The organism is Franzmannia qiaohouensis (assembly GCF_031451695.1).
GTDB classification, from domain to species: domain Bacteria; phylum Pseudomonadota; class Gammaproteobacteria; order Pseudomonadales; family Halomonadaceae; genus Franzmannia; species Franzmannia qiaohouensis.
Window position 1 is genome coordinate 227,306 of record NZ_JARWAM010000005.1, and the last position, 99,685, is coordinate 326,990.

Annotated in this window: 100 protein-coding genes, 3 tRNA genes and 1 rRNA gene (1 of these 104 only partly in view); 35 read left to right on the forward strand and 69 right to left on the reverse strand. The window is 66.6% G+C overall.

Features of this window, described 5'->3' with window-relative positions:
• A protein-coding gene (locus QC821_RS08530) for a feruloyl-CoA synthase (protein WP_309719691.1) crosses the window boundary here: on the reverse strand, window positions 1–6 show its start. The gene continues 1,830 nt to the left of window position 1, outside the view; the window shows 6 of its 1,836 coding nt (coding positions 1–6); the start codon lies at window positions 4–6; its stop codon lies beyond the left edge, outside the window.
• A gap of 287 nt (window positions 7–293) precedes the next feature.
• Here QC821_RS08530 and QC821_RS08535 point away from each other — a divergent pair, with 287 nt between their 5' ends.
• Entirely contained in the window at window positions 294–767 is a 474-nt protein-coding gene (locus tag QC821_RS08535) for a MarR family winged helix-turn-helix transcriptional regulator (protein ID WP_309719694.1), read from the forward strand.
• A 32-nt stretch (window positions 768–799) separates the two neighbouring features.
• Here the strand turns inward: QC821_RS08535 and QC821_RS08540 are convergent, their stop codons facing one another.
• The 5 genes from QC821_RS08540 to QC821_RS08560 form a co-directional block, all read right to left on the reverse strand.
• Window positions 800–2,251, reverse strand: coding sequence for an aldehyde dehydrogenase (locus QC821_RS08540; protein ID WP_309719697.1), 1,452 nt, complete (start codon window positions 2,249–2,251; stop codon window positions 800–802).
• Between the two features lie 36 nt (window positions 2,252–2,287).
• Window positions 2,288–3,574, reverse strand: a complete 1,287-nt coding sequence (locus tag QC821_RS08545) for a TRAP transporter large permease (protein WP_309719700.1) — start codon at window positions 3,572–3,574, stop codon at window positions 2,288–2,290.
• Window positions 3,564–4,088, reverse strand: a complete 525-nt coding sequence (locus QC821_RS08550; RefSeq protein WP_309719703.1) for a TRAP transporter small permease — start codon at window positions 4,086–4,088, stop codon at window positions 3,564–3,566. The genes QC821_RS08545 and QC821_RS08550 overlap by 11 nt, the downstream gene beginning before the upstream one ends.
• Before the next feature lie 13 nt (window positions 4,089–4,101).
• Window positions 4,102–5,124: a TRAP transporter substrate-binding protein gene (locus QC821_RS08555; protein WP_309719706.1), complete on the reverse strand. Its 1,023-nt coding sequence runs from the start codon at window positions 5,122–5,124 to the stop codon at window positions 4,102–4,104.
• A gap of 261 nt (window positions 5,125–5,385) precedes the next feature.
• Window positions 5,386–6,084, reverse strand: a complete 699-nt coding sequence (locus QC821_RS08560) for a GntR family transcriptional regulator (protein WP_309719708.1) — start codon at window positions 6,082–6,084, stop codon at window positions 5,386–5,388.
• Between the two features lie 170 nt (window positions 6,085–6,254).
• On the opposite strand from QC821_RS08560, the gene QC821_RS08565 reads away from it, so the two are divergent.
• From QC821_RS08565 to QC821_RS08575, 3 genes are read left to right on the forward strand one after another with little or no spacing between them, the layout of a single operon-like run.
• Window positions 6,255–7,307 (forward strand): aromatic ring-hydroxylating dioxygenase subunit alpha, encoded by a 1,053-nt coding sequence (locus tag QC821_RS08565; protein WP_309719710.1) that lies wholly within the window; start codon window positions 6,255–6,257, stop codon window positions 7,305–7,307.
• Window positions 7,304–8,284, forward strand: a complete 981-nt coding sequence (locus QC821_RS08570; protein WP_309719712.1) for a PDR/VanB family oxidoreductase — start codon at window positions 7,304–7,306, stop codon at window positions 8,282–8,284. The genes QC821_RS08565 and QC821_RS08570 overlap by 4 nt, the downstream gene beginning before the upstream one ends.
• 34 nt (window positions 8,285–8,318) lie before the next feature.
• Complete coding sequence (locus QC821_RS08575) at window positions 8,319–9,344, forward strand: TRAP transporter substrate-binding protein (protein WP_309719714.1); 1,026 nt, start codon at window positions 8,319–8,321, stop codon at window positions 9,342–9,344.
• 115 nt (window positions 9,345–9,459) lie between these two features.
• Here QC821_RS08575 and pcaG read toward each other — a convergent pair whose 3' ends face one another.
• The 5 genes from pcaG to mdlC form a co-directional block, all read right to left on the reverse strand.
• Complete coding sequence (pcaG, locus tag QC821_RS08580; RefSeq protein ID WP_309719716.1) at window positions 9,460–10,092, reverse strand: protocatechuate 3,4-dioxygenase subunit alpha; 633 nt, start codon at window positions 10,090–10,092, stop codon at window positions 9,460–9,462.
• A gap of 14 nt (window positions 10,093–10,106) precedes the next feature.
• Window positions 10,107–10,838 (reverse strand): protocatechuate 3,4-dioxygenase subunit beta, encoded by a 732-nt coding sequence (pcaH, locus tag QC821_RS08585; RefSeq protein WP_309719719.1) that lies wholly within the window; start codon window positions 10,836–10,838, stop codon window positions 10,107–10,109.
• Between the two features lie 122 nt (window positions 10,839–10,960).
• Complete coding sequence (pcaQ, locus tag QC821_RS08590; protein ID WP_309719723.1) at window positions 10,961–11,881, reverse strand: pca operon transcription factor PcaQ; 921 nt, start codon at window positions 11,879–11,881, stop codon at window positions 10,961–10,963.
• Window positions 11,882–11,948: 67 nt separating this feature from the next.
• Entirely contained in the window at window positions 11,949–12,965 is a 1,017-nt protein-coding gene (locus tag QC821_RS08595; protein WP_309719726.1) for a TRAP transporter substrate-binding protein, read from the reverse strand.
• Window positions 12,966–13,035: 70 nt separating this feature from the next.
• Window positions 13,036–14,616 carry a benzoylformate decarboxylase gene (mdlC, locus tag QC821_RS08600; protein ID WP_309719729.1) on the reverse strand — a complete coding sequence of 527 codons (1,581 nt, stop codon included), beginning with the start codon at window positions 14,614–14,616 and terminating at the stop codon, window positions 13,036–13,038.
• Window positions 14,617–14,782: 166 nt separating this feature from the next.
• Here mdlC and QC821_RS08605 point away from each other — a divergent pair, with 166 nt between their 5' ends.
• Both QC821_RS08605 and QC821_RS08610 read left to right on the forward strand, forming a co-directional pair.
• Window positions 14,783–15,709 (forward strand): LysR family transcriptional regulator, encoded by a 927-nt coding sequence (locus QC821_RS08605; RefSeq protein WP_309719732.1) that lies wholly within the window; start codon window positions 14,783–14,785, stop codon window positions 15,707–15,709.
• 279 nt (window positions 15,710–15,988) lie between these two features.
• Entirely contained in the window at window positions 15,989–16,987 is a 999-nt protein-coding gene (locus QC821_RS08610) for a porin (RefSeq protein ID WP_309719735.1), read from the forward strand.
• A 208-nt stretch (window positions 16,988–17,195) separates the two neighbouring features.
• Here the strand turns inward: QC821_RS08610 and QC821_RS08615 are convergent, their stop codons facing one another.
• The 6 genes from QC821_RS08615 to QC821_RS08640 form a co-directional block, all read right to left on the reverse strand.
• Window positions 17,196–17,915: an ABC transporter ATP-binding protein gene (locus QC821_RS08615; protein WP_309719738.1), complete on the reverse strand. Its 720-nt coding sequence runs from the start codon at window positions 17,913–17,915 to the stop codon at window positions 17,196–17,198.
• Window positions 17,908–18,648: an ABC transporter ATP-binding protein gene (locus tag QC821_RS08620; protein ID WP_309719741.1), complete on the reverse strand. Its 741-nt coding sequence runs from the start codon at window positions 18,646–18,648 to the stop codon at window positions 17,908–17,910. Before QC821_RS08620 ends, QC821_RS08615 begins: the two co-directional genes overlap by 8 nt.
• Window positions 18,645–19,613, reverse strand: coding sequence for a branched-chain amino acid ABC transporter permease (locus tag QC821_RS08625; RefSeq protein ID WP_309719743.1), 969 nt, complete (start codon window positions 19,611–19,613; stop codon window positions 18,645–18,647). The genes QC821_RS08620 and QC821_RS08625 overlap by 4 nt, the downstream gene beginning before the upstream one ends.
• Window positions 19,610–20,485 (reverse strand): branched-chain amino acid ABC transporter permease, encoded by an 876-nt coding sequence (locus QC821_RS08630; protein ID WP_309719745.1) that lies wholly within the window; start codon window positions 20,483–20,485, stop codon window positions 19,610–19,612. Before QC821_RS08630 ends, QC821_RS08625 begins: the two co-directional genes overlap by 4 nt.
• 59 nt (window positions 20,486–20,544) lie before the next feature.
• Window positions 20,545–21,756 carry an amino acid ABC transporter substrate-binding protein gene (locus QC821_RS08635; RefSeq protein ID WP_309719747.1) on the reverse strand — a complete coding sequence of 404 codons (1,212 nt, stop codon included), beginning with the start codon at window positions 21,754–21,756 and terminating at the stop codon, window positions 20,545–20,547.
• A 450-nt stretch (window positions 21,757–22,206) separates the two neighbouring features.
• Window positions 22,207–23,265, reverse strand: coding sequence for an SDR family oxidoreductase (locus QC821_RS08640; RefSeq protein ID WP_309719749.1), 1,059 nt, complete (start codon window positions 23,263–23,265; stop codon window positions 22,207–22,209).
• Window positions 23,266–23,409: 144 nt separating this feature from the next.
• On the opposite strand from QC821_RS08640, the gene QC821_RS08645 reads away from it, so the two are divergent.
• The gene (locus QC821_RS08645; protein WP_309719932.1) at window positions 23,410–24,348 is read left to right on the forward strand and encodes a LysR family transcriptional regulator; all 939 of its coding nucleotides are present in this window, start codon (window positions 23,410–23,412) and stop codon (window positions 24,346–24,348) included.
• Between the two features lie 233 nt (window positions 24,349–24,581).
• Here QC821_RS08645 and QC821_RS08650 read toward each other — a convergent pair whose 3' ends face one another.
• The 5 genes from QC821_RS08650 to QC821_RS08670 all read right to left on the reverse strand — a co-directional run bounded on the left by QC821_RS08650 (window position 24,582) and on the right by QC821_RS08670 (window position 27,840).
• Window positions 24,582–24,965, reverse strand: a complete 384-nt coding sequence (locus tag QC821_RS08650; protein ID WP_309719752.1) for a GGDEF domain-containing protein — start codon at window positions 24,963–24,965, stop codon at window positions 24,582–24,584.
• The gene (locus QC821_RS08655; RefSeq protein ID WP_309719754.1) at window positions 24,860–25,264 is read right to left on the reverse strand and encodes a PAS domain-containing protein; all 405 of its coding nucleotides are present in this window, start codon (window positions 25,262–25,264) and stop codon (window positions 24,860–24,862) included. The genes QC821_RS08650 and QC821_RS08655 overlap by 106 nt, the downstream gene beginning before the upstream one ends.
• Window positions 25,264–25,767 (reverse strand): MASE1 domain-containing protein, encoded by a 504-nt coding sequence (locus QC821_RS08660; RefSeq protein WP_309719756.1) that lies wholly within the window; start codon window positions 25,765–25,767, stop codon window positions 25,264–25,266. The genes QC821_RS08655 and QC821_RS08660 overlap by 1 nt, the downstream gene beginning before the upstream one ends.
• Window positions 25,768–25,940: 173 nt before the next feature.
• On the reverse strand, window positions 25,941–26,627 hold the full coding sequence (locus tag QC821_RS08665) for a phasin family protein (RefSeq protein ID WP_309719759.1): 687 nt from the start codon (window positions 26,625–26,627) through the stop codon (window positions 25,941–25,943).
• Between the two features lie 172 nt (window positions 26,628–26,799).
• A complete protein-coding gene (locus tag QC821_RS08670) occupies window positions 26,800–27,840 on the reverse strand; it encodes a fatty acid desaturase (RefSeq protein WP_309719762.1) in 1,041 nt (346 codons plus the stop codon).
• Window positions 27,841–28,164: 324 nt separating this feature from the next.
• On the opposite strand from QC821_RS08670, the gene QC821_RS08675 reads away from it, so the two are divergent.
• The gene (locus QC821_RS08675; RefSeq protein WP_309719765.1) at window positions 28,165–28,356 is read left to right on the forward strand and encodes a hypothetical protein; all 192 of its coding nucleotides are present in this window, start codon (window positions 28,165–28,167) and stop codon (window positions 28,354–28,356) included.
• Between the two features lie 189 nt (window positions 28,357–28,545).
• Here the strand turns inward: QC821_RS08675 and QC821_RS08680 are convergent, their stop codons facing one another.
• From QC821_RS08680 to QC821_RS08700, 5 genes are all read right to left on the reverse strand, one after another.
• Window positions 28,546–29,724 carry an alpha/beta fold hydrolase gene (locus tag QC821_RS08680; protein ID WP_309719768.1) on the reverse strand — a complete coding sequence of 393 codons (1,179 nt, stop codon included), beginning with the start codon at window positions 29,722–29,724 and terminating at the stop codon, window positions 28,546–28,548.
• A 183-nt stretch (window positions 29,725–29,907) separates the two neighbouring features.
• A complete protein-coding gene (gene pcaF, locus QC821_RS08685; protein WP_309719770.1) occupies window positions 29,908–31,110 on the reverse strand; it encodes a 3-oxoadipyl-CoA thiolase in 1,203 nt (400 codons plus the stop codon).
• 22 nt (window positions 31,111–31,132) lie between these two features.
• Window positions 31,133–31,906 carry a CoA-transferase subunit beta gene (locus QC821_RS08690; RefSeq protein ID WP_309719773.1) on the reverse strand — a complete coding sequence of 258 codons (774 nt, stop codon included), beginning with the start codon at window positions 31,904–31,906 and terminating at the stop codon, window positions 31,133–31,135.
• A complete protein-coding gene (locus QC821_RS08695) occupies window positions 31,906–32,724 on the reverse strand; it encodes a CoA transferase subunit A (RefSeq protein ID WP_089659393.1) in 819 nt (272 codons plus the stop codon). The genes QC821_RS08690 and QC821_RS08695 overlap by 1 nt, the downstream gene beginning before the upstream one ends.
• Window positions 32,725–32,897: 173 nt before the next feature.
• Window positions 32,898–34,226 (reverse strand): class-II fumarase/aspartase family protein, encoded by a 1,329-nt coding sequence (locus QC821_RS08700; RefSeq protein ID WP_309719779.1) that lies wholly within the window; start codon window positions 34,224–34,226, stop codon window positions 32,898–32,900.
• A 132-nt stretch (window positions 34,227–34,358) separates the two neighbouring features.
• On the opposite strand from QC821_RS08700, the gene QC821_RS08705 reads away from it, so the two are divergent.
• From QC821_RS08705 to QC821_RS08715, 3 genes are read left to right on the forward strand one after another with little or no spacing between them, the layout of a single operon-like run.
• A complete protein-coding gene (locus QC821_RS08705) occupies window positions 34,359–35,138 on the forward strand; it encodes an IclR family transcriptional regulator domain-containing protein (RefSeq protein ID WP_422720099.1) in 780 nt (259 codons plus the stop codon).
• A 20-nt stretch (window positions 35,139–35,158) separates the two neighbouring features.
• Complete coding sequence (locus tag QC821_RS08710) at window positions 35,159–36,103, forward strand: AEC family transporter (protein WP_309719783.1); 945 nt, start codon at window positions 35,159–35,161, stop codon at window positions 36,101–36,103.
• 59 nt (window positions 36,104–36,162) lie between these two features.
• Window positions 36,163–37,053, forward strand: coding sequence for a DMT family transporter (locus tag QC821_RS08715; protein ID WP_309719784.1), 891 nt, complete (start codon window positions 36,163–36,165; stop codon window positions 37,051–37,053).
• Between the two features lie 7 nt (window positions 37,054–37,060).
• Here QC821_RS08715 and QC821_RS08720 read toward each other — a convergent pair whose 3' ends face one another.
• The 12 genes from QC821_RS08720 to trmB all read right to left on the reverse strand — a co-directional run bounded on the left by QC821_RS08720 (window position 37,061) and on the right by trmB (window position 48,628).
• Entirely contained in the window at window positions 37,061–37,744 is a 684-nt protein-coding gene (locus QC821_RS08720) for a NapC/NirT family cytochrome c (RefSeq protein ID WP_309719785.1), read from the reverse strand.
• Window positions 37,741–38,229 carry a nitrate reductase cytochrome c-type subunit gene (locus tag QC821_RS08725; RefSeq protein ID WP_309719787.1) on the reverse strand — a complete coding sequence of 163 codons (489 nt, stop codon included), beginning with the start codon at window positions 38,227–38,229 and terminating at the stop codon, window positions 37,741–37,743. The genes QC821_RS08720 and QC821_RS08725 overlap by 4 nt, the downstream gene beginning before the upstream one ends.
• A gap of 23 nt (window positions 38,230–38,252) precedes the next feature.
• Window positions 38,253–40,757 (reverse strand): nitrate reductase catalytic subunit NapA, encoded by a 2,505-nt coding sequence (gene napA, locus QC821_RS08730; RefSeq protein ID WP_309719933.1) that lies wholly within the window; start codon window positions 40,755–40,757, stop codon window positions 38,253–38,255.
• Window positions 40,757–41,035: a chaperone NapD gene (locus tag QC821_RS08735; RefSeq protein ID WP_309719789.1), complete on the reverse strand. Its 279-nt coding sequence runs from the start codon at window positions 41,033–41,035 to the stop codon at window positions 40,757–40,759. The genes napA and QC821_RS08735 overlap by 1 nt, the downstream gene beginning before the upstream one ends.
• The gene (gene napF, locus QC821_RS08740; RefSeq protein ID WP_309719790.1) at window positions 41,032–41,550 is read right to left on the reverse strand and encodes a ferredoxin-type protein NapF; all 519 of its coding nucleotides are present in this window, start codon (window positions 41,548–41,550) and stop codon (window positions 41,032–41,034) included. Before napF ends, QC821_RS08735 begins: the two co-directional genes overlap by 4 nt.
• Window positions 41,551–41,562: 12 nt before the next feature.
• The gene (napE, locus tag QC821_RS08745) at window positions 41,563–41,736 is read right to left on the reverse strand and encodes a periplasmic nitrate reductase, NapE protein (protein ID WP_076749390.1); all 174 of its coding nucleotides are present in this window, start codon (window positions 41,734–41,736) and stop codon (window positions 41,563–41,565) included.
• Window positions 41,737–41,920: 184 nt separating this feature from the next.
• The gene (gene aroQ, locus QC821_RS08750) at window positions 41,921–42,361 is read right to left on the reverse strand and encodes a type II 3-dehydroquinate dehydratase (protein ID WP_309719794.1); all 441 of its coding nucleotides are present in this window, start codon (window positions 42,359–42,361) and stop codon (window positions 41,921–41,923) included.
• Window positions 42,362–42,410: 49 nt separating this feature from the next.
• Window positions 42,411–45,395 carry a bifunctional [glutamate--ammonia ligase]-adenylyl-L-tyrosine phosphorylase/[glutamate--ammonia-ligase] adenylyltransferase gene (gene glnE / locus QC821_RS08755; RefSeq protein WP_309719798.1) on the reverse strand — a complete coding sequence of 995 codons (2,985 nt, stop codon included), beginning with the start codon at window positions 45,393–45,395 and terminating at the stop codon, window positions 42,411–42,413.
• Window positions 45,396–45,619: 224 nt separating this feature from the next.
• Window positions 45,620–45,991, reverse strand: coding sequence for a diacylglycerol kinase (locus tag QC821_RS08760; protein WP_309719802.1), 372 nt, complete (start codon window positions 45,989–45,991; stop codon window positions 45,620–45,622).
• A gap of 98 nt (window positions 45,992–46,089) precedes the next feature.
• Complete coding sequence (gene dacB / locus QC821_RS08765) at window positions 46,090–47,550, reverse strand: D-alanyl-D-alanine carboxypeptidase/D-alanyl-D-alanine endopeptidase (RefSeq protein WP_309719805.1); 1,461 nt, start codon at window positions 47,548–47,550, stop codon at window positions 46,090–46,092.
• A gap of 14 nt (window positions 47,551–47,564) precedes the next feature.
• Window positions 47,565–47,894, reverse strand: coding sequence for a DMT family transporter (locus QC821_RS08770; RefSeq protein ID WP_095622697.1), 330 nt, complete (start codon window positions 47,892–47,894; stop codon window positions 47,565–47,567).
• 29 nt (window positions 47,895–47,923) lie between these two features.
• Window positions 47,924–48,628: a tRNA (guanine(46)-N(7))-methyltransferase TrmB gene (gene trmB, locus QC821_RS08775; protein WP_309719810.1), complete on the reverse strand. Its 705-nt coding sequence runs from the start codon at window positions 48,626–48,628 to the stop codon at window positions 47,924–47,926.
• 324 nt (window positions 48,629–48,952) lie between these two features.
• Between trmB and QC821_RS08780 the strand changes: the two genes are divergently transcribed.
• The 7 genes from QC821_RS08780 (at window position 48,953) to QC821_RS08810 (ending at window position 56,253) form a co-directional block, all read left to right on the forward strand.
• A complete protein-coding gene (locus QC821_RS08780) occupies window positions 48,953–50,833 on the forward strand; it encodes a beta-ketoacyl synthase (protein WP_309719936.1) in 1,881 nt (626 codons plus the stop codon).
• 39 nt (window positions 50,834–50,872) lie between these two features.
• Window positions 50,873–51,352 carry a pantetheine-phosphate adenylyltransferase gene (gene coaD / locus QC821_RS08785; RefSeq protein ID WP_095622699.1) on the forward strand — a complete coding sequence of 160 codons (480 nt, stop codon included), beginning with the start codon at window positions 50,873–50,875 and terminating at the stop codon, window positions 51,350–51,352.
• A gap of 49 nt (window positions 51,353–51,401) precedes the next feature.
• Window positions 51,402–51,650 carry a YfhL family 4Fe-4S dicluster ferredoxin gene (locus QC821_RS08790; protein ID WP_095622700.1) on the forward strand — a complete coding sequence of 83 codons (249 nt, stop codon included), beginning with the start codon at window positions 51,402–51,404 and terminating at the stop codon, window positions 51,648–51,650.
• Between the two features lie 37 nt (window positions 51,651–51,687).
• Window positions 51,688–53,028, forward strand: coding sequence for an MATE family efflux transporter (locus QC821_RS08795; RefSeq protein ID WP_309719817.1), 1,341 nt, complete (start codon window positions 51,688–51,690; stop codon window positions 53,026–53,028).
• A 253-nt stretch (window positions 53,029–53,281) separates the two neighbouring features.
• Complete coding sequence (locus tag QC821_RS08800) at window positions 53,282–54,592, forward strand: short-chain fatty acid transporter (protein ID WP_309719819.1); 1,311 nt, start codon at window positions 53,282–53,284, stop codon at window positions 54,590–54,592.
• 91 nt (window positions 54,593–54,683) lie between these two features.
• The gene (locus QC821_RS08805) at window positions 54,684–55,223 is read left to right on the forward strand and encodes an acyl-CoA thioesterase (protein WP_309719821.1); all 540 of its coding nucleotides are present in this window, start codon (window positions 54,684–54,686) and stop codon (window positions 55,221–55,223) included.
• A 34-nt stretch (window positions 55,224–55,257) separates the two neighbouring features.
• Entirely contained in the window at window positions 55,258–56,253 is a 996-nt protein-coding gene (locus tag QC821_RS08810; RefSeq protein WP_309719823.1) for an ion transporter, read from the forward strand.
• Between the two features lie 11 nt (window positions 56,254–56,264).
• Here QC821_RS08810 and QC821_RS08815 read toward each other — a convergent pair whose 3' ends face one another.
• Window positions 56,265–57,653 carry an aminotransferase-like domain-containing protein gene (locus QC821_RS08815; protein WP_309719825.1) on the reverse strand — a complete coding sequence of 463 codons (1,389 nt, stop codon included), beginning with the start codon at window positions 57,651–57,653 and terminating at the stop codon, window positions 56,265–56,267.
• A gap of 95 nt (window positions 57,654–57,748) precedes the next feature.
• Here QC821_RS08815 and QC821_RS08820 point away from each other — a divergent pair, with 95 nt between their 5' ends.
• Window positions 57,749–58,354 carry a LysE family translocator gene (locus tag QC821_RS08820; RefSeq protein ID WP_309719827.1) on the forward strand — a complete coding sequence of 202 codons (606 nt, stop codon included), beginning with the start codon at window positions 57,749–57,751 and terminating at the stop codon, window positions 58,352–58,354.
• 4 nt (window positions 58,355–58,358) lie between these two features.
• Here the strand turns inward: QC821_RS08820 and QC821_RS08825 are convergent, their stop codons facing one another.
• The 3 genes from QC821_RS08825 to QC821_RS08835 form a co-directional block, all read right to left on the reverse strand.
• Window positions 58,359–58,691: an I78 family peptidase inhibitor gene (locus tag QC821_RS08825; RefSeq protein WP_309719830.1), complete on the reverse strand. Its 333-nt coding sequence runs from the start codon at window positions 58,689–58,691 to the stop codon at window positions 58,359–58,361.
• Window positions 58,692–58,784: 93 nt separating this feature from the next.
• The gene (locus QC821_RS08830; protein WP_309719833.1) at window positions 58,785–58,916 is read right to left on the reverse strand and encodes an entericidin A/B family lipoprotein; all 132 of its coding nucleotides are present in this window, start codon (window positions 58,914–58,916) and stop codon (window positions 58,785–58,787) included.
• 304 nt (window positions 58,917–59,220) lie between these two features.
• Window positions 59,221–59,352: an entericidin A/B family lipoprotein gene (locus tag QC821_RS08835; RefSeq protein ID WP_076750168.1), complete on the reverse strand. Its 132-nt coding sequence runs from the start codon at window positions 59,350–59,352 to the stop codon at window positions 59,221–59,223.
• A gap of 106 nt (window positions 59,353–59,458) precedes the next feature.
• Between QC821_RS08835 and QC821_RS08840 the strand changes: the two genes are divergently transcribed.
• Window positions 59,459–59,899 (forward strand): HIT family protein, encoded by a 441-nt coding sequence (locus QC821_RS08840; protein WP_309719840.1) that lies wholly within the window; start codon window positions 59,459–59,461, stop codon window positions 59,897–59,899.
• Here the strand turns inward: QC821_RS08840 and QC821_RS08845 are convergent.
• The 4 genes from QC821_RS08845 to QC821_RS08860 are packed head-to-tail and all read right to left on the reverse strand — an operon-like array spanning window position 59,896 to window position 62,613.
• Window positions 59,896–60,942, reverse strand: coding sequence for a nickel/cobalt transporter (locus QC821_RS08845; RefSeq protein ID WP_422720098.1), 1,047 nt, complete (start codon window positions 60,940–60,942; stop codon window positions 59,896–59,898). The genes QC821_RS08840 and QC821_RS08845 overlap by 4 nt on opposite strands.
• On the reverse strand, window positions 60,930–61,616 hold the full coding sequence (locus QC821_RS08850) for a DUF1007 family protein (protein WP_309719842.1): 687 nt from the start codon (window positions 61,614–61,616) through the stop codon (window positions 60,930–60,932). The genes QC821_RS08845 and QC821_RS08850 overlap by 13 nt, the downstream gene beginning before the upstream one ends.
• Window positions 61,617–61,651: 35 nt before the next feature.
• Complete coding sequence (locus QC821_RS08855) at window positions 61,652–62,023, reverse strand: hypothetical protein (protein ID WP_309719845.1); 372 nt, start codon at window positions 62,021–62,023, stop codon at window positions 61,652–61,654.
• On the reverse strand, window positions 62,020–62,613 hold the full coding sequence (locus QC821_RS08860; RefSeq protein ID WP_309719847.1) for a hypothetical protein: 594 nt from the start codon (window positions 62,611–62,613) through the stop codon (window positions 62,020–62,022). The genes QC821_RS08855 and QC821_RS08860 overlap by 4 nt, the downstream gene beginning before the upstream one ends.
• A gap of 136 nt (window positions 62,614–62,749) precedes the next feature.
• Here QC821_RS08860 and QC821_RS08865 point away from each other — a divergent pair, with 136 nt between their 5' ends.
• The gene (locus tag QC821_RS08865) at window positions 62,750–63,886 is read left to right on the forward strand and encodes a glycerate kinase (RefSeq protein WP_309719849.1); all 1,137 of its coding nucleotides are present in this window, start codon (window positions 62,750–62,752) and stop codon (window positions 63,884–63,886) included.
• A gap of 155 nt (window positions 63,887–64,041) precedes the next feature.
• Window positions 64,042–64,515, forward strand: coding sequence for a Dps family protein (locus QC821_RS08870; protein ID WP_309719851.1), 474 nt, complete (start codon window positions 64,042–64,044; stop codon window positions 64,513–64,515).
• A gap of 59 nt (window positions 64,516–64,574) precedes the next feature.
• Here QC821_RS08870 and QC821_RS08875 read toward each other — a convergent pair whose 3' ends face one another.
• Together QC821_RS08875 and QC821_RS08880 are read right to left on the reverse strand one after the other, a co-directional pair.
• Window positions 64,575–66,053 carry an aminoacyl-histidine dipeptidase gene (locus QC821_RS08875; RefSeq protein WP_309719853.1) on the reverse strand — a complete coding sequence of 493 codons (1,479 nt, stop codon included), beginning with the start codon at window positions 66,051–66,053 and terminating at the stop codon, window positions 64,575–64,577.
• Window positions 66,054–66,178: 125 nt separating this feature from the next.
• Window positions 66,179–68,347, reverse strand: a complete 2,169-nt coding sequence (locus tag QC821_RS08880) for a tRNA(Met) cytidine acetyltransferase TmcA (RefSeq protein WP_309719855.1) — start codon at window positions 68,345–68,347, stop codon at window positions 66,179–66,181.
• Between the two features lie 178 nt (window positions 68,348–68,525).
• On the opposite strand from QC821_RS08880, the gene QC821_RS08885 reads away from it, so the two are divergent.
• The 3 genes from QC821_RS08885 (at window position 68,526) to QC821_RS08895 (ending at window position 72,308) form a co-directional block, all read left to right on the forward strand.
• Window positions 68,526–69,521 carry an iron ABC transporter substrate-binding protein gene (locus tag QC821_RS08885; protein WP_309719858.1) on the forward strand — a complete coding sequence of 332 codons (996 nt, stop codon included), beginning with the start codon at window positions 68,526–68,528 and terminating at the stop codon, window positions 69,519–69,521.
• A 109-nt stretch (window positions 69,522–69,630) separates the two neighbouring features.
• The gene (locus QC821_RS08890) at window positions 69,631–71,241 is read left to right on the forward strand and encodes an ABC transporter permease (protein ID WP_309719860.1); all 1,611 of its coding nucleotides are present in this window, start codon (window positions 69,631–69,633) and stop codon (window positions 71,239–71,241) included.
• Window positions 71,238–72,308 (forward strand): ABC transporter ATP-binding protein, encoded by a 1,071-nt coding sequence (locus QC821_RS08895; RefSeq protein WP_309719861.1) that lies wholly within the window; start codon window positions 71,238–71,240, stop codon window positions 72,306–72,308. Before QC821_RS08890 ends, QC821_RS08895 begins: the two co-directional genes overlap by 4 nt.
• Before the next feature lie 205 nt (window positions 72,309–72,513).
• Here QC821_RS08895 and polA read toward each other — a convergent pair whose 3' ends face one another.
• Window positions 72,514–75,294, reverse strand: coding sequence for a DNA polymerase I (gene polA, locus QC821_RS08900; protein WP_309719863.1), 2,781 nt, complete (start codon window positions 75,292–75,294; stop codon window positions 72,514–72,516).
• A gap of 217 nt (window positions 75,295–75,511) precedes the next feature.
• Here polA and QC821_RS08905 point away from each other — a divergent pair, with 217 nt between their 5' ends.
• From QC821_RS08905 to speA, 3 genes are all read left to right on the forward strand, one after another.
• Window positions 75,512–75,805, forward strand: coding sequence for a DUF2782 domain-containing protein (locus tag QC821_RS08905; RefSeq protein WP_309719865.1), 294 nt, complete (start codon window positions 75,512–75,514; stop codon window positions 75,803–75,805).
• Window positions 75,806–75,890: 85 nt separating this feature from the next.
• Complete coding sequence (locus QC821_RS08910; protein ID WP_309719867.1) at window positions 75,891–76,853, forward strand: homoserine kinase; 963 nt, start codon at window positions 75,891–75,893, stop codon at window positions 76,851–76,853.
• Window positions 76,850–78,772 (forward strand): biosynthetic arginine decarboxylase, encoded by a 1,923-nt coding sequence (gene speA / locus QC821_RS08915; protein ID WP_309719869.1) that lies wholly within the window; start codon window positions 76,850–76,852, stop codon window positions 78,770–78,772. The genes QC821_RS08910 and speA overlap by 4 nt, the downstream gene beginning before the upstream one ends.
• Window positions 78,773–78,847: 75 nt before the next feature.
• On the opposite strand, the gene QC821_RS08920 is transcribed toward speA, so the two are convergent.
• From QC821_RS08920 to QC821_RS08965, 10 genes are all read right to left on the reverse strand, one after another.
• On the reverse strand, window positions 78,848–79,513 hold the full coding sequence (locus QC821_RS08920) for a fumarylacetoacetate hydrolase family protein (RefSeq protein ID WP_309719871.1): 666 nt from the start codon (window positions 79,511–79,513) through the stop codon (window positions 78,848–78,850).
• Window positions 79,514–79,647: 134 nt separating this feature from the next.
• Window positions 79,648–80,589: an ectoine hydroxylase gene (gene thpD / locus QC821_RS08925; protein ID WP_309719873.1), complete on the reverse strand. Its 942-nt coding sequence runs from the start codon at window positions 80,587–80,589 to the stop codon at window positions 79,648–79,650.
• A gap of 162 nt (window positions 80,590–80,751) precedes the next feature.
• Window positions 80,752–81,597 carry a Crp/Fnr family transcriptional regulator gene (locus tag QC821_RS08930; RefSeq protein ID WP_309719875.1) on the reverse strand — a complete coding sequence of 282 codons (846 nt, stop codon included), beginning with the start codon at window positions 81,595–81,597 and terminating at the stop codon, window positions 80,752–80,754.
• A gap of 455 nt (window positions 81,598–82,052) precedes the next feature.
• Window positions 82,053–82,128 (reverse strand) — tRNA-Thr (locus tag QC821_RS08935).
• 57 nt (window positions 82,129–82,185) lie between these two features.
• Window positions 82,186–82,260: transfer RNA gene (locus QC821_RS08940), tRNA-Gln, on the reverse strand.
• A gap of 6 nt (window positions 82,261–82,266) precedes the next feature.
• A tRNA-Phe gene (locus QC821_RS08945) sits at window positions 82,267–82,342 on the reverse strand.
• A gap of 83 nt (window positions 82,343–82,425) precedes the next feature.
• Window positions 82,426–82,698 carry an oxidative damage protection protein gene (locus QC821_RS08950; RefSeq protein ID WP_309719877.1) on the reverse strand — a complete coding sequence of 91 codons (273 nt, stop codon included), beginning with the start codon at window positions 82,696–82,698 and terminating at the stop codon, window positions 82,426–82,428.
• A 23-nt stretch (window positions 82,699–82,721) separates the two neighbouring features.
• Complete coding sequence (mutY, locus tag QC821_RS08955; protein WP_309719879.1) at window positions 82,722–83,804, reverse strand: A/G-specific adenine glycosylase; 1,083 nt, start codon at window positions 83,802–83,804, stop codon at window positions 82,722–82,724.
• A 78-nt stretch (window positions 83,805–83,882) separates the two neighbouring features.
• Window positions 83,883–86,231, reverse strand: coding sequence for an AsmA family protein (locus QC821_RS08960; RefSeq protein ID WP_309719881.1), 2,349 nt, complete (start codon window positions 86,229–86,231; stop codon window positions 83,883–83,885).
• Window positions 86,228–86,683, reverse strand: a complete 456-nt coding sequence (locus QC821_RS08965) for an acetyl-CoA sensor PanZ family protein (RefSeq protein WP_309719883.1) — start codon at window positions 86,681–86,683, stop codon at window positions 86,228–86,230. Before QC821_RS08965 ends, QC821_RS08960 begins: the two co-directional genes overlap by 4 nt.
• Before the next feature lie 167 nt (window positions 86,684–86,850).
• Between QC821_RS08965 and hisB the strand changes: the two genes are divergently transcribed.
• From hisB to QC821_RS08990, 5 genes are all read left to right on the forward strand, one after another.
• Window positions 86,851–87,444, forward strand: coding sequence for an imidazoleglycerol-phosphate dehydratase HisB (gene hisB, locus QC821_RS08970; protein ID WP_309719885.1), 594 nt, complete (start codon window positions 86,851–86,853; stop codon window positions 87,442–87,444).
• A 49-nt stretch (window positions 87,445–87,493) separates the two neighbouring features.
• Window positions 87,494–88,135, forward strand: coding sequence for an imidazole glycerol phosphate synthase subunit HisH (gene hisH / locus QC821_RS08975; protein WP_309719887.1), 642 nt, complete (start codon window positions 87,494–87,496; stop codon window positions 88,133–88,135).
• Window positions 88,136–88,211: 76 nt separating this feature from the next.
• Window positions 88,212–88,970 (forward strand): 1-(5-phosphoribosyl)-5-[(5-phosphoribosylamino)methylideneamino]imidazole-4-carboxamide isomerase, encoded by a 759-nt coding sequence (gene hisA, locus QC821_RS08980; protein ID WP_309719889.1) that lies wholly within the window; start codon window positions 88,212–88,214, stop codon window positions 88,968–88,970.
• A gap of 3 nt (window positions 88,971–88,973) precedes the next feature.
• Window positions 88,974–89,747, forward strand: a complete 774-nt coding sequence (gene hisF / locus QC821_RS08985) for an imidazole glycerol phosphate synthase subunit HisF (RefSeq protein ID WP_309719891.1) — start codon at window positions 88,974–88,976, stop codon at window positions 89,745–89,747.
• 46 nt (window positions 89,748–89,793) lie between these two features.
• Window positions 89,794–90,282, forward strand: a complete 489-nt coding sequence (locus QC821_RS08990; protein ID WP_309719942.1) for a hypothetical protein — start codon at window positions 89,794–89,796, stop codon at window positions 90,280–90,282.
• An 8-nt stretch (window positions 90,283–90,290) separates the two neighbouring features.
• On the opposite strand, the gene QC821_RS08995 is transcribed toward QC821_RS08990, so the two are convergent.
• Together QC821_RS08995 and QC821_RS09000 are read right to left on the reverse strand one after the other, a co-directional pair.
• A complete protein-coding gene (locus QC821_RS08995) occupies window positions 90,291–90,890 on the reverse strand; it encodes a YjaG family protein (protein WP_309719895.1) in 600 nt (199 codons plus the stop codon).
• 49 nt (window positions 90,891–90,939) lie between these two features.
• Entirely contained in the window at window positions 90,940–91,236 is a 297-nt protein-coding gene (locus QC821_RS09000) for an MGMT family protein (protein WP_095623401.1), read from the reverse strand.
• A 65-nt stretch (window positions 91,237–91,301) separates the two neighbouring features.
• On the opposite strand from QC821_RS09000, the gene QC821_RS09005 reads away from it, so the two are divergent.
• The gene (locus tag QC821_RS09005) at window positions 91,302–91,994 is read left to right on the forward strand and encodes a type 1 glutamine amidotransferase (protein ID WP_309719900.1); all 693 of its coding nucleotides are present in this window, start codon (window positions 91,302–91,304) and stop codon (window positions 91,992–91,994) included.
• On the opposite strand, the gene mnmH is transcribed toward QC821_RS09005, so the two are convergent.
• The 6 genes from mnmH to QC821_RS09035 form a co-directional block, all read right to left on the reverse strand.
• On the reverse strand, window positions 91,947–93,068 hold the full coding sequence (gene mnmH / locus QC821_RS09010; protein WP_309719902.1) for a tRNA 2-selenouridine(34) synthase MnmH: 1,122 nt from the start codon (window positions 93,066–93,068) through the stop codon (window positions 91,947–91,949). The genes QC821_RS09005 and mnmH overlap by 48 nt on opposite strands.
• Window positions 93,065–94,102 carry a selenide, water dikinase SelD gene (gene selD, locus QC821_RS09015; RefSeq protein WP_309719905.1) on the reverse strand — a complete coding sequence of 346 codons (1,038 nt, stop codon included), beginning with the start codon at window positions 94,100–94,102 and terminating at the stop codon, window positions 93,065–93,067. The genes mnmH and selD overlap by 4 nt, the downstream gene beginning before the upstream one ends.
• 46 nt (window positions 94,103–94,148) lie before the next feature.
• A complete protein-coding gene (gene radA / locus QC821_RS09020; protein WP_309719908.1) occupies window positions 94,149–95,528 on the reverse strand; it encodes a DNA repair protein RadA in 1,380 nt (459 codons plus the stop codon).
• A 115-nt stretch (window positions 95,529–95,643) separates the two neighbouring features.
• On the reverse strand, window positions 95,644–96,093 hold the full coding sequence (locus QC821_RS09025) for a copper resistance protein NlpE N-terminal domain-containing protein (RefSeq protein WP_309719910.1): 450 nt from the start codon (window positions 96,091–96,093) through the stop codon (window positions 95,644–95,646).
• A 105-nt stretch (window positions 96,094–96,198) separates the two neighbouring features.
• Window positions 96,199–97,308, reverse strand: coding sequence for an alkene reductase (locus QC821_RS09030; RefSeq protein WP_309719912.1), 1,110 nt, complete (start codon window positions 97,306–97,308; stop codon window positions 96,199–96,201).
• Between the two features lie 73 nt (window positions 97,309–97,381).
• Window positions 97,382–98,266, reverse strand: a complete 885-nt coding sequence (locus QC821_RS09035; RefSeq protein WP_309719916.1) for an AEC family transporter — start codon at window positions 98,264–98,266, stop codon at window positions 97,382–97,384.
• Between the two features lie 127 nt (window positions 98,267–98,393).
• Here QC821_RS09035 and hisC point away from each other — a divergent pair, with 127 nt between their 5' ends.
• Window positions 98,394–99,458, forward strand: a complete 1,065-nt coding sequence (gene hisC / locus QC821_RS09040) for a histidinol-phosphate transaminase (protein WP_309719919.1) — start codon at window positions 98,394–98,396, stop codon at window positions 99,456–99,458.
• Window positions 99,459–99,600: 142 nt separating this feature from the next.
• On the opposite strand, the gene rrf is transcribed toward hisC, so the two are convergent.
• A 5S ribosomal RNA gene (gene rrf / locus QC821_RS21745) occupies window positions 99,601–99,685 on the reverse strand; the annotation flags it as partial.

Here is a 99,685-nt window from a genome sequence, read left to right on the forward strand (position 1 = left end):
GGACATGGACGCTCCTGCGGATTGTAATTGCGGTCAGGGCCACTGACGGCAGCTTCGCGCTACCCTCGGCATGTGAGCCTTGATACCATGATATGCAGTATTTTTTTAAATTGTTTACGTGTCAAACAGTATGGAGAATAAACATACGCCGGGCGCAACCTGAGGAAGAAAGAGATATTTCTTTTTTATCAAAAAGATAAGGAAGTTAACCGCATATCTCCCACCAATCGAAAGAGGCGAGACGCGACTAAAGTTTAACGCCTGACGCATCCATCGAGGCCTAGTTCACCATCATGACCGACACCGACATGAACACAGACACACACAACGGAATCGACTACGCCATGCTGCAGGCGCGTCTCGGCTATAAGCTGAGACGCGCCCAGATGGTCTACTTTGATGTTTTCTTCGAGGCGTGCGCTCAGGAGGGCATCACACCCGGTCTGTTCAGCATCCTGGCGATCGTTTATCACAATCCGGGGCTGACCCAGTCGGCGGTGTCTGCCGCCCTCGATGTGGATCGCTCGGCTATGGTCGCAGCCATCGACAAGCTGGAGAGCATGGAAGTCATCGAGCGCCGCAAGTCGAAAAACGACCGCCGCTCCTATGCCCTCTACCTGACCCAAAAAGGCAACGCCTTCACCGAGCGCCTCAACCAGAAGGTCGAAGCCGGAGAACAACGCTTCGACGCTTTCATGAAAGAGGGCGAGAGGGAGTGGCTCCTCGATATCCTCGACCGAATCATCGAGGCGAGGAAAGGAAGCTGACTCCCTCTCTACTCGAGTAGTGTCGGCGCCGATCAGATCGGGTAGTGGCGCGGCCCCAGCTGCAGCGTCATCCAGCGTAGCTCGGTGAACTCCTCGATGCCGGCCTTGCCGCCGAAGCGCCCGTAGCCGCTGTCCTTGACGCCGCCGAACGGCATCTGCGGTTCGTCATGGACGGTGGGTGCGTTGATATGACAGATGCCTGACTGGATGCGCCCAGCGACCTTGATCGCCCGCGCGGTGTCGCGGCTGAAGACCGCCGCCGAGAGGCCGTAGTCACTGTCGTTGGCGACACGGATCGCCTCCTCTTCGCCGTCGACGCGGATCATCGCCACCACCGGGCCGAACGACTCCTCCGAGTAGAGACGCATCTGCTGGGTCACGTTGTCGATCACCGTGGCCTGCATCACCACGCCCTCGGCCTTGCCTCCAGCGGCAAGCCGCGCGCCCTGGCTCACCGCGTCGTCGATCAAGGCGTTGAGCTTGTCGCCGGACGCGGCGTTGATCAGGGTGCCGAGTGCATTGCCCTCGACGCGGGGATCGCCGGCCTTGAGCGCCTTGGCGCGGACGGCGAACTTCTCGACGAAGGCGTCGGCGACGCTGTTGTCGACGATCAGCCGCTCGGTGGACATGCAGATCTGGCCCTGGTTGAAGAAGGCGCCGAAGATCGCCGCATCCACCGCAGCGTCGAGGTCGGCATCGTCGAGCACCAGGAACGGTGCCTTGCCGCCCAGCTCCAGCAGTGCCGGCTTGAGATGCTTGGCGGCCTTCTCGGCGATGATCCGCCCAACCTGGGTCGAACCGGTGAAGTTGACGCGGCGCACCGCCGGGTGCTCGACCAGCGCCGCCACCACTGCGGGGGCATCGTCGGGGGCATTGGTGATGACGTTGACCACGCCATCGCCGAGTCCCGCCTCGACCAGCACCTCACCGATCAGGTGATGGGTCGCCGGGCACTGCTCGGAGGCCTTGAGGATTACGCTGTTGCCACACGCCAGCGGCGTCGCCACGGCGCGGGTGCCGAGGATGATAGGCGCGTTCCAGGGCGCGATGCCCAGCACCACGCCGCACGGCACGCGCACGCCCATGGCCATGTTGTCGGGCACGTTGGAAGGGATCACGTCGCCCTGGATCTGGGTGGTCAGGGCAGCGGCCTCGCGCAGCATGCCGGCGGCGACCATCACGTTGAAGCCGGCCCAGCCGGGGGTGGCGCCGGTCTCGTCGACCATGCGCTCGATGAACTCCGCCTGGCGCGCCTCCATCAGGTCGGCGGCCTTGAGCAGCTTGGTGCGGCGCTCGCCGGGGCCGCTCTGGGACCAGCTGGCGAAGGCCGACTGGGCCGACTCCACGGCACGCTTGGCATCCTCCACCGTGGCCGCCGCCGCGGTGGTCACGGACTCGCTGCTCAGCGGATTGTGGCGGGCGAAGGTCGCGCCACCCTGAGCGGCGCTGGAGGCGCCGCCGATCAGCAGGTCTAGCTTGGTCATCTCATCACTCCTTGTTGTCATGGAATCGCCTAGGCGCTAGATCAGCCATAGCGTAAGTACCGGAAACGCCAGCAGCAGTATCAGGCGCAGCAGGTCGGCGACGATGAACGGCGCCACCCCGCGGTAGATCTCGCCCAGCTTGACATGGGGCGCCATGGCCTTGATCACGAACACGTTCATGCCCACTGGGGGGGTCACCAGCCCCAGCTCCACCGTCAGCACGGTGAGGATACCGAACCAGATCGGGTCGATGCCCAGCATGGTGATGATCGGGAACACCACCGGCACGGTGATCACCAGCATGGCGATGGAGTCCATGAACATGCCGAGCACGAAGTACATCAGCAGGATCAGCAGCAGGATGAAGATGGTCGGCACGTCCAGCCCGCCCAGGAACTGGCTGATGGTGAACGAGATCCGCGACACCGAGATGAAGTAGCCCAGCGTCTCGGCGCCCATCAGCATGAAGAACACCACCGCCGACAGCGCCAGGGTCTCCTGCACGCTGCGCCACAGGCCGGCCAGGCGCATGCCCTTGTAGAGCGCGTAGAGCAGGGTGGCGAAGGCACCCACCGCGGCCCCCTCGGTCGGCGTGAACATGCCCTGGTAGATGCCGAAGATGATGATCACGAAGACCGTGAAGAACGGCACCAGCCCGGCGATCGACTTGAGCTTGTCGAGCGCGCTGGAGGGCTCCCCGGGTACCGCCAGCTCGGGCTTGAGGCGCATCACCACTGTCACCGACAGGGCGTAGAACAGCAGGCCCATCAGGCCCGGGATCAGCCCCGCGGCAAACATGTCGCCCACCGACTGCTCGGTGATCACGGCATAGATCAGCAGCGCAATGCTGGGCGGGATCATGATGCCCAGGGTACCGCCGGCGGCCAGGGTGCCGGTGGCCAGCGAGCGCGCGTAGCCGTGCTTCTCCATCTCCGGCAGCGCGACCCGGGTCATGGTGCTGGCGGTGGCCAACGACGAACCGGAGATCGCCGAGAACACCCCGCAGGACCCTACCGTGGCAATCGCCATGCCACCCTTCCAGCCGCCGCACATCACCCGCGTAGAGTTGAACAGCATGCCGGCCATGCCGGAGTGGGCCGCCAGCACCCCCATCAGGATGAACATCGGGATGGCACTGAAGCTGTAGCTGGAGAGCACGTCCACCGGCACCGACTTGACCATCGATACCGCCGCCCCCCAGGAGATCACCTGGGCGAAGCCGACCACACCGACGATCAGCATCGACAGCGCCACCGGCACGCGCAGTACCAGCAGCACCAGCAAACCGATCAGGCCGAGGCCACCAATCATTTCACTGCTCATTGGCGCCTCCCCCTTGGGTGGCGAACAGGCTGCCAAGCAGCACGTGGATCAGGCTGCGCGCGGCGAGCAGTGCACACAGCACGGCACCGAACTGGTAGATCGGCCCCATCGGGATGCGCAGGTCCTGGGTGACCTGGCCACGCCTCGCGGCGCTGGCCGCTTCCTGCCACAGCCCCAGGGTCATCAGCACGCCGAGAACGCAGAAGCCGATCAGGTAGATGCCGCCGAGGCGCTGCTTGAAAGCCTCTGGCAGGCGGTGGCTGAAGGCTTCCACCACCACCTGGCTCTTCTCGATATTGGCGGCCATGGCCGCCAGCAGCGCGAACATCATCAGGTAGCTGACCAGCTCCACGCTGCCGCTGACGCTCCAGTTGATGCTGCCGGCCGAGAGCCGAAACAGCAGGCGCGTCAGCACATCGGCCATGGTCACGCTCATCAGCGCCAGCAGGGCGATACCCGCCACCAGCTGGCCCAGCCGGGCCAGCCAGTGACTCGTCGTCGTCAGGAGTTGCATTCACAGGCTCCCATCAGCGCCGTACCGGGCATTCGTCACGCGCATCCATGGCGGCCTGGTAGACCTCCCGGGCGTTATCGATGCCGCGCTCCTCGAGCTCGTCGAGATAGGTTTCGATACCGGCCTTGAGCGGCTCGGCCCAGTCGTCGTGCTCCAGCGGGTTGTCGATCACGCGAATGGTGTGGCCGGCCTCTTCGGCTTCGGCCTTGCCGGCTTCATCGAGACCGTCGAAGACGTCGCCGGCGATTTCGCTCCAGGCCATGCCCATGTTGTCCTCGATCACCGCCTGCTGCGCCTCGCTCAGGCCGTCGAAGCTGCGCTGGCTCATGGTGGCGACGAAGATCAGTGAGTAGAACGGCACCTGGGTGTGGTAGCTGGCCAGCTCGTTGAGGCGGAACACCTTCATGCCCTCCCACGGGAAGCTCAGGCCGTCGACCACGCCGCGCTGCAGCGAGGTGTAGATGTCCGGCGCCGGCATGCCCACCGGCTGGGCGCCGAGGTTCTCGAGCATCTGGCCGGCCACCGCGGTAGGCCGACGAATGCGCAGTCCCTCGAGGTCGGCCGGCGACTGGATGTCGGTGTCGGTGGTGTGCAGGTAGCCCGGCCCGGTGGTGAACATGAACAGCACCTTGGTGTCGTCGTACTCGCTCTCCAGGTGGCCGTCGTCGTACAGCGTCTGCAGGATGCAGGCGCCCTGGCTGGCGGTATCCGAGACGCCCGGCAGCTCGACGATCTGCGACAGCGGGAAGCGCCCGGCGGTATAGCCCTGGGCGGTAATGGCGATATCCGAGATGCCGTTGACCACGCCCTGGTAGGCGGCGTCGGCCTGGGTCAGGGTCTGGGAGGGGTAGTTCTCGACGCGCAGCTCGCCGCCGGACTGCTCTTCGATGGTATCGGCCCAGGCCTGGAAGATTTCCTGGTTGATCCCCGAGCCATCCGGCCAGAAGTGCGACATGCGCAGGGTGGTAGCGTGGGCGGTGGTGGCCAGCCCGGCAACGGAGAGCGCCAGCAGGCAGGGCAGTAACTTGCGGTTCATCGGGAACCTCCTGGGTTATCGTTATCACCGAGATAGTTCGTGATACGAACTATCGTTCGCAATATAGAATGAAACGTAACCCACCCGGTGGATTTTCGATAACCCACTTTGGTCTTAGTTGACCGACTGCACAGCCACACAGGCGCCAGCTAGCCGCCTTTGGCCCGGCACTCTGCCCCACCTCGCCAGTCAAAAGCGCAGGCCTTTCTTGGACATTTGGCAGGCTCACCCTGCCATTACAGCGAACCACCCCCGGCGCTGTTATTCAGCCTCGCTCTCGGCGTCTGGATCCAAACCGAACAGCGCCCCATAGCGCAGGCCAATATAGGCATGCTCGCGCATCAGCATCTCGCCACGGGCGCCCTCGCCACGGCCTAGTGCCTGAAATACCAGCTGATGCTGCTGATGGGCCAGATAGAGCTTCTGGTACTCGCGGTCGAGCGCCGCGCTGTCGATGACGATGGAGTCGGCAGAGGCGAACGGCAGATGGTTGTTGCGCTGGATCGCATCGCCAATCACCCGGCTGCCGGTGGCCTCGACGATGGTGCGGTGGAAGGTCTCGTTCAACTCACTCCAGCGGGCGATATCGCCCTCCTCGAGATAGCCCTTGCCGAGCAGCTCGGCGCCGCGGGCGATGCAGCCTGCAAGCTGCTCACGCACTGCAGGCGGCAAGCCACGCTCGGCGAGGCGTCGCACCGCCAGGCCCTCCAGCGCACCGCGCACCTCCACCGCGCATAGCACATCCTCCTGGGAGAACTCGCGCACCACGAAGCCGCGCTTGTTGGCACGCTGCAGCAGGCCCTCCTGCTCCAGGGTACGAAAGGCCAGCCGCACCGGGGTGCGCGACACCCCCAGTTGCTCGGCCACTCGCACCTCACCGATGCGCTCACCGGGCTGGTAGCCCCCCTCACTGATCAGCTTGCGCAGTCGGGTCACCACGCTCTTGTCATCACTACTCACTTGTTTTCCTTAGCGTTATGGCATTTTCAAGACGGAAAGCCGCCTTGGATCCAACTAAAGCATATATTGACCAAGACAAGCTACATGGACTGTACTTTGGATCCAATAATAGATGAACCACAAAATGGTTTAACTATAAAACAGATTACCCGTGAACGAGGAGAGACCCCATGTTTCCCAAGAATACCTGGTACGTGGCCTGCACCCCGGACGAGATCGAGGACAAACCGCTGGGCCGCACCGTCTGCAACGAGACGATCGTGTTCTTTCGCGGCGAAGGTGGCAAGGTCGCCGCGGTGGAGGACTTCTGCCCTCACCGCGGCGCCCCGCTGTCGCTGGGCTTCGTGCGTGACGGACAGCTGGTATGCGGCTACCACGGCCTGGAGATGGGCGGCGACGGCAAGTGCTCGGGCATGCCCGGGCAGCGGGTGCGCGGTTTTCCCTCGCTGCGCGCCTATCCGGTCGAGGAGCGCCACGGCTTCATCTGGGTCTGGCCCGGCGATGCCGAACAGGCCGACCCGGCCGAGATTCCCGAGCTGCACTGGGCCCATGACCCCGAGTGGGCCTACGGCGGTGGGCTCTACCACGTCAACTGCGGCTACCGGTTGATGATCGACAACCTCATGGACCTGACCCACGAGACCTACGTCCATGCCTCCAGCATCGGCCAGCCGGAGATCGAGGAAGCCGCCCCCGACACCCAGGTCAACGGCAACGAGGTGATCACCAGCCGGCACATGGAGAACATCCCCGCGCCGCCCTTCTGGCAGGCCGCCCTGCGCGGCAACGACCTGGCCGACGACGTGCCGGTGGACCGCTGGCAGATCTGCCGCTTCACGCCCCCTAGCCACGTGATGATCGAGGTCGGCGTGGCCCACGCCGGCAAGGGTGGCTACGACGCGCCGGAGGCCTACAAGGCAGCCAGCATCGTGGTCGACTTCATCACCCCCGAGACCGAGACCTCGATCTGGTACTTCTGGGGCATGGCACGCCACTTCAAGCCGCAGGATAGCGAACTCACCGACAAGATCCGCGAAGGCCAGGGCAAGATCTTCGCCGAGGACCTGGAGATGCTCGAGGCACAGCAGCGCAACCTGCTCGCCTACCCCGAGCGCCAGCTGCTCAAGCTCAACATCGACGGCGGCGGCGTGCAGGCACGGCGCATCATCGAGCGGCTGATCGCCGAAGAGCGCGAGGCCACGCCAGCGGAGCAGGCATCATGAGTGCGCTGCCCCTGTCGATGTTCGTCGAGGTGACCGCCAAGCGCCAGACCGCCGAGGACATCATCGTCGTCGAACTGGCCGACCCCCACGGTCGGCCGCTGCCGGCCTTCAGCGCCGGCGCCCATATCGACGTGCGAGTCCCGGCGCCGGGCCAGGACGGGTTGATCCGCCAGTACTCGCTGTGCAATCACCCCGAGGAGCGCGACCGCTACCGCCTGGGCATCCTGCGCGAGCCCGACTCGCGGGGCGGCTCGAAGGCCATGCACGACGAGCTCCAGGTCGGTGACCTGCTGGCGATCAGCGCGCCGAAGAACCACTTCCCCCTCGTGCCGGCTCGCCGCACCCTGCTGTTCGCCGGCGGTATCGGCATTACCCCGCTGCTGTGCATGGCCGAGCGACTGGCGCATACCCAGGCGGCCTTCGAGCTGCACTACTGCACCCGCTCGGCGGCGCGTACCGCCTTTCTCGACGAGATTCGCCAGGCGCCCTTCGCCGACAGCGTGCACCTGCACGTCGACGACGGTGACGCTGAGCAAAAGCTCGACCTTGCCGGCCTGGCCGCGGCGCCGGATCCCGACACCCAGGTCTACGTCTGCGGCCCGGCGGGCTTCATCGAGCACGTCCTCTCGACCTTTCGCGAGCACGGCTGGCCAGAGGCGCAGCTGCACACCGAGTACTTCAGCGGCGCCGAGACCACCCGCGAGGACGACGACAGCTTCGAGGTCAAGATCGCCAGCAGCGGCGCCAGCTTCCAGGTACCGGCCGACAAGACCGTGCACCAGGTACTCAGCGAGAACGGCATCGAGATCATGGTCTCCTGCGAACAGGGCGTCTGCGGCACCTGCCTGACACGGGTGCTAGAGGGCGAACCCGACCACCGCGACCTCTACCTCGATGACCACGAGCACGCCGCCAACGACCAGTTCACCCCCTGCTGCTCGCGGGCCAAGAGCAAGACACTGGTGCTCGACCTCTGACGCGACGCCCATAACCACAATCAGCGAGGTTCCCATGACCCTGACTGCACGCCGTATCCCACTCGCCGCCAGCCTGACACTAGCCGCGGGCCTGGCCGCCCTGCCGGCCCTGGCAGAAGCCACCACCCTGCGTATCGCCCACGTCTGGCCCGGCGGCTCGATGGTCGACCGTGAGCTGTTCGGCGCCTGGGCCGAGAGCGTCGAGGAGGCCTCCGAGGGCCGCCTCAGCGTCGAGATCTACCCCGGCCAGACCCTCGCCAGCGCCGACAACACCTACCAGGGCGCCGTCAGCGGCATCGCCGACATCGGCGCCACCGCCCAGGGCTACAGCGCCGGCCGCTTCCCGCTGACCCAGGTGATCGAACTGCCCGGCGTATCGCTGAGCAGCCGCCAGGGCTCGTGCATCCTGCAATCGCTGTATGACGACGGCCACCTGGATGACGAGTACGACGACTCCCACGTGCTGTTCATGTTCACCACCGGCCCCGGCTACCTGCATACCAGCGACCGCCTGATCGAGACCCCGAGCGACCTCGAAGGCCTGCGCATGCGGCGCCCCACTGCCGTGGTCGGCGACATGTTCTCGCGGCTCGGCGCCCAGGCCATCGGCATGCCGGCGCCGGACGTCTTCACCTCGATGCAGCGCGGCGCCATCGATGGGCTCAGCTTCAACTGGGAGGGCATGAAGACCTTCCGTCTCAACGAGCAGGCCCACTACCACACCGAAGTGCCGCTCTACGACCTGGCGCTCACCGCCACCATGAACCGCGACACCTACGAGAGCCTGCCCGACGACCTGCGCCAGATCATCGACGAGCATAGCGGCATGCAGTGGTCGCTGCGTGCCGCCGCCGTCTACGACGAGCTGATCCGCCAGGGTCGCGAAGAGGCGCAAGAGGCCGGCCACGAGTTCCTGGTCATCGACGATGCCATGAACGACGACGCCTGGGGCCCGGTGCTGCAGGAGACCATCGACCGCTACCTGGCCGACACCGGTGGCGATGCCGAATCACTTTACGAAGAGAGCCTGCGCCTGCAGCAGGAGAGCTGTGACGTGTGACGCCAAGGCGTCGACGTCCTCCATTGCCCCGCTACGGCGGGGCTTTTTTTGCCCACGAAAAAGCCCCGCACCTCGAAAGATGCAGGGAGAAGAGACGTCTGGGTGTCAGCGCCGTTCAGAAATCGAAGAACACCGTCTCGCCGTCGCCCTGTAGGCGGATGTCGAGGCGGTAGCGCACCTTGCCGTCGGCCTCCTCGCGCTTGGCGATCAGCGTCTGGCGGCGCGCCGGCGACTCGATGGCGTTGAGCACCGGGCAGACGGCGTTGGCGTCCGCTTCATCCTCGAAGTAGAGACGCGTCTGCAGCTGGATATTCACCCCGCGGGCGAAGACCGCCAGGTTGATATGCGGCGCCATGGTCTTGCCGTCGCCGCGGGTGATGGCCCCCGGCTTGACGGTGGCCAAGGCCCACTCGCTGTCGCCGACCGCGGTGGTGGCGGTGCGGCCGAAGCTGTTGAACGGCTTCTGCAGATCGAAGGCCGGCTGATACTGGCCCTGGCCATCGGCCTGCCAGGCCTCGATCAGGGCATCGCGCACCAGGTCACCGTTGCCGTCGATCACCTGGCCGACTACCTCGATATGCTCGCCGTCCGCTTCGGGCTTGGCCAGCTGGTTCCAGATCTCTTCATCGCGCTCGGGCAGGCCGGCGACATCCAGTGCCAGGCCGATGTGCACATAGGGCCCGGCGGTCTGGGAGGCGGTCTCGCGCAGCATCAGGTCGTGGGTACCGACGCTATTGGGCTGTTGCATGGCGGTCTCTCCCGTCACTGGTTTTCGAAGTAGGTCTGCAGCTCGCCACGTACCACCAGGTCGAAGCGATAGGCCAGGCAGTCCATGGGGCGGCTGCGCGCCATGTCGAGTCGGCCGATCATGGTCTCGACGGCGTCCGGGTCGTTGATCGTCTGCACGATGGGGCAGATCGGGATCAGCGGGTCGCCCTCGAAGTACATCTGGGTGATCAGGCGGGTCGAGATCGACGGCCCCATCACCGAGACGTGGATATGCGCCGGGCGCCAGGTGTTGATGCCATTGGGCCAGGGGTAGGGGCCGGGCTTGATGGTACGGAAGCGGTACCAGCCGTCGTCGTCGGTAAGGCAGCGGCCGACGCCGCCGAAATTGGGGTCGAGGGGCGCCAGGTAGGCGTCCTTCTTGTGGCGATAGCGGCCGCCGGCGTTGGCCTGCCACATCTCCACCAGGGTGTGCGGCACCGGCTTGCCGTACTGATCGACCACGCGCCCGAACATGATGACGCGCTCGCCGATGGGCAGCGCATCCTGGCCCTGGCCCTCGCGGTAGTTCATCAGCAGGTCGTTGTCGTGGGGGCCCATGCGCAGGGCACGGAAGTCCGGCCCACTCAGCTCGGAGACGCTGGGCCGCTGCAGGCTGACCAGCGCCTGGTTGGGCGAACGTGCCACGGTGGTCTTGTAGCCCGGCGCATAGGCCGGCGGATGCCAGTTACGGTCGCGCTCGACGTAGCGCTTGTTGTCGTCTTGCATGGCGAAAAGCCCTCTGCTGGCGTGGATCGCGGGCCATGCCGCGGGTTGGCCAGTAGTGTGGCGCGTCGTCGCAGGGCTGCCAATTGACGACTTGGGGCACCTCCATAACCCATGGGTTATGGCTATCGATGTCGCGCGGCCACCTCGCGCAGCGCCTCGCAGAACGCCTCGAGTCCCAGCGAGGGCTGCAGGCTGGCATTACGGCAGAAGCCCACCGAGCCGCCCTGGTCCTCCAGCGGCAGCGCCAGCTCAACCAGTAGCCCGGCAGCGATGTCGTCGGCCACCGCCTCGCGCGGGGCGACCCACAGCGCGTCGCTGTCGAGGGTGTAGCGGCGGCTGATCGGCAGCGACAGGGTCTCCAGGCGGCGGCCGGGAAGGCCCAAGCCGTGGCGCACGCAGAAGCTGTCGACCCGCTGGCGCAGGGTGGTCTGCGGCGGTGGCAGCACCCAGGCCAGCTCGCTCAAGCGCTCGGCGGGCAAGGGCGCAATGCCAACCAGCGGATGACCGCCGCGCACTACCAGCAGCAGCGGCTCGTAGTAGAGGTGCTCGAAGGTCAGGTCGCGGATCTCGCGGGCCTCGGTCATGCGCCCCACCACCAGGTCGAGCTCGCCGGCACGCAGCTGCGAGAGCAGGTAGGCGCTGGCCCCGGTGACCACCTTGACGCCGCTGTCGGGCGCCTCGAGAGCGGCCTGCCAGCGCAGGATCGCCCGCGGCAGCAGCTGGCTCTCCACCGTGGAGAGCGCCCCGACCCGCAGCCACTCGCCGCTGCCCTGGGCGGCACTCACCGCGCCGACGCCCTCCTCCAGCGCGCGCAGCGCCGGCCCGGCGTGGCGCAGCAGGGTGAGCCCAGCCTGGGTCAGCGCCACACCCTGGGCATTGCGCTCGAACAGCGGCGCCGCAACGCTCTCCTCGAGCTCGCGGATGGCCTTGGAGATCCCCGGCTGGGTGATCGCCAGGCTCTCGGCGGCCCGCGCAAAGCTGCGCCGCTTGGCAACCTCGAGAAAGGCCTGCAGATGGCGCAGCTTGATACGCGGATTGAGCATGGCAAACGACCGGCGGTGGTTAGAGTGCCCTACCTTCGCCGATCATCAGCCAAAACGGAACCGCCGCTTAGGATTGACACGCCTCGCCCAGTTCTAGGGCACGGGCATGGACCTCGCGGGCGTTATCGATGCCGCGTTCCTCGAGGCGGGTCAGGTAACCCTCGGTGCCCTCTTGCAGCGGCCCGGCCCACTCCGGGTCGTTGAGCGGATCCTCCACGGTGTGGATGGTGCCGCCCTGGGCCACGGCCTCCTCGCGCCCTTCGCGGTCGAGACGGTCATAGACCTCACCGGCGCGCGCCGCCCACTCCATCCCGGTGTGGGCGTCGATGGCCTCCTGAACCTCGGGGGCCAGACGCTCGTAGCTGTCGAGGTTCATCACCGCCATGGCCACCCCGGTGTAGTAAGGCACCTCGAGGTGATACTCGGCCAGCTCGTTGATGCCGAAGGTCTTCATCGCCTGCCACGGGAAGCTCAGGCCGTCCATCACGCCGCGCTGCATCGAGGTGTAGATGTCCGGCGCCGGCATGCCCATGGGCTGGGCGCCGAGGCGCTCGAGCATCTCGCCGGCGACGTCGCTGGGACGGCGAATGCGCAGGCCGCGCAGGTCGTCGGGGGTCTGCAGTTCGTCGCCGCGGGTGTGCAGGTAGGCCGGCCCGGTGGCGAACATGTAGAGCACCTTGACGTCGTCGTACTCGTCGCTGATCAGGCCTTCGTCATACAGCGACTGCAGCACGCAGGAGCCCTGGGAGGAGCTGGACGAGACACCCGGCAGTTGGACGATCTCCGAGAGCGGGAAGCGCCCCGAGGTGTAGCCCTGCATGGTGATGGCGATATCCGAGATGCCGTTGACCGCGCCCTGGTAGGCCTGGTCCGACGGCCCCAGGGTCTGGGAGGGGTAGTTCTCGACCTTGACCGCGCCGTTGGTGGCTTCCTCGAGGCTCGCCGCCCAGGCCTCGAAGATCTCCTGATTGACCTCCGAGCCAGAGGGCCAGAAATGCGCCATGCGCAGGGTGTCGGCGTGGGCGGCGGTCGCGGCGGCGGCCACGCAGGTGGCCAGCAGGCAGCGGGAGATGGCGTGTTTCATGGTGGTGACCTCTGTTGTGCTTATCGTGAGTGTCGTGATGCGAGTGGCGTGTTGTTGCTCCTGACAGGTGTCAGGTAGGCAGGGTCGGTACCTCGATCAGCAGCGGGCGATCCATGGCGAGGCCCTCTTGCAACGCGCTGGCTAGGGCCTCACGGGAGTCGGCCAGGCGCGCCTCCACCCCGTAGCCCTGCGCCAGCGCGCAGAAGTCGATACCCGGCACGTCGAGCCCCGGGGCGTCGTCCACCGCCATATGGCGGGCGAAGCCGCGCAGCGCGCCGTAGGTGCCGTTGTTGAGGATGATCAGCACCGCCGGGATGCGGTACTGGGCGGCGCTCCACAGGGCGGTGATGGCGTAGCTGGCCGAGCCGTCGCCGACCACCCCGATGACCTGGCGCTGCGGCTGGGCGAGCTGCACGCCGAGTGCCGCCGGCAAGCCGAAGCCGAGCCCACCCGCGGCGGGGAAGAAGTAGCTGCCGGGATGGCGCATGCCGACCCGCTCCCAGAAGATCTCCACCGTCGAGGTCGACTCCTTGACGAAGATGGCGTCCTCCGGCGCCAACGCGTCGAGGGTATCGAACACGTTGGCCGGGGCCAGGCGTCCGTCGCCATCCGCGGCTGACGCCGGGCTCGGTAGCGCCTCGGGCAGTGCGCGCTCGCGCTGGGCCACGAGTGGCAACAGCGTCTCGAGGGTGGCGTGTACATCGCCCACCAGGGCATCGCCCATGGGCGCCCGGGCTGCCTCGTTGGCGTCGCCGGTGACGTGTACCAGCTGCGCACCCTCCGGCAGATAGCGCCCCGGCGCGTACTTGTGGTAGCGGAACACCGGCGCCCCCACCACCACGACCAGGTCGTGGCCCTCGAGGTGAGCGGCAATGCCGGCAATCGCTGCCGGCAGCACGCCGCGAAAGCAGGGATGACGATTGGGAAAGGGGCAGCGCGACGCAGAAGGTGCCACCCACACCGGCAGCCGCAGGCGCTCGGCCAGCTCGACCGCCAGCCCGTTGGCCTGGCGGGCATCGACCTCGGGCCCCAGCACCAGCACCGGGTTCTCGGCGCCATTCAGCCGCCCCGCCAGGCGCTCGAGCTGCGCAGGCGACGGCACCCCGGCGTGTTGGATCTCGCGCGCCACCACCAGCTCGGCGTCGTCACCGACCTCACGGTCCCAGTCGTCATGCGGAATCGACACGTAGACCGGCCCGCGCGGCGGCAGCGAGGCGCTGTGGATCGCCTGGCTCAGCGCCCGCGGCACGTCCTCGGGGCAGGCCGGCTCATAGCTCCACTTGACCAGCGGCTTGGGCAGCTGCGGCGCCTCCACGTTGGCCAGCATCGACTCCACGCCGATCATCGAGCGCGCCTGCTGGCCGGCGGTGATCACCAGCGGCGAATGCGAGTACCAGGCGTTGGTCAGCGCACCCATGGCGTTGCCGGTGCCCGCCGCCGCATGCAGGTTGACGAATGCCGGTCGCCCGCTGGCCAGCGCGTAGCCGTCAGCCATCCCCGCCACCACGCCCTCATGCAGCCCCAGCACGTAGCGGAAATCCTCGGGAAAGCCCTTGAGGAACGGCAGCTCGTTGGAGCCGGGGTTGCCGAAGACGGTGGTGATGCCCTGGCGGCGCAGTAGCGAGTAGGTAACGGAGTGGACGCTGGGCATGCGGGCTTCCTTGTCTTTGCTAAGTAGTCCTTACACGCTAGAAGCTACGAGCAACATCGAGCAAATCGATAGTTTTTCTACGCTAAATAGATGTGTTTTATTTCACTTCCGCCGGGTAATGTGTGGCCATACCCGGACAACAACACGCCAACCACCGAGTACGCCGATGTCGCTTCCCGACCTGAACCTGATCCGCGTCTTCGTCCTTCTCTATGAGACGAGCAGCGTCACCCAGGCGGCCGCGCGGCTGCACGTCACCCAGCCGTCGGTCAGCTATGCCCTGTCGCGCCTGCGCGAGCTCTTCGACGACCGGCTGTTCATCCGCACCCACCAGGCCATGGAACCAACCATGACCGCCCGCCAGCTCTACCCCACCCTCAAGGCGGCGCTGCAGCAGCTGGAAAACACCATCGAGAGTCGCCAGCACTTCACACCCGCCGCGTGTCGCCTGCGCTTTCGACTGGCGCTGACCGACCTCGGCGAAGCTTCGTTCCTGTCGACGATCTTGCAGCACCTGCATGCCCAGGCCCCAGAGGTAGAGCTGGAGGTCATCCCGCTGCAGATCGACCGCGCCGACGAGTGGCTGATCAACGGCCAGGTCAACGCCATCATCTGCAGCAGACCGATCAAAGGGTCCAGCATCGAGCGTCGCGTGATCGCCAAGGACCGCTATGTCTGCCTGGGGCGGCCCTCACTGTTCCAGGACGCGCCGCTAGATCTCGCCGCCTTCACCCGCTGCCGGCATGTGGTGGTGGCCAGCGCGTCCGGGCATAGCCTGGCGGAAGAAAAGCTCCAGGAGCTGGGCATCGAGCGCAAGGTCGCACTCGAAGTCCCGCACTTCCTGATTCTGCCCAAGATCCTGCGACAAAACGATTTACTCGGCATCATCCCGGTACATATCGCCCGCCAGTTCGCCGCCGACGGTAGCCTCTGCATTCACCCGCTACCGTTTGAGGTGCCCGACTTCGATATCTCGCTCTACTGGCGCGCCCAGGCCTTTCATTCACCGGCACAGCGCTGGTTCTGCAGCACGCTGTCAGAGGCCATCGCTTCGCTCGACCTCACCCTCGCCGACGACGCCGAGCCAAGATAAGCCAAAAAAACCAGCAATCGGCATCCGGATAAAAACGGCTTATATGCTCTATACGAACTCTCGATATAGGGCAACTTTTCGGATTAACCTCTTTTAAAAGAAGCGTTTTTTCCGCGACCTCTTCTCTGTTATTCCCGCGTTACAACTTTGGCATGGTTGCCTGTCATCTGTGCTGTCCACTAGCGTAAATTTCGTAATGCGTATTTATGTTCGTATTGCGAACTACGAGCGCTTCACACGCCCGTACAACAACGACTCGCACACCAGTGGGAACACACAATGACAACGCTCAAACGACTGACCCTCACGCCTCTCGCTTTCGCCCTGGCCGCTGCCGTTTCCGCCCAGACCCTGGCCGAATCGCGACATGACGGCCCCACCTTCTCCGGCACTGTGACCGGAGGGGTACTCAACGTCGCCGACCGGGATCTCGATCTCTGGGCCTTCAGGGCCGAGGCCGGCCTGGGGGGCATCTACACCGTTAACGACGGATTGCGCATCCGCTACGATCTGGTGGCCGATTTCGCCAATGCCATCAATTCCGTGGACGAGCAGACCTGGACGCCCGGCGTCCACCGTCAGGACGACGGCGAGATCTATATCCGCACCGCCCGCGTCCTGCTGATGACCGATTACGGTACGCTCGGCCTGCAGCCCCGAGTACCTTCCGGTTTCTGGGGGCAGATTTATCGCAACGTCGATGTCTTCGAGTACAACCGTTTCCATGGCCAGACCGGGCAGAACGCCATCTTCGGCCAGGCCGAACAGGGCAGTGATGTGCTCTCCTACGGCTCGCCCCGGTTCGGCGGCTTCCAGTTCATCGGTGCCGTACTGACCACCAACGCCCAGAACGACCAGGACTTCGATGTGGTGACGGGACGCCTGGTCTACGACCAGGGGCCGCTGAACTTCGGTCTTGGCCATACCCAGGTGCGCCGCCCGGGTATCGATAACCTGCACCGCACCTCCTTCGGCATCGGCTACGATTTCGGCATGGTCCAGTTGGGTGGCGTCTACGAGCACAACGACGACCGCGAAGACAGCAGCGGCGCCGCCGATTTCGATGCCTGGGGCGTAAACGTCTCGGCCAATCTGAGCGATGCCTGGTCGGTCTCCATCGGCTATGCCGAGAACGACAGGAACCTCGATCTCGACAACGACGCGTTGGTCGGCATCGTTCGTCACCACTTCAACCAGGACGTCTACGCCTTTCTCGAAGCGAGCCGCTACGACAGCACCGACAACAACGTGGCGGCGGGCATCAGCGTCAGTTTCTGATTCTGAGGCCGATGCTCGCGCATGGCTTGACTAGCTTACTTGCGGCCCGGTGGGTGTCACCCACCGGGCTTTTTTTCCGATGCTCAATACGGATGGCACAGGGTACCTTTCGACAGCACGACAAGGCCCGGCAAGCACCCTGCCTGCCGAGCCAGTGGACCACCGCTCTCCCTCTTCATAGGGTAATGAAATATCAGGCTGAGCCTGCTCAGGCGCTCCTGGCGACTCCGAGATAAGCCTGCTGCACACTATCGTCGGCGAGCAGCGCCTTGGCCGTCCCCTCGCCGACCACCGTGCCGTTCTCTATCAGGTAGCCGCGATCGGCGATGGCCAGGCTCTTGCGCGCATTCTGCTCGACGAACAGCACGCTTACGTCAATCTCACGGATCCGTTCCAGCGCCTTGAACAGCTCGCCGGCCATCAGCGGCGACAGCCCCAGCGACGGCTCGTCGAGCAGCAACAAGCGGGGCGCCGACATCAGCGCACGACCGATCGCCACCATCTGCTGTTCGCCGCCGCTCATGGTGCCCGCCACCTGCCCCAGGCGCTCCTCGAGCTTGGGAAAGAGTGTCATGACGCGCGCCAGGCTGCGCCGCTCCTCGGCTCGCGCACGCTTCGGATAGGCCCCCAGCAGCAGGTTTTCGCGCACAGTCATGGCGCCGAAGATCCCGCGCCCTTCCGGCACCAGGGCAACCCCGGCCTCGACCACCCGATGCGGCAGCAGGCCGAGCAGGTCGATACCGGCCAGGCTCACCTCACTGCCCTGTCGCGCCGGCACCTGGCCGGCAATCACCGACAGCAGGGTCGACTTGCCGGCCCCGTTGGCGCCCAGCATCACCACCATCTCGCCCTCGCGCACCGTCAGATCGATGCCCTGCAGCGCGAGGTGCTGACCGTAGGCGGCGGACACATTTCGTAGTTCAAGCATGGGCATCGTCTCCCAGATAGGCGCGCACTACTTCCGGCTCGGCCAAGGCCTCGGCCGGGGTTCCCTCGGCGATCTTGGCGCCGGCGTTCATGATCACGCAGCGGTCGCAGAGCGAACGAATCGCATCCATGACATGCTCGACCATCACCATGGTGACGCCTTCGCCGCGCACCTTGCGCAGCAGCTCGATGGCCTCGACCAGCTCCGACGGGTTGAGCCCCGCCAGCCACTCGTCCAGTAGCAGCAGGCGTGGCTTAAGCGCCAGGGCACGCGCCAGCTCCAGGCGCTTCTGGTCCATGTAGGTAAGGTCCTTGCCCAGCGTCCAGCAGCGGTGCGCCATGCCGACCCGCTGCAGCAGCGCCTCGCCAAGCGAGTCGGCGGCGCTGCCCCAGGTCGGCTCGGCACCGAACCCCAGCCCCGCCTTGACGTTGTCCAGGCAGTGCATCGAGGGCAGCACCCTTACCAGTTGGAAGGTGCGCGCAATGCCCTGGCGGGCGATACGGTTCGGCGGCAGGCCGGCAATCTCCTCCCCGGCCAGGCGAATGGTCCCGGCATTGGGCTTCAGGGCGCCGGATACCAGGTTCATCATGGTGGTCTTGCCCGAGCCGTTGGGCCCCAGCAGCCCGACGATCTCGCCCTCGGCGATGTCGAAGCTCAAGTCGTCTACCGCGCGCAGGCTACCGAAGCGACGGGTCACGTTGCCGACCGAGAGCAGCGTAGTTGGTGTCGTCATGAGGCTCCCTCCTGCTGCGCAGGTTGGCCAGGGAAGCGCGCCCGGTAGCGCTGCACGTAGCTGTCGATGAGGCCCGCCACGCCGTGGGGCACCAGGTAGACGATGGCCAGGAAGGTGACGCCCAGCAGCACGCTGAACAGATGCGGAAAGTGGGTGGAGAGGTACTCGAACAGCAGCACCATGGGGATCACCCCGAGCAGCGGGCCGTAGAGCCGCCGGGCGCCGCCCAGCAGCGCCATGATCAGTACCTGGAACGAGATATTGGGATTGAAGGCGATACTCGGGTCGAGATAGGTCCAGCGCGGCGCCACGATGGCCCCGACCAGCGCCATGAAGGCGGCGCTGAGCGAGAACACCAGCACCTTGATCAGGGTGATGTTCACACCGCAGTGCAGCGCCACCGTCTCGTCATCGCCGATCATGCGCAGCGCGAAGCCGACCCGGGAACGCTGGATCAGCCAGCCGACGATAAACAACAGAGCCAGTACCGCCGTGAGCTGCCAGACGATCTGCTCCTGGGTGATATCGAGGAATACGTAGCGTCCCACGCTGCCCGCCTGGGTCGACTCGTACCAGTTCACCACCTGGCGGATCAGCTCCGCCAGCCCGAAGCTGAAGATGACGAAGTAGACCCCGCTCAGCCGCAGCGTGGAGAGCCCGACCAGCAGCGCCACCACAAAGGCGATGCCCGCGGCGAGCAGCAGCACCGCGCCCCAGGGTAGCTGCTCGCCGAGTACCGCCACGGTATAAGCGCCGATACCGAAGAAGGCCACGGTGGCCAACGAGACATAGCCGCTCGGCCCCGAGAACATCGCCCAGGCGGTGGCCAGGATGGCGAACATCAGGAAGTTGATGGCAAGCGACAGCCCATAGCCGCCCACGACGCTGGGCAGCAGCGCAAAGCCGATCACCCCGGCCAGCAGCAGGACGACGCCGAGCAGCGTCGCGCGAGTGGGAATGGTCATGCGCCGGCCCTCCCCATCATCCCGGTCGGCCGTACCAGCAGCACGATCAGGAACAGCGCGAAGGTCGCCGCCAGCGTCAGTCCCGGCGCCACGTATACCGCCACGAAGCTCTCTACCAGGCCCAGGATCAGCCCCGCGGCCAGCGCACCCATCAGGTGTCCGGCACCGCCCATGATCACCACAATCAGTGCCTTCATGGTGAAGACCACGCCCATCGAAGCGTTGAAGGTGGTGAACATGCTGACCAGCACGCCACTGGCAGCCACCAGCCCGCCGCCCAGCGCAAACGCCATGGCCGAGGCCGCACGCACGTCGATGCCGGCCAGCTGTGCCGCCCGAGGGTCGACGGAAACCGCCCGCAGCGCGGTACCGGGGCGCGTGCGAACGAGCAGCAAGTAGAGTGCCGTGCCTAGCACCACTGCGACGCCCACCGCCAGTAGTCGATCGGCGGCGATGGGAGAGCCCGAAATGATGAAAACATTGCTGATATAGGTGTAGCTGAAGTAGTTGCTGCCAAACAGCAGCAGCACCAGCCCCTGGATCACGAACAACAACCCGAAGGTCGCCAGGATGCTATTAACCTCCAGCTCGCCGCGATTTCGCGAGCGCTTCACCAGCGGGTGCAGCATGATCTGATAGATCAGCCAGTTGGCCGCAAACGCCACCGGCACCACCAGCAGCAGCGCTAGCAGCGGATTGATCGCCTGCACCTGGAACAGCCAGTAGGCGGAGAAGGCGGCGGCGATCAGGAACTCCCCGTAGGAGAGGTTCATGATCCTCGCCACGCCGTACTGCAGCGTCAGCCCCATGGCCACCAGGGCATACATGCCGCCCAGGGTGAGCCCGTTGAGCAGCGCATCGAGAAAAGCCATGTGTCACCCCTGTGTGCTATGCATGCAGCGGCAGGCAAGGCGCCTGCCGCATGACGGCGTCATTGCCATGCCGGCTTGGGCAGCACGATCTCGGTCGCCCCGTCGCGGTCGCTGGGGCCGATGGCGCGGAACACGCCGTCCTGCCACTGGCCGACCTGCCAGCCCTCCCAGTAGGCGCGGCCATCCAGGGTGATCTCGCCCAGCACCGTATCGAAGGTGCCGTGTTCCATCTCCGCCACGACCTGCTCATGATCGATGCTGCCGGCCCGCTCGATGGCCTGCTGCAACACCTCCAGGCTGGCGTAGGTCGGCGCACTGGCCCACAGATCGGGGGCCTGCCCGGTCAGCTCGGTATGCCGCTCGATGTAATCCACCATCACCTCGCTCCCGACATCCACGCCGCCGATGCCCAGCACCCCTTCGACGTTGTCGCCGAAGCGGTCCTGGTAAAGCGGAAAGGCGGTGCCTACCGCGGTGTAGAACAGCGGCGGATTGAAGCCCAGGGTCTGGGCCTGATCGGTGATGGCGATGGTTTCAGGGGGGTAGCTGAAGGCCAGGAACGCCTCCGGGTCGCGCTGGCGGGCGCTGTTGATGATGCCCTGCATGTCCTGGGTACCCGGCGGATATGACTGGTTGTAAACAATCTCGAAGCCAGCCTCCTCCAGCAGCGCCTCGGCGGCGTTGGCGAGCTCGATGCCGAACTGGTCGGCAACGTTGACCATGGCCACCCGACCTTCGATCTCGCCGCTCTCGCGCAGCTCCTCGAGCATGGTCACGATGCCTTCGGCATAGTGGCTGGAGGTACTGAGGAAGAAGAACAGCCGCGGCCAGCGGTCCATCAGGTCCTGCTGGCGGTCGGACACCGCCGTCACCGCCAGGTGCGGATAGCCTGCGCGGTTCAGCACCGGCGCCACCGCCAGGTTCAGCGCCGTTCCCCAGGGTGGCAGCACGAAGTCCACCTCGTCCTGATTGATCAACCGCTCGACGGCGCGTACGGCCTCTTCCGAGCTGCTGCGGTCGTCGTAGGCCACCACCTCGATCGGCAGCTGGCGGTCGCCCACGCGGATACCGCCGGCCTGGTTTACTTCCTCCACCCAGAGCTTGTAGTTGGGGGTAATCGTGGTACCGGCGCCCCCGGCGTAGAGCCCGGTATCGGAGACGGCATAGCCGATGCGGATGCTCTCCGGCAGCTCCTCGGCCATGGCGGGAACACTCAGGGCAACACAGGCTCCGATGCCCAGCAGCGTCCGAGTAAGTGAGGTCGATGACATGATGGCGGCTCCGTTTTTCTTGTGGTCGATGGCACTGTCGCAATTAGTTCGAATAACGAACATAAATACGCATTGCATATCGAGCCTAGAGCCGCCGTGGGTCAGCGTACAGTCATGCCAAAGTTGTAGCCTCTGATGCCGACAAAAAAACACTTACATTACAAACACCTACCCCACTACGCCTGATTATCTACGCAGCTTATATCACGTATAGAGTCGATCTATTCAGTGTGGAAACTGGGCTCTGTCTCAAAAGTCGACGAGCGATGGTCAGACAAGGCAAAAATCGGTGAGAAGACGGACTGGGCTCGCACACGAGTTTACGAGTTGTAAATGAGTACTTTGAGCCGATTTTTAACGCCGCATGGCCGAGCGCAGGCAGTGTTCGGACAAAGCCTAGGCAACTGATAGCGACGTCATGAGGGCTGCGACACCCTATCGCGAGGCCTGTCAGGGGATGAGCTTCTCGGCGCGCAGGCGATCGAACAGGTCGCAAAAGGCGCCGCGTGTCTCACGGAAGTGGTCGAAGCCGAAGTCGCGGGACTTGGTGGTGTCGTTGACGCACTCCTGATCGCGGCCCAGGTCGGCATCGGTGTGCCACCAGGACGCCAGCTTGCCGACGTCCGGCTCGACCAGATCGTGCTTGCGGGCCAGCTCGCGCCAGGTCGCTGCCGCATCGGCCATCTGCGTCTCCAGCGGCTGCGGCGTTTCCGGGCACTCCGACACCTCGAGGCCAAAGTAGTCGCCAATCTCGCGCCACATGCGGCGCCAGCGGAAGACGTCGCCGTTGACGGTGTTAAAGGCCTGGTTGGCCGCGCCCGGCGTGGTCGCCGCCCACTCCATCTGCCGCGCCAGCACCAGCGCATCGGTCATGTCCGTCAAGGCGTTCCACTGCACCTGTGAGCCCGGGAACACGAAGGGCTGGCCGGTCGCCTGGCAGATCGACGCGTAGACGGCAAGCGTCGTGCCCATGTTCATGGCATTGCCGCGGGCATAGCCGATCACGGTGTGCGGACGGTGCACGTTCCAGGTAAATCCATGTCGCGCGGCGGCGTCGAACAGCACGTCTTCCAAGGCGTAGTAGAAGTTATCGCCCGGCACCCGCGGCTCGGACTCGCGGAACGGTGTCTCGATGCGACCGCTGCCGTAGGCCTCGAACGAGCCCAGATACTGCTTGGTGCCGGTCACCAGCGAGGCGTGTTCCAGGCTGTCGCAATCGAGGGCCTCGAACAGGTGACGCATCATCGCGCTGTTGGCCTCGACGTTGGCCTTCTCGTTGTCGCGACGCACCCAGGTGCAGTAGAAGACGTGGGTAATCGGCAGGCCCGCAAGCGCCTGCGCGGTGGCCGACTTGTCCAGCAGATCGGCGGCGACCGGAATCACCCCGCTCTGCTCGGTGGCGTGGCGCGACAGACCGTATACCGTCCAGCCGCTGGCCACCAGATAAGACGCGAGATTGCCGCCGGTAATACCGGTGGCGCCAACAACGAGCGCTATGCCTTTACGCATGATCGATGCCCTTCTGGAAAGTGCGAGAAGACCCGGCCTCACGCCAGATCGATGAGCGCAGTCTGGTGGAGGGCAATCGTTGCTACAATCGGAAGTAACGCAAAACTTTATTGCATAGAGCGCAACTCAATGAACCCGAACGCCATGGACCTCAACGCCTTGCGCGTGTTCGAACGTGTCGCCGCCACCGGCAGCTTCACCGCCGCCGCGCACCACTTCCACCGCGCGGTATCGTCGGTGTCGCGACAGATTCGCGGGTTGGAGGAGTCGCTGGGGCAGCCGCTGTTCTACCGCCACACCCGGGCCGTCACCCTGACCGAGTCAGGCTGGCGCTACTACGAAGAGGTGCGCGACATTCTCGAACGCCTCGACATGGCCACCGAAGCGCTGACGCAACCCCAGGCGGGACCCAGCGGCGTGCTGCGCATCAATGCGCCGGTGGCCTTCGGTCAGCGCCAGGTCGTGCCGCTGCTGCATCGCTTTCAGCGCCGCTTTCCCGGCATCAAGGTGGAGCTGCAGTTGAATGATCGCGTGGTCGACCCGGTGCGTGAAGGGCACGACATCACCTTCCGGGTGGGGCACCTAGCCGACTCATCGCTGGTCGCACGGCAGCTGGCGCCGATGAACTACATCGTCGCCGCCTCCCCTGACTACCTGGCACGACAGGGCGCGCCGCAAACCCCCGAGGCCCTCAGCGAACACGACTGCCTGACCTACCAGGGCGAGCTGGGCCGCCAGCGCTGGTATTTCCAGCACGACGAGGCGCCGAAAGAAGTCGCCTACGAAGTCGACGGCAGCCTGGCCAGCAACGACGCCGAGAGCCTGGTAAGAGCGGCCCTGCTTGGCCAGGGGCTGGTGATGTTCCCCACCTGGCTGATCGCCGAAGAACTGGCCCAGGGCAGCCTGGTGGCACTGCTCGAGGCCTGGCGCGGCGAAGTGATGCCCGGCCGCCGCGAGCTCTACGTGCTGACGCGCGAGCGCCAACTCAGAACCTCCAAGATGCGCGCTTTCATGGAGTATCTGTTCGAGACGATGTCGCCCTGCCCGCCCTGGGATCGCTGGCGGGAACGACACACCTCCTGAGCGACAGGGCGCAACCGCACCATGCGGAGCGGGAGAGACGTCGCTGCGGCCACGGTGGCAGGCCAGCCCAGCGCTGGTGCTGCAAGAGCATTCTTGCGGCGCTGAGTAGCGACGAAGGGTGAGACCGGGCAAAGCGCGACTGTCGAGACAATGCACTTGGAGCGGTCCCGAAATTCGCACCCAGCGCTAAGCTCTGATCAGACCGAGCGGAGGCCTGGTGAAGGCCGAGATCCTCATCCGGTCACCCATCGATTTCGCCCCAATGCCTTGGCCTCGTAGAGGCGTTGATCCCCGATGCGCATGAGCGAATCGATGTCTTCGCCGTCGCGCCCCGTCTGGGCGAAGCCCACGCTGACGGTGATCTTCACCACTTTGTCGTTCAGCCTGATCTCCAGGTCATAAAGGGTAGAGCGGATACGCTCGGCGATCTCGCCCGCCTGCTCGATATCGGTATCCGGTAGCAGGACCTGGAATTCTTCACCGCCCACCCGTGCCAGCAGGTCGGAGGGCCTCAGATTCTCTTCCATGGTGGAGGCCACCTGCTTGAGCACCTGGTCCCCGACCTGGTGCCCATGGACGTCGTTGACCGTCTTGAAGTGATCGAGATCCAGGCACAAGAGCGACAGGGGCGTGCCGTAGCGCTGCGCACCAAGGTCTGTACCGGCTGCTTGTAGCGTAAGGCGTCGTGGACTTCCCTTACGCCTTTCTGATCCTCTTCGCCGTGCTGCAGGAATCGGCAATTCCGGCCAATAACCTCGTCGCGCGAATATCCGAACAGGTTTTCGAAGGTATCGTTGACCCAGATGATGGGGTCGTCGAGGCGACGCGCATCGGTAATGATGACCGCATCGTAGATGGATTCCATCGTGCGTTCGAACAGCCGCAGCCGCATGCGCTGGGCCTCGATCTCATCCATCAGAAGGCCGACGCCGATCCCCACAGTTGCAGTGACCGCAAGAACTCGAACCGCTCTCCGGCGAGCTCGCGGTAAACCCCGGCTCCGAATAGCGCAGCGGTTCCGGCCGCCAACAATGGGCCGAACAGCACGAAATAGCCTCCGCGGGAGAGGCTGTCGAAATTGAAACGTGGACCGGTGAACCAGCGGATCAGCGAGGCCGCAAGGAAAACCTCGAACAGGTTGATCAAGGCGAAGGATACTGCCGCCCACAACGGAAAGGCGGGGATATCTGCGGTGATTTCCGCGGCCATCACCGCCGGAATAATCCACGCCCAGCGGTGCACGGGCAACAGTAACAGTGCTGCCAGCGCCACGGCATTGGGGGGCCAGATGATGGCCTTGCCGTCGGGTGAGATGGTCTGGGTCACACCCAGCCAGGCCCCGGCGAAATAGCCCAGCCCGACAACGGCCATGATGGCCAGGCCGGTGAGCCATCCCGATTGCTGTATTTGCGGCCTCATGTGCATGAGTTTCCTACTGGGATGCCCGGTCGATACCTGCTCGCCCACCTCTATCCCTAAGGCACGACAAACGCCTTTTGTCGTTGACAGCCACTCATGCAAAAGGCCGCTGATTTTATATCAGCGGCCTTCAGCGGAACGTTAAACCGGCGCAGACCGGTAGGGGAGGCGTATTAGGAAGCCTTGGCTGCCTTGGGAGCCGCTTCCTTGGAAGCCTTGGTGGCAGTCTCGGTGCTTTCCTTGACGACTTCCTGGGCTTTCTGGACATTCTGTTCGGTCAGCTTCTGGCTGTCCTTGGCGAAGTCCTGCTGCAGGGCGACGACCTTATCGGCGTCTGCCTTGAGGCGCTCGGTGAATTCCGTAGCGACATTCTGCTGGCTTTCCATGTAGCTCTTAAGGCCCTCGGCATCCTTGACTTCCACCAGGCTGCGCAGCTGCGCCACACCGGTGTCGGTGTAAGCCTTGGCGGCCTCGAGCTGTGCGTTAACCAGCTTCTCGGTGAAGTCGACGGACAGGGCCGCGAAGGCACGTGCCGGGCCGAACATCATGGTCTCGAACTGCTTGGTGTCAAAGTTAAAGTTGCTCATCTGAAGAACCTCCGGGTTCTGAACGAACGGGAGATCCCCGCTCTGATGACATACACAGTAGCAGTAGAATTTGTGCAGTGCAACATAACCCTCCGTAGCGGCCTCTCTACAAAGGGGCGATTGATGGCCTTCGACTACCGGCACCGCGTGATCTGCTGCTAGGAACTGAGCCGCGGCACCATCGACACGGCCAGCGTCTCCCCCCGCGAGGGTGGCTCCAGCGGTGCAAAGGCCGACGCCAATCAGTATCGCTCGCGCGTAAGACAGGTACATCGCATTTTCCTGGAGTCCGTGGGCAGGGTGCGGCGTAGCACTCGTGGCAGTGAAGCGACATCAACGGGAGAACAGGCGCCACTGTTGAGAGATTGTGGAAGCCTCTCTAGATTGTAGAGGACGTCCGCGTCGTGATACTCGGCGATCCAGAGGTATCAGACGGTTTGTGCGCTCACGCGCGTACCGGAGGCGTCTCCGCGTTCGCGTGCTTGAAGGGGACCAGACGCCGCCGCTCCTCGTCCCACAGGGCAAGCCGGGTGCACTCGAGGCTTTGCTTCAGCGTGAGACGACTGACCTCGCGAAGCTGCGGGAAATCTGTCAACACCTCGGGCAACCGGTAGAACGGAATGCGGCTGGCGAGATGGTGGACGTGGTGTACCCCGATATTCGCGGTGATCCAGCGCAACGGAGCCGGCAGATCATAGTAGGAGCTCCCGTAGAGCGCCACGTCACGGAACGACCACTCCTCGTCATGCTCCCAGCGCGTATTATCGAACTGGTGCTGAACATAGAACAGCCAGACACCGATAGAAGAAGCCAGAACCGCGATCGGCAGGTGCACCAGAAGAAAGGTTTCCGCCCCCACCAACGACATCATCGCAATGATGACCAGCACGATAGCCGCATTCGTACCCATGGTGCTCAGCCACGGCATCCATCCCGAGCGCATGAATCCGACGGGTACGCGGTTCTGCAACATGAACTGGTAGACCGGCCCCAGGCCGAATAGTATCAGCGGGTGGCGGTATAGCCGGTAACGCAGCCGCTGCGCCTGCGGCAGGGCCTGGTATTCACGCACGCTCAAGGTGTCGATGCTCCCCTCGTCAGCGCGATCCAGATTGCCGGAGTGAGCGTGATGGAGGGCGTGAGTATGGCGCCAGAGGTCGTAGGGCGTGAGCGTCAACACCCCCAGGGCCCGTCCCAGCCAGTCGTTGGCGCGCCGGGACGGAAAGAAGGAGCCGTGCCCGCAGTCATGCTGGATCATGAACAGCCGCACGAGAAATCCAGCGGCGGGTATCACCAGCAAGAGGCCGATCCAGTAGCCGGCGCTAACGCTTGCCCAGGTCAAAAACCAGAAAAGACCGAACGGGATCACCGTAACGAGTGCTTCGAAGACGCTGCGGGCGAGGCGGGGCGCACGATATGCGGATAGTGCTCGCTGTAACGCGCGGGGATCATTGGCTGTTTCTTGGTGCGGTACTTCTGAATCCATGTATGGACTCCGTGGGAGGCTCGACCTCCAACCATCGAGTTCGCAACCCATCGCCGGCGTGCCGGTTTCTGACACAGAGCCACCATCCGGTACCGGGTACGATAGCTACCACCTTGTAAAACATACTGGACCCATTCACGTTCATTGTATGTTTGATACCACACACACCGAACCCCCGATGCCGCTACACCGCGCGGCCGGCCGGATCCGCTCCACCTGACAAATCTCGACGTCTATTCAGTCTCCGTGAGAGCGTTCCGGCTCCTCGGTCGCGCCGATTGGACAGGCAGCGTGAGACTCCCAAAGAGCGCTGGAGCCGGCGATTTGATTGATCCGCCCGTAGCGCAGGCTCGTGTGGACGGCAGCGCGCCGCCGGATGAACGCATCCTGCTGATGGATTCCCCTGACAACACCTTGTCGAGGTCCATCGCCGCTCACTCGTGCGTCAAGGTCCAGGCCATTGACAACACTGGCCACCTCTGCGGCGCCCGCCCCTTTGATCACGAAAGCCTCTGAAGGAAAGCGCACTCGCGCGGGCAGCCCCGGCATGCCATGCTGCCGGTGGCTCTCCCGCCATTGCCGTACCAGGGAGTGATCCAGACCGTGCTGATTCTTCATAGAAACACCCCGAAGGTTGGATTGGGTGTCCAACTTTCGGGGTGCAGTTCACGAGGCGGGGCTGTCGTCGCTCACACGCTTGGGGGGCTAGCTTTCACCATCCCCCCAACCCAACTGCTTGGCGAGGCTGAAGGCGTGGTTGGCGGCCGGTACGCCGCCGTAGATCGCCACGTGCATCAGCACCTGGCGCAGTTCGGCTTCGCTGAGGCCGATGCGCTTGGCGGTCTTGAGGTGCAGGGTGAGCTCCTCACGGCCCAGGGCGGCGAGGATGCCGGTAGTGATCATGCTGCGCTCGCGGCGGGTCAGGTCGTCGTTGCTCCACAGCTCGCCCCAGGCCAGGCGGGTAATCATCTGCTGGAAGGGCGCATCGAGGCTGGTGGCGTTAGCGGTGGAGCGCGCCACGTGCTCCTCGCCGAGCACCTGCTTGCGGGTCTCCAGGCCGGTGGCGTAGCCCACGCCGTGGTTGGCCACGTCGCCGAGGTCGACGGCCATCGCCTTCAGCAGCGCCTCGGCAAACTGCGCCGGCACCTCGACCGAGGGCACATGGCCCACACCCTCGAAGATCTCCAGCGCCGCGCCGTCGAGCTCGGCGGCCAAGGCCTCGAGGGTCGCCGGCGGCGTGGCCAGGTCTTCGCTACCGCCCAGCAGCTGTACCTTTACTTCCTTGCCGGAGAGCTTGCCGGTAAAGGCGTGGCTGCCGAGCATCTCGCACAGCTTGGCGTAGCCTTCGGCGTCGTTGCGGCCCATCTGGGTCATCCAGCCGGCCTGCAGCGCCGGGTTGGCCTCGATGCGCGCGGGCGCGAACCAGCGCGGCACGATCTCGCCGCTCATTGCCGCCAGGCCTTCGCTGCGCACGCGGCCGGCGCGGGTGTTCCACATCGCGGCGTTGCCGATCACCGCGCCGGTGTTGGTCAGGGTGGCGGAGTAGAGCCGTTCGGCGTGTTTACTGATCAGTTGCTGGCCGACGACCCCGCCGATGGAGGTGCCGACGAAGTGGAAGCGCGAGGCCTGGGCGTGCTCGGCCAGCGCCAGCGCCTCGGCGGCCAGGTCGGCCGGGGTGATGGCACCCTCGCCCCAGGCCTGGCTGGCGCCGTGGCCGGGCAGGTCCCAGGTCAGCACCCGGTAGCGCGGCAGCAGCATGGGCAGGATGTCGTCCCACACCGCCTGGGTCATGCCCAGCGGATGGGCCAGCACCACCAGCGGGTGGGCCTCGGCGCCGAGCAGGCGGTAGGCCACGCTGCGACCGTTGATCTCCAGAAATGCCATAAAACACTCTCCCATCCCCAGGCATCGAATTATCGCTCGGCGCCTGATTGGAAATAGCTGTAAGACGGAAGATCGGTGCTTCGCACCTGGAAGAGGGAAGAAACCCTGATTCATCCTTCTTCTCTCTTCCTTCTTCTCTCTTCCTTCTTCTCTCTTACTTCTTCTCTCTTACTTTCTTATTTCTTACGCCTTCTCTATCAGCGTGGCGATGCCCTGCCCCACGCCCACGCACATGGTACACAGCGCGTAGCGCTTGCCGCTCTTGTGCAGCTCGTGGGCGGCGGTGAGCAGCAGCCGTGCGCCGGACATGCCCAGGGGGTGGCCGAGGGCGATGGCGCCGCCGTTGGGATTGACCCGCGGGTCGTCGTCGGCAATCCCGAGGTCGCGCATGCAGGCCAGCGCCTGGGCGGCGAAGGCTTCGTTGAGCTCGATGATGTCGATCTCGTCGATCGACACGCCGCAGCGCTCGAGCAGCTTGTTGACCGCGGGCACCGGGCCGTAGCCCATGATACGCGGCTCGACGCCGGCGGTGGCCATGCCGAGGATCTTGGCCATCGGTTTGAGGCCGTGCTTGTCCACCGCGGCCTGGCTGGCGACCAGCATGGCGGCGGCGCCGTCGTTGACCCCGGAGGCGTTGCCGGCGGTAACGCTGCCGCCGTCGCGGAACGGCGTCGGCAGGCCGGCGAGCTTCTCCAGGGTGGTGGCGCGCAGGTGCTCGTCCTGATCGAAGATCAGCGGCTCCTGCTTGCGCCGCGGGATCTCGATGGCGGTGATCTCTTCAGCAAAGCGGCCGGCTTGCTGAGCGGCGGCGGCCTTCTGCTGGGAGCGCAGGGCGAAGGCGTCCTGGTCCTCGCGGGAGATGTTGAACTGCTCGGCGACGTTCTCGGCGGTCTCGGGCATCGAGTCGACGCCGTAGGCCTTCTTCATCAGCGGGTTGATGAAGCGCCAGCCGATGGTGGTGTCCTCGATCTTCTGGCCGCGGGAGAAGGCGCTGTCGGCCTTGCCCATCACGTAGGGCGCGCGGGACATCGACTCCACGCCGCCGGCCAGGGCCAGGTCCATTTCGCCGGCCTTGATGGCACGGAAGGCGGTGCCCACCGCGTCCATGCCGGAGCCACACAGGCGATTGAGGGTGGTGCCGGGAATCGAGGTCGGCATGCCCGCCAGCAGCAGCGACATGCGCGCCACGCTGCGGTTGTCTTCGCCGGCCTGGTTGGCGCAGCCCATGAACACATCTTCGATGGCCGCTGGGTCGAGCTGCGGGGCCTCGGCGAGTACCGCCTTGAAGATGCTGGCGGCCAGGTCGTCGGGGCGCACGCTGGCAAGCGTGCCGCCGAAGCGGCCTACGGCGCTACGCCGCGGATGACACAGATAGACGTCGCTCATTGGTACGGTTCTCCTGTTCGGCTCACTGCCCGGCGTGCTTGCGGTCGGTGCGGTCCTTGAGATCGCGCAGGATCTCGAGTTCCTTGGCACTCGGCTGCGGCGTGCTCTCGAGGCTCTCGGCGAAGCGGATCTCCCAGCCGGTGGCCTCGATCACGTCCTCGCGGCTCACCCCCGGGTGCAGCGAGACGACCACCAGCTCCTTGGTCTCAGGGTCAGGCTTCATCACGCACAGGTCGGTGATCACCCGGGTCGGGCCCTTGCCGATATTGGGCACACCGTCGCGGCCCTTGCCGTCGCGGCCGAAGCCCAGGGTGGTGACGAAGTCGACGCGGTCGACGAAGGCGCGCTTGGAGTGCTTGAGGGTGATGAACACCTCACCGGCATTGGTCGCGATCTCCGGCGCCCCGCCGCCACCCGGCAGGCGTACCTTGGGCTCGCGGTAGTCGCCGATCAGGGTGGTGTTGAGGTTGCAGTAGCGGTCGATCTGGGCGGTGCCGAGGAAGCCGACGTCGACCTTGCCGCCCTGCAGCCAGTAGCGAAACATTTCCGGCACCGAGACGGTGGTCAGCGCGGTCTCGGCCAGCTCGCCGTCGCCGATGGAGAGCGGCAGCACCTCGGGCTTGGTCTGCAGGGTGCCGGATTCGTAGATCAGCACCACGTCCGGGGCGTGGGTCAGGCGCGCCAGGTTGGCGGCCTCCGAGGGTAGGCCGATGCCGACGAAGCAGGTCATGCCGTTTTCCAGGGCGCGCGCCGCGGTGACGGTCATCATTTCCGAGGAAGTGTAGTCGTTGCTCATCAGGCGGCGCCTCCGGCGTTGTAGACGTTGTCGTCGAGCCACTGGGTGAAGACTTCGCGGTCGCGGGCGATGGCGTCCCACTCCTTGTAGAAGCGGTTGTCGCGGTCGTAGTAGCCGTGGGTGTAGGAGGGGTAGGCGCCCTTCTCGGCCACCGCCACGGCGCTGATCGCCCAGCCCGGAATCACGCAGGCGTTGGGGGTGGCGCCGAGGTCGTCGACGATCTCCTCGACGGTGACGATGCTGTGCTTGGCGGCCAGCACCGCCTCTTTCTGCACCCCGACGATGCCTTCCACCAGCACGTTGCCGGCGCGGTCGGCGCGCTGGGCGTGGATGATGGAGACGTCCGGGCGCACCGACGGCACCGCGGCCAGGCGTTCGCCGGTGAACGGGCACTCGATGAACTTGATCTGGTCGTTGACGCTGGGCAGCTCGCTGCCCACGTAGCCGCGCAGCACCGCCAGCGGCAGGCCCGCCGCGCCGGCCTCGAAGGCGCAGGCCATGGCGGCGTGGCTGTGCTCGAGGATCTCGATCTGGTGCGGCCAGCCCTTCTCGACGGCGTCGCGCAGGCGGTGCAGCGAGCCCACCCCGGGGTTGCCGCCCCACGAGAAGATCACCTTCTTGGCGCAGCCGGCGCCGATCAGCTGGTCGTAGACCAGGTCCGGGGTCAGGCGGATCAGGGTCAGGTCGCGCTTGCCCTGGCGGATCACTTCGTGGCCCGCGGCGAAGGGAATCAGATGGGTAAAGCCTTCCATGGCCACGGTGGCGCCGTCTTCGACGTAGCGGGCCACCGCGTCATGCAAGCTGAGGAACTCGGCCATGATGTCTGCCTCTCGGTGCTCGGCTCGGGTTCGCCCTGCCTTGTGCGCATTGCGAACTTAGGTTTGTGATACGAACAAAATAATCCCTTCACCCACGACCGTCAAACCACGAAAAAGGGAAGGCCGCAGCCTTCCCTTTCATCACTGATAAAAAACACATTATTTACAGAAGGTTAGCCGGAGGTCAGCCACGTCAGGGCGCGACCCACCTGCTGCTGGCTACTACCAATGTATAACCTCGGGTCGCAGGCTCGGGCGAGCTCATCGGCAGCGACCTTGCCGCTGATCTCGGCGTGCTCGGCCAGCACCTCGGCATAGCCGCGCCCTGCTCGGCGGGCCGTCTCGGCGGCTTCGGCTGCAATGCGCTTGGCGGCGTCCTGGCCCAGCGCCGGCGCCAGCAGCTTGGCCACCGGCTCGGCCATGATCGCCCCGCCGGTAATCGCCAGGTTGCGCTGCATCGCCTCGGGCTTCACCTCCAAGCCCTCCAGCAGCACCGCCGCCTGCTCCAACGCGCCCTCCAGCAGCAGCGCGCTGTCGATCAGCGGCGACCACTCGGCGTGCCACTCGCCGAGGCCGCGCTCAAGCGGCTGGGCGGCGGCGTTGAGCAGCACCGTGGTGTGGCCGTGCACCTGGCGCGCCGCGCCGCGAATCAGCGCACAGCGCACCGGGTTGCGCTTGTGCGGCATCGACGACGACTCGCCCATGCCCTCGCCGGCGGGTTCGGCGACCTCGCCAAGCTCGGTCTGGGTCAGCAGCGCCACGTCGAGGGCCAGCTTCTCCGCCGCCCCGGCCGCGGCATCCAGCGCCGTGCCCAGGGCGTGAATCGGCTGGCGGTCGGTGTGCCAGGGCAGCACCGGGGCGGCCAGGCCGAGGCGCTCGGCGATGCCGTCCATCAGCGTCAGGCCCAGGTCGTCCCAGCCGGAGTGCACGCCCACGGCGCCGCCGAACTGTACCGGCAGCGCGACCCCGGCCAGGCGACGCCGCGCCTGCTCGAGACCCAGCGTCCACTGCGCCACCCGCACGCCGAAGGTGGTCGGCAGCGCCTGCTGCATCAGGGTGCGCCCTACCATCACGGTCTGGTCATGGGCCTGCATCAGCGCGATGCCGGCCTTGCGGCAGCGCACCAGCAGCGCATCGAGGCGCGCCAGGCGCGGCTTGAGCAGCAGCATCAGGGCGCTGTCGACCACGTCCTGGCTGGTCGCCCCCTGGTGAAAGTAGCGCTTGAGGTCATCGGGCAGCGCCGCGCGGGCCTGCTTGACGAAGGGAATCGCCGCGTTGCCGCCGCTGGCCACGCCGCTGGCGAGCGCCTCGAGATCGAAGGTGTGGTTCGTGAGGCACTCGCGCAGCCGCTGACGGGTGCCGGCGGGCAGCGCGCCCTCTGCCTCCTGGGTCTCAGCCAGGGCCAGTTCGAAGGCCAGCATGGCCTCGACCAAGGCCTGGCCGTGGGTGGCGGCCAGGCCATCGGCGCTCATGAAGGGGTGCTGGATCAGGGCGGCGGGCATGGGGTACTCCATTGTCGGCGGCGGCGTTGCAGGGCACAGCTCGAACATCTGTTCGCACATCGAACAGTATGCTAGATTGAAGTATGGCCTATCAGCAACATCGACAAGGATAACGACGGCATGAACGCACCCATGCAAGAGGATACGCTACAGCCCGACGACCGCGACTTCGTTACGGCCCTGGCCAGCGGCCTGGAGGTCATCCTCGCCTTCGATGGCGCCAACCCGCGCATGACCCTCAGCGAAGTGGCCGCCCGCACCGGTATGAACCGCGCCCGCGCCCGGCGCTTCCTGCTCACCCTGCATGCACTGGGCTACGTGCGCAAGGAGCAGCGCTACTTCGAACTGGCCCCCAAGGTGCTGCAGCTCGGCTACTCGTTCCTGTCGGCCAATAACTACCGCAGCGTGATCCAGCAGTATCTCGAGGATATCACCGCCGAGATCGGCGAGTCCTCCTCATTGGGCGTGCTGGATGGCGACGAGGTGATCTACGTGGCGCGCTCGGCGGCCAAGCACCGGCTGATGGCGATCACCCTTTCGGTGGGCACCCGCCTGCCCGCCGCGCATACCTCCATGGGCCGGGTACTGCTGGCCCAGCTGCCGGATGCCGAGCTCGACGCCTACCTCGAGCGCGTGGTGCTGGAGCGCTACACCGACAAGACCATCACCGACAAGGACGAGCTCAAGGCCTGTGTGCTCAAGGTACGCGAGCAGGGCTATGCGGTCTCCGACCAGGAACTGGATTCTGGCCTGCGCTCGCTGGCAATCCCCGCCTTCGATGCCAACGGCCGGCTGCTGGGGGCGATCAACATCAGCACCAACGCCGCACGCATCGACCTCGAGACCCTGACCGGCCGCTTCCTGCCGCTGCTGCAGCAGAAAGCGCAGCTGATCCGCACCCACGTCAGCTGAGCCCTGCCAAGGAGGCCTGAGTGCTCGCGATCCTGGGCATCACCACGCCGATCTTTTTGCTCATCGGCCTCGGCTACCTGGCCATGCGCCTGCGTCTCACCAGCCGCGAGCAGATGCAGGGGGTGAGCACCTTCGTGCTCTACTTCGCGCTGCCGGCGCTGATCTTCCGCGCGCTCACCGAGTATCCGCTGGAAGAGGTCGTGCACCTAGGCTACCTGCTGGCCTACGGCCTGGGCTCGGCGCTGGTCTTCCTGCTCGCCCTGCTCGTCACCTACTGCTGGCAGCGCCAGCCGCTGACCACCAGCGCCCTGCACGCGCTGGGCATGACCGCCTCCAACAGCGGCTTCATCGGCTTCCCGGTGGCGCTGATGGTGCTCGGTTCGCCGGCGGCGGTGTTCCTGGCACTGAATATGCTGATCGAGAACCTGCTGGTGATCCCCGCCGCGTTGATCCTCGCCGAACTGGGCAGTCAGCGCGGTGCCAGCCTGGGCAATGCATTGCGCCAGACCGCCCAGCGCTTAATGCGCAACCCGATCCTGATCAGCCTCGCCCTGGCCATGGTGCTCTCGGCCACCGGGCTGTCGCTGCCCGGCCCGCTCTTCCGCATGGTCGATATGCTGGCTACCGCGGCGGCGCCGGCGGCGCTGTTCGTGATCGGCGGCGCCCTCTACGGCCTCAAGCCCAAGGGCATGGGCCGCGACATCGGCCAGATCGTGCTCGGCAAGCTGATCCTGCACCCGCTGGCGGTGCTGACGATGATCCTGCTGCTGCCGCCCATGGACCCGCTGCTGATGGCCGGCGCCCTGCTGTTCGCCAGTGCGCCGATGATCAGCGTCTACCCGCTATTTGGCCAGCGCTACGGGGTCGGCAATATCACCGCCGCGGCGATGATGGTCACCACCCTGGCCTCCTTTATCACCCTCAGCGTGGCGATCTGGCTGCTTAGCCTGGCTGGGCTCATCTGATCTCTCGCATAGTTCGTTAGCCTGCTAGGCTAAAGCCTTGTCTCTTCACTGAGAGCCCCATGGCAACACCTCCCGACCTCACGGTATCGCTCGCTGGCGACCGCCCGCTACGCGGCATCGGCTTCATGCTCGCCGCCGGGCTGCTGTTCGTGCTGCTCGACACCGGCGTCAAGCTGCTCGGCCAGGACTACTCGCCTATCCAGGTGGTGTGGGCGCGCTACGCCGGGCACATGCTGGTGCTGGGCGGCTATCTGGCCTGGCTGGGCTGGCCGCGCTGCCGCGCGCTGATGCATACCGAGTCGCTGCTGGGGCAGGTGCTGCGCGGCCTGCTGCTATTCGGCGCCAGCACCTTCGCCTATCTGGCGCTGCGCGACCTGCCTCTACTGCAGGTCTACGTAGTCAATTTCAGCGCGCCGCTGCTGGTCACCCTGCTGGCGATTCCGCTGCTCAAGGAGCGCGTGACGCTTGCTCGGGGTGCGGCGGTGGTGGTGGGCTTCATCGGTGTGATCATCGCCGTGGGGCCTGTCGACTGGCGCGCCCAGCCAGCGGCACTGCTGCCGTTCGGCATGACGCTGTGCTTCGCGCTCTACCAGCTGACCACACGGCGCTTCGGCCGCCACGACCACCCGCTGACCTCGCTGTTCTACGCCGGCCTGGCCGGCGCCCTGGTCAGCAGCGCCGTGGTGCCGCTGCTCTGGACGCCCATCGCGCTCGGTGACATGCCGTTGTTTCTGATGGTCGGGCTGCTTGGCGCGGTCAGCCAGCTGGCACTGATCCTCGCCATGCGCTGCGCGCCGGCCTCGCTGGTCTCGCCGTTCCTCTACACCCAGATCGTATGGGCCTCGCTGTTCGGCTACCTGGTGTTCGGCGACGTGCCGCTGCTGCAGGTCTACCTCGGCGCCGTGCTGATCATCGGCGCCGGGATATTTCTCGCTACGCGACGGACTTGAGCGAAGCCTAAGGCGCTGTAAGTTGACTGGGCACGGCCGCCTCGGCGCGACCCAGATGCGTCACCCACGAGATCACGTCGGGAATGCCCGCTTCCAGGGCGGCCGCCTCGTAGCCGCCGTGATGCCCGGCGGGCAGGTCGTGGGCGATGCCCTTGTGGCAGTCGATGCAGGTCGCCTCGCCGCTGGCCAATGAGGTGGAGTGGGCGCGGGCCGCGCGGCTGCTCTGGGCGGTAAAGTCCATGTGTTCGAACTCATGACAGTTGCGGCACTCCAGCGAGTCGTTGGCCTCGAGCCGCGCCCACTCACGCTGGGCCAGCTCCAGGCGCTTCTCCTCGAACTGCTCCTCGGTGCGGATGGTGCCGAACACCCAGCCCCACACCTCCTTGGAGGCCTCCATCTTGCGCGCGATCTTGTGGGTCCAGCCGTGGGGCACATGGCAGTCGGCGCACTGCGCCCTGACCCCGGAGCGGTTGGTGTAGTGGATGGTGTCCTGCATCTCACGCAGCGGGTTGCGCTCCATCTCGTGGCACGCGACACAGAACTGCTGGGTATTGGTGGCCTCCATGGCGGTGTTGAAGCCGCCCCAGAAGATGATCCCGGCGATGAAGCCGCCCAGGGTCAGGAACCCCAGGCTGAAGTGCACGCTGGGGCGGGTGAGCAGCCGCCAGTAGCGGCCCAGCCAGCGCTTCATGGCTCACCTCCCTGGCTGTCGCGGAGCATCTCGCCGAGCACCTGGTCGACGGTCTGGAAGCGGTTTTCTACCAGCGGCGCGGCGTCGGTCTGGGGCACATGGCACTGGGTGCAGAAGTAGCGGTCGGGGGAGACCGCCGCCAGCACCTGCTTGTGGCGGTCCATGAAGTGGGTGACGCTGACCATCGGCGCCCCGGCGCGCACCGCGTTCTCGCGGCTGTGGCAGGTCAGGCACTGGTTGTGGCGCAGGTCGACCTGGTAGTCGCGAATATTGTGCGGCACCACCGGCGGCTGCTCGGGGTAGTTGAGTACCTCGCGCCCCGACTCGCGGGACTCGCCGGCCATCGGCGGGGCCGGCAGGGTCTCGGCCACGGTGCCGCCCTGGCGCAGGCCATCCGGCGCCGAGGGCCGATAGTGCTCCTCGGCAAGTGTCATGCCTGCCCAGGCCAAGGTGGCGGAGAGGCATAGAGCGGTAAGCCTTTTCATCGCATTTCTCCTTGCTGGCGGCCTCAGGCCAGGTTGAGCAACTCCAGGCGCACCGCACACTTCTTGAAGTCGGTCTGCTTGGAGATCGGGTCGGTGGCGTCCAGCACCAGCTTGTTGATTAGCCGGTTGGCGTCGAAGAACGGTACATAGACCAGCCCCTGGGGCGGCCGCACTCGGCCGCGGGTCTCGACCCGCAGGCGGATCTCGCCGCGCCGGCTGGTGACCTTGACCTCGCTGCCGCGCCGCACGCCCTCGGCGCGGGCGTCCTCGGGATGCATGTAGAGCAGCGCCTCGGGCACTGCGCGGTGCAGCTCCGGCACCCGGCGGGTCATCGAGCCGGTGTGCCAGTGCTCCAGCACGCGTCCGGTGCACAGCCAGTAGGGGAAGTCATCGTCGGGGCGCTCCGGGGCCGGCTCGTCGGGCACCGCGAAGATCAGCGCGCGGTCGTCGGGCTTGGCGTAGAACTGCACGCCGCGGCCCTCCTCGACGTAGGGGTCGTAGCCCTCGCGGTAGCGCCACAGGGTCTCCTGGCCGCCCACCACCGGCCAGCGCTTGCCGCGGGTCTGGTGGTAGACGTCGAAGTCGTCGAGGTCCTTGCCCTTGCCGCGACCGAAGCGAGCATACTCCTCGAACAGCCCCTTCTGGACGTAGAACCCCAGCTCCTCGGCCTCCTGGTTGGCGTAGCCCTCCTCCATGTCGGAGAGCGGGTAGCGGTCGACCTGGCCATTGGCGTAGAGCAGCTCGAACAGCGTCTTGTCGCGCAGCTCGGGGGCCGCTTCGAGCAGCTCCTCGGGCCACACCTCGTCGACGCGGATGCGCTTGGCCAGCGCCAGGGTCTGCCACAGGTCGGAGCGCGCCTCGCCGGGGGCATTGACCAGCTGGTGGAAGAACTGGGTACGCCGCTCGGAGTTGCCGAAGGCGCCCTCCTTCTCGACCCAGCTGGCGGCCGGCAGGATCAGGTCGGCGGACTGCGCCGAGGCGGTGGGATAGATGTCCGAGACGATCACGAAGGCCTCGGGGTTGCGCCAGCCGGGCAGGATTTCCTCCATGGTGTTGGGGCCGGCGTGCATGTTGTTGCACACCTGGGTCCAGTAGACCTTGATCTCGCCGTCCTTGAGCCTGCGGCTCTGCTCCACGGCGTGAAAGCCGACCCGCTCGGGGATGGTACCCTCGGGCAGCAGCCAGATCTCCTCGGCGTCGCGGCGATGCTCGGGGTTGGTGACCACGCGGTCAGCGGGCAGACGGTGGGCGAAGGTGCCCACCTCGCGGGCGGTGCCGCAGGCCGAGGGCTGGCCGGTGAGCGAGAAGGGGCTGTTGCCGGGCTCGGAGATCTTGCCGGTGAGCAGGTGCAGGTTGTAGATCAGGTTGTTCACCCACACCCCGCGGGTGTGCTGGTTGACGCCCATGGTCCAGAAGGTCATGACCTTGGTGTCGGGGTCGGCATAGAGCTCGGCGAGCTGCTCCAACCGGCGTTCCGACACGCCGGACTCCCGGGCGGCGCGCTCGAGGGTGTAGTCGGCGACGTAGTCGGCGAACTCATCGAAGCTCATCTCCGACCAGGAGTTGGCGTTGTCGGCGTTGGCCGCGGCCTGCTGCAGCGGATGCTCGTCGCGCAGGCCGTAGCCGATGTCGTCCACCCCCCGGGCGAAGCCGACGTGGCTATCGACGAAGTCGCGATCGACGTTGCCGCTCTGGATGATGTGGTTGGCGATGTAGTTGAGGATCACGATGTCGGCGTTGGGCGTCATCACCATGGGGATGTCGGCCAGGTCGAAGCTGCGATGCTCGTAGGTGGAGAGCACCGCCACCCGGGTATCCGGGTAGGAGAGCCGGCGGTCGGTGACCCGGGTCCACAGCACCGGGTGCATCTCGGCCATGTTCGAGCCCCACAGCACGAAGGCGTCGGCATGCTCGATATCGTCGTAGACGCCCATCGGCTCGTCGGAGCCGAAGCTGCGCATGAAGCCGAACACCGCCGAGGCCATGCAGTGGCGGGCGTTGGGATCGATGTTGTTGGTGCGCAGGCCGGCCTTGAACAGCTTGCTGGCGGCATAGCCTTCCCAGATCGTCCACTGCCCGGAGCCGAACATCGCCACGCTATCCGGACCGTGCTCGCGGATCGCCTGCTTGAACTTGTCGGCCATCACGTCCAGCGCCTCGTCCCAGGACACCGCCTCGAAGTCGCCGTCCTTGGCATAGGCGCCGTTGCGCTTACGCAGCAGCGGCTGGGTCAGGCGGTCCTCGCCGTAGAGGATCTTCGACAGGAAGTAGCCCTTGACGCAGTTCAGCCCGCGGTTGACCTCGGAGTGGATATCGCCGTGAGTGGCGACGATGCGGTCGTTCTGGGTGGCGACCATGACGCTGCAGCCGACCCCGCAGAAGCGGCACGGCGCCTTGTTCCAGTTGAGCCGGGTCAGCTCGGCGTTGGTGATCAGGTTGGTGGCCCCGGCGGGGATCGCGATCCCCGCGCTGGCGGCGGCCACGGCGGCCGCATTGGCCTTTACGAATTCGCGACGTGTCAGTTTCATCATGCCCCCTCATGCGGTTCATCGGCGGTGGCCGGGTCGAGCAACTGGTGGTAGACCAGCGCCGCGCCGAGCACGCCGGGCCGTGTCTGTACGGCATCGATCAGGTCGAGCGCACGGCTCTCCTGATGGCTCTCCACCACTGCCACCAGCTTGCCCGCGGCGTCCTCGCCACGGACCTCGCAGTCGCCGGCGGCATTCAGCCAGGCGGCCACCTCCGCCAGCCGCGGTGGCCGGACATGGACGATAAAGCTGGCGATATGCAGCGTCTCTTGGCTCATCGGCGCGCTCCGGGTTGCACAGGGCCGTTGTCGGCCAGGGTGATGGCATCGTTAGGGCACACCGCCAGGCAGGCCCCGCAGCCGCGGCAGGCCTCGCTGTCGATGTGCGGCTGCGGCGGGCGGCCCAGCGCCGGTGGAAAGCGGATGGCGCGCCACTCGCAGGCGTCCTGGCAGGCCTGGCAGTGAATCTGTGCCAGCGCCAGGCAGTTGGCCTCGAGCTGCGCGTGCCAGGGAAACGCCTGGCGCTGGGTATCGAAGACGTCCGCCTCGCACACCGCAGCGCAGTCGCCGCACAGCGAGCAGCCGTCGTCATCGAAGCGGATCTCGGGAAAACCGCCGCCGCCGCGTACCAGCACGCCTTCCAGGCAGGCGTCGATGCAGGCATCGCAGCCGGTGCAGCGCTGGGTCAGGTCAGCGGCGGTCCATGGTGGCCGGCGCACCGCGGGGCGGCCGCTCAAGGTGCGGAAGAACTGGCGGCGATCCGAATGGCGATGCGCCTTGTTGTTATGGGTCATGGCGTCACCGACTCAACCGGGAGGACCGGGCGGGCCGGCGATCATCTGGTAGATCCACACCGCGAAGCCGTAGCTGCCGACCACCGCCACGGCGAGAATCGGGAACAGCAGCACGCAGATGAACAGAAACAGCTTCAGCTCTTGTCGCTTGCGCACCGACGGCGCAACGCTGTCGGGGTCGCTCATGGCACTTTCCTCGCTGGGTGTGGGCCTGGCGGGGTGTGACAAACCACCGCATACCCCTGTCAGCCTAGCGAATTAAGCCCCCTATGCCAGTTGACGCAGATCAAGGTTTTGCGAAGCAAGCTTGAAACGCAGCGAGCCCGCCAAGGGGCGGGCTCGCAGTCGGGCATGATGGTAGCGATGAGAGTCAGGCGTCGGCGGCCTTGATCAGTGCGTCCAGCGCGGCCAGGTAGCCCTGGCTGCCGAGGCCGGCGATCACCCCGTCGGCGCGCAGAGAGACGTAGGAGTGGTGGCGGAAGCTCTCGCGCTTGTGGACGTTGGAGAGATGCACCTCGATGACCTTGCCGTCGAAGGCGTTGAGGGCGTCAAGGATCGCCACCGAGGTGTGGGTGAAGGCGGCAGGGTTGATGATGATCGCCGCGGTGCCGTCGAGCCTGGCGGCGTGGATGGCATCGATCAACGCGCCCTCGTGGTTGCTCTGCAGCGCCTTGACCTCCCAGCCGTTGAAGGCGGCCTTCTCGTACAGACTGTTGTTGATATCGTCGAGGGTCTCGTGGCCATAGATATCCGGCTCGCGAGTGCCCAGCAGGTTGAGGTTGGGGCCGTGCAGCACCAGTAGTTTATGCATCGTCTTTGGGTTCCCATCGGTGATGATCGAATTGACTAGCTTGAGTGCCTCAGCGCGGCTCTTCCGCCTCGCCCATCCAGCGCTGCCAGACGCGCCGCACCAGTTCGCGGTGCGCCGCCACCTCATCGGCATCGACGACCCGCTCGGCCTTGGTCAGCGCGGCGCGGTGGGTGGCGTGGCGGTAGGCCAGGTAGGCGTCGCGCAGCCCCTGGGCCTCGTCGGCGGGCAGCCGCTGGCAGGCCTCGAGGGTCTCCAGCAGGCGCATGTTGTCGCTCCAGCGCAGCAGCTCTGGAGCATCGGCGCTCATCGCCAGCACCGCGAACTGGCACAGGAACTCGATATCGACCATGCCGCCGGCGTCCTGCTTGAGGTCGAAGCGTCCGGCCTGGCGCGCGCTGGCCTTGCTGCCCAGATGCTCGCGCATCTTGTGGCGCATCTTGACCACCTCCTCGCGCAGCGAGGCGAGATCGCGCCGCGCGCCGAGGATCTCACTGCGCACCGCCTCGAAGCGTTCGCCGAGATGGCTGTCGCCAGCGACGACCCGGGCCCGCACCAGCGCCTGGTGCTCCCAGGTCCAGGCCTGGTGGCGCTGATAGTCGGCGAAGGCCTCCAGCGGCGTGACCAGCAACCCGGAATTGCCCGACGGCCGCAGCCGCATGTCGACCTCATACAGCGCCCCGGCCGGGGTCACCGCGGTGAGCAGGTGGATGATGCGCTGACCAAGGCGGGTGAAGAACACCGGGTTGTCGATCGGCCGCGGCCCGTCGGTGGTGCCCTGGGAGGCGGCGTCGTGGATGAACACCAGGTCGAGGTCCGAACCGTAGCCGAGTTCGATGCCGCCCAGCTTGCCATAGCCGACGATGATGAAGTCGGTGTCGCCGGGCACGCCGTCGCGCCGCGCCGGGCGGCCGTGCTTGCGGGTGAGGTGCTTCCAGGCCATCGCCAATACCTGCTCGAGGACCACCTCGGCGATGTAGGTGAGGAAGTCGCTGACCTTCATCAGCGCGCGGGCGCCGGCGATATCCGAGGCCGCCACGTGCAGCACCTGGGCGTGCTTGAAGATCCGCAGCGCCTCGAGCTGGGCCTCCTCGTCGTCTTCCGGGATGCGCCCCAGCGCCTGGCGCAGCTCGTCGGCGAGGTGCTGCTTGTCGGCCGGGGTGTAGAGGGTGGCCGGGGTCAGCAGCTCGTCGAGCAGGATCGGGTGGCGGGCGAGCTGCTCGGCGATCCACGGGCTCGCCGCGCACAGCCGCATCAAGTGGCTGAGGGCCTGAGGATTCTCGCGCAGCAGCGCCAGGTAGGCGGTACGCCGCAGCACCGCCTCGATCAGCGGCAGCACCCGCTCGAGCACCAGGTCCGGGGCCTCGCTGTCGGCCATCGCCGCGAGCAGCATCGGCATCAGCGCATCGAGGCGCTCGTAGCCGATGCGCTGCATGCTCTTCACCGCCCGCGACTCGCGCATCGCCGACAAGCGTTTGGCGGCTGAAGCGGCATCGTCAAAGCCTGCCTCGCTTAGCAGCGCCAGAATATCGTCGTCATCCATGACCCCGCGCCACAGGCCGCGCCACTCGTCCAGGTCGGGTTCGTCGTCGCCTTCGGCGGCGTCCTCCACTTCCTCTTCGGGGTCGGCGATCACCGCATCGAAGTGGCCGCGGATACGCTCGCGCACCTCGTCGAGGCGCGCAATCAGCGCCGGCCAGCCTTCCATGTCCAGCGCCAGGGCGACCCGCTCGCGCTCCTCGTCTTCTTCCGGCAGCGCCTGGGTCTGGCGATCCTCCAGCGCCTGGATGGCGTGCTCCAGGTCGCGCAGGAAGGCGTAGTCGGGCGCCAGCTCGTCGACCACTTCTTGGGGCAGCAGGCCCAGCGCCGGCAGGATCTGCATCGCCTGGCGCAGCGAGGTGACCTGCAGCTCGGTGTCGCGGCCGCCGCGGATCAGCTGGAAGGCCTGAACCACGAACTCGACTTCACGGATGCCGCCGCGACCGAGCTTGATGTTGTCGTCCATGCCCTTGCGGCGCACCTGGCGGTTGATCATGCCCTTCATTTCGCGCAGCGACTCGATGGCGCCGAAGTCGAGGTAGCGGCGGTAGACGAACGGCCTGAGGCTTGCCAGCAGCTCGTCGCCGGCCTGGCGGTCGCCGGCCACCGGGCGCGCCTTGAGCATGGCGTAGCGCTCCCACTCGCGGCCCTGATCCTGGTAGTAGCTGGAAAGCGAGCTGAAACTGCCGACCAGCGGGCCACCGTCGCCCAGCGGGCGCAGGCGCATATCGACGCGAAAGGCGAAGCCGTCGGCGGTCACGGCATCCAGCGCGCCGATCAGCTTCTGGCCGAGCTTGGTGAAGTACTCCTGGTGGTCGAGCTCGCGCTTGCCGCCCTGGGTGGTGCCCTTGTCGGGGAAAGCGAAGATCAGGTCGATATCCGACGACAGGTTGAGCTCGCCGGCGCCGAGCTTGCCCATGCCCAGCACCACCATGCGCTGCGGCTCGCCGTCACGCTCGGCCGGCAGCCCCCAGCGCTCGGCGTGGTGGGCCTCGAGCCAGCCCAGCGCGCCCTCGAGGCACACCTCGGCGAGCCGCGAGACGCTGGCCGCAGTGGCCCACATATCGATCCCCGGCGGGCGGGTCAGGTCGCGCCACACGATGCCCAGCATGCGCGCCCGACGAAAGCGCCGGATCACCCGCTGCATGGCCGCCTCGTCGTTGGCCTCCTGGAGCAGTTCGTCGAGCCAGGCGGCCTGGTCGTCGGCGCTGGGCGCCGCGTCGAGCTCATCGGCGGTGTCCAGCTGCATCAGCCAGTCGGGGTAGCGGGTCAGGGTCTCGGTGGCAAAATCGGAGATACACAGCACCCGCGCCAGCTGGCAACGGCGTGACTCGGACAGCGCCGCCCAGTTGGCCCCGGGCCCCTCCTGCTGCTGCATCTCGGCCAGGTTGTCGGCCTGGCTCAAGGCTTCGTCGAGGCGCTGGCTCAGCTGGTCGCGGCGTGTGTGCAGCGCCTTGGGCAGGTCGTCGCGGGGCAGGAAGTCATCGGGCAGCGCCATGGGGCTCTCGCAGTCAGCGGCAAATTGCCTTCAGCATAGCGAAGCCCGGCGGCTAGGGTCACCTATGATGCCTATGACAGCCGCTCGGACCCGATCCGGGGGCAGGCCAACGAGGGGGCGCTATAAACCATCCCTGGGCGCTACCGATGCCATCCATGGCATCGAAACCCCCTCTTAGACCTGCCCCCGGAGTCTCTGCGTCGGGGCAAATTCAGTGCCAGGGCTTACCCCATCAGGCGCTGGATGATCAGCAGCCCCCAGGTCAGGCCGGCGAACAGCAGCGCCAGCATCACCGCCGCCGAGCTGATGTCCTTGGCCCGGCCGGAGAGTTCGTGGTGCTCGGTGCCGATACGGTCGACCACGTTCTCGATGGCGCTGTTGAGCAACTCGACGATCAGCACCAGCAGGCAGCTGCCGATCAGCAGGATCCACTCCAGCGGCGTGCGGCCAATCCAGATCGCCAGCGGCAGCAGCACCAGACACAGCGCCACCTCCTGACGAAAGGCCGTCTCGTTGCGGTAGGCAGCCTTGAGGCCCTTGAGTGAATAGCGGGTCGAGTGCACCAGATGGCGCCAGCCGGTATGCCCAGGTTTCATCGTATCGCTCTTGCGGGTGGATCGACGCCGCCTCGGCGGCACGAGTGACGATAGTAGCAAAAAAACCACGCCTCCCCGGCGTGGGTCGCCAACGCGGCTCAGTGGGCGCGGATCATGGCATCGAGGTCTTCGGTCAGCGGATCGAGCACCTGGGTCCAGTTCAGCCAGGGCGTGCTCGAGGTGCCGTTGACCAGTGCCGTGAAGACGCCCCAGCGGCCGCTGTCGGTGCGGAAATAGCCGCCCACCGAGCGCACCGCAAAGGGCTGGTTGAGGGTGCCGGTCTTGAGCATCACGTTGTTCTGGAAGCGCTCGCCGCCACGGCGGATGAAGCGTGACGGGCCGTTGACCGGGGTCTGCATGCTGGCCAGCAGGTGCGGGAACAGCGCCGGCCGATGGTAGGCATACTCAAGCAGCGCGTTGACCCCCGCCGCCGAGGTGCGGTTGGTGGTGGTCAGGCCGCTGCCGCTGTGCAGCGTCAACGGGCCGTGCCCGGGAATCGCCGCGGCGTAGGCCTCGAGCGCCTGGGCGGCCTCTTCCAGCGACGTCTGCGGCGTCGGCACCAGCCCCAGGTTGAGCACGTCGGCCATGAAATTGTTGGAGTAGTTCATGGTCCGCAGCACCAGCTCCTGCAGCGGCTTGCCGTCCACTGCCGCCAGCCGGCGTGCGGCGCCGTTGGGCTCCACGCTGGTGGTGACATAGGGCACGCCGGCGGCGTCGCCGCCGACCTCGATACCCGCCTGGCCGAGCAGCGCCAGCAGCGTCTGGGCGGTCTGCCCGGCGGGGTCGGAGCTGGCTCGATAGACCTCGCGGGGGTGGGCATTGGCAGCGATCTGGCCGCGCAGGATCATGGTGTCACCACCGGCATCGGTGACGCGCTCGGCATTGAGCTCGGTGGCATTGCCGGCGGCCACGGTGGTGACCTGGTTGTTGATGCCGATCACCGGCTCCACGGTATCGCAGCTCACCACCCTCGCCGCCTCGCCGACGCTGGCACCGGGATGCACGTTCATGCACCAGCTGCCGTAGTTGACCCCCGCCGAGCTGAGCAGCGCGCTGTAGGTGTTGGCCGAGCGTTCGACGGTTTCGCAGCGGTCACGGGTCACGCACGCCACCGGGCCGAAGCGCCACTGACTGACCACCAGCTGGCCGTTGACGCCGCGTACGCCGTGCTGGCGCAGCAGCTGCACCAGCTTCCACAGCTCCTCGGAGACCAGCGCCGGGTCGCCGCCACCCTCTAAGATCAGGTCGCCCTGCAGGATGCCGTCGGCGTCGATCTCGCCGGCGCTCTTCAGCTCGCTGGTGAAGCGGTGCTGCGGTCCCCAGCGCTCCAGCGCCGCCGCCGCCAGGTAGATCTTCGACACCGAGGCCGGCGACAGCTGACGCTGTGGCTCGATGGCGCCCAGCAGTTCGCCGCCGCCATCCAGCAGCCGCGCCTCGGCGCTGATCAAGAACCCCTGCTCGGCCATGCGTTCGAGATTGGCAAAGCCGGCGGCCAGCGCCGGCAGCGCCAGCAGTGACAGCAACAGGCCCGCCAGCGGGGCAATAACGCGACGCAGCATGCGCGACTCCTGAATCAGTGGGCCGAAACCTTGGAAAACACCTGGATCACTACCACCCCGCCGACGATCATGGCCAGGCCCAGCAGCGCCGGTACGTCGGGCACTTCGCCATACAGCACGATGCCGATCAGCGTGACCAGCACGATGCCCAGGCCGGCCCAGAAGGCGTAGGCGATACCCACCGGCAGGGTGCGCAGCACCAGCGTCAACATATAGAACGCCGTGGCATAGCCCACCACCACCAGTACGCTGGGCCACAGCCGGGTGAACTCGTTGGATGCCTTGAGGGCACTGGTGGCGATCACTTCAGCGATGATCGCCAGCGCCAGAAAGAGATACGTCATGGCCTGCTCCTGCAAATCGGCACGCCAGTCTAGCGCTCGACGCCTGGCATGTCCCGCGGTACCAGGTCAGGCCGCCAGGCCAGCGAGGCCACGAGGCGCCACAGCGTCTGGCCGCTGGCGTGGTACTTGCGCTCGAACGGGGTGAGGGGCTCGCCACCGGGATCGAAGGCAGCGATCGTCGCCGTCACGCCAGTGGACTGATGCAGCGCCTGGCCGAACTCCTCGACATAGATCGCCCAATTCGAGCGCAGTTCCAACTGGCCGCCCAGCGCCAGCAGGTGCGGCAGCACCGGGTGGCCCTGCCAGCGCAGCTTGAGATGTACCGACTTGGGGTAGGGGTTGGGGTAGAGCAGATAGTGGTACTCCGGCCGCCAGCCCGCGGCCAGCGCCAGCCGCCAGAAATCGACCAGGTCGGCGCGCACCAGCCGGGCGTTGGCTGGCAGCGGGCCGTGGTCCCGCGATAGGCGATCGGCACTGCGGTCGATGCCCAGCACCGCATGTCCGGGGTGACGCTCGGCGAGCCGCCGGGTCGAGAGCCCCACGCCACAGCCGGCATCCAGCACCAGCGGCTTGCGCTGCTCGGCCAGCCAGGCCGCGGCAGCGTCGAATGCACCCCGGGTATGATCGGCGATCGGCTTGCGCCAGGGGTGCTCGAGGGCACGCTGCACGCGGCGCTGCAGATCATCGTGGGGCCCGCTCTGACGGGATTGGATACGGCGAGACTCGTCGGACATGGCAGCGCTAAGGTGAGGAATTCAGCGGCCATGGTAGCAGCCTGCCGATCCGCGCACAGGCCAATGGACGCGCAAAAAAACGGCGCATCCCGGAGGACGCGCCAACTACCAACTCGTATGACTCAAACAGCCGTATCATTCTAGCGCCGCAGCGCACCATTTTCAAACATTTGTTTTAACACCGCTCTGGCGCCCGCGCATGGCGGCGGCATGACGCCACGCCGACCCCGGTGCTATCATCGCGCCATTCGATAAAAAACGACTCGTAGACACCCACAGCACAACGAGGAACGCGGCTTGTCACAGTTACCGGTGATCGTCGGCATGGGCGGGGTCAACGCCGCCGGCAGAACCTCTGGCCATCAGGCCTACCGTCGCACGGTGCTTGCTGCCCTGCACAAGGATGACCAGGAACAGACCCTGCTGGGCCTGGCCGCCATGATGCGTCTCGCCCAGCCGAGTGAAGACGACACCTGGCAGGATGCCAGCGGTGAGCCGCTGGACGCAGCGGCGCTGGTCGACCGCTTCCGCCAGCGGGTCCTCGACCACACCCTGATCCGGCGCATCGAAGACCCACGCTTCAATGAGGACGGCATCCCGGCCAATCGCCAGGCCCAGCTGGCCCTCGACGCGCCGCTGACCTTTCGCGTGCGCCGCCGCCAGCTACCCGACGCGCTGCCCGAGACCTGGCAGGTGCGTGAGATCGACCGCCACCAGCTGGAGGTCAGCGTCCCCGCCGGCAATCTCGACGTGATGCTGCCCGAGCGGCGCCCGGCCCAGGTGCGTGCCGCCGGCCAGCTGCCCAGCGGCTTCGATCCCAGCCGCTTCTATCGCAGCGTGCACCACCCCCGCGGGCTGTCGATGAGCATCTTCGGCGCCTCCGACTGCCTCGGCCAGAGCGGCCTCGACTGGCAGTCGCTGCAGGACCGCCTGGATCCCGACGACATCGCGGTCTATGCAGGCAACTCCATCGGCCAGCTCGACGACCCGGGCTGGGGTGGGCTGCTCAAGAGCTTCGTGTCCGGCAATCGCGCCACGTCCAAGCAGATGCCGCTGGGTTACGGCCAGATGCCGGCCGACTTTCTCAACGCCTACGTGCTGGGCAGCGTCGGTGCCACCGGCGCCGCCCAGGGCGCCTGCGCGAGCTTTCTCTACAATCTGCGGCTGGGCGTCGACGACATCGCCAGCGGCCGCCGGCGGGTGGTGATGGTGGGTACCGCCGATGCGCCGATCACCCCCGAGATCATCGAGGGCTTCCGCGCCATGGGCGCGCTGGCCGATGACGACAGCCTCAAGGCCCTCGACGCCCTGGCGCTGCTGACCGACGCCGACTACCAGCGCGCCTGCCGGCCGTTCGCCCGCAACTGCGGCTTCACCATCGCCGAGGCCAGCCAGTTCGTGCTGCTGATGGACGACGCCCTGGCGCTGGAGACCGGCGCCCAGATTCTCGGCGCGGTGCCCGGCGTGTTCGTCAACGCCGACGGCTGGAAGCGCTCGATCTCGGCGCCGGGTATCGGCAACTACGTGACCCTGGGCAAGGCGGTGGCGCTGGCCAACGCCATGCTCGGCGAGCAGGCGGTGCGCGAGCGCAGCTTCCTGCACGCCCACGGCACCAGCACGCCCAAGAACCGGGTTACCGAGTCGCATGTGTTCGACCGCATCGCCGCGGCCAACGCCATCGACGACTGGCCGGTGGTTGCGGTCAAGGCCTTCGTCGGTCACTCCCAGGGCAGCGCCGCCGGCGACCAGCTGGCCAGCGCCCTGGGCAGCTTCGCCCACGGCTGGCTGCCGGGCATTCCCACCCTGGACGCGGTGGCCAGCGACGTTCACGCCGAGCGACTGCGTTTCTCCCGCGAGGCCCAGGCCTTCGACGCCGACGCCTGTTTCATCAATGCCAAGGGCTTCGGCGGCAACAACGCCACCGGCCTGGTACTGTCGCCGGCCGCCACCGAGCGGCTGCTTACCAAGCGCCACGGTGCGGCCGCGATGGACGCCTGGCGCACTCGCCGCGAGGCGACCCTGGCGATCAGCGCGACCTATGAACGACTTGCCGACCGTGGCCATTTCCGGGCACTGTACCGTTTCGGCGAGGGCGTGCTCGAAGGGCCTGAGCTGACCATCAGCGCCACGCAGATCGAGATCCCCGGCTATGCACGGCCGGTCTCGCTGGATGTCGACAACCCCTACGGTTCGCTCGACGACTGAGCGCCATCCATACACCGACTTCAGGGAAGCAGCGCTGGCATGAATATCGTGGTCTATCCCGGCACCTTCGACCCCATCACCAACGGCCACTACGACTTGATCGAACGCGCCGCCAAGATGTTCGACAAGGTGGTGATCGCGGTGGCGGCGAGCCCCGGCAAGCGCCCCACCCTTGACCTCGACACCCGCGTGGCGCTGGCCCGCACGGTGGTCGAACCGCTGCCCAACGTCGAGGTCACCGGCTTCGCCTGCCTGCTCACCGAGCTGCTCGAGCAGCAGGGTGCGCGGATCATCCTTCGCGGCCTGCGCGCGGTGTCGGACTTCGAGTACGAGCTGCAGCTGGCCAACATGAATCGCGCCCAGTCGCCCGGCGTGGAGAGCGTGTTTCTTACCCCGGCGGTGGAGAACTCCTATATCTCCTCGACCATCGTGCGCGAGATCGCTCGTCTGGGAGGCGATATATCCCAGCACGTGCATCCCACGGTCGTCGAGGCGCTCGACAGGCATTACAATACCTGAGTAACGTACTAAGATTTACGCTCAGCTCAGGCAATCCCGAGGTAGCCCCATGGCCCTGATGATCACCGACGAGTGCATCAACTGCGACGTCTGCGAACCCGAATGCCCCAACGGCGCCATCTCGCAGGGCGAGGAGATCTACGTCATCGACCCCGGCCTGTGCACCGAGTGCGTCGGCCATTTCGACGAACCGCAGTGCCAGCAGGTCTGCCCGGTGGACTGCATTCCCCTCGACCCGCAGCGCGAAGAGAGTCGCGCCGAGCTGATGGAGAAGTACCAGCGCATCACCGCCGCCTGAGACGCCTGGCAGTTTCTCCATTTCCGCAAGGACGCCAATGAGCTCCCCGTCGCCGCGCAGCGCCGACCGCCGCATCTGGCTGCTGGCCTGGCCGATCATACTCTCCAATATCACCGTGCCGCTGCTCGGCCTGGTGGATACCGCCGTGGTCGGCCACCTGCCCGACTCGCGCTACCTGGCCGCGGTGACCCTCGGCGCGACCCTGTTCAGCTTCCTCTACTGGGGCTTCGGCTTCCTGCGCATGGGCACCACCGGCCTGACTTCCCAGGCGGTGGGTCGCGAGAACGACAGCGAAGTACGCAACCTGCTCGGCCAGTCGCTGCTGATGGCCGGTGCCATCGGCGTGGCGTTGATCGTGTTTTCGACGCCGCTGATAGAGCTCGGCCTGTGGCTGCTCGATGGTAGCGAAGTGGCCACCGAGCTGGCCCGGGAGTATGCCCAGATCCGTATTCTCTCGGCGCCGGCGGTGCTCGCCAACTACGCCATCCTTGGCTGGTTCCTGGGCCAGCAGAATGCCCGGGTAACGCTGGCTATCCTGGTACTGACCAACAGCGTCAATATCGTGCTCGACCTGCTGTTCGTGGTCGGCCTGGGCATGACCAGCGACGGCGTGGCCTGGGCCACGGTGATTGCCGACTATACCGCGCTGGCCTTCGGCGGCTGGCTGGTGCTGCGTCAGCTGCGCCTGCTGGAGGGGCGCTTCCTGCGCCAGCGGCTGCTCAAGCTCGTCGCCTACCGCGAGCTGTTCCAGGTCAACAGCCATCTGTTCGTGCGTACCCTGGGTCTACTGTTCGCGATGGCCTTCTTTACCGCCCAGGGCGCCAGCCAGGGCGACACCGTGCTCGCCGCCAACGCCGTGCTGCTGCAGTTCATCATGCTCACCTCCTACGCCCTGGATGGCTTCGCCCACGCCGCCGAGGCGCTGGTCGGACGCTCGGTGGGGCGCCGCCGCTGGGACGAGTTCGCCACCGCGGTGCGCGCCGCGGCGCGCTTCTCGCTGTTCGCCGCCGGCGCGGCGTCGCTGGCCTTCCTGCTCGGCGGCCAGGCGCTGATCGCGCTGCTTACCGACCTCCCCGAGGTGCGCGCCACGGCGGCGCAATACCTGCCGTGGATGATCATCATGCCGCTGCTGGCGGTGTGGAGCTACCTGCTCGACGGGGTGTTCATCGGCGCCACCGCCAGCCGCGAAATGCGCAACAGCATCTTCATCGCCCTGGCCGTCTACCTGCCGGTATGGTGGCTGACCCAGGGCCTCGGCAACCACGGCCTGTGGCTGGCCTTCACGGTTTTCACCCTGGTGCGTTCGGCGACCCTCGGCGGCTACTACCTGTACTACCGGCGCCAGCGTTGGTGCGCCAGGAGTCTGTCAGGTTCCTAACGTTGACCCCAGAGCTATTACACAGGCAGCACCGCTCGAACTGATCCGGCGACAGGCCTGCAAGGAGGCGCTGTAAACCCATCCCTGGGCGCTACCTTGCGCCATCCATGGCACAAACCTCCTTTTCGTCCTGTCCCCGGCGTTCTTCACTAAGTTGCAACTGCGATAGCCCGAACGTTGACCCGGCCTAAGCTGCCAAGTCAGGCTGAATGGGCTAGCTTGGATCTACTCAACCAATAAAAGCGACCACGCCATGCTCAAGTTCCTGTCACGCCCCGCCGTCAGGTTGGTGGAGCGTTACCTGCCCGATCCCTATATCTTCGTGCTGCTGCTGACGCTGATCGCCGCCACCGCCGCCATCGCCGTGGAGCGCCAGACGCCGCTGGCGGTGCTGCGCTTCTGGGGTGACGGCTTCTGGGGGCTGCTGGCCTTCTCGATGCAGATGCTGCTGGTGCTGGTGACCGGCTTCATGCTGGCCAGCTCGCCGCCGGTCAAGCGCCTGCTTGAGCGACTGGCGGGCAAGGCCAATAACGCCGGCGGCGCGATCCTGCTGGTCACCGTGGTGTCGCTGGCCGCCAGCTGGATCAACTGGGGGTTCGGGCTGGTGGTCGGGGCGCTGTTCGCCAAGGAGCTGGCGCGCCAGATCCGCGTCGACTATCGGCTGCTGATCGCCAGCGCCTACTCGGGGTTCGTGGTGTGGCACGGCGGACTGGCCGGCTCGATCCCGCTGACCATTGCCACCGAGGGCCACTTCAGCGTCGAGCAGATCGGCGTGATCGGCACCGGCAGCACCATCTTCGCCTTCTTCAACCTGGCGATCGTGGCCTGCCTGTTCATCGCCGTACCGCTGGTCAACCGCATGATGCTGCCCGATGAAAAGGACAGCGTGTACATCGATGCCGCCCAGCTCGATGACACGCCGCCGGCGCGCAGCCGCATCACACGTCCCGCCGAGCGGCTCGAGAACAGCCAGGCGCTGGCCTGGCTGGTGGGCATTCCCGGGCTGATCTTCCTCGCCGATCACTTCCTGCTGCGCGGCGGCAGCCTCAACCTCAACATCGTCAACTTCCTGTTCTTGTTCCTGGCCATCGTCCTGCACCGTACTCCGCGGCGGCTACTCGACTGCCTGCACGAGGCGATCAAGGGCGGCGCCGGGATCGTCATCCAGTTCCCCTTCTACGCCGGCATCATGGCGATCATGGTCGAGTCGGGGCTGGCCCAGAGCATGTCCGAGGGGCTGGTGTCGTTTGCCACCGAGACTTCGCTGCCGTTCTGGTCATTCCTGAGTGCCGGCATCGTCAACCTGTTCGTGCCCTCCGGCGGAGGCCAGTGGGCGGTGCAGGCACCGGTGATGCTGCCTGCCGCCGAGGCGCTCGGCGCCGACGTCTCGCGGATCGCCATGGCGGTGGCCTGGGGCGATGCCTGGACCAACCTGCTGCAGCCGTTCTGGGCGCTGCCGGTGCTGGCCATCGCCGGGCTCAAGGCCAAGGACATCATGGGCTTCTGCCTGATCCAGCTGTTCGTCACCGGCGCGATCATCTCGGTGGGGCTGACCTGGTTCTAGGCCGACAGCCCGTCCGCTAGCAACGAAACGCCTTGTCCCCGTCTGGGGGCAAGGCGCTATGCTGTCAACACTGCTCATAAGGACACCCTCGATGGACGAACACGCCCTCTCCGGTCAGCATGAGCTCTCGATGACCGTGCTGATGACCCCCGACATGGCCAACTTCAGCGGCAAGGTCCACGGCGGGGCGATCCTCAAGAAGCTCGACGAGGTGGCCTACGCCTGCGCCAGCCGTTACTCGGGCAGCTATGTGGTGACACTGTCGGTGGACCAGGTGCTGTTCAAGCAGCCGATTCATGTCGGCGAGCTGGTCACCTTCCTGGCCATGGTCAATCACGTCGGCCGCTCGTCGATGGAGATCGGTATAAAAGTGGTGGCCGAGAACATCCGCGACAAGGTGATCCGCCATACCAACAGCTGCTACCTGACCATGGTGGCGGTGGACGAGGACGGCACGCCGGCCCTGGTGCCGCCGCTCAGGCTCGACACGCCGCTGCAGAAGCTGCGCTTCGACAAGGCTGCGCTGCGCAAGAAGCTGCGCAAGCAGGCCGAAGAGGAGGCCCGGCGCACCCACGCGCACCACTATGCGACCCAGCCGGCGACCCAGCCGGCGGGCCATACGCCGGGCTGATGCCCGCGCGTGCCCCCTAGGCGAAGGAGACGCCATGCCCGCACGACACGCCCTGAGCCCCGCCCTAGAGCGCCTGCACCTGGTGTGGGATGTGCTGATCATGCTGCTGGTGATCGCCAACCTGAGCCTGCTGCTGGTCGACGGGCTGTTTCTGCTCGACCCGCTGAATGCCGCCTTCGAGCGCCTGGCGCCGGGGCTTCACCAGGCCTACGACCAGCGTATCCACGCCAACTTCATCGCCATCGACCTGATGTTCGTGGCGGTGTTCGTCGCCGATGTCCTGCTCGGTTGGGCAGTGGCGATCATCGAGCGCCGCTATCACCGCTGGTTCTTCTACCCCTTTGTGCACTGGTACGACGTGCTCGGCTGCATCCCGGTGGGCGGCTTCCGGCTGCTGCGCGTGCTGCGCGTGGTCTCGCTGGTTCAGCGCCTGCACCGGCTGGGGCTGATCGATGTGCGCCAGTGGCAGCTCTACGCCTTCGTCGCCAAGTACTACGACATCCTGCTCGAGGAGCTTTCCGACCGCATTGCGCTGCGCCTGCTGGGCAATATCCAGCAGCAGGTGCAGGCCAGCGACTCGCTGTCGGGGCGGGTGATCGAGGAGGTGGTGATGCCGCGCAAGCAGGCGCTGGTCCATGAGATCACCCGCCGGCTGGAGGACATGGCCGGCAGCGCCTACCAGCGCAATCGCGGCGACCTGATGCGCTACGTCAGCGCGCTGGTCGGGCGTACGCTGGAGAACAGCCCGGAGATCCAGCGCCTGCGGCGCCTGCCGATGGGCCGCCAGCTCAGCGCGGCACTCGACGACACCCTCAGCGATATCGCCTGCCGACTGGTGGAAGAGGCCGCCAACGGGCTGCGCTCACCGGAGTTCGAGCAGCTGTTGGAGCGGGTTGCCGACAGCGGCCTGGAGGCCTGGCTCAAGGTCGACAGCCACAGCGACGCGGTAACCGAGAAGGTACTGGTGGATATGCTCGAGGTGCTCAAGGAGCAGGTCCGACGCCAGCGCTGGAAGGACCGCTACGACTAGGTAGATTTTCTCTATAACGTGGCGGGCGCCAGCGGCGGCGCCTCGAGCACCTCGAGCAGCGCCTGCAGGGCCTGGTCGAGGGCCTCGCGGGAGGCCGCCGCGCTCAAGCATAAGCGAATCGCCTGGGGCGCGGGCTCGCTGCCCACGCAGAACGGCTCGGCGCTGGTGACGCGTACGCCGCGGTTCGCCAAGGCGTCGACCAGTGCCGCGCTGCGCACGTCGTGGGGCAGGCGCAGCCACAGGTTGGCACCCAGCGGTTGCCCACTGATATCCCACCCGGCCAGCCGGCGGCGCGCCAATGCCTGGCGTGCCGCCAGCTCGTCGCACTGCCAGCGCAGCAGGGTCTCGGCGTCACCGCTGGCCAGCCACTGGCAGACCGCCTCGATCATCAGCGGCGGCACCATCCAGCTCTGCGCCCTGAGGCTCGCCGCCAGCCGCTCGCGCAGGCGTTCGGGGGCACGCAGGATACCGATTCGCAGCCCCCCGGCCAGCACCTTGGCGGTGCTGAACACGAACAGCGTACGCTCCGGGGCCAGCCGGTAGAGCGGCGTGCCGCGTGCCTCGGCGGGCAGATACTGCACGCCATCCTCGAGCAGCCAGATGTCATATTCGCGGGCCAGCGCCACCAGCCGCTGGCGGCGCGCCTCGCTGAGGCTGGCCCCGGTAGGGTTGTTCTGATCCGGGGTGACGTAGACCAGCCGCGGCGCCTGGCGCGCACACAGCCGTGCCAGCGCCTCGACGTCCATGCCGTCAGCGTCCATGGCAATGCCGTCGACCTTGAGATGCGCCTGCTGGGCGGCACCGATCAGCCCCGGGTAGGTCAGCGCATCGGCGGCCAGCCGCTCGCCAGGGCGCAGCAGCGTAGCCAGCGCCAGGCTGATGCCGTGCTGCCCGCCCTGGGTAATCAGCAGCTCCTCGGCGGGCAGCGCCATGCCCAGCGTGGCCAGCCAGTCGGCCAGCACCCGGCGCTGCTCGAACAGTCCCTCCGCGGCCTGGTACTCCACCGCCGCCTGCAGCAGCCGTGGCTGGCGCGCCATGCTGCTCAGCGCGCGGCCCAGCGCCTCGGCGCGCAGTGGATGCGGCGGCGGCAGGCTGAGACTGAGATCGATCAGGCCGGCATCGCACTCGGCGCCCGGGGTAGGAAAGGCCGGCGTTGCGGCAGCTCCGCGCACGTAGGTGCCGCTACCGACCCTGGCGACAAGCCAACCCTGACGCTCGGCCTCGGCGTAGCCGCGAGTCACGGTGCCTACCGTGACGCCCAGCGCATCGGCCAGGCGACGCTGCGGCGGCAGGCGTTCGCCGGTGGTGAGCTCGCCGTGCTCGATGGCCGTGGCGATGGCCTCGCTTAAGGCGCGATAGCGTGGTCCCTGCGCGGGGAGCTGTGGCACCCAGATTGTCATGGTGACAATAAATCCATTGACGTTAATTACTGCCAGATTATGCTGACAAAAGCGGCACAATCAAGCAGAAAAACTCAAATTGAATGGATACAATCATGCTGGAAGGATTGGCATTTCTCGGCCCGGCGGCACTCTACATGATGTCGATGACCATCACCCCGGGGCCCAACAACGTGATGCTCACCGCCTCCGGGGCCAACTACGGATTCTGGCGCACCATGCCTCACATGCTGGGCATTCTCGGTGGCTGTTTCGCGCTGTTTGCCGGTATCGCGCTGGGCCTGGGGCTGTTGTTCGAGCGCTACCCGCTGGTGCAGACCTCGCTGCGCCTGGTGGGCAGCGGCTATCTGCTCTACCTGGCCTGGAAGATCGCCAGCGCCCCGCCGCCGGACCTGCGCCTGCGCGGCGAGGGCCGGCCGCTGACCTTCTGGCAGGCCGCCGCCTTCCAGTTCGCCAACCCCAAGGCGTGGGTCATGGGCCTGGCGCTGATGGCCGGTTTCCTGCCCCAGGGCGGCGACACGGTGGTCAATGCGCTGCTGCTGGCCGCCTTCGCCGAGCTGGTGGCGCTACCCTGCATCGCCCTGTGGGCCGGCTTTGGCACCGCCATCGGCCGCATCCTCAAGACGCCCCGCGCCTGGCGGCTGTTCAATGCCAGCATGGGCGCCATGACCGCCGCCTGTGTGATCCTGATTCTACGCTGAGCGCCTAGCCGCAGGTGATCTGCTGGATACGGTCGTCGTCATCGAGGCGGATGTTGAGGCGGTCGGGGCGATGATCCATGGTCGCCGCGTCGCCGGGGCGCAGCACCCGCAGCATTGCGGCACCGCTCTCCTCTTCGATGGCGGCACGCAGCGCCTCGGAGTAATCGCGGCCGACGCGGTCCTGCACCGTGCGGGCGCCGCAGGTATCACCGCGCTGGGTCACGCTGGGTGGCTCCGGTGCCGGTTCGCGCGGCACGCTTGAAGGGCCTGCGCTGGTGCAAGCGGCCAGTGCCAGGCTCGCCGCCAGCGCCGGCAGGTAACGGGAAAGGGTGAACATGCTGACTCCTTGTCATCATCGATATGACCCGACGCAAAGCGGGCGAGCCTATCAGGCTCGCCCGCTACTGCGCATCTGAAGTACATGGGATGCTTAGTTGGCCGCATCCTGCACCGCTTCACCACCGCGCTCGACGTCCTGGCCGGCGCCGTCAATGGTGTTGCAGCCCGCCAATACGCCGGCGGTCATGAGCAGGGCAAAACTGAGGGCAATCGCTTTTTTCATCTGTGTTCTCCTTAACACTGGTACTTAGCAAACAACGGGATCGGGATCCGTATTGTCCATTCCTTCCTTGAAGCAATGGCCTCAGTCAGCCTAACAGCCATACCCTGACTTTGCACAATCAGACTGGCTCAGCTCAAGGTAATCGCAGATCGGCAACAACGCTCGGAACTGACCCGTCGACAGGCCTGCGAGGAGGCGCTGTAAACCTTCCCTGGGCGCTACCTACGCCATCCATGGCGTAGAACCTCCTCTTCGGCCTGTCCCCGGCGTTCTTCGCTTAGTAGCTACAGCGATCTCCCTGGGCTCAATCCGCCGAGCGCTGAATGGCCTCTCCGCCCGCCTCGATATCCTCGCCTGCACCGCGCATGGTGTTACAGCCGCTGAGCAGCGACAGGGTAAACAGCGAGAGTAGAATAGCAGCTGATAGCCGTTTCATGGTCATATCCTCGTTCCTTGACTGGTCTGGCGGAAAGGTCCGCGCTGCTATCAATCTAGCAGCTGTCTCAGATCGGTGTTACGACTATTCTGCCCAAGGAGGCGCCATGCACGACCTGACCCTCGACCCGCGGCTCGACGCCGATACCTATCCCATCACCGAGCTGCCGCTGTCGCGGGTCCTGCTGATGAACGATGCGCGCTTCGCGTGGCTGATTCTGGTGCCGCGGCGTGGCGGCGCCTGCGAGGTCAGCGACCTCAGCGAGGCGGACCAGGCGCAGCTGTGGCGGGAAGCCACCCGCTTGGGCAGCGAGCTGAAGAGTGCGCTGGGCGGCGACAAGCTGAATATCGCCGCCCTCGGCAACGTCGTCTCCCAGCTGCACGTTCATGTGATCGTGCGCCACCGCGACGATGCGGCCTGGCCGGCGCCGGTATGGGGCTACGGCGAGGCCGAGCCCTACGACCTCGACGGCCAGGCCGAGCGCCGCGACCTGGTACTGGCGTTAGCCGAGGGACTGACTTTCGACGACGCTTCGTCTAGCACCTAACCGAAGGGCGAGGTCCGTGGCGCCGGAGCCTCATCGCCCTGGGACTGGCCGCTGCGTTCGGCGCCCGGTGTCAGCAGCGGGTCGCGGCTCGGCGAGCTGACGCCAGCTACCGACAGCGACACGCCGAGCAGTACGATGGTCAGGCCGCCCGCCAGGGCGGCCCAGCCCACCATCCGCTGCACGCCGCTGCCGCTGGCCTGCCGCGCCAGGCGCCGTTCGGCCCAGCCGCGGGCCATCACGCTGGCCAGCGCCAGCGCCGAGACCGCCAGCGCCGTGCCCGCCGCCATCACCAGCACCGCACTGACGCCGACCCAGAACTGGCCGAGCAGCGATGCCGCCCCCAGCAGCAGCACGCCGCCGCTGCACGGGCGAATACCGATCGCCACCACCGTGGCCAGCGCGGTGCGCCAGTCGGCGGCCTGCCTAGGGTCGACGTGGTGAGCGCTGCCGCAGCCACAGTGATCATGATGGTGATGTTGGTGCTCGTGGTCGTGACTTGCGATAGTCGCTGCCGCGCCGACGCTGGCCGCCGCCGGCGTGCGCCGCAGCTGGCGCACCGCGCGCCAGCACAGCCACAGGCCGAGCAGGGTGACCATGAAGAAGCTGGCTTGCTCGACCCATACCACCGAGCCCATCGCCTGGCGAGTCAGCCAGCCCAGGCCGTGTACCAGTACCGCCACCAGCGTGATCGCCACCAGTGCCTGGAGCAGGGAGGCGGCACACGACAGCGCCAGGGCGCGGCGCAGGGCACCCCCCTGGGAGAGCAGGTAGGTGGTCAGCACCGCCTTGCCGTGGCCGGGACCGGCGGCATGAAAGACCCCGTAGCCGAAGCTGATGCCGAGCAGCGTCGCCCAGGCGGCCGGCGACGGCGCCCCGGACAGTTCGGTGATCGCCAGCGTCAGGGCACGATGCAGGTCGCGCTGCCAGGCCACCACCTGCAGGCTGATCGCCTGGGCACCGCCCTGAAACAGCCAGATCAGCCCCGCCACGACAAAAAGGCCGGCCAGGCCGCCGAGCCACACAGCACCTGTCATGCGTCGCATTGGATCTCTCCGGTTTCGGCGAAGTAGCGGCCAAGGCCGTCCGGCGCCTCGTCGGTGATATCCAGGCGCGCCGCCTGGGCGATCTTCGCCGGATCCGGGTCGGCGGGCAGGATCCGGGTGCTGCAGCGCGACTCGGCCCCGGTCAGCACCAGGGCGTCGTCGCTGGGTCCCTCGCCGTTCTCTTCATGCAGTATCTCGATGTAGTAGGTGGGATCGAAGACGCGATAAACCAGCGGCTCATTCTCGAGCAGCAGCGGGGTCTCCAGCGGCAGCAGGAAGATGAACTCGACGCGCCCGTCGCGCTCCATCACCGTGTACTCCCGAACCTCGCCGAGTCCCACCGCGGCCTCGCCGTGGTGCAGCTCGGTGAAATAGCCCTGTGGCGCGAGGGTGTCGCGGATCTCCATGCCAAGCAGGTCGAGGCGCTGCTCGAGGCTCTCCTCGCCCTGGGCGCGGCCGAGCTCCTCGAGCAGCACCAGGCTGTAGAAGGGATCCATCCGCCAGCGCTGGTGCAGCGCCTCGACGCGGCCATCGTCATCGATGATCACTCGCATGCTCATGTCAATCCAGCCGTGGGGATGGGCCAGCGCCAGCCCCGGCAGCATCGACAGCGCGGCGCCTAGCACCAGTCGCCGCCACCAGACACTTCGTTTTCTTGCTGTCATGCGTTCCATGTTCCGCTCATGAATTCCAGATCGGGTGCGTGGGTTCAGGGTGCCAGCCCCAGTGCCGCCTGCAGCTCCACCAGCAGCGGGTCGAGACTCTGCGGGGCCAGCGGCTGATTAGCGCGCTGGCCGCTGAACGAGATCAAGGCGCCGTGGGGGCTCTCATCCACCTCGAGGCGCAGTCGGTAGCCCGGCCAGGCCGCCGACACCGCCTCGACGCGGCCCAGCTCGGCGTCGGCATGGCGGATCACGTAGCCGCGCTCGACCAGCAGCTCGATCCCCGCCGCCAGCGCCGCCTGGCGCTCCACCGGCAGCACGAAGGCACGCGGCTCGGGGGCCATCGGCGCGGCGGCGCAGCCGCCGAGTACGGCCAGCAGCGCGATGATCAGCAAACGCTTAAACAGGTCGCTCTTCATGGCACCTCCTGCTCGGCCGCAATGGCCTGCCGAATGGCCCGGCACAGCGCGGCGTCGCCGCCGCTGCGCGATTCGCGTACCGCACCCTCGGCGTCGACCACCCGACTATCCTGGGAGACCAGCACCCGCTCCCCGGGGGCCACCACCGAGATCCGCTCGATACGGGTGGCATCGGCCGGGAAACCGCCGCCGTAGCCGGCGCGGCCACCGCCGATCCCGATGCCGATACCCACCCCGGAGCCGACCGACAGGCGGCCACCGCCGCCGACACCGCCACCGATGCTGCCGAACACGCCGCTACCGCGCGACCAGTGGTCGTCGTAGCGCGCCCCATAGCCCGGCAGCACTCGGCTGCGCTCGCCGCTGACCACGCCAAGCGCGGTATCGGTATGGGTGATGCGGTACCCCTCGCGCTCCAGCACGTCCACCGCGCCGCGTGTCACCGCGAGGGGCTCATGCTCGCCCAGCGGCCAGCGACACTCCGCCGGCACCTGAGCGGTTTGCGCCGGCAGCGTCGCCGGGCCACTGGCACAGCCCGCCAGCGCCAGCAACGGCACCCAACACCAGTATCGCCATCCGCCATGTTGCATTGGCTATCCTCCACGTTGCTGCGGGCAGTCTACGTCGAAAACAGCGCCCGTGCAGTCTCGTCACTCGCGTTGCTATGACCCCAACGAGATAGGATAAGCTCAGTACTTCTTTCCATGATCCGTCGACGAGCCGCCCATGCAGATTCTGATCGCCCCCGATAGCTACAAGGATGCGCTACCCGCCAGCGACGCCGCCCGCGCCATTGCCCATGGCATCCAGCGCGTCCTGCCCGAGGCCACGCTGATTCGCTGCCCGATGGGCGACGGCGGCGAGGGCACCCTGGATGCCCTGCTCGACGCCACCGGCGCCGAGCGCCGCGAGCAGCGCGTACAGGACGCCCTCGGCCGCCCCTGCGAGGCCGCCTGGGGCTGGCACGCCGAGTCGCGCAGCGCCTTCATCGAGCTGGCCGAGGCCAGCGGCCTGCAGCAGATTCCCCGTGACCAGCGTAGCGCCCTGCACAGCACCACCCATGGCGTCGGCGAGCTTATCCTGGCGGCGCTGGACGCCGGCGCCGAGACGCTGCTGCTGACCCTTGGCGGTAGCGCTACCAACGACGCCGGGGCCGGCATGCTGCAGGCACTCGGCGCGCGGCTGCTGGATGCCGAGGGCAAGCCGCTGGCGCCCGGCGGGGCGGCGCTCGCCGAACTGCAGACCCTCGACCTCAGCGGCCTCGACCCGCGCCTCGCCAAGCTGCGCGTGGAGACCGCCGTGGACGTCGACAATCCGCTGCTCGGCGAGCGCGGGGCCAGCGCCGTGTTCGGCCCCCAGAAAGGCGCCAGCGATGCCGAGGTGGCGACCCTGGACGCCGCCCTGGCGCACTTCGCCGACGCGACCGCCGCAACGCTGGGTGACGATCACCGCGACCTGCCCGGTGCCGGAGCCGCCGGTGGCATGGGCTTCGCCGCCCGCGCCTTCTTCGGCGCCGAGCTGCGGCCGGGTATCGAGCTGGTCATGCAGCAGGTCGGCTTCGACGCGCTGCTGGCCGAGGCCGACCTGGTGATTACCGGCGAGGGCCAGCTCGACGGCCAGAGCCTGGCGGGCAAGACCCCGGTAGGGATCTCGCGGCGCGCCGCGGCCAACGGCGTACCCTGCGTGGCACTGGTAGGGCGTCTTGGCGAAGGCTGGCAGGCCTGCCACGCCGAGGGCATCACTGCCGCCTTCGCCCTGGCCGACGGCCCCATGGCCCTCGACGACGCACTGACGCGCTGCGCCGAGCTGCTCAGCGACCGCGCCGAGGGGGTGGTGCGGCTGTTCAATGCACGGCGCGGTTGAAAAACGCCCCGAGGATCGGCATCTCACCGTGTAGAGGCGTGGTCATGGCGCCATTGCCTGGCGCTATGGCTGCCATGGCGACAATTCGCTAACCGTCACGCGACGCGCCCGCTAGACTCAGGGCATTCATCATCAGGGATCGAGGAGGCAACCGCATGTCCGATACCAACGCCATTGGCCTGCACCCGGCCAGCGCCAGCCAGCTGGCCGACAAGCTCAACGCACTGCTGGCCAACTACCAGGTCTTCTACATGAACGTGCGCGGCTACCACTGGAACATCAAGGGGCCGGAGTTCTTCGAGCTGCACGCCAAGTTCGAGGAGTTCTACACCGACCTGCTGACCAAGGTCGACGAGGTCGCCGAGCGCATCCTGACCCTCGGCCACCAGCCGATCCACGCCTACAGCGACTACGTGGCCACCGCCAGCCTCAAGGAAGACAAGAACGTCCACGACGGCGCGACCTGCGTGCGCGGCGTGCTCACCGGCTACCAGACGCTGATCGAGCTGCAGCGCGAGATCCTCTCGCTGGCCTCGGATGCCGACGACGAGGGCACCGCCGCCCAGGTCGGTGACTATATCCGCGAACAGGAGAAGACCGTGTGGATGCTGGGCGCCTACCTAGGCTGATAGCCAGCCTTCGGCGCACGAGATTGCCAGCGGCCGCCCACGGGCGGCCGCTGGCATTTTCAGGCCTGGGCAGTAGCGCCAGGCGTGGCCAGATCCTCCACCAGCCCGCGCAGCAGCTGCCAGAATTCGTTCACCGAGTCGATCTCGACGCGCTCGTCCGGCGAGTGGGCACCGCGGATCTGCGGCCCGAAGGAGATCATCTCCAGCTGCGGGTACTTGCCGCCGAGGATGCCGCATTCTAGCCCGGCATGGATCACCTTGACCGCCGGCTCGATGCCAAACTGGTCGCGATGCAGGCGCTTGAAACGCTCCAGGAGCGGGCTATGCGGCGCAGGCGCCCAGCCGGGATAGGCATTCTCGACCCGGGTGCGGGCACCGATCAGCCCGAACAGCGCGCTGAAACGGTCGGCCATGTCACGGGTGGCGCTATCGCGCAGCGAGCGCACCAGCGCACACAGCCGGAAGCGCCCCTCGCTGAGCGATACCACCCCAAGGTTGTTGGAGGTCTCGACCACCCCCGGCACTGCGCTGCTCATGCGCTCGACGCCGCAGGGGGCGGCGTGCAGGGCGTCGACCAGCAGATGGCTGGCGGTGGGCGTCAGCGCCTCATCGGCGGCCCCATCGATCGACGTCAGGCTCAGCGTCAGGCCCTCGTCGACCCCGGCAAGCTCGCGACGCAGCTCATCGCCCAGCGCGGCGAGCCGCGACTGGGCCGCCGCCAGTTCATCCTCGGTCAGGGCCAGGGTGGCGAAGGCTTCCCGCGGCAGGGCGTTGCGCAGGGTCCCGCCGCGATAGTCGACCAGCCTGGCGCCACACGGCGCCAGCGCCCGCAGCACGCGCATCATCAGTCGGTTGGCGTTGCCGCGGCCCGTGGCGATATCGATCCCCGAGTGCCCGCCGCGCAGGCCGGTCAGCGCCAGCCGGTAGGCGCGGTCGCCTTCGCTCAGCGCGCTGGTCGGCAGCTGCGCCTCGACCACCACGTCGGCGCCACCGGCGCAGCCGATATACACCTCGCCGCGATCCTCGGAGTCGAGGTTGAGCAGCAGCTGCCCCTCCAGCCAGCCCTCGGCGAGCTGCAGCGCGCCGCCCATCGAGGTCTCCTCCTCGAGGGTGAACAGCGCCTCCAGCGGCCCGTGACGCAGCGTGGGGTCTGCGAGGACGGCCAGCGCCGCGGCCACGCCGAGGCCGTTGTCGGCGCCAAGCGTGGTGCCGCGGGCGCGCAGCCAGCCGTCCTCGACGTAGGTCTCGATCGGGTCGCGGGTGAAGTCGTGGGGATGATCGGCGTTGGCCTGGGCGACCATGTCGAGATGGCCCTGCAGGATCACCCCGGGAGCTGCCTCGCAGCCCGGCGAGGCAGCTTTCTTGAGGCGCAGGTTGCCGTAGGCGTCGCGGTCGTGGGCCAGGCCCTGGGCCTCGGCCCAGGCTTCGAGGATGGCTACCAGCGCCGCCTCGTGCCCCGACGGCCGCGGGGTGTTGCACAGCGTGCGAAAGTGCTGCCACAGCGCCTGCGGCGCCAACTGGTCGAGATGTGCGTTCATGATGGGTCTACATAAGGGATAACCTTATCACTTTACTGACCGCTCGCTGCCAGGGAAAGCCCGCTCGACACGGCCCCGGGGCTACCGCAGTTGACAGTAGCGCTCGGACTGATCCATCGACAGTGTTACCCCGCCCAGTCGCGCCAGCGGGTCAGCGCCTCGCGCAGCCGCGCCTGCACCTCGCGCCGCCCGCTGAGTCCCAGCCGCTCGGCCAGCCAGGCGCTATCGCGGGCCTGGAACAACCAGGCCACCAGCAGCCAGGCGTCGTCGTCGCGGAGCGCGCCGCCGGCCAGGCCGCGCCGCACCAGCTGCTGCAGCGCCGGGCGCACCAGTGCCGGCTCGCGGCGGCCCAGGGTCACGTCGTCGAGATCGCGGCGCTGCTGGACATCCAGCGGCGGCGCCTGGCCTTCGGCGAGCAGCGCTGCGGCCACCGCCGGCTCCAGGCCCTTGAGTTCATAGGCCAGCAGGGTCGGCAGCAGAGCCTGGAAGTGCCCCGTGAGACCGGTGACCAGTGCCCGCCCGGCGGCGCTGATGGGTATCGCCACCATCAGCGCATGCTCGCCGGTGGCGGTTTCGCGGCTCAGGCCCAGGCGTACGGCGCGAAAGCCGGCGGCATGCCAGAAGGCCATCAGCTCGGGGTCGGCACCGAAGCTGGCCCCCAGCAGGTCGATCCCATCGCGGTGGCCGCGCTCGACCTCGGCGGCCAGCAGCTGCCGACCAATGCCCTGGCGGCGGGCCTCGCCATGTACTGCGATACGCATGATACGCCGCACCCGCGAGGTCAAGGCGCGGCGGCTGCCGGCGTGGGCGGCCAGCGACTGGGCCAGCAGATGGCCACGCGGGCGGCGCTCGCCGCGGGCCACCCGCTCGGCCAGCTCAGCGGTGAAGCCGCCCTCCTCGCTGCACAGCGACACCGCCAGGGTGTTGCCGCTTTGCTCGAGGGTGGTGATCGATACCCCGGGGCCGTCCAGCAGGCGGCGCAGGTCGCTGGGCTGGGTGCGGTAGTGGGCCTGCACCAGCAGGCCGAACAGCTCAGCAAGCCGCGCTTCGTCGACCGCCAGCGATGCCCGCTTCCAGCGCCGCAGCGCCGGCGTCGCAGCGCTCGGCGCCGGCAGCGTGGTCGCCGGTTCGGCATCCAGCATCAGCAGTTGGCGGGTCAGCGCCTCGAGTGGGTCGCCCTCGGCCCAGCGCACCGGTGTCGTCAGCGTACAGGCGCGCCAGTCCGGTGCGTGGCGCTGCAGGTGAGGCATGAAGCGCAGCGCAAAGCCGCGTCCCGAGCCTTCGTAGCCGTGCACGGTGGTGGCAAAGGCAATCCGCGGAAAGCGCGCCAGCCAGTCGGCCAGCAGCGCCGCGGGGATCGCCGCCGCCTCGTCCACCAGCAGCAGGCTGCCGGGGCCGGTCGTCGCGCCGTGGCTTTCGGCCAGGGCGTCCGGGGCCACGAAGCGTACCCGCTGGGTCTCGCCGTCACGCGGCAGGCTGACCTCGAGGCCGTGGCGCCGCGCCTCGGGACAGTGGCGCTGGAGGTGCATGAACAGCGTCTCCACCGCCGCCGGGCGCGGCGCGGTGACCAGGATCTCGCGCTCGCCCTTGGCCAGCCAGCGCGCGCAGGCGATGCCCAGCGCGGCGCTCTTGCCGCGGCCGCGGTCGGCGCTGATCACCAGCGGCCGGCGGCGCCGCAAGCGCAGCAGCCGCGCCACCGCCTGGGCCTGATCCGCGGTGGCGCAGGCGTTATCCGCGGGTTCCGAACCACCCGCACCGACCTCAGCAGGCGGCGGCAGGGGCGGCAGCGTCAGGTCGCCATCGCTCGACCAGCGCGCCGCGTCGGGGGCGGCCTCGAGCTGCCGCGCCAGGCGCTGCAGGTAGCGCGACGACAGCTGCGTCGGACGGTACGGGTGGTCGGCCAGGCGGCGGTAGTCGGCATCCGGCCGTGCACCCCAGTCGGGCGGGGTGAGCAGCACCAGCAGCCCGCCGGCCACCAGGGTGCCGCTAAGGGCGCCGAAGGCGTCCGGGTCGAAGCCGGCCCCTTCGCTGGCCGCATCGAACACCACCAGCGTCTGCTCGCCGCCGAGCCGGGTGCGCGCCTTGGCAGCAGGTAGCCAGGCCGACTCGGTGATGCCCACGGGGCACACGGGCGCGACCCACAGCGCCCGTGCTGGGTCCTGCCGCCAGATCGCCAGCGCCCGCGCCAGCCCCTGGTCCGGGCTGGCGGATATCCACAGCAGACCGCGCCAGCGCTGCGCGGCCAGCTGCGCCCGCCACGCCAACAGCGCCTGCAGGTTGCGGGCCTCTGTCATGCTCGGCTCCTGTCTGGTTGGGCCACCAGTGTAGAGAATCCGGCGCTCGCGGCACCAGCACCTGGCGGCGCTACAGCGCAAAAACTTTGCGTATCATTATCATTTGCAATCAGATTATTTCTTGCTATCGTACCCACATCGTTCGCCACCCCATGCCAATACGACAAGGGATATTGCCATGCAAAAGACGTTCATCGCTTCCGCCACGCTTCTCTCCACGCTGCTGGCAGCCCCCCTGGCTGCCGCCGACCTGACGCTCTACTCAGGGCGCGGCGAGTCGATGGTCGACCCGATCATCGCCCAGTTCGAGAAAAGCACCGGCATCAACGTCAACGTGCGCTATGGAGATACCGCACAGCTGGCCGTGCTGCTGCAGGAAGAGGGCGAGCGCTCTCCCGCCGACCTCTACTGGAGCCAGGACGCCGGCGCCATGGGTGCGATCAGCCAGGCCGGCCTGCTCGCCGAGCTGCCCGATGACATCTACGAGGGCCTGCCCAGCATCTACACCAGCGAGACCGGCAATTGGGTTGCCGCCAGCGGCCGCGCCCGCGTGTTCGCCTACTCGCCGGAGCGGGTCAGTGAAGACGAGCACCCGGAAAGCGTGTTCGACCTTACCGACGAGCGCTATGAAGGCCGTGTTGGCTGGGCACCCACTAACGGCTCCTTCCAGTCGTTCATCACCGCGATGCGCGTCGAGCATGGCGACGAGCGAACCCTGGAGTGGCTCGAGGGCATGCGCGACAACGGTGCCGTGACCTTCCGCAACAACACCACTCAGGTGCAGGGCATCGCCGACGGAGAAATCGACTTCGGCCTCGTAAACAATTATTATTTGCCGCGGTTCGTGACTACCGATGAAGACTATCCGGTAGAGCAGGCCTTCTTCGCCGAAGGCGATATCGGCAACCTGGTCAACGTCGCCGGCATCGCGGTGCTGGAGAGCAGCGACAACAAGGAAGAGGCGCTGGAGTTCGTGCGCTTCCTGCTGTCGCCGGCCGCCCAGCAGTATTTCACCGGCAGCGTCTATGAGTACCCGGTGACCCGCGACGTGATCCAGAACCCGGAACTCGAGGATTTCGACCGCCTGCTGGAGGTCAGCCCGCAGATCGACCTGGACGACCTGGAAGATCTCGAAGGCACGCTGAACCTGCTGCGCGACGCCGAACTGCTGTAAGCCTCAGCGTCGTCAATCGAGCGAGTCGAGGCCAGGGTGGCATTGCCACCCTGGTCTTGTGCGTTTCAACGGTGGCCAATATCGGTCGTGACTTGAATAGCGAGAGACAATGAGCCACAGCGCCGAGCTAGCCAGTCCTGCCGCCCGTCGCGCCCTGCCGAAAGGCCGCGCGCGGCGCGTGCCGCTGCATATCCTGCTGCCCTCGCTGGTGGCGGCTGCAGCGATGCTGGTGCCGCTGTTCTACCTCGGGCTGCGCGCCTTCGAGGCCGATCCGCAGACCCTCGCCAACCTGGTACTGCGCCAGCGCAACCTCGACCTGCTGCTCAATACCCTGTCGCTCGCCGCAGGCGTGGTGGCCTTGACCACCCTGATAGCGCTACCGCTGGCCTGGCTGGTGGTACGCACCGACATCCGCTTCAAGCGCCTGCTGACCGTCCTCGGGGTGATCCCGCTGGCGGTGCCCGGCTACGTGATGGCCTATGCGCTGATCGGCCTGGGCGGCAACTACGGCGTGCTTGCCCAGCTCACCGGCGTGCAGCTGCCACGCATCGACGGCTACGTCGGCGCCCTGCTGGCACTGTCGCTATATACCTTTCCCTATCTGTTCCTCAACCTGCGCGCCACCCTGGCGGGCCTCGACGGCAACCTCGAGGAGAGCGCCAGGAGCCTCGGCTACGGCAATCGCGAGGTGTTTCTCAAGATCATACTGCCCCACCTGGCGCCCTCGCTGATGGCCGGCTGGCTGGTGATCACCCTCTACGTGCTGGGCGACTTCGGCGCCGTGGCGCTGATGCGCTACGAGGCCTTCAGCTACGCCATCTACACCCAGTACTCCGGCGCCTTCGACCGCATCTATGCCGCCTGGCTGTCGATCATGCTGCTGGCGGTGGCGGCCAGTTTCGTGATGCTCGACAGCCTGGTGGTCAAGCGCAAGCTGGCGCGGGTTGGCACCGGCGTGGCGCGGCCGGTCAAGCCGATGCGCCTGGGTCGCCTGCGCTGGCTGGTCTACCCCTACCTGGCGCTGATCTTCGGCGCCTCGGTGGGCCTGCCGGCGCTGATCCTCGGCTACTGGCTGGTGCTGGCGCCGCCCGACCTGAGCTTCTTCGCCCGGGTACCCGGCACCTTCCTGCGCTCGGCGGGGGCGGCGCTGCCCGCCGCCATGCTGGCGGCGGCCTTCGCCCTGCCGATCGCCTATCTCACGGTGCGCTACCGCTCCACCGCGGCGACCCTGATCGAGCGCTCGGCGTACATCGGCTACGCGATTCCGCCACTGACCCTGGCACTGGCGATGGTGTTCTTCTCACTGCGCACCGCGCCCTTCCTCTACCAGACCCTGACATTGCTGATCGTGACCTGGGCGATGGCCTCGCTGGCCCTGGCCCTGGGCCCGATTCGCAATGCCCTGCTGCAGACGCGCCCCAACATGGAAGAGGCCTCCCATTCGCTGGGCCACGGCCCGCTGAGCACCTTCCTGTGGGTGATCTTTCCGCGCCTGCGTCGTGGCATCCTGGCCGGCATCGCGCTGGTCTTCGTGCTGTGCATGAAAGAGCTGCCAATCACCTTCTTGCTGGCTCCGACCGGCTACACCACCCTGGCGGTGACCGTGTTCACCCGAACCTCCGAGGGCATGCTGGCCGAGGCCGCCCCCTTCGCCGCCGCCATCGTGGTGTTCTCGAGCCTGTCGGTAGGCTTCCTGTTAACCAAAGAGGGCAAGCGATGACCACCCTCAATCTCAACGCCACTCCCCAGGCCGGCGCGCAGCAGCGTCCTGCCCCGCTGCTCAGCGTCAGCGGGTTGAGCAAGCGCTATCGGTCCCGGGATCCGCTGGCGGTCGAGAATGTCAGCTTCTCCCTCGGCAACGGCGAGATCCTCGCGCTGCTCGGCCCCAGCGGCTGCGGCAAGAGCACTACCCTACGCATGATTGCCGGCTTCGAGCATCCCGAGGCCGGCGATATTGTGCTGCGCGGCAAGAGCATCCTCGACCAGCCGCCGCAGCAGCGCCGCATCGGTATCGTGTTCCAGGACTATGCGCTGTTTCCGCACATGAGCCTGGGCCACAACGTGGCCTTCGCCATGCGCCATCTGCCCAAGGCCAAGCGCGCCGCCCGCGCCCGCGAGTGGCTCGATATGGTCGGCCTGGCCGATCTGGCTGAACGCATGCCCGACGAGCTCTCCGGCGGCCAGCAGCAGCGCGTGGCACTGGCCAGGACCCTGGCCGCCGAGCCGCAGCTGGTGCTGCTCGACGAGCCCTTCTCCAACCTCGATGCGGCGCTGCGCGAGTCGACCCGCAAGGAAGTGCGCCAGCTGTTCAAGGCCGCCGGTACCTCGGTGATCCTGGTCACCCACGACCAGGCCGAGGCGCTATCCTTCGCCGATCAGGTCGGCGTGATGCACGCCGGCAAGCTGATCCAGGTCGACCGCCCCGAGCGGGTCTACCAGCACCCGGCCACCGCCTTCGTCGCCGAGTTCCTCGGCCATACCAACCTGCTCGACGGCGATGCCGACGGCGAGATCGCCCAGACCGCACTGGGGCCGGTGGCCATCACCCCGGCCAGCCGTGGCCCGGTACGCGTCTCCCTGCGCCCCGAGCACCTGGCCCTGGCCACCGCCCCGGACGGCCATGGCGCCACCGTGGTCGAGCGCGAGTTCCGCGGCCACGACTGTTTCTACCTGCTGGAACAGCACGGCCAGCGCTTCTGCGCCATCACCCCCAGTCACACCCTGTGGCAGATCGGTGAGCAGGTCAGCCTCGAGCCCCAGCGCACCGCCACGGTGCTGCAGTACTAGGCTTTTTCACCCATCTCAGGGGGAGGAGGGAGTTGCGTCACGAGCGTAATCCCCCCTTCCCAGAGGGAATGTTGAATGAATCGTCGAGCGGGATGAAGCACAAGGCGCACGGAGCACAGAAACCGGAGCCTATGGGGTATAGGTGAGGATTTCGAGCACCGCGCAACGCAGTGATTCGCCCGCGCAGACATTAATTCAGCGTTTCCTAGTGAGCTTCGTCCCAATTAGCCCCACTCTCCGCCTCGACGATCAGCGGCACGCGCAGTTCGGCGGCATCGCGCATATGCGTCTTGACCGCCTCGATAAAGCCGTCGACATCGGCCTCCTTGACCTCGAAGACCAGCTCATCGTGGACCTGCATCACCATCCAGGCGTCGAACTCGCAGGGCGTCTTGGCGCTGCCCTGTAGCCAGGCGTCGACCTCGATCATGGCGCGCTTGATGATGTCCGCCGCAGTGCCCTGCATCGGCGCGTTGATGGCGGTGCGCTCGGCGGCCTGGCGGCGGGCGTGGTTCTGGGCCTTGATCTCGGGCAGGTAGAGACGCCGGCCGAGCACCGTTTCGACGTAGCCGTCTTCGGCGGCCTGGGCGCGAATACGGTCCATGTAGCGCGCCACCCCGGGGTAGCGGTCGAAGTAGCGCTCGATGTAGGTCTGGGCCTGGTTGCGCTCGATGTGCAGCTGGCGCGACAGCCCCCAGGCGCTCATGCCGTAGATCAGCCCGAAGTTGATCGCCTTGGCGCTGCGCCGCTGGTCGGCGGAGACCTTGTCGAGGGGCACGCCGAATACTTCCGCTGCGGTGGCGGCGTGGATGTCGCGGCCCACGGCGAAGGCCTCGAGCAGGCCCTTGTCTTCGGAGAGGTGGGCCATGATGCGCAGTTCGATCTGCGAGTAGTCGGCGGCGACGATGCGGTAGCCGGGCCGGGCGACGAAGGCCTGGCGGATCTTGCGCCCCTCTTCGGTGCGAATCGGGATGTTCTGCAGGTTGGGGTCGCTGGAGGAGAGCCGTCCGGTGGCGGTGACCGCCTGGTGGTAGCTGGTATGCAGGCGCTTGGTGGTGGCATTGACCAGGCGCGGCAGCTTGTCGGTGTAGGTCGACTTGAGCTTGGCCAGGCCGCGGTGCTGCATGATCACCTTGGGCAGCGGGTAGTCCAGCGCCAGTTCTTCGAGCACCGCCTCGGCGGTGGACGGCGCGCCCTTGGGGGTCTTCTTGAGCACCGGGATCTTCTGCTCCTCGAAGAGGATCTCGCCGAGCTGCTTGGGCGAGCTGAGGTTGAACTCGCGCCCGGCCAGCTCGAAGGCCTCGGCCTCGAGCTCACGGATGCGCTCGGCCAGGGCCTGGCTCTGGGTGTGCAGCCGTTCAGCGTCGAGAGCCACCCCGGTGCGCTCCATGCGCGACAGCACCGGCACCAGCGGCAGCTCCAGCTCATCGAGCACCGCGGCGAGCCGGCCCTCCTTCTCGAGGCGTGGGCGCAGCTCGTGCTGCAAACGCAGGGTGATATCGACATCCTCGCAGGCGTAGGGCGCGGCCTGCTCGAGGGCGATCTGGTTGAAGGTCAGCTGCTTGGCGCCCTTGCCGGCGATCTCCTCGAAGCTGATGGTCTTCTCGCCAAGGTACTTGAGCGCCAGCGAGTCCATGTCGTGGCGGGTGGCGGTGGAGTTGAGCACGTAGGAGGCGAGCATGGTATCGGCCAGCGGCCCGACCACGCCGATCTGGTAGTTGGCCAGCACCGAGATATCGTACTTGAGGTTCTGGCCGATCTTGCCCTTGGCCGGGTCTTCCAGCAGCGGCTTGAGCGCCGCCAGCACCGCCGCGCGGTCGAGCTGGGCCGGGGCGTCGAGGTAGTCGTGGCCGAGCGGGATATAGGCCGCCTCGCCGGGCGCCAGGGCCAGCCCCACGCCGACGATCTCGGCCTCCATGTAGTTGAGGCTGGTGGTCTCGAGATCGAAGCAGAAGCGCTCGGCCTGGTGCAGCCGCTCGAGCCAGGCGTCCAGCGCTGCCTGGTCGACGATCACCTGGTCGTCGCGTGCGGCGGGCGTCGCGGCGGGCTCGGCGGCATCGGCCTGGGGCGTGGCGGTACCGCCGGCCACGTCGTCGACGCCTTCGTCCTTGCCCTCGAGCAGCTCCGACAGCCAGGCCTTGAACTCCATCTCGCGATAAAGCTCGAGCAGGGCCTCGCGGTCGGGGTGGGCGATTTCCAGGTCGTCGAGCCCCACCGGCAGCTCGCAGTCGGTCTTGATGGTGGCCAGCTGGTAGGAGAGAAACGCCTGGTCGCGGTGCTCCTCGAGTTTCTTGGGCAGGGTCTTGGCGCCGCGGAAGTCCAGCGTCTTGACCTTTTCGAGGTCGGCGTAGATGGCGTCCAGGCCACCGCCCATGCCCTGCAGCAGGCCCAGCGCAGTCTTCTCGCCGACCCCCGGCACGCCGGGGATGTTGTCGACCTTGTCGCCCATCAACGCCAGGAAGTCGATGATCAGCGACGGCGGCAGGCCGAACTTCTGCTCCACGCCGGCCTCGTCGAGGGTCTCGTCCTTCATGGTGTTGACCAGGGTGATATGGCCGTTGACCAGCTGCGCCATGTCCTTGTCGCCGGTGGAGATCACCGCATCGCGGCCGGCCTCGGTGGCGCGCCGCGCCAGGGTGCCGATGACGTCGTCGGCCTCGACCCCCTCGATGCACAGCAGCGGCAGGCCGAGGGCGCGCACGCAGGCGTGCAGCGGCTCGACCTGGCTACGCAGGTCGTCAGGCATCGGCGGGCGCTGGGCCTTGTACTCGGCGTAGAGCTCGTCGCGGAAGGTCTTGCCCTTGGCGTCGAAGACCACCGCCATGGGGCTGTCCGGATAGTCCTTGATCAGCCGCTTGAGCATGTTGAGCACGCCCTTGACCGCCCCGGTGGGCTGGCCCTGGGAGGTGGTCAACGGCGGCAGAGCGTGAAAGGCGCGGTACAGGTAGGAGGAGCCGTCGACGAGGACGATGGGGCTGGCAGCCATGGCGAAACGATCCTTGAGCATAAGCAATGCCCCCATGATACGCAGCTCGCCGTGCGGCGTCAGGCATCCCTCGCCAAGCGAGTCAGCGGGTCCTATACTGGCGTGCGCCAGGCATAGGAGGCCCGGTCCCTCGTCGCATCGCCTGCTGCAGTGAATTCCCGCTCACCGCCGAAGTCCAAGCAGGCAGCACATCGTGCCGCTCACGGCAGGAGGACATATGTCGCTATCACGTTTGCCCCGCCCCATGCTGCTGGCTGCGCTGCTTTGCTCGAGCCTGCTGCTGGCAAGCCTCGCCAGCCACGCCCAGTCGCCCGAGCCGCAGGTCACCGAGCGCCAGGAGGCGGATCGCACCCTGCGCGAATTTCGCATCAACGGGCAGCTCTACGCCATCGAGATCCGCACCCGCGACGGCGACCGTTACCACCTGCTCGATCGCCGTGGCGATGGCAATTTCAGCCGTGTCAGCGGTGATGCGATAGAGGTACCCGACTGGGTCAATACCGGGCGCTGAGCCCGCCCCGGCCGGCGACACTTTTCGTGCATCGCACAGGCAAGACGGTACAATGTGCGGCTTGGCAACCCCGGGCGAGAGAGACATGGCCGTATTTACCCCGCTGAGCCAGGCTCAGGTCGCAGAGTTTCTGCAACGCTTCGACGTTGGCACGCTGACGCAGCTCGAGGGCGTGGCCAGCGGCACCGAGAACACCACCTACTTCGTCACCACCGAGCGCCAGACGTTGGTATTGACGCTGTTCGAGCAGGGTGAGCACGAGGAGCTGCCGTTCTTCGTCGACCTGCTCGACTACCTGGCCGACCACCGCCTGCCGGTGCCCGGCCCTGTGCACGATCGTCAGGGCATCGCCCTGCAGAGTCTGGCCGGCAAGCCGGCGCTGCTGTTTCCGCGCCTGCCCGGAACGTATCCCAGGTCACCGAACATCGCCCAGTGCCGGGCGCTGGGCGACGCCCTTGGTCATATGCACGCGGTATCGCGCTATTTCGACGGCCACCGCCCCAATCCACGCGACCTGCACTGGTTGGTCGCCATGCATCATCGCGTGCTGGTCTACCTCTCCGCCGACGACCAGGCGCTGATGAGCGACGAGGTCGACGCCTACCAGGCCTTCTTCGGCGACGCGCCGGACCTGCCCCAGGGCGCGCTGCACGGTGACCTGTTCCGCGACAACACCCTGTTCGACGGCGAGCGGCTGGGCGGCATCATCGACTTCTACAACGGCTGCACCGGCGACCTGCTGTTCGACCTGGCGATCGTCATCAACGACTGGGCGGTAAACGCCGACGGCAGCCTCGACGCCGAGCGCCACGACGCCATCCTGCGCGCCTACCAGGCGCGCCGGCCGCTGACCGACGCCGAGCGCGCGGCGTGGCCGATGATGCTGCGCATGACCGCGCTGCGCTACTGGCTGTCGCGGCTGCTGGTGGTCTATGTCGACCCGCCGGCCCACGACCTGACGCCCCACGACCCGGAGCAGTTCCGGACCATTCTGCTCAGCCGCCTGCAACACGGCGCGCTGGCCCTACCGGAGGCCCACCCCGCATGAGTCTGCTCGATGCCGGCGCACCGTCGCCTTCACGCCTGGCGCGCCACACCTACAACATCGACCAGTGGGGCAGCGGCTATTTCGACGTCGATGACGGCGGCCACACCGTGGTGCGCCCGCTGGGCAGCGAAACCGAGGGCCCGGCGCTGCCGCTGGACGCGCTGGTTGACCAGCTGCGCGAGGCCGGCCTGCGCCTGCCGGTGCTGGTGCGCTTCACCGATATCCTCCACGACCGGGTAGAGCAGCTGTGCGCGGCCTTCGATGCGGCGATTCGCGAAGAGGCCTATACCGGCGGCTACACCGCGGTCTATCCGATCAAGGTCAACCAGCAGCGCCGCGTGGTCGAGGAGATCCTCGCCACCCACGAGCGCGGCCACGGCCGGGTCGGCCTCGAGGCCGGCAGCAAGCCCGAGCTGCTGGCAGTGCTGGCGCTCTCCGGCGACGGCTCGTCGCTGATCGTCTGCAACGGCTACAAGGACCGCGAATACATCCGCCTGGCGCTGATGGGCGAGAAACTCGGCCATCGGGTCTACCTGGTGGTGGAGAAGTATTCCGAGCTCGACATCATCCTCGAGGAGGCCGCCGACCTCGGCGTCACGCCGCGCATCGGCCTGCGCGCCCGGCTTGCCTCGGTGGGTCGCGGCAAGTGGCAGGACACCGGCGGCGAGAAGTCCAAGTTCGGCCTCACCGCCGGCCAGACCCTCGGCGTCATCGAACGGCTCAAGCGCAGCGATGCGCTGGGCAGCCTGCAGCTGGTGCACTTCCACCTCGGCTCGCAGATCGCCAATATTCGCGATATCCAGCGCGGCCTGCGCGAGTGCGCGCGCTTCTACCAGAGCCTGCGCGAACTCGGCGCACCGGTGGACACCGTCGACGTCGGCGGCGGCCTGGGTATCGACTACGAGGGCACCCGTTCGCGCAGCGAGTTTTCGATCAACTACTCGATGCGCGAATACGCCAGCAACGTGGTGTGGGCCTTCCGCCAGGCCTGCGAGGCCGAAGGCCTGCCGCATCCGCACCTGATCAGCGAATCGGGCCGCGCGCTGACCGCCCACCACGCGGTGCTGATCACCAACGTGATCGGTGAGGAGCGCATCGAAGACCAGGCGCCGCCGCGCCAGGTCGAGGATGACCCGCAGATCGATGAGCTGTGGCGCGTCCACGGCCGCCTGGCCGACATGCACGAGCCGCGTGGCCTGGTCGAGGCCTACCATGACCTGGTGCAGGCCATGGGCGAGCTGCAGGACCGCTTCGTGCTGGGGCTGGCCGGCCTGGTCGCGCGCGCCGAGGGCGAGGCGGTCTACTTCGCCGCCTGCGCGCGGCTCAAGGCGCGCCTCGACGGGCGCAACCGCGCGCATCGCGAGATCCTCGACGAACTCGCCGAAAAGCTCGCCGACAAGCTGTTCGTCAACTTCTCGCTGTTCCAGTCGCTACCCGACGTATGGGGCATCAAGCAGATCTTTCCGGTGATGCCGCTGAGTGGCCTGGAGCGTGCGCCGAGCCGCCGCGGGGTGATCCAGGACATCACCTGCGACAGCGACGGCCGTATCGACAGCTACGTCGACGGCCAGGGCGTGGAGAGCACCCTGCCGCTCCCGGAGTGGCGCGACGGCGACGAGAAGCTGCTGGGCTTCTTCCTGGTCGGCGCCTATCAGGAGATCCTCGGCGACCTGCACAACCTGTTTGGCGACACCGACTCGGTGGACGCCGCCCTCGACGCCAACGGCGACTGGGTGCTGTCGCATGCCATCCAGGGCGACACCGTGGCCCAGGTCCTCGACCACGTCAATTTCGATGCCGAAGTGCTGCGCCGCCACCTGGCCAGCCAGTTAGACGCCAGCCAACTCAGCGTCGAGGAGCACCAGGCCTTTCTCGCCGACCTCTCCGCCGGCCTGCAGGGCTACACCTACCTCGAGTGATAGGGCCGCTGGCCCAACGCAATGCGCCCCCGCAGCCAGGCTGCGGGGGCGCATTGGTGTTGACCTTGCAAATGCCTAGTCGACTACCCGGGTGGCCACTTCCAGCCCACCGGTCAGGGTGAAGTGCAGCTCGGCGCCACGCGGCAGCTCGCCGACCCCCGGTGGGGTGCCGGTCAGCACCACATCGCCCGGCAGCAGCGTGAAGTGACGGCTCATCTCGGCCAGCAGGGTCGCCACCGGGAACAGCATGTCGGAGCCTTCGCCGCTCTGCACCCGCTCGCCGTCGATATCCAGGCTGAAGGTCAGTGCGCTCCAGTTGGGCACGCGGTTGAGTGCCAGGAACGGCGACAGCGGGCAGGCGCCGTCGAAGCTCTTGGCGATCTCCCAGGGGTAGCCCTTCTCCTTGAGCTGCGACTGCACGTCACGCAGGGTCAGGTCCAGCGCCAGGCCGATACCGGCCACCGCACGCTCGGCTTCCGAGGCGGTGGCGTGGGTCAGCGGCTCGCCGATCAGCAGCGCAAGCTCGGTCTCGAAGTGCACGTCGCCGCGGGAAAACGGCGCATCGATCGGCTCGTCCAGCGGCACCGCGCAGGTCGACGGCTTGATGAACAGCAGCGGTTCGGTGGGAATCGGGTTGTCCAGCTCTTTGGCATGGTCGGCGTAGTTGCGACCAACGCAGACGATCTTGCCCAGCGCGTGAGGAAATTCCTGGCCATCGGTAAAACGGGGAACAAAGCGCATGGCGGGATATTCTCCTGAATAAAAGGGAGGCGACGTCTCGGGCGCCGCTTACACAATAAGCGTCACAGTTTACCGCAGCGGGCGCGCCAGTCCAGCGCCCCCGCCTAATGCGCCGCTCGAGACGCCTCTCGCCATCACGGCGACCAGTCTGCATCCGGCTGGTGGGCCAGGAATGCCGGCCGAGCACGCCTTGCCGCATAGGGGGCGACGCAGCGGTTGTCTCGACGATTGTAGACAAAAAATGCGTTGCTGCGGGGGTCCGGCGACATATTGGCGTTGGAGCCGTGCAGCGTATTGCAGTCGAACAGCAGCAGCCCCCCTGCCGCACCGGTCGGCGCCTCGATACCGTGGCGCTTGATCAGCTCGCCCAGCGCCTCGCGGCCGGGCACACCGAGCTCCTGCATCTTCAGCGACTGCTTGTGATGATCATCCGGCGTTTCGCCGAGGCAGGGCACGAAGACCTTGTGCGAGCCCGGCACCAGCATCAAAGGACCATTGAAGTGGTGATTGTCGGTGAGCACCAGTGACGCGCTTACCGCGTGCATCTCCGGCATGCCGTCCTCGGCGTGCCAGGTTTCGAAATCGGAGTGCCAGTTGAAGCCCTTGCCCTGGAAGCCGGGCTTGTAGTTGATCCGCGACTGATGAACATAGGCCTCGCCGCCGAGGATCTGCTCGGCGCGCCCCTTCAGGCGCGGATCCTGCGCCAGGCGCCGAAAGCGTTCAGACAAAAAATGCACGGCGAACAGAGAGCGGATTTCCTCCCCGCCCGGCTCGGTGATGCTGAAATCGCGCCCAACATAGTCCTCGTTTGACATTAGTGCCTTGAGCTCCTCGCGCAGCGCATCGAGCTCGTCGCCGCTAAGGAAATTGGGTTCGAATAGAAAGCCCTGGCGCTCGAAGGCATCTAGCTGCGCCTGGCTCAGGGGGCCATCTTCGGCGCTGCCCTTGACCACCGCCTCGCGGCGCTTGAGCCAAGGCATGTCGAGCGGCTGCGACAGCCGTGTCGGATAGGGATCGCGCTGCTGCGCGGCGGGAGAATGGTAGTGCGCGTTGCGGGTAGCGGTCTGTACCGACATCCAAATCACCTCCTGGAGCCTGTGATCGGGTTGTTGATGCAGAAATAGCGGCCCGAGAGCGCCCGTCTCAGCCGTGCAGCAACGGCGGGCGCTCGGGGGGCAGGGTGAACATATAGGCGGCCTCGCTCAATTCAAGGCCCTTACGCCGACCTACAGGCAGCGTTAGCCTGCCCCGAGAGGCTCGCCACGCGACTCCTCGCTGCCACGATAAATGTATTCGCGGTAGAAGTCGGCCTTGTCCAGCGACTTCTGGTAATTCAGGATTTTGATCGTATTCCTGTCGCGCTTCAAGTAACCATACTCTTCAAGCAAAGAAAAAGAGCGGCTTACATGGACCGCAGACAAGCCCAGGAATTCTCCTATTTCCTCCTGCGTGAGCGGCAATTCAAACTCCATGCCGACCAGTGCATTCTGGTTTACCAGACGAGTATGAGTTTCGAGTATCAAATAAATAATACGTGTCGGCGCATCGACACTGACACAGCTCTTTAGGCGGTCCAACACAAGATTGCCGCGAACCGCCAAGTAGCGCAGGAACACCACTCTCAGCGCCGCAGATGTCTCATAAGCCTGGTTAACCTGCTCCCCAGAGAACACTCTTATGCGCCCCGGCGTCAGCATGCTGATCTCCGATACCACGCTCAACGAAGCGAGCTCCCTCACGCCCATGATATCATCAGGAACATACAGCTCCAGGCGCTGTATATTGCTGTCTCGGGTATAGCGCTTACTGCATGCCCAACCCTCCTCCAGCAGATACAGCTGCTTGTCCGTATCAGAGTAACGCTGAACCACATGCCCCTTGCCCGCGTTGATCACATGGCTCGTCAGCTCACTCAGTTGCCTGGACAGTTCGTCCAGTAGCCGCGCATAGGCATCGATAAAGTGGCTGAACGGCAAGCTAGGCCTGTGGCTGGCTCCCGTCATACCAGCACTATAAGCATCCGAATGCCGCTTTAGTGACTCCAGCTCGTCCGCGCGGCCATCGTCGGGTTTTCTTTCATCCATCTCTTGCTATATCCTTACATGGCTATTGCCATAACCTATCCCCGGTTTACATCGTGACCACACCTCTTTTTTCAGCATAGTAACTTGGCTAGGTGCCTCCCCCGCGGCCTCGGTCACGCAGCGCATACTAACGCGCGCAATAAGTTGTAATTTAAACACGCACCTGGCAGCCAATTCACATAACCCAGGTTATGGACACTGGCGTTTATTTATTATAAGCAATAAAAAACCAGCATCTTACGATGCTGTTTTATCACAATCTCTAATAACTTTAATAGCGTCGCGATACTACGACATCAACATCTTGAAAAATAAACCGCCAGCACGTGCCAGCCTGTCGCCCAAGGTTAAAGACCGGCCGCCTGTAGTGGATGGAGTTTCAGGACACAAAAAAACCGCCTCAAAAATGGGCGGTTTAATATTGAGCAAATGCTTGATGTATCAAAGGCTTCGCTTGGTGCCGGCACCAGGAGTCGAACCCGGGACCTACTGATTACAAGTCAGTTGCTCTACCAACTGAGCTATGCCGGCGCGGGCAACCCTTCAACTACTCGCATCCACTCGATGCTTCAGAAACTGGGTTGGCGATGGCTGGGGTACCAGGATTCGAACCTGGGAATGCCGATACCAAAAACCGGTGCCTTACCACTTGGCTATACCCCAGCAGCGTGGTGGCCAGAGACGGAATCGAACCGCCGACACGGGGATTTTCAATCCCCTGCTCTACCAACTGAGCTATCTGGCCCCTGCCAACGGGGACGTATTTAACTAGAATCCCTTCACCCCGTCAAGCCTTTTTAGATCAACCGGATGCCATGCCTGTCCAGATCACTGGCTGGGCGGCACATAGCCCTCGGCCTGGTCGGTTTCAAGGTTGTCGAGGAAGCGTTCGAGCTGCTCCATCAGGTACGCCCGCGCCTCGGGGTCGAGCAGGTTGAGGTGCTTCTCGTTGATCAAGCGGGTCTGCAGCGCCTGCCACTCATCCCAGGCCTGCTTGGAGACATTAGCCTGGATCTCCTGGCCCTTCTTGCCGGGCAGCGGCGGCTGCGGCAGTGCCTCGAGTTCCTGTTGGTACTTGCGACAGAACACGGTCTGGCTCATGGGTCACTCCTTGCGATAAGCGTTCAGGCGTCGTCGAGATGCTGGGCGAGGCTGCCCAGCAGGGTCTTGACCGGCGCCGCCAGGCCAATGGTGACAGGCTCGGCGAGGTGATACCACAGCCGCCCCGGGGCGTTGACCATCTGCGCTGGACGGCAGGCGACCGGCTGCGGCGTGATCTGCAGGTGGAAATGGCTGAAGGTGTGGCGAAACGCCTGCCAGGCCGGTTCCTGGCTGGCCTCTGGGGCATGCACGTCGAGCCAAGCCTGGAGCGCCTCAGGGTCGTCGAACTGCGGAAAGCACCACAGACCGCCCCACAGCCCGGCGCCGGGGCGCTGTTCGAGCAGCACTCGACCCTCTCCGTCGTGCAGCAGCAGCATGATGGTGCTGCGCTCGGGCAGCGCTTTCCTGGGCTTGGACTCGGGAAAGCGCTTCTCCTCGCCGCGGGCATGCGCTTCGCAGACGTCCTCGAAGGGGCACAGCAGGCAGCTGGGCGTACCCCGGCGGCACAGGGTGGCGCCGAGGTCCATCATTGCCTGGCTGTAGTCAGGCAGGCGCGCTGCCGGCGTGTAGTGCTCGGCCAATGCCCATAGCCGGCGCTCCACCGCCGGGCGCCCGGGCCAGCCGGGCTCGGCGTGCAGGCGGGCCAGTACCCGCTTGACGTTGCCGTCGAGAATCACCGCACGACGCCCGGTGCTGATGCTGATGATGGCACCGGCGGTGGAGCGACCGATGCCGGGCAGTGCGGCCATGGCCTCTAGGCTGTGCACCGGGAACTCGCCGTCGTGCTGCTCGACCACCCGACGCGCGGCCTTGTGCAGGTTGCGGCCACGCGCGTAGTAGCCGAGTCCGGTCCACAGGTGCAGCACGTCGTCCTGCTCTGCCGCGGCGAGGTGCTCGACGCTGGGGAAGCGCGCCATGAAGCGCTCGTAGTAGGGAATTACCGTGGCCACCTGGGTCTGCTGCAGCATGATCTCCGAGACCCACACGCGATAAGGGGTCTTGTCGTGCTGCCAGGGCAACGACGTGCGGCCATGCTCGTCGAACCAGGCCAGCAGGCGCTGCTGAAAGGCATCCGGGGCAAGCACCGGGGATGGCATATCGGTCATTGGAGCCTCATCCCTCGACGGGTGAAATAAAAAAAGCGCCGACGAGAACGTCGGCGCAGGTGACTGGCTTGCTAGCCTTCAGTTAAACAGACCGCGCAGCCCCTCGCGAAGTTCCCGTCCTGCGCCCTCGCCAAGGCGCTCATCGAGCCCTTCCAGGGCGCCACCGAGGCGCTCTTCGATCTCTTCCACGGCCCGCGAGGAGGCTTCGTCGCGCAGGATCTCGCCCAGTGCGCTCTGGAGCGCCGAGCGGTCGAAACGGCACCACTCGCTGCTCTCCTCGCTCAATTGGCCCTCGCAGCGCACCGGCAGCGGCACGCGCTCGAGGCGCGGATTGACGCGGCAGGCGGCATCTGCTGAGTCGACCAGGCGTGCCGCTGCGCGGTAGTCGAACGCCTGGGTCGCCAAGTTGATCTCGCCGCCGCCGTCGAGCCGGATGCCGGGGATGCTGATCTCCAGGTCATCGTTGTGGGCTATGCCGTCGCGCAGGGTGAAGCTCGCCTCGGCGCGCTCGAAGCGGGTATCACTGCTCCAGTCGCGGCTCATCTCTTCGCCGTCCAGCGCCGCCACCACGCCACACAGTTCCTGGGAGACATTGACGTCGAAGAGCGCGCCGTCGTCGATGCGCAGCGCCAGGGTGCCGTTCAGGTTACGGGTCATCAGGCCGCGGTTGTCGCCGCGGGTGGTGAGATCGCCGTCGAGGCTCAGGCGTCCGCGCAGCGGCGACTCTTCGTCGGCCAGCGCGGCGTATAGCGGTACCACCTGTACACGTTCGAGACGCGGCGCAAAGCTCCAGCGTGGCGTCACCTGGCGCTGGTCGAGCTCACCGCTGGCGGCCAAGCTGCCGTCGAACAGCTGGCCCTCGAAGCGCGACAGGCGGTGCACGCCCTCGCTGCCCTCAACGGCCAGCTCGGCGTTGCGGATCACCAACCCCAGCACCGTGAGCCGCTCGAGGCTCAGCTCTCCGGCGAGGTCCAGCGGTGCCAGCCAGGCGATCGGCAATGCCGCTTCGTCGTCGTCGGCATAGGCCATGCGACCCAGCAGCTTGCGCAGCATGGCGCTTTCGGCGGCCGGTTCGTCAGGCGGCAGATAGGCGTCGAGATCCAGGTGGTCGCCCTGCAGGTCGAATGCCAGCGCCTGGCCATCGAGACCTGCACCGAGGCGCCCGGTGAAGGTAGTGTCATCGACCACCATGGTCAGGTTGGTGAAACTGAACCGTTCCAGGTCGCCCTGCAGCGGGCTGGTCAGCGCCACATCGCCAAGCGCCGCGTCGCTTGCCGTCTCGGGCAGGGCGTCGAAGCGCGCCAGCCACGGCCGCAGCGACAGCGGCGCCAGGCTCACCAGGCCGGTATAGCGCGGCGCATCGAACAGCTGGGTGACCGTCACGCTGCCGCTGAGATCGAGGTCGTCGGGACCGCTCAGTTCAAGGCTGCGCAAATGCAAGTGCTGCTCGTCGACGTCGAGATCGGCGATGAAGCCCAGGCTCAGTGACAGCGCGCGGTCACCGGCGGCGGGATGCACCAGGCTGCTGTCGAGGCGGCCGCCGTCAATTTCCAGCTGCCGAGTCTCGCTATTGGCCACCAGATGGCGCAGCTCCAGGTTGGCCTGCTGCTTGCGGTCCCCCAGCGCGGCCAGGGTGGTGCTGGTTTCGAGGCTGAGGTCCTCGAGCTCGTAGCGGCCGTCGCGCAGGCCCAGCCGTACCCGGCTTTCGCCGCGCACGCTGCTGACCCACTCCGGCTCGACCTCGTCGCTCTCCTGCCAGGCCGCATCGGGGTAGGCCGAGAGCCGGAAAGCGCTCTTGAGCGGGAAGGCGCGCTGCGGATTGACGTTGCTGCCGCTGACGTCAAGGCCGGTGACGCGCAGTTGCAGGTCGCGCTGCCAGTCGCGGTAGCGCACTTCGCTGCCGCGCAGGGTGACGCTGGCGATATTGAGCGCCACACGCATCCCTGCATCCTCGCCGGCAGCCGGCCCGGCGGAGGCCGGCGCCAGCGCTTCGGCGGCCTCTTCGCTGCGCTCGTCGAGACGTTCGAGGAGCACTTCCCAGTTGCCTTGGCCTTCAGCGTCGCGTTCGAGGTTGAGGCGCATGCCGTCGAGCGTCAGGCCCTCGATGGCGATTTCACCAGTGAGCAGCGGGGCAAAGGCCAGGCTGACTTCGGCCTTGTCGAGGGCAGCGAAGGCCTCTTCGTCGCCGGCCTGATCCGGTAGCCAAGCCTCGGCGTCGACCACGCTAACTCCCAATCGCGGGTAGAACGACCACGACAGCGGCCCGTCGAGGGTCAGCTCGAGGCCGGTCTGTTCGCGAACCACGTCGATCAGCCGCGGCTTGAGGTCGTTGGGGTCGAAGAAGGTGGTAACATAGACCACGGCACCGACCACCACTAGCCCAAGTACCCCGATGACCGCCAGCAGGGTTCGCAGTAGCGCTCTCATTGATGTCCTCCCTGGGAACTGCGCGGATTGAGTTCGAAATAGTCGCCCTCGGGCGAGGCACGATAGCCAAGCCGGGTCAGTAGTAGCTGGTCGCCCATCTGCAGGGTCGCGCTGGCCACCCGCAGCATGCGCCGCTCGGCGGCCGCCGCCTCGCCGACCAGCGCCAGCAGGCGTGAGCCGACGCCACGTCGGCGGGTGGCCTGGCGTATACAGATGTAGGCTAACCACCAGGCCTCGGCGTCGATATTCACCGCCACCGCGCCCACCAGGCGGCCATTGAAGCAGGCGCAGCAGAACAGTCCGCCGCCCTCGAGGTGATCGCGGATGAAGTCATCGGCGGGCGCAGGCAAGCGCTCGGCGGGTGCATCGGCATAGATACGAGAGAGGTCGAGGGCGGTCTGGTCATCCGTTGACCAGTCGCGGTGATCGACCCTATGAAGCGTAACCGGCATGTTTGATCTCCCCTGGCCGGGACGGCGCGTCGGATCGTCCGTCAATGACCCGCATTGTAGCGGATGGGGCGACCGATTCTCTATAATGGATGGCTCGACCGCCGCACCGTCGCCATGCGGAGCGTTCCGAATCCAGCCAATGCGCCCAGCGCAGGAGACTCAGCCCCATGACCGAGCGTACCGCCACGGTTTCTCGCGACACCAAGGAAACGCAGATCACGGTGAGCGTGAATCTCGACGGCCAGGGCCAGCTCAGCGGCGAGAGCGGCGTGCCCTTCCTCGACCATATGCTCGACCAGGTGGCACGCCACGGCCTGATCGATCTCGATATCCAGGCCCAGGGCGACCTGCACATCGACGACCACCATACCGTCGAGGATCTCGGCATCACCCTTGGCCAGGCCTTTGCCCAGGCGATCGGTGACAAGCGCGGCATCTACCGCTACGGCCACGCCTACGTGCCCCTCGACGAGGCCCTGTCGCGGGTAGTGGTAGACTTCTCAGGGCGCGCCGGGCTGTTCATGAATGTCGAATTTACCCGTGCCGCCATCGGCCGCCTCGATACCCAGCTGTTCTGGGAGTTCTTTCAGGGCTTCGTCAACCATGCCCAGGTAACCCTGCATATCGACAACCTCAAGGGCTTCAACGCCCACCATCAGGCCGAGACCATCTTCAAGGCCTTCGGCCGTGCCCTGCGCATGGCGGTTGCCGAAGACCCGCGCATGGCCGGCCAGATGCCGTCGACCAAGGGCTGCCTGTGAGCAGCGATGTCCAGAGCCCCCACCACCGTCACCTCGTAAGGAGCGCCTCATGACCATCGCCGTGATCGACTACGGAATGGGCAACCTGCACTCTGTCGCCAAGGCGCTGGAGCATGTCACCCACGAGAACGTCGTCGTCACCCGCGACCCGCGCCGCATCCACGGGGCCACGCGGCTGGTGCTACCCGGCCAGGGGGCAATTCGCGACTGCATGGGCGAGCTCGAACGCAGCGAGGTCAAGGGGCTGGTGCTCGAGCTGCTGAGCAAGGCCGAGAAGCCACTGCTGGGCATCTGCGTCGGCCAGCAGATGCTGCTCGACGACAGCGAAGAGAACGGCGGCGTGACCTGCCTGGGCTTCATGCCTGGGCGCGTGCGGCGCTTCCCGGTGGATATGCGCGACGCCCACGGCAACCGCCTCAAGGTGCCGCACATGGGCTGGAACCAGGTGGGCCAGCACCAGCCCCACGCGCTGTGGGAAGGCATCGACGACGCTGAGCGGTTCTATTTCGTGCACAGTTACTATGTCGATGCCAGCGACGACGCCACACTGTTCGGCACCACCGACTACGGTACTACCCAGGCCCACGTGGCGATCGGCCGCGGCCCGGTGTTCGCCACCCAGTTCCATCCCGAGAAGAGCTCGGCGGCAGGCCTGCGCCTGCTGGAGAACTTCGTCAACTGGACGCCGTGAGCCGAGCGCCACTGCCGCCGCCACGACGACTCATTCTGGATATGGCTGCCTGACCGGGCGCCGAAGAGGACACGACATGCTGGTAATTCCCGCCATCGATCTCAAGGACGGCCAATGCGTCCGCCTCAAACAGGGCCGCATGGACGACGCCACCAGCTACGGCGACGACCCGGTGGCAATGGCCGCACGCTGGGTCGAGGCCGGCGCAAGGCGTCTGCATCTGGTCGACCTCAACGGCGCCTTCGAAGGCAAGCCGGTCAACGGTGACGCGGTCACCGCCATCGCCCGCGCCTACCCGGACCTGCCGATCCAGATCGGCGGCGGCATCCGCACCGCGGCGACCATCGAACACTACCTGGCGGCCGGCGTCACCTATGTGATCATCGGCACCCAGGCGGTCAAGGAGCCGGCCTTCGTCAGCGAGATGTGTCGCGCCTTTCCCGGCCATGTGATCGTCGGCCTCGATGCCCGCGACGGCTACGTGGCCACCGACGGCTGGGCCGAGGTCTCCTCGCTCAAGGCCACCGAGCTTGCCAGGCGCTTCGCCGGCGACGGCGTTTCCAGCATCGTCTACACCGATATCGCCCGTGACGGCATGATGGGCGGCGTCAACGTCGAGGCCACCGCCGAGCTGGCCCGAGTCGGCGGCCTGCCGGTGATCGCCTCGGGTGGCGTCACCAACCTCGACGACATTCGCGCGCTGAGCGCGGTGGCCGGCGACGGCATTCTCGGCGCCATCACCGGGCGCGCCATCTACGAGGGCAGCCTCGACGTTACCGAGGCCCAGCGTCTGTGTGACGAGCTGGGCGACCCACTCACCCAGGCCGGGAGCTGATCCATGGGACTCGCCAAGCGCATCATCCCCTGCCTCGACGTCGACGCCGGCCGTGTGGTCAAGGGCGTCAACTTCGTCGGTATTCGCGACGCCGGTGATCCGGTGGAGATCGCCAAGCGCTACAACCAGCAGGGCGCCGACGAGATCACCTTCCTCGACATCACCGCCAGCCACGAGAATCGCGGCACCACGGTGGAGATGGTCGAGCGCATCGCCGGAGAAGTCTTCATCCCGTTGACGGTGGGCGGCGGCATCCGCAGCTGCGACGATATTCGCACCATGCTCAACGCCGGGGCCGACAAGGTCTCGATCAATACCGCAGCAGTAACCAATCCAGAGTTCGTGCGCGAGGCCACCGAGCGTTTCGGCAGCCAGTGCATCGTGGTCGCCATCGATGCCAAGCGGGTTTCTGCCGAGGGCGAGCCGCCGCGCTGGGAGATCTTCACCCACGGCGGGCGCAAGCCCACCGGCCTGGATGCCGTTGAGTGGGCACGCAAGATGGTCGATTTCGGCGCCGGCGAGCTGCTGCTGACCAGCATGGACCGCGACGGCACCAAGGCCGGCTTCGATCTCGGTGTGACCCGCGCGATCAGCGACGCGGTCAGCGTGCCGGTGATCGCCTCGGGCGGGGTCGGCACTCTCGACCACCTGGTCGCCGGCGTCATCGAAGGTGGCACCGATGCGGTGCTCGCCGCCAGCATCTTCCATTTCGGTGAATACAGCATTCCCGACGCCAAGCGCTACATGGCCGATCACGGCATAGAGATGCGTCTATAACCTGAGGGCAGACATGGACATGACACCACGGAAGGCCTTACTCGCGATGCTGGTGGGCGTGGCAGTGTCGATCAGTTCAGCAGCATCCGCCGAGTCGTCGCGGTTCGACTGGCCACCGACGCTCGAGCTCGACCACGTGCTGGTGCAGACCAGCCTCTACACCCGCCACTTCAACCCTCAGCCGGATCATACCAACCAGCAAAACCTGATCAGCGTCGAGCTGCACAACCCGCACCGCTGGCTGGCCGGCACCGCCTGGTTCAAGAACTCCTTCGACCAGCCGACCTGGTACTTCTATGCCGGGCGCGAATTCCCGCTATGGCGCCCCAGCGACAACCTCACCGTGCGCGCCAAGCTCACCGCGGGCCTGCTGCGCGGCTACAAGGATGAGCGCCAGGACAATATCCCCTTCAACCACTACGGCATTGCCCCGGCCGCCCTGCCCAGCCTCGGCGTGCAGTGGGGGCGCTTCGAGAGCGACGTGATCGTGTTCGGCACCGCTGGCATGATGGTCACTGGTGGCATCCGCTTCTAGTCGTGGTCTCACGCGTCGTCGAGTGACAGCCCAAGGTTGCTGATCCCGTCGTTGCGCCCCAGCTGGCGCAGCGCCTTGAGCGTGTCGCGGTCGAGCGGGTGGCGCTCGACGCTGTCCAGCACCTCGCCCTGGAAAGCCTGCTCATCCTCCATCAGCGGGTGAGTGCGCACCAGCTCGGCCAGCCGCGCATCGTCCTCTTCGCCTTCGCTCAGCTCGATGAAGGCGCGCACCCCGCCGCGGGAGCTGAGGCTGACTTCGAACACCGCCTCCTCGGCATCACCGCGCAGGGTATCGAGCAGCGCCGACAGCGCCACCACCGCCTCAAGCGCCCGCCGCGCCCCGAAGCTGTCATCGCTGGCCGGCGGCTCGAGCTCGGCGAGCTTGTCGGCCTGGCGCTCGAAGTCGATCTTCGCCTCGCGCACCGCAAGCGACTCCCACACCAGGTCGAGAATCACCCGCAGGCCGCGCACGTCGCCGTGTCCGCTGTTCTCGGCATACAGGGCATAGTTGGGCAGCAGTCGCTCGCAGAGCGCGGCCATGAAGGCCTGACGCTGGCGAGGGCCGAGCTGGCGCAGGCGCTGATTGAAGCCGGGGGCGGAGGCGCTCATGATATCTCCTTGAGGTGGCGATCTCGGCCACCGTGTACGAAAAGCGGGCTCAAGGCCACAGCAGGGTGGTGGGCACGCGGCCACTGGCGTCGAACACCACGCCTTCGGCGCGCAGCTTGTCGCGCTGGCGCTGGGCACCGCCGTGATCGGTTACGCGACGCGTGGCGTTGATCACGCGATGCCAGGGCAGGCCGTGGCCATCGGGCAGATGGCGCATCGCCGAGCCGACCATGCGCGGGGTGGCGCCTTCGGTCATCTTGGCGACCCGCCCATAGGTGGTCACGCGGCCGGCAGGTATCTGCGCGACGATGGTGTAGATCTGTTCAAGCAGCGCAGCATTGGCCACTAGCCACCTCCATCATCTCGCCGCCGCTGGACAGTCACGCGGCGGCGTGTTCATCATGGATCGATATGCACATCTACTTTCTGCAACACGCCGACCACCTGGGCCCCGCACGGTTCGCCGACTGGCTGACCGGCATGGGTCACAGCTACAACGGCTGCCTGCTGCACCGCGGCGAGGCGCCACCGCGGCTCGAGGACTGCGACGCGCTGATCGTGCTCGATGCGCCGCTCGATCTCGACCCGACCCACGCCGACTGGCTCAGCCGCGAGCGCAAGCTGATCCAGCGTGCGCTGAAGAGCGGCAAACCGCTGCTCGGCGTCGGCTTCGGCGCCGGGCTGATCGCCGAGGGCCTGGGGGCCATCGTCTCGCCGGGCACCTACCCGGAGCTCGGCTTTCATCGCGTCACCTTGGCCGAGGACAGCCCGTTCGACCTGCCCGAGCAGTTCGAGGCCTTCATGTGCCACCGCGACATCTTCGGCCTTCCCGAAGGCGCGCTACCGCTCGGCGCCAGCGCCGCCAGCCCGGTGCAGGGCTTCAGCTGGGACGCTGGCCGGGTGGTAGCGCTGCAGTGCCACCTCGAAGCCACCGAACCCAGCGTGCGTGCACATCTCGACGCACAGCCCGAGCTGGCAGCCGACGCCAATCGGCGCTTCATCCAACCCCGCGACGAGATCCTCGGCGAACCGCGGCGCTTCGACCAGCTCGCCTCGCTACTCGACCGCGTGCTGCTCGACTGGCTGCGCAGCGTGCCTGGCTGACCAGTCGCGGGCCGCGGCCAGGCAGCTGTCCCAGTCGCCGACGTGGAGAAACGCCTGTTCGCCCTTCTCCAGCTGATGGCGGTACATGGGGTCATAGTACTCGGTGAGCAGCGGCGCCAGCCACGCCTCGTGGGCCTGGCGGTCGCCATGGGCATGTTCGCGGAAGGCCAACTGCTGAAGACGCTGCAGCCGCGCCAGCCGGGCGCTACCGAGCCGCTTGGCGAGTCGCGCCAGCGACGAGGCCAGCTGCTTGCGCATCAGCGCCCAGCCCAGCCACTCGCCGAACTGCGAGCGATATACCTCCCACAGGTCATCGATGTAATCCTTGCGAATCTGCGCCAGCCGCCAGTCCAGCGGCATCTCGACGCGAACCCGCGGCGCCTGCTGCATGGCGTGCCAGAACGTCAGCGGCACATTGACCACACCGATATGGCGTGACTCGTCTTCCACCACCAGCGGCCCCGGGAGTGCCAGCAGCCGGCGGCCCATGTCGTGTTCGAAGTCGATCTGCGAGGGCGACTGCAGCGGATGGCGACCAAAGGCCGAGCCCTTGTGCCGCGCGCACGCTTCCAGGTCCAGACCGCCGGGCAGGCGCTGGATCAGCGCCGTCTTGGCGCAGCCGGTCAGGCCGCCCACGACCAGCAACGGCTGTTCGGCGGCGGCATCGATGCGTGCACACAGCGCCTGGCGCATGGCCTTCCAGCCGCCGCGGATGCGCGGCCGCTCCAGGCCGGCCTCGGCCAGCCACTGCTGGGCGACCTGGGAGCGCAGCCCGCCGCGGAAGCAGTAGACGATGGCGTCCGGGTGCCTGGCCAGCAGCCGCTGCCAGGCCTCGACGCGGCTCGCCTTGAGGCTGCCGCTGACCAGCTGCTGGCCCAGCGCAATGGCGCTCGCCTGCCCCCGCTGCTTGTAGGCGATCCCCACCCGGTGGCGCTCCTCGTCGTCCATCAGCGGCAGGTTGACGGCGCCAGGCAGGGCACCCTGGGCAAACTCTACCGGAGCGCGCACGTCGATCAGCGTACGGCCCTCGCTCAGCAAGGCCAGGTCAGGGGAGACCTGCGGCAGCTCGCTCATCGACTCACCCGAATCAGTACCGGGCCGTCGGCCTTGACCACCTCGCCGAACGGCTGCAGTTCGATGCCGTGGGCACGGCCGATACGCTCGACGTCGTCTTCCCAGGAGGGGTGTACGGATAGCAGCAGGCCGCCGGAGGTCTGCGGGTCACACAGCCACTGCCAGTGCGCCTCGTCCATCGCCGGCAGGCTTTCACCCAGCGCCTGGCGATTGCGGTCGCTACCCCCCGGCACCGCGCCCTGGCGGCGGTAGGCTTCGGCCTCGGCCAGGCGTGGCAGCTGCTTGAAATCGATCCGCGCGGCCACGCCGCTGGCGGTGCACACCTCGGCCAGGTGGCCGGCCAGACCGAAGCCGGTGACATCGGTCATGGCGTGCACGCCCTCGACCTTGGCCAGCGCCATGCCGATGTCGTTGGCCTTGAGCATGGTCTCGCGGGCCAGGCCCTGATGGCCGGCCTGGATCAGCCCCCGCTTCTCGGCGGTAGTCAGCATGCCGACGCCCAGCGGCTTGGTCAGGTAGAGCAGGTCACCGGGCTTGGCGGCGTTGTTGAGCTTGAGGTGTTCGAGATCGACCAGGCCGTTGACTGCCAGGCCGAAGATCGGCTCCGGGGCATCGATGGAGTGGCCACCGGCCAGCGCCAGACCCAGCTCGCGACACACCGCCTGGGCCCCGGCCACCACGTCGCCGGCGATGTCGGCACCCAGCTTGTCGAGGGGCCAGCCGAGGATGCCCAGCGCCAGCACCGGCGTACCGCCCATGGCATAGACATCGCTGATGGCATTGGTGGCGGCGATGCGGCCGAAGTCGAAGGGATCATCGACGATCGGCATGAAGAAGTCGGTGGTGGCGATCATCCCGCGGCCGTCGCCGAGATCGTAAACCGCGGCGTCCTCGCGCCCCTGGTTGCCGACGATCAGCCGCTTGTGGCCGGCGCCGGGGCCAGCCTTGGCGAGAATGCTGTCGAGCACGTCCGGGGCGATCTTGCAGCCGCAGCCGGCACCGTGGCTGTACTGGGTCAGACGAATGGCACTCATCGGGCTCTCCTTGCGGCAGTGATTGAATTGAGTCTAGCTGACGGCATCACAGCGCCTCGATCGCTTCGGCGAGTTTGTCGACGGCGATCACCTGCATACCCGGCGGCGAGCTCTTGGGCGCATTGCCGCGCGGTACGATGGCGCGGGTGAAGCCGTGCTTGGCGGCCTCGACGATACGCTCCTGACCGCTCGGCACCGGGCGAATCTCACCGGACAGGCCGACCTCGCCGAATACCACCAGTTCGCGGGGCAGCGGGCGGCTCTGCAGGCTCGACACCACTGCCAGCAGTACCGCCAGGTCGGCGCTGGTCTCGAGCACCTTGACCCCGCCGACCACGTTGAGGAACACGTCCTGGTCGCCGGTGAACAGGCCGCCATGGCGATGCAGCACCGCCAGCAGCATCGCCAGGCGATTGTGATCGAGGCCCACCGCCACGCGGCGCGGATTACCCAGCGCCGAGTCGTCGAGCAGCGCCTGCACCTCGACCAGGATCGGCCGGGTGCCCTCCCAGACCACCATTACCAGGCTGCCCGAGCTCTGCTCCTCGCTGCGCGAGAGGAAGATCGCGCTGGGATTCTTGACCTCCTTGAGGCCGTGCTCGAGCATCGCGAACACGCCCAGCTCGTTGACCGCGCCGAAGCGGTTCTTCTGGCCGCGCAGGGTGCGGAAGCGCGAGTCGGCGCCGCCCTCGAGCAGCAGCGAGGCGTCGATCATATGCTCCAGCACCTTGGGTCCGGCCAGCGAGCCGTCCTTGGTGACGTGCCCCACCAGCAACAGTACGGTGTTGGACTGCTTGGCGAAGCGGGTCAGCGCTGCGGCGGATTCACGCACCTGGGCCACGCCTCCCGGCGCCGAGGCGATATCGTCGAGGTGCATGGTCTGGATCGAGTCGATGATCAGTACCTCGGGGCGTTCACGCTCGGCGACGGCGAGGATCGTCTCGACGCTGGTCTCGGCCAGCATCTTCAGCCCCTGGGTAGGCAGCTGCAGGCGGTGGGCGCGCATCGCCACCTGGGACAGCGACTCCTCGCCGGTAACGTAGAGGGCGGACTTGTGCTGGGCCAGCTTGCAGGCGGTCTGCAGCAGCAGGGTCGACTTGCCGGCCCCCGGGTGGCCGCCGAGCAGCACCGCCGAGCCCGGCACCAGGCCACCGCCGAGCACGCGATCGAACTCGCCGAAGGTCGACGAGAAGCGCGGCACTTCACTGAGGTCCACCGCTGCCAGGTGGATTACCTCGCGGGACACGATCCCGGCGTAGCCGCTGCGGCCAGTGGTCGACGGCGCGGCACCGCCACCCGGCCGCGCCGAGGCCAGGCGCACCTCGCTCAGGGTGTTCCATTCACGGCAGCTCGAACACTGGCCCTGCCACTTGCTGTACTCGGCACCGCACTCGGTGCATACGAACGCACTCTTCGCCTTGGCCATATTGGCATCCCATGCAAACGAGGGTGCATTCTAGCAGCCGGGGCCCACGGCGCCGACTCCCGCAACGCAGCGGGGCGGCCCGAAGGCCGCCCCGCTGTGCTACCGCATGCGTCGTTTACTGACGCTGCAGCTGCAGCATGTCGTTATTCTCGAAACGCCGGCGCTCGGGGTCGATCAGTTCCAGCGTGGTGTCATCCACGCGCAGGAAGTAGTAGATCTGCCCTTCGTTTGCCGGCGTCAGTTCGTAGACGGTGGCGTTGGGGTCATCGGCGCTGCCGCTGAGGACTTCCCAGTTCCCGGTATAGTTCTCGCTGGGCGGATCCTGGGGATGTTCGCGATAGCTGGCCTCGAGAGCGAAGGTACGCTCCTCGTCGGCGCTCTGCTCATCGCCCATCATCCGCACATCGATGTCGATGCCGGCACAGTTGCGGCAGGGTAGCGTGCCCTGATAGACCGCCTCCCCGTCTGCGGCCATGTCCGGCGCGGGGCCTTCCGTCGGGCCGGCGGCGCAGCCCGCCATCACGGCAAGCACGGCGGAACCGGCCAGCAACGTCCTGATTCGCATGAGAGTCCTCCTAACCATTGGGCCTAAGTGTCGCGAACCGCGACCACTACCTCACAGCATAACCGACAAGCACGCCGCACGGACAGTTCCGCGCGCCTGCCATGTTCACGCGGTGGCTTCGGCCAGCCGCGGGTAATCGGTATAGCCTTCGCTACCGCCACCATAGAACGTCGCCGGATCCGGCTCAGTGAGCTCGGCATCCTCGGCAAAGCGCTCGACCAGATCGGGATTGGCAATGTACGGCCTGCCGAAGGCCGCGGCGTCGCCCAGGTCGTTCTCGATCAACGCCTCTGCGCGCGGCGCCGTGTAGTGGCCGCAGTAGATCAGGGTGCCGCTAAATTGCTCACGCAGTCCGCGGCGGAAGTCGTCGCTCAACTGCGGCCCTTCGCCGGTCCAGTCCGGCTCGTTGATGTGCACATAGGCGATACCGCGGCGCGACAGCTGCTCGGCCAGATAGTCGATCATCGCCTGGGGTTCATCGTCCTGCAGCCCGAAGATCTCGATGAACGGCGATAGACGGATGCCAACACGGCCAGGCCCCATTACCTCGCAAACCGCATCGACCACTTCCAGGACCAGCCGCGCGCGATTCACCACGCTGCCACCGTAGCGGTCGTTGCGGCGGTTGCTGCCGGTGGCCATGAACTGCTGCAGCAGATAGGCGTTGGCGGCATGCACCTCGACCATGTCAAAGCCGGCGCGTTTGGCGTTGTGAGCCGCATGGCGATAGTCGGCGATGATCGCCGGCAGCTCGTCGGTCTCCAGTGCGCGAGGGGTACTGGTCGGGTGTTGGCCGGCGCTACCGTCCTCGAACTCGATAAAGCAGTTGGCGCCTTCGGCACGCAGCGCGCTGGGCGCCACCGGTGCCTGACCGCCGGGCTGTACCGACTCATGCGAGATCCGGCCAACGTGCCATAGCTGCAGGGCGATACGCCCACCCTCGCGGTGCACGGCATCGACCACGCCCTTCCAGCCCAGCACCTGCTCATCGCTCCATATCCCAGGGGTATAGACATAGCCGCGGGCAGTGGGCGAGATATTGGTGGCTTCGCTGATGATCAGCCCGGCACTGGCGCGCTGGGCATAGTAGCGCTGCTGCAGCTTGCCAGGCACGCCGTCCGGCGTGCGCGCCCGGGTCAGCGGCGCCATGATCACTCGATTGGGCAGTTCGAGGCTGCCAACGGTCAGTGGCGACAACAAGGTCGAATAAGCCATCGTGATTCCTTGTAGTGAACGTGTGCCTGTATAGATGGAGATCGTTAGAGGGCTAATCAAGGCCTCGGTTCACTCAGCCTCCGTAAGCGAACAACAATCCCAGCACGATCGGCATCACCACCAGGCTGCCCAGGTTGCCGATCAGCACCAAGGAGGCGACTTTCTGGGGCTCCTGGCGGTACTGTTCAGCGACCAGGTAGTTGAGTACCGCCGGTGGCAGGGCGGCAAATACCCATAGCGTCGCCGCCTGCAGGCCGGTCAGATCGAGTAGCCAGACCAGCGGCGCGGCAATGATCAGCCCCGATAGCGGGCACAGCACCGCCCCCAGCGCCCCGGTCTTCCAGTCGCCGAAGTCGATGTCGAGCATGCGCACGCCGAGGGCGAACAGCATCAGCGTAATGCAGACGCTGCCCAGCATGTGCAGCGTCTCCAGCAGCCAGCCGGGCAGCATCGCGCCGCTGAGGTTGACCGCCAGGCCGGCGATGCTGGCCAGCACGATCGGCATGCGCAGCAGACGCCACATCGGCGTTCGCGGGTTGAGCATGTACAGCCCCACCGAGAAATGCAGCAGCATCTCGACGATGAACACCACCACCGCCGCGGGCAGCGCCGCCTCGCCGAAGGCCAGTACCAGCAGCGGGATTCCCATATTGCCGGAGTTGTTGAACATCATCGGCGGCAGGAAGGTCTTGGGCTCCAGGCCCAGCCACTTGACCAACGGCCACAGCAACAGCCCCGACCCCAGCACCACGATGGCCGCTGCGGCGGCAAGGCCGGCATACTCCTCCAGCGGCGCCTGCCCGTCGGCGAGGACGGCAAACACCAGCATCGGAACGAACAGCTCCATGTTGAGCGTATTGAGCCCGCGAATGTCCGGGGTGCGGAAGCGCCCATACAGCGTTCCGCAGCCGGCGATCAGAAACACCGGCAGCAGCGTGGCGAGAATTTGAGCAATCATCGAGCGTTCCCTGTGCAGAGCGCCACAGCCTAGCATGACCGGTGCTTGCGCTGCGCCCGAGGCCGCGTCACCATGACCAAAGTGCTATCCACAGGCGCCCATGCGCCCCCTGTCTATGCGAGTGACCATGAGCAAGTTCTGGAGCCCGATCGTCCGGGAGCTGACTCCCTACGTGCCCGGCGAGCAGCCACGCGAACAGCTGATCAAGCTGAACACCAACGAGAACCCTTACCCGCCGGCGCCCGGCGTCGAGCAGGCGCTGCGCGACTACCCCATCGATCATCTGCGACTCTATCCCGACCCCGAGGCCACTGCCCTGCGCCAGGCGCTTGCCGACGTCCACGGCGTCGAGCTCGACCAGGTGTTCGTCGGTAACGGCAGCGATGAGGTGCTAGCACTGGCCTTCCAGGCCTTCTTCTGCCAGCACAAGCCGCTATCGATGCCGGCCATCACCTACAGTTTTTACCCGGTCTACTGCCGGCTGTACGGTATCGACTACCGCACCCTGGCACTGGGCGACGAATGGCAAGTGCCGCTGGAAGCCTTCAGTGCCGACAGCGGAGGTGTGATCTTCGCCAACCCCAATGCACCAACCGGCCACGGTCATGGCCGCGAGGCGATCGCCGCACTGCTCGAGCGTGTTCGTGAGTGCGTGGTGCTGGTGGATGAAGCCTACGTCGACTTCGGCGGAGAGAGCGCCGTCCCGCTGGTATCCCGCTATCCCAACCTGCTGGTGACCGGCACCTTCTCCAAGTCGCGCAGCCTGGCAGGCCTCAGGCTCGGCTATGCGATTGGCTCCCGCGAGCTCATCGAGGGCCTGGAGCGCATCAAGAACTCGTTCAACTCCTACCCCATCGACAGCATCGCCAATGCCGCCGGCGTCGCCGCCCTGCTGGACACCGAACACTTCGAGGCGTGCCGCGAGAAGGTCATCACCACCCGCGAGCGCACCCGTCGGCGCCTGAGCGAGCTAGGCTTCGAGGTGCTGCCGTCCCAGGCCAATTTCGTGCTCGCTCGACACCCCCAGGTCGACGCCGCCCAGCTATTCGCCGGACTACGTGAGCGTGCGATCCTGGTGAGACACTTCAACACCGAAGCACTGCGCGACTTCATGCGTATCTCCATCGGTACCGACGATGAGATGGACAGCCTGATCGAAGCCCTCGAAGGGCTCTGCCGCCAGCCGGGCTGACTTAGCCCATAACCACGAAACCCCAGCCTCTTTCGAAGCTGGGGTTCTGGTAATAGCGAAGCCCCGATCTCTCTCGAGACTGGGGCGTCTGGATATGAAAAAACCCCAAGCACAGGATGCTTGGGGTTTTCTCGGTATAGGTGCCTGACGATGACCTACTCTCACATGGGGAGACCCCACACTACCATCGGCGCTGAGCGGTTTCACTGCTGAGTTCGGCAAGGGAT

Bases quoted from the DNA above. Each gene is read 5' to 3' on its own strand.
- QC821_RS08720 (WP_309719785.1), bottom strand. From the start codon at position 37,744: ATGAAGCGCTGGCTGGGCCGCTACTGGCGGCTGCTCACCCGCCCCAGC.
- QC821_RS08565 (WP_309719710.1), top strand. From the start codon at position 6,255: ATGTTTCCCAAGAATACCTGGTACGTGGCCTGCACCCCGGACGAGATC.
- QC821_RS08800 (WP_309719819.1), top strand. From the start codon at position 53,282: ATGCTCAAGTTCCTGTCACGCCCCGCCGTCAGGTTGGTGGAGCGTTAC.
- QC821_RS08660 (WP_309719756.1), bottom strand. From the start codon at position 25,767: ATGAGGCCGCAAATACAGCAATCGGGATGGCTCACCGGCCTGGCCATC.
- hisC (WP_309719919.1), top strand. From the start codon at position 98,394: ATGAGCAAGTTCTGGAGCCCGATCGTCCGGGAGCTGACTCCCTACGTG.
- QC821_RS08760 (WP_309719802.1), bottom strand. From the start codon at position 45,991: ATGAAACCTGGGCATACCGGCTGGCGCCATCTGGTGCACTCGACCCGC.
- QC821_RS09030 (WP_309719912.1), bottom strand. From the start codon at position 97,308: ATGGCTTATTCGACCTTGTTGTCGCCACTGACCGTTGGCAGCCTCGAA.
- QC821_RS08865 (WP_309719849.1), top strand. From the start codon at position 62,750: ATGCAGATTCTGATCGCCCCCGATAGCTACAAGGATGCGCTACCCGCC.
- QC821_RS08735 (WP_309719789.1), bottom strand. From the start codon at position 41,035: ATGAGCCAAGAGACGCTGCATATCGCCAGCTTTATCGTCCATGTCCGG.
- QC821_RS08880 (WP_309719855.1), bottom strand. From the start codon at position 68,347: ATGACAGAGGCCCGCAACCTGCAGGCGCTGTTGGCGTGGCGGGCGCAG.
- pcaF (WP_309719770.1), bottom strand. From the start codon at position 31,110: ATGAGCGACGTCTATCTGTGTCATCCGCGGCGTAGCGCCGTAGGCCGC.
- mdlC (WP_309719729.1), bottom strand. From the start codon at position 14,616: ATGCCCAGCGTCCACTCCGTTACCTACTCGCTACTGCGCCGCCAGGGC.
- QC821_RS08965 (WP_309719883.1), bottom strand. From the start codon at position 86,683: ATGCCGGTTACGCTTCATAGGGTCGATCACCGCGACTGGTCAACGGAT.
- QC821_RS08640 (WP_309719749.1), bottom strand. From the start codon at position 23,265: ATGCGTAAAGGCATAGCGCTCGTTGTTGGCGCCACCGGTATTACCGGC.
- QC821_RS08575 (WP_309719714.1), top strand. From the start codon at position 8,319: ATGACCCTGACTGCACGCCGTATCCCACTCGCCGCCAGCCTGACACTA.
- QC821_RS08930 (WP_309719875.1), bottom strand. From the start codon at position 81,597: ATGGATGAAAGAAAACCCGACGATGGCCGCGCGGACGAGCTGGAGTCA.
- QC821_RS08645 (WP_309719932.1), top strand. From the start codon at position 23,410: ATGGACCTCAACGCCTTGCGCGTGTTCGAACGTGTCGCCGCCACCGGC.
- napA (WP_309719933.1), bottom strand. From the start codon at position 40,757: ATGAAACTGACACGTCGCGAATTCGTAAAGGCCAATGCGGCCGCCGTG.
- QC821_RS08835 (WP_076750168.1), bottom strand. From the start codon at position 59,352: ATGAAACGGCTATCAGCTGCTATTCTACTCTCGCTGTTTACCCTGTCG.
- QC821_RS08825 (WP_309719830.1), bottom strand. From the start codon at position 58,691: ATGTTCACCCTTTCCCGTTACCTGCCGGCGCTGGCGGCGAGCCTGGCA.
- trmB (WP_309719810.1), bottom strand. From the start codon at position 48,628: ATGTCCGACGAGTCTCGCCGTATCCAATCCCGTCAGAGCGGGCCCCAC.
- QC821_RS08570 (WP_309719712.1), top strand. From the start codon at position 7,304: ATGAGTGCGCTGCCCCTGTCGATGTTCGTCGAGGTGACCGCCAAGCGC.
- QC821_RS08670 (WP_309719762.1), bottom strand. From the start codon at position 27,840: ATGGATTCAGAAGTACCGCACCAAGAAACAGCCAATGATCCCCGCGCG.
- QC821_RS08705 (WP_422720099.1), top strand. From the start codon at position 34,359: ATGCAAGAGGATACGCTACAGCCCGACGACCGCGACTTCGTTACGGCC.
- napF (WP_309719790.1), bottom strand. From the start codon at position 41,550: ATGACCCATAACAACAAGGCGCATCGCCATTCGGATCGCCGCCAGTTC.
- QC821_RS08770 (WP_095622697.1), bottom strand. From the start codon at position 47,894: ATGACGTATCTCTTTCTGGCGCTGGCGATCATCGCTGAAGTGATCGCC.
- pcaQ (WP_309719723.1), bottom strand. From the start codon at position 11,881: ATGCTCAATCCGCGTATCAAGCTGCGCCATCTGCAGGCCTTTCTCGAG.
- QC821_RS08630 (WP_309719745.1), bottom strand. From the start codon at position 20,485: ATGGCTTTTCTCGATGCGCTGCTCAACGGGCTCACCCTGGGCGGCATG.
- QC821_RS08855 (WP_309719845.1), bottom strand. From the start codon at position 62,023: ATGAAGAGCGACCTGTTTAAGCGTTTGCTGATCATCGCGCTGCTGGCC.
- QC821_RS08540 (WP_309719697.1), bottom strand. From the start codon at position 2,251: ATGACCAAGCTAGACCTGCTGATCGGCGGCGCCTCCAGCGCCGCTCAG.
- QC821_RS08625 (WP_309719743.1), bottom strand. From the start codon at position 19,613: ATGACCATTCCCACTCGCGCGACGCTGCTCGGCGTCGTCCTGCTGCTG.
- aroQ (WP_309719794.1), bottom strand. From the start codon at position 42,361: ATGCATAAACTACTGGTGCTGCACGGCCCCAACCTCAACCTGCTGGGC.
- QC821_RS08905 (WP_309719865.1), top strand. From the start codon at position 75,512: ATGTCGCTATCACGTTTGCCCCGCCCCATGCTGCTGGCTGCGCTGCTT.
- QC821_RS08875 (WP_309719853.1), bottom strand. From the start codon at position 66,053: ATGAACGCACATCTCGACCAGTTGGCGCCGCAGGCGCTGTGGCAGCAC.
- QC821_RS08840 (WP_309719840.1), top strand. From the start codon at position 59,459: ATGCACGACCTGACCCTCGACCCGCGGCTCGACGCCGATACCTATCCC.
- QC821_RS08665 (WP_309719759.1), bottom strand. From the start codon at position 26,627: ATGTACCTGTCTTACGCGCGAGCGATACTGATTGGCGTCGGCCTTTGC.
- hisH (WP_309719887.1), top strand. From the start codon at position 87,494: ATGACCATCGCCGTGATCGACTACGGAATGGGCAACCTGCACTCTGTC.
- QC821_RS08860 (WP_309719847.1), bottom strand. From the start codon at position 62,613: ATGCAACATGGCGGATGGCGATACTGGTGTTGGGTGCCGTTGCTGGCG.
- QC821_RS08870 (WP_309719851.1), top strand. From the start codon at position 64,042: ATGTCCGATACCAACGCCATTGGCCTGCACCCGGCCAGCGCCAGCCAG.
- QC821_RS08950 (WP_309719877.1), bottom strand. From the start codon at position 82,698: ATGAGCCAGACCGTGTTCTGTCGCAAGTACCAACAGGAACTCGAGGCA.
- QC821_RS08780 (WP_309719936.1), top strand. From the start codon at position 48,953: ATGGGCGGGGTCAACGCCGCCGGCAGAACCTCTGGCCATCAGGCCTAC.
- QC821_RS08815 (WP_309719825.1), bottom strand. From the start codon at position 57,653: ATGACAATCTGGGTGCCACAGCTCCCCGCGCAGGGACCACGCTATCGC.
- QC821_RS08995 (WP_309719895.1), bottom strand. From the start codon at position 90,890: ATGAGCGCCTCCGCCCCCGGCTTCAATCAGCGCCTGCGCCAGCTCGGC.
- QC821_RS09005 (WP_309719900.1), top strand. From the start codon at position 91,302: ATGCACATCTACTTTCTGCAACACGCCGACCACCTGGGCCCCGCACGG.
- QC821_RS08605 (WP_309719732.1), top strand. From the start codon at position 14,783: ATGTCGCTTCCCGACCTGAACCTGATCCGCGTCTTCGTCCTTCTCTAT.
- QC821_RS08795 (WP_309719817.1), top strand. From the start codon at position 51,688: ATGAGCTCCCCGTCGCCGCGCAGCGCCGACCGCCGCATCTGGCTGCTG.
- QC821_RS08885 (WP_309719858.1), top strand. From the start codon at position 68,526: ATGCAAAAGACGTTCATCGCTTCCGCCACGCTTCTCTCCACGCTGCTG.
- QC821_RS08790 (WP_095622700.1), top strand. From the start codon at position 51,402: ATGGCCCTGATGATCACCGACGAGTGCATCAACTGCGACGTCTGCGAA.
- dacB (WP_309719805.1), bottom strand. From the start codon at position 47,550: ATGCTGCGTCGCGTTATTGCCCCGCTGGCGGGCCTGTTGCTGTCACTG.
- QC821_RS08680 (WP_309719768.1), bottom strand. From the start codon at position 29,724: ATGGCATTTCTGGAGATCAACGGTCGCAGCGTGGCCTACCGCCTGCTC.
- pcaG (WP_309719716.1), bottom strand. From the start codon at position 10,092: ATGCAACAGCCCAATAGCGTCGGTACCCACGACCTGATGCTGCGCGAG.
- QC821_RS08845 (WP_422720098.1), bottom strand. From the start codon at position 60,942: ATGCGACGCATGACAGGTGCTGTGTGGCTCGGCGGCCTGGCCGGCCTT.
- QC821_RS08690 (WP_309719773.1), bottom strand. From the start codon at position 31,906: ATGAGCAACGACTACACTTCCTCGGAAATGATGACCGTCACCGCGGCG.
- napE (WP_076749390.1), bottom strand. From the start codon at position 41,736: ATGAGCGACCCCGACAGCGTTGCGCCGTCGGTGCGCAAGCGACAAGAG.
- hisF (WP_309719891.1), top strand. From the start codon at position 88,974: ATGGGACTCGCCAAGCGCATCATCCCCTGCCTCGACGTCGACGCCGGC.
- QC821_RS09025 (WP_309719910.1), bottom strand. From the start codon at position 96,093: ATGCGAATCAGGACGTTGCTGGCCGGTTCCGCCGTGCTTGCCGTGATG.
- hisA (WP_309719889.1), top strand. From the start codon at position 88,212: ATGCTGGTAATTCCCGCCATCGATCTCAAGGACGGCCAATGCGTCCGC.
- QC821_RS08805 (WP_309719821.1), top strand. From the start codon at position 54,684: ATGGACGAACACGCCCTCTCCGGTCAGCATGAGCTCTCGATGACCGTG.
- QC821_RS08595 (WP_309719726.1), bottom strand. From the start codon at position 12,965: ATGAAACACGCCATCTCCCGCTGCCTGCTGGCCACCTGCGTGGCCGCC.
- polA (WP_309719863.1), bottom strand. From the start codon at position 75,294: ATGGCTGCCAGCCCCATCGTCCTCGTCGACGGCTCCTCCTACCTGTAC.
- thpD (WP_309719873.1), bottom strand. From the start codon at position 80,589: ATGTCGGTACAGACCGCTACCCGCAACGCGCACTACCATTCTCCCGCC.
- QC821_RS08700 (WP_309719779.1), bottom strand. From the start codon at position 34,226: ATGCCCGCCGCCCTGATCCAGCACCCCTTCATGAGCGCCGATGGCCTG.
- QC821_RS08545 (WP_309719700.1), bottom strand. From the start codon at position 3,574: ATGAGCAGTGAAATGATTGGTGGCCTCGGCCTGATCGGTTTGCTGGTG.
- pcaH (WP_309719719.1), bottom strand. From the start codon at position 10,838: ATGCAAGACGACAACAAGCGCTACGTCGAGCGCGACCGTAACTGGCAT.
- QC821_RS08910 (WP_309719867.1), top strand. From the start codon at position 75,891: ATGGCCGTATTTACCCCGCTGAGCCAGGCTCAGGTCGCAGAGTTTCTG.
- QC821_RS08890 (WP_309719860.1), top strand. From the start codon at position 69,631: ATGAGCCACAGCGCCGAGCTAGCCAGTCCTGCCGCCCGTCGCGCCCTG.
- QC821_RS08610 (WP_309719735.1), top strand. From the start codon at position 15,989: ATGACAACGCTCAAACGACTGACCCTCACGCCTCTCGCTTTCGCCCTG.
- QC821_RS08635 (WP_309719747.1), bottom strand. From the start codon at position 21,756: ATGTCATCGACCTCACTTACTCGGACGCTGCTGGGCATCGGAGCCTGT.
- QC821_RS08615 (WP_309719738.1), bottom strand. From the start codon at position 17,915: ATGCTTGAACTACGAAATGTGTCCGCCGCCTACGGTCAGCACCTCGCG.
- mutY (WP_309719879.1), bottom strand. From the start codon at position 83,804: ATGACCGATATGCCATCCCCGGTGCTTGCCCCGGATGCCTTTCAGCAG.
- QC821_RS08850 (WP_309719842.1), bottom strand. From the start codon at position 61,616: ATGGAACGCATGACAGCAAGAAAACGAAGTGTCTGGTGGCGGCGACTG.
- QC821_RS08655 (WP_309719754.1), bottom strand. From the start codon at position 25,264: ATGGATGAGATCGAGGCCCAGCGCATGCGGCTGCGGCTGTTCGAACGC.
- QC821_RS08990 (WP_309719942.1), top strand. From the start codon at position 89,794: ATGCTGGTGGGCGTGGCAGTGTCGATCAGTTCAGCAGCATCCGCCGAG.
- mnmH (WP_309719902.1), bottom strand. From the start codon at position 93,068: ATGAGCGAGCTGCCGCAGGTCTCCCCTGACCTGGCCTTGCTGAGCGAG.
- selD (WP_309719905.1), bottom strand. From the start codon at position 94,102: ATGAGTGCCATTCGTCTGACCCAGTACAGCCACGGTGCCGGCTGCGGC.
- QC821_RS08715 (WP_309719784.1), top strand. From the start codon at position 36,163: ATGGCAACACCTCCCGACCTCACGGTATCGCTCGCTGGCGACCGCCCG.
- QC821_RS08725 (WP_309719787.1), bottom strand. From the start codon at position 38,229: ATGAAAAGGCTTACCGCTCTATGCCTCTCCGCCACCTTGGCCTGGGCA.
- speA (WP_309719869.1), top strand. From the start codon at position 76,850: ATGAGTCTGCTCGATGCCGGCGCACCGTCGCCTTCACGCCTGGCGCGC.
- QC821_RS08820 (WP_309719827.1), top strand. From the start codon at position 57,749: ATGCTGGAAGGATTGGCATTTCTCGGCCCGGCGGCACTCTACATGATG.
- QC821_RS08555 (WP_309719706.1), bottom strand. From the start codon at position 5,124: ATGAACCGCAAGTTACTGCCCTGCCTGCTGGCGCTCTCCGTTGCCGGG.
- QC821_RS09035 (WP_309719916.1), bottom strand. From the start codon at position 98,266: ATGATTGCTCAAATTCTCGCCACGCTGCTGCCGGTGTTTCTGATCGCC.
- QC821_RS08960 (WP_309719881.1), bottom strand. From the start codon at position 86,231: ATGAGAGCGCTACTGCGAACCCTGCTGGCGGTCATCGGGGTACTTGGG.
- QC821_RS08895 (WP_309719861.1), top strand. From the start codon at position 71,238: ATGACCACCCTCAATCTCAACGCCACTCCCCAGGCCGGCGCGCAGCAG.
- radA (WP_309719908.1), bottom strand. From the start codon at position 95,528: ATGGCCAAGGCGAAGAGTGCGTTCGTATGCACCGAGTGCGGTGCCGAG.
- QC821_RS08810 (WP_309719823.1), top strand. From the start codon at position 55,258: ATGCCCGCACGACACGCCCTGAGCCCCGCCCTAGAGCGCCTGCACCTG.
- coaD (WP_095622699.1), top strand. From the start codon at position 50,873: ATGAATATCGTGGTCTATCCCGGCACCTTCGACCCCATCACCAACGGC.
- QC821_RS08535 (WP_309719694.1), top strand. From the start codon at position 294: ATGACCGACACCGACATGAACACAGACACACACAACGGAATCGACTAC.
- QC821_RS08830 (WP_309719833.1), bottom strand. From the start codon at position 58,916: ATGAAAAAAGCGATTGCCCTCAGTTTTGCCCTGCTCATGACCGCCGGC.
- QC821_RS08550 (WP_309719703.1), bottom strand. From the start codon at position 4,088: ATGCAACTCCTGACGACGACGAGTCACTGGCTGGCCCGGCTGGGCCAG.
- hisB (WP_309719885.1), top strand. From the start codon at position 86,851: ATGACCGAGCGTACCGCCACGGTTTCTCGCGACACCAAGGAAACGCAG.
- QC821_RS08920 (WP_309719871.1), bottom strand. From the start codon at position 79,513: ATGCGCTTTGTTCCCCGTTTTACCGATGGCCAGGAATTTCCTCACGCG.
- QC821_RS08695 (WP_089659393.1), bottom strand. From the start codon at position 32,724: ATGGCCGAGTTCCTCAGCTTGCATGACGCGGTGGCCCGCTACGTCGAA.
- QC821_RS08620 (WP_309719741.1), bottom strand. From the start codon at position 18,648: ATGACGACACCAACTACGCTGCTCTCGGTCGGCAACGTGACCCGTCGC.
- glnE (WP_309719798.1), bottom strand. From the start codon at position 45,395: ATGGCGCTGCCCGATGACTTCCTGCCCCGCGACGACCTGCCCAAGGCG.